The sequence below is a fragment of the Gottfriedia sp. NPDC057991 genome (assembly GCF_042886615.1).
Taxonomy (GTDB): domain Bacteria; phylum Bacillota; class Bacilli; order Bacillales; family Bacillaceae_G; genus Gottfriedia.
This window is the reverse complement of sequence record NZ_JBHVQN010000001.1, coordinates 183,576-298,918: the sequence shown is the minus strand read 5'-3', so window position 1 is coordinate 298,918 and position 115,343 is coordinate 183,576. Positions and strand designations below refer to the sequence as shown.

Sequence of the window (115,343 nt, the reverse complement as noted above, 5' to 3'; positions counted from 1 at the left end):
AAATGCACAATAAACATTGCGATTAAAGCCACATAAGATGCTATTACAAACTTACCTAATTTTACGATTGCATCATAATCACTTGTTGCTGCTACTTTTGTAATGATTGCTAAGATTCCATAAGGTGTTAAACGAAGAATTAACGATACGACTCTCATCGTTACTGTATAAAGCGTATCAATTATTTTTGCAAAAAACTCTGCAGTTTCAGGCTCTTTACGTTTTATACCAAGGTAGGCAATCCCCACAATTGCTGCAAAAATTACAACTGCAATTGTTGATGTTGCACGTGCACCAGTTAAATCTAAAAATGGATTACTTGGAATTAATTCAAGGATTTGTTTTGGAATTGTCATAGCTTCAACAGTTGGAACACGTCCTTGTAATTCTGTAATTCTAGCAGTCTCTGCAGCACCTGCTGAAATTTTGATTCCATCAAGTCCAAATCCTAAAGCAGACCCAATTCCAATAGCTGCTGAAATTGCTGTTGTACCAAGTAGAATCCCAATAACAAGGACACTAATTTTACCGATATTTTTAGTTAACTTTAATTTTGTAAACGCTCCGACAATCGAAACGAATACTAGTGGCATAACAATCATTTGTAATAGTTTTACATAACCACTACCAACAATGCTAAACCAGTCAATTGATCCGACTGTAACTTCATGTTCAGTTCCATAGATTAGATGAATAATATAACCAAAAATAAGACCTAAACCTAAACCTGCGAATACACGTTTTGAAAAAGATACATGCTTTTTTTGCATAAAATACAAGCCATACATAAGTACTAATAAGATAACAACATTTACGCAGATAAGAAATGTATTCATTTTTCTCCCCCTTTTCTTTTAATAATATAATTTACGAAAATATTAATACAAGTATTCCTATAAATCAAGTAGGAATTATTATTTTTTTGTAAAATTCCTACTTTTTTATCATTAAGACACAATTTATCTAGAAATCTATTACTACTTAATTAATAACGCTTCATCATATTGATCAAATGCATGCTTAAAATCAAAAGCAGTAGGAGTTGGTCCATTTTGAATGTAATAGTCATATCTTTTAAAGGCCTCTTCCCACGAAACATCGCTTTGCTTCTCGGTCTACCACACAATATATGAAGTGTGCTTCTCTTTATAAGGTTCCATCCATTTACTTCGATCTTTCAACGCTTGTTTATGTTGTCCCGAGTACGTAAAACGATATAAGGTTTCAAGATTCCTCCATACCGTTAGTGTAAGTATAGGATAACCTTCCCTCTTACTAACATTTTCAGGGAGAGAGATTCCATCAGATGAAAACGCATCAAGCATGTTTCCTGATTTTGTAGCCTGACGAAATACATCATTTCCTACAGAAAAAAATTGACGAGAAGCAGAGTGGTCATATGGGTGTTTTAGCCTACCAACTGTATAGATTGCAACAAAAGCCATAAATAGTCCTCCGTAGACAGGTTTTATTAAATTTATATTCAAGTAAGCTTTTATTTCATAACTAATTCTTTTTTTCAATTTTTTTATATTTTGTAGAGAATTGGATTAAGTCGAACACTTTGTGGATTTTATTGAATAATAAATTCTGTGTTCTGTAGAAAAAAAAGACAATCAACTAGGATTTCTCCCATTTGATTGTCTTTTAAAAATACGCTTCTAGTTAATTCCTAATTGAGTTTTAACAAGATCAATTGTTATTCCCTGATACTTTTTAACAGGTTTTGGAGCATCGGTTACGGTTGGATTTTTCATCAGATAATTTTGCTCAATTAAGGCAAAATCTTTTGCATCCGTCTTACCGTCGAAGTTAATATCAGTTGCTCGATTAGTTGTTCCCCAGTTTGCTTTCATCGCAATTGCATCTTTTACATCAATAACATCATCATTATTGACATCCCCAGCGATTAGACTTATTCCTCCAATTAATTTTGCTTCTCCAAGTACTCCATTCTCGGTTGACTTTCCAATTGTAAATATACCTTTTGTTGTGAAATGACCTGGTACAGCGACTTCAACTGTAAAAGGTTTATCAGATAAAGGAAGATTGAACACTTCAAAGAAACCGTCAGGATGATATGTTACGTTAGTATAAACATTATTTTGACCATCACTTACCTTTACATTAGCACCAATTTTCGTGTAATCGATTTTAGCAATTTGTGCTCCTTGAGTTGTAAAGTATGCTTCTGGAATAACTTTAGCAGCCATTTGTGAAAAAGTCGGTATTACATTGAATGACTTCATAAATCCAGGTGCACTTTCTGTAGTACCAGCTTTGTTTGTAACGTTAGCTTTTAAATCCTGAAGTTCATACCAGCCTTTATTAAAGTTATCACTCTTAGCTTTTACTTGAATATCAAGAAGTGGTACTTCGCTAGTTACAGGCTTTGTTAACTCTACTGTTATCTTCATATGTTTTCCACTTGTCGAAGCTGATTCCTCAGTTGTCACTGAACTTATTTGACTTTTCGTTTGTGAATTTTTCAATACTCCAACGATATCAAAGTTGTATGACGCATAGTCAAATTCAAAAGATACTTTATTTGTTTTATTTAAGTTCTGAGCAGATAAAGTAGCTGTAACGGTTTCTCCCGTTTTTATCGTTTCTTTATTTAAGGTACCTGTCACATATGGGCTTCCTTTTTTAACAAAAAGTGTTTCATTCATTCTACCGAAATCACCATTTGATGCGGAGTCCATTGCAAATGAGTAATATCTTGTAAAATTAGCGTTTGGATTTAATTTAACCTCACCTTTGTAGTTACCATTTTCGTCAACAGTTAATTCTTCTGAAGGCGAATCAACCCATCCGTAAGGACCCATGAATGTATCATAATACCCTACAACCGAGTTATATGACTGGTCGATATCAAATCCCATTGTTTTCATATCTTCAATATCTTTATCAAAAACTTTTCCTGAAAACGGAATTGATTGTTGTCCATCTTCGTACTCGTAAACTCCGAATGGTAAACTATGTTGAACAGTTGGATTATTGTCTTCGATATAAACCTTTGTTTCAGAACTAAAAGTTTTTCCTTGATCATTTCGTCCAATAAATTTAATTTTATATAACCCTGGTTTTGCCTGCACATACTTGTAAACTAGCGGACTATTTGGCTCAGCAGAAAATGGTATATAAATTCCACCAAATCCATTTGCCACTCTATACAATACATTTTCATCAGCCTGAATTCCATCTAATGTTCCAATAATTCCAAGGTCTTCATTCGTTTTTGCATCTGTCAGTATTACGTCAATATAACGCATATGAGACTTCAGCTGGAAGAATAAATCCGTACGTGGTCTCGTAAATGGATGATTGTCATACGTATTACTTGTCAGTGCATATGGAAATGCTCCTACTTCTTCAATACCTTCTTCAACGAAACGTCCTGCAAACGGAATTTGATACGTTTCATCTGGATTTTGTTTATTTGTGTAAACAATATATCCTTCATATGTCCCTTTTTCAGCATTTGCTGGAATATCAATAAATACTGCATGTTTCTTTTGTTGTCCTGGTTTTACCTTTAACTCTGAATCGACTGTAATCTTTACGTTATTTGCAACAGCGTCTTTTGAGATTCTAGAAGTTTGGTAAACTACTTTTATATCAAATGTTTTCGTTTCCTTGCTATCGTTTCTTAATACTACATTACGATGGTCTTCTCTATTTACCCCAGTTGAAGTAAATGTACCGAAGCTAATAGCTCCTGTAGTTTCTTTAATCGTTTTCATTTTATTGCCGATCATTGTGTCAGTAGTATCTAGTACCTCTATATTTACTCCTGCATGTACTGCTTCATATGCATCCACACGCCCTGCACCAACTTCATAAACACTATATTTATCGTTTAGTGGGTCTGCAGTATTCATTAAGTTTGCTTTTACATCTAATGGCGTATAATCTGGATGCGCCTGTAAAATTAATGCAGCAATACCAGCTACATGCGGACTTGCCATTGATGTTCCAGACAAGCGTGCGTATGCGTGTTTATAGTCACCAAGTGATGCACTACCAGCGAAGTGCGTAGGCACAGTAGATAGAATATCTACTCCAGGAGCTGTAACTTCAGGTTTAATATCATAGGTTACACGAGCAGGACCACGTGAACTAAATGGTGCAAGCTTGTCACCTTCCGTTTTCACTTCACCTAATTTTTCAAATGAATAGGAAGTATCGCCAGCATTAACTTTTTGTAATAAATCCAATCCTTGAGCATTTGTTAAAGAGAAGGTTGGAATATTTGCGACTCCTTCCCCTAAATAATTGGGAACATACCCTTCTTTCGGATCAGAATTATAGATGAATAAAGCCGCTGCTCCCTTTTGTTTAGCAAACTTAATTTTATCGTTTAAAGTAATGCTACCACGTTGAACTAAAGCGATTTTGCCTTTAACGTCTTTACCACTGTAGTCTGCAAAAGCTCCATAACCTACATTTACAACTGGTAAATTTTGACCTACAAAGTTTTGAATCTGATCTGTAAAGCTCTTAGCCATTAAGCGAATGTCCGTAGCCGTTTTGCCGCTGCCAGATTGAACTGACCCCTTTAATTCCGCGATTGTAGTCGGTACACTGCTTGCCCCAACTGCTAGTCCTAATGGTGCATTTCCTGGAGTTCCAACCGTATACATCCCATTTCCAGCATTTCCTGCAGCTAACACGGCTGTTACGCCTGAGAGCACTGCATTGTTAATAGCAAATGCAAGTGGATTCATCGGATCATTGTAATCCGATCCAAGTGATAGATTAATTACGTCCATTCCGTCACTTACAGCCTTGTCAATTCCAGCGATGATTGCATCTGATGAACCCCTACCGTATGGACCAAGTACGCGATACACATATAAATCAGCATCTGGAGCTATACCTGTAACTGAGTATTCAGAGTCAGCTGTGCCTTGTCCAACGATTGTCCCAGATACATGAGTTCCGTGTACAGTGTAATATGTTGCGCCTGCACTAACTTCTAGTTGTTTAGATTTTTTCCAGTCGTCGTAAGTTGCTTCCATTGGATCACTATCATTATCGACGAAATCATAGCCACCTTTATATGCTGCTTTAATATCAGGATGATTATAGTCAACTCCGGTATCAATAACCCCTACTTTGATTCCTTTACCTGTATAACCTTCTTCATGAAGCTTGTCCACTCCTAAAAATGGATTCACATCTCCTTCAGGTAAATCAGTTCCAGTTTCAGTACTTTCTTGTTCAACCGGAGGGTCAACTGTTATTTCTTTACTTTCCCACACCGCTTTAACAGCTTTTGATTGCATTAAAGCTTCAACTTTATTAGCCGGAATTTGCATTGATACGCCATTAAAAGCATGCTTGTACTTTCGCTTAATTGTGTAAGGCGTCTTATCTTTATCATTTTTAAAAATTGATGTTAAATCTTTTTGAAAATTTGTATGAGAATCTTCAACTTGTTGATCAGCCTGTGACACGCTTAAAGTCTTTCCTTCAGCCTTTGCAGACAGGACTGCAGTTTTAGAAGGTAAAGTTTTAAATTGAACGATTACCGTGATGTTTTCATCACTGTTTAAATTCACATCAGGACTAATCTGCAGACCAGATTGATCGCTCATTTTTAGTTGCGTTAAAGCTTTTCTTTGCTCTGGTGTAAGCTTTGCTAAAATCGATTCTGTATTCATAGCAGCTTGTACATTTACTGGCTTAATTCCAGATGATGATACAAAGCCTCCAGCAAGTAAACTTGTTCCTATAGCAAGTGCAGTAACTGATTTCGTAATGTTTTTTCTCATTCTCTTTCTCCCTTTTCCATTTAAGTAAGTAAATTTTCTACGAATTCTCTTCTATAGATTGCTAATTTATTACTGAATGTTAAGCGATTCTAGTACACTCTCTAATGTTTGACCTTTATAAGTCTTTTTAGGTTTAGGAGCATTTGGAGCTGTCGGATTTTGCATTAAATAATTTTTCTTTACAAATCCCATATCTGTCGCATCCACTTTTCCATCAAAGTTAATGTCTGCTTCACGCTTACTTGTACCCCAAAAAGTTTGGATGTAAATTGCGTCAAGAACATCGATCGCATCATCTTTATTTACATCCCCAGCAATAGCAGGATTATAGTTGAGCTTCATGCGTTGCCCTATTAAACTTCCATTATCGTTATCACTAATCAAAAATGGTTTTCTTACTGTAAAATGTCCAGGAATATCCATAACGAATGTTAATGGCTTATTCGTAATTGGTAGTTTCGTTAACGTAAAAGATGGCTGTTTTGAAATGACGCCATTATAAGCAATTCCATTCACATCAACTGCTTTAAGTGTTCCGCCAACTGCAGTATGGTCAATTCCAAAGTACGTTGCTCCATTTCTCATTAACCCTTCTGCTAATACATCACCAAACGTTTCAGAATATGTTGGAATCATCGATACATAAAAATCTGCAGACTTTACTTGTACTACATTATTTGCTGTATCAGTATAATTTGTATTTGTACTAACAAGTGTAGTAGGTTCTTTAATAAATTTATCATCTCTAACTTTTAACGTAATATCCACTAATGGAATATTCCCCGACACGTTAGCCTGCTCAGGTAAAGTTGCAGTGATTTTCATGTTTCTTTGTGAACCAGTTAATGTAAATTCTTGATTAATATTAACCTCCCCATACTTAGCGTCAATGGAGTGATACGATTTTTAATCTTTCTCATCCTTCTCTTCCCTTCAATTAAATAGTCCTACGCGTTTTATTATAAAAAGACTTTATGGAATTTTACTATTTCGAAAATTCTGTCAAATTATTTTTTTTATAAAAAAAGAACGATAACAAAAATTGTCATCGTTCTCATTTCTATGATTGAAATTAGTTACCTACCTAATATTTGTAAATATTTTCGTTCATGCTCTAGATTAATTTTATGTCTATATTTCCAAAACATCACTAAAGCCTTACTAAACGATTTAGCAACCCCTAGTTCGATTGCTGTTATTAAAACATCTAAAATTTCATGCACACCTTCTGTAATTTTATTTTTTGCACACTGATATAAAGCATGTGAAAAGCGGAGCTGCAGATGCATTTGCTGCCTGAAAGATTCATTACTTAGAGCGGTTTCCTCAAAAATATAAAAATATTGCTTTAACAAGACTTCAACATCATCGATCCGCTCAAGTTTTAAATAGACTTCTAAAATTCTAGGTAATCCAGCAAACATGTCATCTCTTCCCTCCAACCAATCAAGGTAGCGATCAACATATTCATATTGGCCAAATTCTAAGTAAACGACAAATCGATTGCCTATAGCTAAGTCCGCATAATATCCATTTACTTTTGAATATCGATCTATTACTTTCAACACTTCTTCCAATGAGCTACCTAAACGAAGCGATGCGAATCCTTGATAAAGGAGTGCTCTTCCATAATATTCTTCCTCCTTAGCAATTTTCTCCAAGGCCTTAGCGTAACACATTACCTTTTCCCAATTCTGGCGGATATAACAAGTTGCCATAATCCACAAATAAGTAGATAATTGCAATTCCTGTGGCAAATTATGAAAATGCCTTAAAACAAGTACTTCAGCATCAGGTCCCTGTTCTGTCAACCGAACTATGTAATATTTCTTATAGTAACTTTTAGCTAATTGAGCTGAATGATGATCGGGTGTACTCTCAATAACACACTCATATAGTGGTAATGACAGCAGTACTTTTTTCTCTTCAAAAAGCTTTTCTGCAACTAAAAAAATATAATTTAAATTCTTCTTAAGTATTTGTTTCGACCTTTCATCTAAAACTCTATTAAACATATTTTGAAGCAAATCTTCGTACCCAAGTGATGCGCATTTATATAAAAATTCCATACTTCTTCTTTTATCCATAATCTTATTTTCATTAAAACATTCTTCAATATAATCTGAGTAAAAAGTACCTCCCTCCAGACCCAGGCCTGCAGTAATTGCGTCCAAATTACGTAATGAAAGAGATTGTTTATGATTTAGAATTCGGCTTATTTCAGTCAAATGAATATTAGAATTTTTAGCGAGTTGGGTTATATTCCAGTCTTTTTCATGCATATGATCCATAATCCTGTGAAACAATTTTAAATTCAACTTATTTACCTTCCTTCCATCATTTATTTTGAAAATCTATTTAAAGTTGCCGTAACTTTCATATTATTAAATTTCTTCTCTATTAATTAGAAAGCTCTAATGAAAAACTGTCAAGGTGGCATATGGACTAATGTGATTTCTACGAGTGACATTAATCACAGAAGCCCAAAGTCAATTAATATTTTCGAAACATACCTTAAAAAAATATAAAACGACTGTTCTATCACAGTCGTTTTATCATTTTATTATTCTTAATTTGTAACTAATTACTTTAAGTTATCACTATTAAAACAAATGCTTTACGACTAAATCTTGAGCAAAAATATAAAGAACCCATCCTACAATTCCAAGCCCGATTGAACTAATTAAATGCATTGAATGTTGAAGAGCTACTCCAATAATTAACAGCATAACGACTGTACCTGGAATCCCTAATACAACACCATAAGCGAATTTACTTAATGTTTGCACTTGTTCACCTTGAACATTAAGCCAAATAAGGCTTAAAAGACTAACGATCGGTAAAGCCGCAATCAATCCACCTTGTGTAGGAAATCGGCGTGCTATTTCAGTAATAACTCCGATTATAATTGCTGAAGTAAATATTTTAATAATCGCGTACACTTTGAGCCCTCTCTTTCATTAAATTAAAGGCTTTTAAAATTGTTTCTCTTTCTTGTTCGGTCATCTGTTCAAAAAGAAGTTGTTGTAGTTTTTCCTCATTTAAACTTGAATTTTGTAACAAAACTTCTTTCCCTAAATCAGTAAGCATTAGGATTACTTTTCGTTGATCCACCTCACCACGGGTTTTATAAACATATTCTTTTTCTAGTAAACGTTTTACATGCTCTGATGCTGTATTGTGTGAGACTTTAATTCCTTCAGCAATGTCCTTTATCCCAACTTCAGCTTCTTTATCGATCATTTGTAAAATCCGAACACTCTGGTGCGTAATATTTTCTTTATGCTTATATCGTAAAAGATAGTAAATATCGGTCCATAATTGATTCAGTTGTTTTATTTCCTTATCCATGTTGATTCTCCTTATATCGTATAGTACGATTATATCTTATTAAAAGATTATATCTTATAATACGATATATGTAAAATGGGAAGTCAGGAGACAAAAATGAGTGGCTGCCAAAATTTTTATTGAATATAGTAGAGTTGCAAATAAGTTTTATAGAATCGCATATAGGAAGTTTATCTGTGCAAATAAATGATGAACATTTGCAAAATACAGTGAACTGCAAATAAAATCTATGAATCACAATTAAAATTGGCAAAACTGCAATTAAATTTAGAGAATCGCAATTAAAATTAGCTAAACTGCAATTAAATTCCAAAGAATCGCAATTAAAACAAAGTATTACCCATACCAGTTAAGGTATTATGATGAAATAATTTTACATTGAACTATATTTTTAATTGGAAAACTAACAAACATGCTTCAATCCTTTTCATTTTAGAAAAAAATTGATAAAACCCTTAAAAAAGAGCAATCAAATCAACTCACTATTATAGATACCCCCACTTTGTATTAACCTAATCAGAAGTTTACAAGTAATGTTACATAAGCGTAATTTCTAATTAAAATAAACTATTTTTACAATTAAAAAAGGGACTTCCATCTGTCAGTTAACCTGACTAATGAGGCAGTCCCTTTTTTAATTCATAAAAACTATCTGTTCTAAATCGAAATAGGTGGCAATGTACTTCCTGTTTCAAGCAAGCTTTTTAAGTTACTTAAAATTGCTGGCCAGCCATTGTTTAAGCCTTCAAACGTATCGTCACGATCTACTAAATCAGTCGGTTCTAGATTTTCATGCTTTAGCGTTAATCTAACTGTTGACTCTAATTCTTTTAAAGTAAATGTGACGATTGATGGTTCTGTACGGTTCGTCGGATCATTTGTGTGATTCCAAGTAAAAGAAAGTAAACGATTTGGTTCACATTTTAATATCGTTCCGTAATCTGTCACCTCTCCATTTCGTAAGTAGGAAACAGTTGACCCTACTTTCCAATCAGATTCAATTGCAGTTCCGAAAAAGTATTTTTCAGTAAATTGAGTACTTGTTAAAGCTTCCCATAGTTTTTCAGGTGTAGTTGCAATGTATGTAACATAAACAAATTGTGGTTTATTCATTTCTTATTGCCCTCCTCAAGTTCAATTTTTAATTCACTAAGCGCTTCCAATTGACTTTTTTCGTACTTGTTAATCCATCGTTTAGAAATTTCATTAATTGGTACCGGATTAAGATAATGAAGTTTATTTCGTCCGTGCCACTGTACTACAACAAGATTCGCATCTTCTAGTATCACTAGGTGCTTGGTTACTGCTTGTCTACTCATTTCAAGATGTTGACATAATTCACTCAATGTTTGTCCGTTATTAATAAAAAGTTCATCAAGAAGTTTTCTCCGACTTGAATCGGCAAGTGCTTTAAAAACCTGATCGATTTCATTCAACCTCCTCAATAATTATATAATAAGCAACCACTTAGTTGCATGTCAAATTAATTTAATCTCTTTTGGAAGTTAGCAATTTCTACTCTTTATTGAACAATATTCATTTTTCTAAACAAAAAATAGCCGCATTAGCGGCTAAATTTTTATCTATTAACTTTCTATTTTTTCATTTTTCCCCTTTTTAACTTCATCAAATTGCTCGTCTTCCATATCTTCTTGGTTATCACGTGTAACTTTTGCAACCATAAATGACGATACAATAATTCCAATTGCCCCCATTAAATAATAGCTTTTTACATACAATGGTTCTTCTAAATGATAAAGTCCGATAAAAGTTAAAACACTAAAAATTGAGAAAGATGCCCAAGCTAAAAACGTAAAATATGGAGTATTACGTCTTCTTTTTTTCAACTATAATCCCCCCTATTTTTAAGGTATTACTATTTTAATAAGCTATAAAAATTGTTAGAACTTAAAGCACTTTATGTTGCATACCAATTTTTGGAAGCAGTATCAAAAGCAAAAAAAAGAGAAATTGCCGAAACAATTTCTCTTTTTCATTCTATTAACCTGCAAGATCATTCGAAGGTCTAGCAGTTTGTTCTCTTTTCCCTGGTTTAACAAAGACCATTGCAACCATTCCTAATGTTACTGCGATTGATGCTGCGATAAACATTGCGCTATATCCATGTTTTGCTACTAGGCTACCTGTTAAGGTTGGTGCAATAATTGTAGCTAGGTTTGCGATGAAATGTGTTACACCACCAAATGTTCCAGCTTTTTTTGGTTCTGTATCTAATACGACTGTCCAATAAATCGAGTTTGGTAAATAGTTAAATGCATTACCAATACACATTAAGATTAAGACTGCTGTAGCACTTTGAACTGTTGGAATCAGCATGAAACAAATTGCTGTAAAGAATAAAGAAATAACTGTGAACCAAGATCTAGCAATACGTAAATTCCCTGTTTTTCTAAGAAGTGAATCTGATATTTTTCCGCCTAGCAATCCTGTGAAAATAGCTCCAATCCATGGTATCATTCCAACAAATCCTAGTGATGCTAATGAAAAACCGAATTCATCTTGTAAATATTTTGGCGTCCAAGTAAGTAATAATATATTTACATATAAAAAGGCAAAATATCCAATTGCATTCATTACTAGGTTAGGATTTTTGAAAAAATAGTACCATGGTGTAGATTCTTGTTCACTTTTTCCACTAACTGGATTATTCAAACGGATGGTCTCAAGTTCTTGTTTTGTGACATTTGGATTTTCTTCTGGTAGGTTTGTAAATACTTTAGACCAAATAAATGCCCAAATTAAACCAACTACCCCAAGTATAATAAATGTCACTTTCCAATTTGCAACTGATAATAGAGCAACTACGATTGGTGCAGTAATAAGTGCCCCTACAGGTGTACCTACTAAACCAAGTGCAACTGCAAAGCCTCTTTCTTTCGGAGAAACCCAGTTAGCCATTGTTTTATTCATTGTTGAAAGGGTAGGTCCTTCTGCAAATCCGAATAAAACTCGGAAAACTGCAAAACCAGCTAAAGCTGATCCACCGAATAATGTTGCACCTAAATGACCAGCAAATACAGTACCTAATTCAAAAATTGACCAGGCAGTTGCAGCAAGTAGCCACATAAATCTAGGTCCTTTTTTGTCAGCGAAAGCTCCTCCAAATAATGCCCCGAAAATATAGCCATATCCAAAGTAACCTAAGATTTCACCCCAACTAACTGGACTTAATCCAAACTCTTTAATGATTTCTGCCTGTGCATATGAAATTGCACCTCGGTCAATATAATTAACAATCGTGATCATAATGATCATAAAAATGATAAAGAATCTATAATTATTTTTCATTAAAAGATAGTTCCTCCTATTAATTTTTTTTATTAGAAGAACCCGCCATTTATCTATCATTTTCTACTACTTAAACTATCTTTTCACCTTTTTTCCAAACAGATTTCACATGGTTAACGCCGAATAAATATTGTAATTCTTGATAGTTTTTAACATTCCATAATACAATGTCAGCTTGTTTTCCAACTTCAAGTGAGCCGATTTGATCTTGGCGATTAATTGCACACGCAGCGTTGTATGTTGCTGCCGTTAAGCTTTCAGCTGGAGTAAGTCTCATTGAAATACAAGCTAAGTTCATTACAAGCGGCATTGAAGTTGTTGGTGAAGAACCTGGATTGCAGTCAGTTGAAATAGCTACTGCGACTCCTTCATCAACCATTTTTCTTCCTTTTGCAGCATCTTCACGTAAATAAAGTGCTGTTGCAGGAAGAAGACAAGCAATTGTTCCTGATTTAGCCATTGCAGCAATACCTTCATCAGAAGCTTTTAATAAATGCTCGGCTGAAATAGCACCAACTTTTGCTGCTAATTCCGCTCCGCCATAAGGTTCAATTTCATCAGCATGAATTTTTGGAATTAGATCATATTTTTTACCTGCTTCTAAAATTCGCTCTGATTGTTCTGGCGTAAATACACCTTTTTCGCAGAAAACGTCATTAAATTCAGCTAATTTTTCCTCTGCAATGATTGGTAGCATGTCGTTAATTAAGTGATCAACAAAATCGTCTTCTCGTCCTTTAAACTCTTTCGGCACTGCATGAGCACCCATAAAAGTAGGAACTAATTCAACTGCATGCATATATTTTAATTTTTTCATAACTCTTAACTGCTTTAGCTCGGTTTCTAAATCCATACCATAACCGCTCTTACTTTCTACAGTTGTCACGCCATGTGCAATGAATGAATCAAGACGACGCATCGTTTGTGCCATCAATTCTTCTTCAGTCGCTTCACGAGTCATGCGGGCAGTCGCATGAATTCCGCCACCCGCATTCATAATATCCATATATGTTGCACCTTCAAGACGCATTTCAAATTCACGCTCACGGCTTCCACCATACACAACATGTGTATGTGGATCCACTAGACCAGGAGTAACAAGTTGATTTGATGCATCAACTACTTCTGCTTCATGAATTTTATCTGCATAGCGATCTTGAATTTCTTTTGTTGTACCAACAGCTTGAATTACTCCATCTTCAATCCATAAGCTACCGTCTTCAATTAAACCAAGCTCTGACATTGCTTCCTTTGAGCGAGGTCCTTTCACTTCAGAAGCAAGCGTTGCTAATTGAGCTACATTTTTAATCCAAATTGGTTTTGTCATTACTTATCAGTCCCTTTATCAAGCATTGGAATATTTACTCCTCTTTCACGAGCAGTTTGTTTAGCTAGCTCATAACCCGCATCAGCGTGACGAACTACACCCATTCCAGGGTCTGTTGTTAATACGCGCTCAATACGAGCTTCTGCTTCTTTTGTACCATCTGCAACAATTACGACACCAGCGTGTAATGAATAACCCATTCCTACTCCACCACCGTGGTGAACTGATACCCAAGTAGCTCCACCAACTGCATTAATCATTGCATTTAAGATTGGCCAGTCTGCTACTGCATCTGATCCATCCATCATGCTTTCAGTTTCACGATTTGGAGATGCTACAGAACCTGAATCTAAGTGGTCACGTCCAATTACGATTGGAGCTTTTAATTCGCCACTTGCAACCATGTCATTTAAGATTTTACCGAAACGAGCGCGCTCGCCATAACCTAACCAGCAAATACGAGAAGGTAAACCTTGGAATTCAACTTTTTCCTGAGCCATGCGAATCCAGTTACATAAATGCTCATTATCAGCAAATTCACGTAAAATAGCTTGGTCAGTTTTGTAAATATCTTCAGGATCACCTGATAATGCTACCCAACGGAAAGGACCTTTACCTTCACAGAATTGTGGACGAATATAAGCTGGAACGAATCCTGGGAAATCAAATGCGTTTTCTACCCCTTCATCCTTCGCAACTTGACGGATGTTATTACCGTAATCAAATGTTACAGATCCTTTTTCCATCATTTCAAGCATTGCTTTTACGTGAGTTGCCATTGAAGCTTTTGAACGAGCAACATATAATTCTGGGTTTGAAGCTCTTAATTCTGCCGCTTCTTCTAAAGACATTCCTGATGGAGTATAACCGTTTAATGGATCGTGCGCTGATGTTTGGTCAGTTAATACTTCTGGAATAAAGTTTCTAGCGATCATTTCTGGTAAAATATCAGATGCATTCCCAATTAGACCGATTGATAATGCTTTACCTTCTTTTTTCGCTTCTTCAGCAAGACGAATTGCCTCATCTAATGAATCTGTTTTTACATCCGTATATCTAGTTTCAATACGACGATCGATTCTTGTTTCATCTACATCAATTCCGATACAAACTCCACCATTCATCGTAACAGCAAGTGGTTGAGCCCCACCCATTCCACCAAGACCAGCAGTAACAGTAATTGTACCTTCTAGTGTGCCATTGAAATGTTGTTTTGCTAATTCAGCAAATGTTTCGTAAGTTCCTTGAACAATACCTTGAGAACCGATATAAATCCAGCTACCTGCTGTCATTTGACCGTACATCATTAAACCTTTTTTATCTAATTCGTGGAAAGTATCCCAATTAGCAAAAGCAGGTACTAAATTTGAGTTAGCAATTAAAACACGTGGTGCATCCGTATGAGATTTAAAAATCGCTACTGGTTTACCAGATTGAACTAATAATGTTTCATCATTTTCTAAATTCTTTAATGAATCAACAATCGCATCGAAACACTCCCAGTTACGAGCTGCTTTACCGATTCCACCATATACAACAAGATCCTCTGGACGCTCTGCTACATCTGGATCTAAATTATTCATTAACATACGAAGGACTGCTTCTTGTTGCCAACCTTTTGTATTTAATTCCGTACCTCTATATCTAACTACTTTAACTTTATCGACTGTAACCGTATTCATAATTTAATACCCCCTTGATGTGATATTTTCAGTCTAACATGAATTTTCCGATATTTTATTATAAAATAATGATTTTTTTATGTTTTATTTCACATTCCTTAACTTTAATTTGTATTTTTATAAATTATCTCATTTTTTATTAATTTATTAGTCTATTTTAAAAGAAATCTATGAATATAAAAGAGGTTTAAAATAAGTGATGTTGAATTCATTAATGGATTAAATCGAGAGGTGGAATCGTCATGAAATCAACTGTTTCTCCAATTGCTAATAAAATTAATTACGTTTTTATCCATGTTAAGGATTTAAAAAAATCAGTTAATTGGTATTGTAAACTCCTTGGTATAACGTTTGATCGTAGCCAGATCGAATCCCCTGTTTTCAACGTCCCAGTAACAGGTACTACTGGACTTACATTAGATGACCATACTTTTGATCCTAATTTTAAGTTCGAACCTTCAAAAAATGTGTTATTTAATTTCTACACTGAAGATATAGACGCTGCCTATAATTTTATGAAAAAAAATAATATTACGATTGTAAAAGATATCGAACGCATTGGAGAATTTGCATATTTTAACTTTGAAGATTTGGATGGGAATGTACTAATGATCTGTACTAGTTAATATGAGGGAATAGTCGAGGAAAATTTAAAATTTAAGCCTGTATCCTCAATTTATATCATTCGACGATACAGGCTATTTTTAAGCATTTTTAAATAATTTACGGATCATTCTTATTTGGCCACGGTGATTAATTTCGTCCTCAAATACATGAAACCATTTAAAGTAATTTGTAGCTTTTGCTCTACCAAACTCTGTCTGCTCATACAACCACTCATCTGAAAGTGTATTAAATTTTGCATAAGTTTCTTCACGAACCGAGTTTAAAAGATTAATATAATAGTCTGCATCATTACCTTTAATTGTCTTTCGAGCATGATCATTTAAATCTAACCCAGGTAACCATTTCTCTTCTTCTTCCGAATTTAAATCTCGATTTTCAAATGTATTAAGTTGATACCAATATTCAACTCCTGCCATATGAGTTAACAACATCCCAATTGTATTACCTGTTGGAGTGTGCAAATAATCTAACTCCTCCACTGTAATATCGTTAATAGCTTCCAAAGTTGTATATCTTACATAATTCATCATTGAAATTAGAGTATTAAAATCTCCTTTTACGCCATCTTGTTCTCCAACTAATAGTAATTTGTTCCATTCGTACATAGTTGCAACCCCTTTCATTTTTTTCTACATAAAATTTAATTTTCTATTAATTAATTAATTAATTAATTAATTAATAGAAAAAAGATAATTATGATGCATCAGCATGAAGACGATGCTTTTTGCAACAATTACACTGAAATAAATAACCTTGTAAATTACCATCATTTTTTAAAGCATCTTTAAATTCTTGAATTGATAAGCCATATTCTTCACTTAACCTGTTTAGATCCGTCTCTAATTCTATTTCTAAATGTTTAACTTCTTCCCATCCAACATAATCAATAATCGAACAAAAATCTCCACAATGACTAAGCCAGTATTCTTGTTGCCACCCTATATAACCAGGATTTCGATAAATTAATTCATCTACATATTCTTCACAATCGACTTCATCACACGATTCTATATCCTGAAATTCTCCATCATATTTTTTGGCTGCTGAACCATCTGCGATACACCATGGACAAATTCCTTCAACATCTTCCTCTGAATAAAATGGACCTTCATAAACAAAATTCCGTTTCTGTTCGCAAACAGGACAAACTGTCTCTTCTTCAACTATGACACCTAATTTTATTGGATTAGGATTGTATTTAAAAATTGGTAAGTTCACTTTTTTTACCGCCTATTCTCTGTTATTTACGTTCTTAATTTTAATACGGTTACATTATACTAATATGACAAAAAAAGACTACTATAGCAATAGCAGTCAATTTTTGGAAAACTATAGTGCTTTAAACCACTTCCTACAATCCAGAACGATAAACTAAAGGAGTACATCCCTCAAGTTGTTTGAACTTTGCATTAAAATATGATTGGTGAGAATAGCCAATTAATCTTGAAATTTCATCTAGAGGCAAGTCTGTTTCATCTAATAATCGTTTTGCTTCTCTAATTCGCACTTCATGGAGCGTCTCTCTAAACGATTGATTTGATTCGGCCGCAAAGCGACGGCTAAGTGTACTTTTATTAATTCGGAGTGCATCAGCACAATCCGTTAAACTCCATCCGGCATCCCAATAATTCGATTCAATTAACTCCCTTGTTTTCTCAACTAATGTACGATGTCCTTCTTGGGAAGAATCATGGCCTTGTAGCAATAGACTTGTTGTAAAATCAAGCAATTCTTGAACAATTTGATAGATGATCGGTCCATGAACTATTTTTTGGAAAATATCATAATATATACCTTCCCATGATGCATTTTGAAGATTATTTGATTTCATATATCTTCTTATTTGTGCAAGTACACTAGTTAATCGGATTCGAACAATTTCTGGATCTGGGTATGGCTGCTGAAAGGTTAAAAATTCTCGTTCCATCCAGTCTCTAATTGCTTTTGCATCTCTTCTTTCTAGCATTTCAATCCAGTGGCGTTGCTCTAATGGTGTAAGGAATGGATCCTTTTCTTGAAATGTCATTGGTTCGTTTTCAGCCAAAATAATATCATAGCCTTCAAAGAAGATTCTCCTTGTTAGCTGAAGTGTTTGCTCAAAAATATCTTTTAATGTTTCTTCTGGCGCACCGACTTTCATTACGATTGCTAGAGGTTCATCCATCATTTCTTTCCAACGAGCAAGAAATGCATTATATTCGTCCTGCAATAACACTTCATCAACTTCATGTACACATAAAATAAAGTCAGATCCTACAAATAAACGATTTTTCCCAGTAAAAGGATTTCGTTCTAACGCTTTATAGACAAGAGGAAGTGTCCCTGAATTTGGTGTCAAAAATGCAACCATTGTAATCGGACCATCATACATTCTTTCATTCAGAAAAAGGTCAGGATAATCTATATTAAATGAGCTTATTTCTTCATTTTTGTTTCTAGTAAAGTATCGTTCTTTGTTACGAATTTGATAGCGTAATTGTTGAATATGCTTAATTAAATCAGTAGGAGAAAATGGGCGAAACAATACATCCTCTGCCCGATACTGTAATGCAAGATAGGCAGTTTGAAAAATTCGCTCAGATGAAATACCTAACCAACGAATTGAAAATTTTTGGATTAAATCACCAAATCTTTCACTCTCATTTTTCCAATGGTCCATATCAAATATGACAAGGTCGGGCTGCTGCTTTTGAATAGCCTTTTCAAATTCCCCCATCGTTTTCCAAGAAACAAGGTTAATACCAGTAAAGTGCGACTCCACGACCCACCTAATCCCTGAAGCTTCTAACTCATCTTTTGCAACTAAATGAATTTCCATCGTGTTGTTTCACCTTCACTTCTAGCTTTTTTATATCATAATAGCAAATTTATTTTGTTTTTGTAGATTAAAAACACTTAATTAATCGTTTTTAATGAAATAGTATTTGAGGTGATTGTTAAATTTCAAATTTTCCTTCTAAAAAAAGTGCCTCAAAAGTGTGTAAACTTTTGAGGCACTCACAAATGAATTATTATTTCTGATTAAACGGTGTAACAGGAGGCATAATATGTACTTTTTTATTTGGATAGATTCTTGCAATCACTGTTGATTGTGATAATCGTTTAATATCCTTGCCAGGTAGCTCCATTGATACACCATTCAGTGCAGTCTTATAAACATGCCTAATCGTATAAGGGACATTTTGGTCTTCTAAGAGAGTTTTTATTTCTTCTTGAAATTTTGCATGACTTTCTTCTACTTGTTTAGTCGCTTCTTCTAAAGTAAGTTGTTTTCCAGCTGCCTCTGCTTCCTTTACAGCTACCACAGCAGGCTTCGTCTTGAATTCAATAATAATCGAAGTCATTTGGTTAGTTGAAAAATCAATTGATGGATCTACATAAAAAGAAGGGTTCATTGTAACATTCGCCACCTTTGTCTCATCTGAATTTTTAGTTGTATTAAGTGTATTCCCATTACATCCGCTCATGATAAAAAGCATTAAAATAAATAAAATACTTCCTATATAAAAATTCTTCATATTTACTCTCATCCCCTTCAAGAACTGTTTAATAAAAAAAGACAACCTATCAGGATTTTATCCTTTAGAGTGTCCTTTCAAACATTATTTTACTTAGATAGACAAAGTGTAGAGGAAAGAGCATTTGTTACATCCTATAATTATCATTCAAAAATTCAATATGATAATTAATAGTCCTTAAATATTGTTTCGTTGTATCTTTAGAAAGACTTTTAATCCTCTTTAGCATATGAACACTTAATACTTTTTCATTGTTATAAATTCTATATTTTTTTAAAGTTGAAAGTCTATAATTATATTGACTCGCTTTTACTTCATTTAGTTTTTTTACATTTATTAGATAATCTGTAAAGTTCATAATTGCCCCTCCTACTTGTATAGAACAACGATTTTTCGTAAAAAGAACTAGTCCTATTATTAAAACCTATTAGGACTAGTTCTTTGTATCATTCTATTTAGCATGTCTACTAATTATACCTCTAAAGTTTTATTTGTTTGATGCTTCAAGATTCATTAGTACTATGAGAAAATAATAGAAAAAAAGGAGAGCAAAATTCACTCCCCCGATTTATCATCACACTACCTACAATTCCCAAGCAAACAGACTACTATAGCCTCTACTAGAAGGGGTTGTCTCAATTATTCATTTAATTAATCCCTAACTCCACTTTAATATCATCAATCGTTTTTCCCTTATACTTTTTAAGCGGTTTTGGTGCATCCCCAACTGTTGGATTTTGCATTAAGTAATTTTTCTCAAAGAAAGCAAAATCTTTTGCATCAACAATATTATCAAAATTAATGTCTGCGCTTCGTTTATTCGTACCCCAATATGTTTGGATGAATAATGCATCCTTTATGTCAATTACATTATCTTTATTTACATCTCCTGCAATTGGTGCTTTAAAGTTTATTTCGGGATTCCAATGTGCAGTTGGCATTCCTTCGTCATTTAAAAAACCCACGTGAAAAGGTACATACATTGTAAAATGACCTGGTAGATTAAGTGACGCTTCCAATTCTTCAATAGTAACTGGTAGTTTTTCTACAGTTGGTGAACCCAATGAAGAGATTACCCCTGGATATACATTTCCGCTTTTGTCTTTTACAGATAGCACTGCACCAATTTTAGAAGGATCTACCCTCCAACCATCTCTCCCTTCTCTTTTCAATGATTCTGGAATTCCAATACCTCCAGTAATTTTGGAATAGGTTGGTTGGCTCCAAATTGGAGTAATCGCTGAAAACATCGAGATAGATTGGTTCGCATCATTTTCATAAGATGCTGTTGGTGATTTGAAAGTTGATATCATATTAAATGAGTCATTTTTTACTTTTAATGTGATTTCTGCAAAAGGTACATCACCAGTCACTTTACCTTCTGTCATTTCTACATTTATTTTTAGAGAGCCCGATGGAACTGAGGTTGTTGTAAGTTTAGCAGTTCCGAATTTTTCAATAGCTGGATTCAGTTTTACATCTACTAACTCTAGTTGGCTTGTAGAATAACCGAAACTTGTTATTAGTTTCTTCGCATCTGTTAGATTACTAGCTTTTAAAGTAACTTTAACATTTTCACCTTGATTCACAATTTTTTTATTTACACTACCATATACATTTGGAGTACCTTCTGGAATAAAAGTATAGTATCTATAACGGTCACCGATTGCCGCTGAATTATATCCTGCAAGTTCTACATTAAAGCTTTTCGCACTTATTGGAATATTGTATGTGAAGTTTCCGTTCGCATCCACATAAAATCCATTAGTAAATATTGAACTATTATTCTTCTCCATTACGAAGTTACCAGATTGATCGATAGAAATCCCTTGTTTTCTATAGTCATCTTGAGTTTTATCAAACACTCTACCTGTAATCGGAAATGATGTCGTTCCTAGTAGGTACTCAATAACACCTTCTTCTAAATCTGTTGAAAATTTTGGTCCTGTAATATCAATCATTGTATGATCAATCATCGTAAAGGTTTTACCTTCTCGATTTGTACCAATTATTTTTACTTTATAATGTCCCGGACCATACGGTACCTTAACCTTTGTAGTTGAAATTGGTTGCTTCGGATTTCCAGTGAACGGTAAATAGTATCCTGTAAAAGCACCATCAATATAATAATCTGTATTTTCATTGTACTGAGATGTATTTAGTGTTCCTAAATAGCCAATCTCTTTATCAGTTTGGCTGTCTAATAAAACAAAATCAATTGTTTCCATGCTCGATCTTGCATTAAAAACTACACCGGTCGCGTAATTTAATAAAGGATAGTAATTATTGTAGTCTGAAGTCTGCATCTTATTGTATGTTGCCATCGAATTAAATCCTTCTTCTACATAATGTACTCCGAATGGAATTTGGTATTGTTCAGTTGGGTCAGCATTATTTGTAAAAATAATATAGCCCTCATAAATTCCTTTTTCCGCTGATTTTGGAATGTTTAAATTCAATTTAATTGATTTGGAACTAATTCCATTTAACTTAACGGATGTTGGACCTGAAATCGTCACATTATTTTTTGCAGCATCTTTTGAACCGCTAAGTCCAGTTTGAAATTTGGCTGCAATACTAAAGATTTTCGCTTTTTCACTTCTATTCTTCATAGTAATATTTCGTGTTGAAGTTTGATCTAAATCATTAAAACTAATTGAACCAAAGCTCATTGCACCCGTTAACTCACTAATAGATTTTTCTTTTCCTTCAATAATCATTGGCGTTTTATCAACAACACTAATTTCAACATTTGAATGAATAGCTTCATATGCATCTACTCTTCCACTACCAATCTCATAAACACTATAATCTTTCGATAACGAATCAGCCGTATTCATTAAGATTGATTTTACGTCTGCTGGTTGTAGATCTTTATTAGATTGGAGTAATAATGCTGAAACACCTGCAACATAAGGGGTTGCCATCGATGTTCCTGATAAGCGTTCATAGGCTATTTTATAGTCTTCCGGTCTAGTTCCATCTACTGTTTTATTATTAACATAAAACGGAACAGTTGAAAGTACAGCAACACCAGGTCCGGTAATCTCTGGTTTGATATCATAATTTACCCTTGAAGGACCTCTTGAGCTAAATACCGCTAATTCATCATCTGCCGTTTTTACTTTTGTAAAATCACCAAAAGTAAAATCAGTATCCCCGGCTTTCATCGCTGTTGAAATTGCCAGTCCGTCTTCATATGAAACTGAAAAACTAGGAATTGAATTGACCGATTCACCTAAATATGCTTGGATTAGTCCTTCTGCTTTATTCACTTCATTGTTATAAATAATTACGCCAGCTGCGCCTTTACTTTTAGCTAGTTTAATTTTATCTACGAATACAGTGTCTCCACGAGAGATAAAAGCTATTTTTCCATTTACGTCTTTACCGTTATAATCTGTTGCCTTACCAAGCCCAACGTCTACTAATTTAAATGTTTTTCCTTTTAAGGATGTTAAATCATCTGTATAATTTCTTGCCATTTCTCTTACAGCATAATTTTTGCCATTTTGTAATCCAGTAAACTGAAACATATTAATTGCAGTTGAGGAAGCTCCAACAGTTAATGCTAAAGCCGATGAACCTGGAGAACCAAGAGTATACATTTGGTCTCCACTATTACCTGCAGCAACTACAGTCGTTACACCACTTAAAACCGCATTGTTAACGGCAACTGATGTAGCATAAAGAGGATCATTAATTGATGCCCCTAACGACATGTTGATAATATCCATTCCATCTGCAACAGCTTTATCTAATGCAGCAATAATATTAGCAGTTGTCCCACTTCCATATGGTCCTAATACTCTATATGCATAAAGATCTGCTTCGGGAGCAGCGCCAAGTGTTTTATACTCACTATTAGCAACACCACGACCGCCTATTATTCCAGCAACGTGCGTACCGTGTTCTGTATAATATGTATTTGAGCCAGAAAGCTCAGGCTGACCAGATTTTTTCCAATCCGCATACGTTGTTTCCATCGGATCATTATCATTGTTAACAAAATCATATCCACCTTTATATGCATCCTTTAAATCAGGGTGATTATAATCAATTCCTGTATCAAGTATCCCGATTTTAATTCCTTTTCCTGTATAACCTTCTTCATGTAAACGATCCAATCCATCATACGGTGTATAATTAACGATATTAAACTCATCAGCTTTTAACTGCTCATTATTTTCTGCTTGTTTTGGTGGATCAATTGAAAACTTTTCATTGTTCCAAACGGCTTTAACAGCTTTTGATTTTAAAAGATTTTTAATTTGATTTGCTGGTAAGCTCATCGCTACACCATTGAACGCATGTTTATAAGAGCGATTAATTTTAAAATTTACTTTTGACTTATTTCCATCAACTAAAACCTTATTTACATCTGCCTGGAAATCCTCATGATCTTGATCTACTAGTTTAGAAGCTTCCGTTTTAGAAAGCTGCTTTCCTTCTGCATTTAATTCAATTTGTGCAACCTTTGCGGGTTTATTGGAAAACTCAACGATTACATTTGTTTGTTCATTGGAATTTAAATCCATATGAGATATTTGAAGACCTTTCGACTCATTAGATGATAGCTCGTTTAAAGCTGACCTTTGTGTTGGTGTTAATTTTGCAAGAATATCTTCAGCTTTTGAATAACTATCAGCTTTTGAAACATGACTTACATTTCCTAAATTGGCCAAAATTAAGCTTGATGATAATGCTAAGACAGTCATACTTTTTAGAAACTTTCCTTTGTGAAAATTACTCCCCATTTTCTTCCTCCTATGTTTCGACTACATTCTTAATTATTCTGAAAATTCAATCAGTTGTCAAACGGGTTATTTTAATGTGATAAAACCAACACTTTTTTAAAAATAGACTGTTTTCGACATTTTTTGATATGAAAATTAGTAAAAATTCACACAAGTTAAGAAAATAACGTATTTAAAATAAAAAAGTCCTATTGAAGATTTCAATAGGACTTTAAACAAAAGACCGTATCCAAATTTGGCTGTGTCTTCTCTTTATAATACTTTAATTTAATTGATTCATCGTCACAGAAAAGATGTAGCTTTGATACTTATCGCAGCCTTCATACCTAAATCTCTTTCCGTCTTTTTTATATTCCCTGCCGTCTTCTTGAAAACCTAAATCGTGTAAAGCGTCTTTAATAGAACCATTTTCGTAATCTTTTCCGACTTGGAATTCGATACTCAAATTAATCACCCTTTTACTAGTTTTTATTATTTATTTTGGTAATTTTAGGGTGATTTTATACTTGTACTATATACTTCCAAATTAGAATAGTATCCACTTATAAAGTGCACATTAAGACTAGTAAAAAATGTAAATTTGAAAGAGGTGAGAAACATTGAATAAAACATCAACACCATCACTCGTTATTCATCAAGAAGGTGACTTACATTCGAATATTCAATTATTACTTACATTGTTTCCAACCTCAGATTTAGTAATAAAAAATGTGTTATTTGGTGAGAAAAAAGGTGTCATCGTTTATTTTAATAGCCTAGTAAATGAAGAAAAAATAGAACAGTTTACAACTAATATTCTCGAATTTAAAGATGGATTATTTCAATTTCTTTATAGTCATACAATAGCAACAAAAAAAATTGAGGACATTGAACGATCAATCCTCGATGGGACATGTTTGTGTTTAATTGACGGAGAACCTAATGCATTTCTTTACTCAGTTGCAGATTATCCGAAGCGGGCTTATTCTCCACCTAGTATCGATAATTCAATCAAAGGTTCAAGAATTTCATTTGTTGAAACGGTACAAGCCAATTTATCTTTACTTCGTCGCTATATTCAAAGTAAAAATTTACTTTTCAAAGAAATTAAAATAGGAAAAGAAAAAGAAACCAATGTGACGCTAGCTTATTTAGAAGGTGTTGTTAAACCTGGAATTGTTGAAGAAATCGAATCAAAGCTCAACGAAATCACGCTTGACTCTTTACTTAATGCTAATCAACTAGCTCATATTTTGGAAAAATATCCATTTTCTATATTCCCTCAACTTGTCACGACTGAACGACCTGATGTTGCATCAGAGTCTATCGAAAAGGGGAAAGTAGTCATCTTGTTAGATCGTTCTTCAGATGTCATTGTCTTACCTGGCTCTTTTGTTTCTTTTTTTAAAAGTATCGATGACTCATCAACAAGACCTGCCATCGCATTTTTTTATATATTTTTACGTGCAATCGCTTTATTCATAACACTTTATTTACCAGGGATATACATTTCTATTGTCTCGTTTAATTATGACGTTGTTCCATTAAAATTAATTTTATCCATTGGTGAATCACGTGCTAAAGTTCCCTTCGATCCACTTGTCGAAGCAATTATTATGGAGCTAACGCTAGAAATGTTGAGGGAAGCGGCTATACGCCTTCCAACTCCAATTAGTACAACAGTAGGAGTTGTAGGTGGAATTGTTATCGGTCAAGCTGCTGTTTCAGCTGGTATTGTAAGCAATATTATGGTAATTGTCGTTGCTCTAACTGCCATTTCATCTTTTATTATTCCAAATTACGACATGGCTTCAAGTTTACGTATATTACGATTTCCTATTATGATTATGGCTTCTATTTTCGGGATTATAGGGATTATTGCCAGCACCATGATTATCACCGCACATGCTTTGAAATTGTCTAGCTATAATGAGTCTTACACTCAGCCTTTGTCTCCTTTTGACTTTAAAAGATTAAAACAAAAATATCAAAATAGTGCTCTATCCATTCTTTGGAATCATCACATATCGAGTCAAAAGAAGAGGAAATGATATGAGACAAATTATACCTAAAATTACATATGTTCAATTTGTATTATTAATATTCGGTGTACAAGTAGGAATCGGTATCTTTTCTTTGCCAAGATTATTAGAAGTTAAAGCTGGAACGAGTGGTTGGATTACTCTTTTACTTGGAGGATTACTCTCTTTTCTTATTAGTGTTGCAATGGTAAAACTTAGGGAAAAAGACCCTTCTTGTTCATTTAACACGTATTTTTCTCATTGCTTTGGCAAAGTGCTCGGGACAATACTTTCAATTTGCTTTACCATTTACTGTCTCGGAATTGGATTTGTAGTGATTATACATTCTATTTTATTTATTCAATCTTACATTCTACCTGATGCATCACTAATAGTTTTGTTAGTATTGTTTTTAATTCCAACTTATCAATTCGTGACAGGTGGTATTCAAATACTTGGAAAGTATATTGAAATTATATTTCCAATCATTATCTTTTGTTTAATTATGTTACTCTTCACATTAAAACATAGTAATATTCATTTCATTTTACCTTTATTAAAGGATGGATGGTTACCGATTTTTAAAGCCATTCCATCTACGATTAGTTCCTTTTTAGGCATTGAAATAATCTTTATTATCTATCCATATTTAGATCGAAAGGAAAAAGCTCTTAAAGGTGTTTTAATTGCAAATAGTCTTACAACATTTGTATATGTATACGTTTGTATTATTTGTTTTGTTATTTATAGTCCTGATGAAATCGGCGTAATCTTTGATCCAGTTTTAGATATTTTAAGTGTAATTGAATTCCAATTTGTAGAAAGATTAGACTTCATTCTTTTTTCATTGTTTCTACTCCTAATATCTAAAACATGGATTATGTATCTATGGATTGGTTTAACAAATTTAGCAGAAATGTTTCGGTTTAAACGCCTTGATTATTTATTTATTGGATTGTCCAGCATTGTTCTAATTCTAACAAATTTTTTCATTCCAACATTTAAACAAAATGATCAACAAATACAATTTTTATCTATTTATGGTGTAATTGTCATTTCATTAATAATAGTATTCTGTTGGATACGCTCATTTGGGAATAAGGTGATGAAATGAAAAGCTTAAAAATCGCAACGATTAGTTTTTTTCTTTTAATACTATTAACAGGCTGTAAAAAAATAGTAAATATTGAAGATGTTACGATGGGATTAATATTTGGAATTGACACGAATAATCCCCAACAAAAAAAGATCCAAGTTTTTTTGTCTAGTCCCGTTTTTAGTGAAGAGGCAAAAGAAAAAAATGAACAAATGATCGTTGATGTCTCAACGCTTCGAGAGGCTCGTAATTTATTTGATACGAAGGTAAATGGTGTTACAACTGCAGGAAAGTTACAAGCTTTACTAGTCGGCACTAAATTAGTCGAACAAAAGAACTGGACGTCTATCTTAGATTTTATGTATCGAGAACCGAAACTAAGACAAAATGCAGATCTGGTTTTTTTTGATGGCAATATTTCAGAGCTACTCGAATTAAAAGAAGAAGATAAACCAAGATTATCAATTTTTATTCCCCAACTAATTGAAACAGCTGATTTTCGTAATGTAACACTTCGTACATCGATTAGAATGTTTCATCAGATGTCATATGAAAAAGGAATAACACCCTATTTACCTAAGATGTCGATTAAAGATGGAAAACTTGAAGTTAGCGGAGTAGTCTTATTAGATCAAAATTTTCATGTAAAACAGACCTTGAATATTCAAGAAACACAGTTTTTCCAATTGCTTCAAGGAAAATTAAAAGGTCAACTAGGCTTGTTATCCCCAATAAAGGACAAACAAGACCGTAATCAATTATTTAACATCCAAACAGCTAGTTATAATATAAGAAAAATCAAAAGAAAAGTAGACTGCAATTTCCATCAAAACCGATTTGATTTTCAAGTTTCTATAAAAATACCCGTCATGATTGAACAATCGCCGATAAAACTAAACAACCAAACAGTCGATCGATTAAGTAAAGACATCGAGACATCTTTAGAAAAGCAACTAAATGACTTAGTCCATAAATTTCAAACGAATGAAGTGGATCCATTAGGTTTAGGAATTTTAGCAAGTTCTTACCAACATGAACAATGGAAAAAGGTAAAATCCAGCTGGCCCAAGGATTTCAAAAACTCAAAAATACATGTAAATGCAAAAGTAATAATTGTCGATAAAGGATTAGCAATGTAATCAGCTTAAGGGAAATAGTGTTGAATAAAAGATTTATGGGCAGGATTTAGGAAATATAGGCTTCAGTATGCCTTCCATTCCTGCCCATTATAAGTTACTTTTAAAAAACCTTTTTTCGCAATGTAGACCATTTTTTTCACCAAAGAAGTTGTCGATTTTAAATTCTACAGAATCTTTGCATATGCCCCCTTATTAAAACGCACATAAATATTTTACTTAAATAATATTTTGTTGCATTTTTTTCTTAATAATCTATTAAAAACTGGGTTAATTTTAACCAAAAACAAACATATTCTTAATAAAATTCGATTTTTTATTTACCATTTTTTAACTAAATTTAAGACTTTTTAACTATTTTAAATATTCAGAATTAGTTTTACTTCGATATTTCCGCTTATTTTTTTCTCACAAATTGCAAAAAAAGTCGATTTTTGTAATTTGATAAACTAGATTTTCGGATGATACGATGAATTCCTCAGTACCACATTTGTTAACCAAGGGGAGGAATTTTTAATGAACAAAAAAGTTTTAGCGGTTGGATTATCTGTAGGTTTGGCGGCAAGTAGTTTATCAGTAACTAATACATATGCTGCACCAAAAAATGTATTGTCTAAATACAAGTACAACAAATCGGTGGGATCACCTGAGTTCGTTTCTGGTCAGCTGACAAAACCATCAGCTAAAAGTGCTGTAGGCGTTGTAAATGCTTATGTAAATGCTAACAAGGATAAGTTCAAATTAGGTTCAAAATCTCCAGAAAATTCTTTCATTGTTCAATCTAGCAAAAAAGATGCTTATGGTACCGCACTTCACTTACAACAAGTTTATAACGGTGTTCCTGTATGGGGATCAACTCAAACTGCAGTAGTTGGAGATAATGGTGTTCTATCAGTTTTCTCTGGTACTGTAATTCCAAACTTAGATACTAAAAAAGGGTTAAAATCTACTAAAAAAGTTAACGCTAATAAATCTATCAAAATCGCAGAAGCAAACCTTGGCTATACTCCTAACTATGAAAAAGACCCTACAGCTCAATTAGTAGTTTATACAAATGGTGATGATGCAACGTATGCTTATCTAGTAAACTTAAACTTCCTTTCTCCAAAACCTGGAAACTATAATTATTTCATTGAAGCATCAACTGGTAAAATTTTAAATAAATACAATAGTATTGATACAATGGACAGCATTCATGCAGCTAGTAAAACTGTTGGATCATCAGTTGCTAAACCAACAGTTGCTGGTACAAATGTAACTGCAACAGGAAAAGGTGTACTTGGTGATACAAAAACAATAAATATGACTCAATCTGGTTCAACTTATTATTTACAAGACAATACTAGAGGAAATGGTATTTTCACATATAATGGATCTAATCGTACTACTCTTCCTGGTACTCTATTGACAAGTACTGACACACTACTAAATAGCACAAGTGAAGCTGCAGCAGTTGATGCACATTATTATGCTGGAAAAACATACGACTATTACAAAACTGTTTTTGGACGTAATTCATTTGATGGTAATGGTGCTGCCTTAAAATCAACTGTCCATTATAGCCGTAGTTATAACAATGCATTTTGGAACGGTTCTCAAATGGTTTATGGTGATGGTGATGGAACAACATTCACTTACTTATCAGGTGGACTTGACGTAGTAGCGCATGAGTTAACTCACGCTGTTACAGAAAGAAGTTCGAACTTAATCTATCAAAATGAATCTGGTGCATTAAACGAAGCTATTTCGGATATTTTTGGAACTGTAATTGAGTTCTATAATAATAACAATCCAGATTACGAGATTGGTGAAGATATCTATACACCAGGTATTGCTGGTGACGCTCTTCGTTCAATGAGTGATCCAACTAAATATGGTGATCCAGATCATTACTCAAAACGTTACACTGGAACTTCTGATAATGGAGGCGTTCATACAAATAGCAGTATCATCAATAAAGCTGCTTACTTAATTGCAGTAGGTGGAACTCATTACGGTGTGTCTGTAACTGGCATCGGTAATGATAAACTAGCTAAAATTTTCTATCGCGCAAATACTGTTTACTTAACTTCTTCTGCAACATTTAGTCAAGCTCGTGCAGCATTAGTACAATCTGCTGCTGACCTATATGGTGCAAGTTCTGCTGAAGTAACAACTGTTAATAATGCATTTGATGCAGTTGGTGTAAAATAATTTTTAATTTATAAAGTAAAAGAAGTCTCATAAGTAAAAGTACTTATGAGGCTTTTTTTGATGAATGGGAACAGCGAATTCCATTGCTTTTTATTGAGAGACTTTCGTACCGTTCAAGAAATTGAGTAATTCATTAAATGTATTTTGGGCAGCTTTCGTATTCATTTGGAACTGGTATTCATGACCTAGTTTTCCATCTGATTTACTATAAAAGACTTGTTTAACACCTGTTCTTTTTTCTAGTAAAGTTGCGAATTTTTTACCTTGTGATTCAAAGGAACCTGTATTTCCGTCAGTAATAAATGTTGAAACAAATTTTTCAGGTACATTTCTTAAAAGGGATGATTCCTTTGTCATCTTTTCATCTTCCCAATTGTATTTTCCAAAATAGGCCCATCCGATTCGCTTAAATACAAATTTCATAAATCTTGATGAAGCGTGTGTCTGAACTTCTTTCATATCATAAGGACCACAAAGAAGAATCGCACCACGAATTGTATTTGGATCGATGCTTTGACCTATTTTAGCTGTATTGGAGTAGTTTTTATTCATTTGAATGCTTACAAATTGTGCTGTAAGCTGAGCCCCCGCTGAATCGCCAGCTATATAAATATTGTTTAAATCCAGTCCAAATTTACCAGCATTTTTTTTGACAAATTTGTATGCTTGATCAATTTGTTGTATTGGTATTGGATAAGCTACACTCGGAGCTAAAGGATAATTTATATTCACCACATTATAACCATGACTCGCTATATATGTAGCATATTTCCGAACATCAATTTTATCTCCAGCTACAAAAGCGCCACCATGAATCCAAAAAATGGTGGGGACGTATTTCAAATCACCTTTATACTTAATCAAATCAAAAGTACTGCTTTTATATTTTGATGAGTATTCAATATCAGTATCCATTGTTGTTTTTCGTTTTGCTATACCATAATCAGCTGCCTCTACTTCAATCCCACCGGCGAAAGACTTTTTCAAAAACCACGTTACTGGTCTTGGGGATAGAAATATCGACCCAACACCAACTATGATCATTAAAAGTAAACATATTCCAATTATTTTAAATGTGCGCTTCATATTTGTCCTCCAGATAAAGAGCTAACTGAAGCTTATTATTCGATTTTCCAAAAAATATCATACATTAAGACAGATCTTAATCTAGTTCTACCAATTATTAAACCATAATGATCAAATAAAGCCGAGCTCACAAAGTGTTCGCACTTTTCAAGGTTAATCTAATTTCGTTCACGTATTAGATTAATAACATTTTCTTAAGCGCATTGTAAATACCATGTTCATTGCAACTATCTGTGATTAAATTAGCTTTCTCTTTAACTGCTGTTTCAGCATTTCCCATTGCAACACCAATTCCTGAAATTTCCATTAGTTCTATGTCGTTCATTCCATCTCCGAAAAAGACGATATCTTCTCGCTTAAATCCATTTTCTTTAGCAATTTTCAAAATTGTTTTTGCTTTCGAACCTTCTTTAGGGATGACATCTGAACCAAATTTATGCCAACTCACATATCGAAATTCGTTGATATCATATTTTTGAAGATCTTCAGTTTTGCAAAAAAGCATCGCTTGTATAATGGAATTTTCTTTCCAATACATTTCATCAAAGTCAGGGATTATTAATCCTAGACTTTCATAGGCATTTGTTAATGACTCTCCAGGTTCTTCAAAATGTCTTTTTACTCCGTCCAATGTTTGGAACACAATCTGGTCATTGTTTTCCATTGCAATTTTAATTAGTTTCATAATAGATTCTGTTGAAAATACTTCCTCATGTGTTATTTCATGACGGACATACCCTACTGACCCATTGCATAAAACATAAGTATCAATTTCGAGTTCGTCGACAATAGATATTGCAGAAGTGTAGTCTCTTCCTGTCGCGATTACGATTTCATGTCCATTTTCTTTAAGTGAAACCAAAGCTTGTTTCGTACTATCTAGAAACTTCATTTCAGTCGTTAATAATGTTCCATCAATGTCAAAAACTATAAATTTTTTACTCATTTTCTTTCCCCACATTTTTCTCTATTTTTTTATCTTTAATTATGCTTTAAACAGAATCTCTTTCCACAATTCGATAAGGTATTTTTACTTTTTCTCTAGATTTCTTTATGACAAGGCTACAAGCTTGTTCACCGACTTTCGTTAACTGGTGATCCACTGTAGAAATTCCCATCCCGATACCAATTGGTTGATTTTCTTGACCAATGATTGCTAAATCTGTAGGGATTTTTAATTGTTGCGACTTTGCGTATAAATACATTCCACCTGCCACTTCATCCCCATTTGCATAGATAGCAGTTGGCTTTTTTTGTAAATGCAGGAATTTCTTTGCTGCTTCATATCCGTCTTCTAAGCAATGACAATCTGATAGATGGTATTCAGGTTGAAGTTCACCAAAAATCTCAGTATAAGCAGTCATCATTTGCTTCGTGCTATTACTTTCTAGCCTAGCTGTTGTGAATGCTACCACATGATGCCCTTTGTTTTTTAATAGTTGGAAGGTATCTAGATAAGAAGAATAGCGGTCCATATAGGAGCAGCCAATTTCTTTGTGTTGTGTATATTCACAAGCAACGATTGAACCATATTCGCTAAACGGAATGATTGATTCCCAATCATTTGCTCGTGAAGTGATAATGATGCCATCATACAGCTTGCTTTTTAACTTTTGCAAATACTCCACTTCTTTTTCTTTACGATAATTTGAAGGAAGTACCGTTATCAAAAAATCTTTCTCCAATGCCTTGTTCAGTATACCGTTTAATATTTGATCAAATGCTGGATTGTTGTTATACGGAAGAATAACACCTATTGTTCTTGTTTCTCCCCGTATTAAATCAATTGCATTTTTATTTGGTGTATAGTTCATTTCTTCAATAACTTTTAGAACTGCCTCTCGTTTATCACTAGCAACATACTTATATTTGTTTAGGACTCTAGAAACAGTAGAGACAGATACACCTGCTAATCTTGCAATATCGTTAATATTTGCCATCACACACCTCCAACATATATGAATTATCAAGTAATTTTATGCAATACCATTCATTTTAGAAAAAGCGTTTATAAAGTAAAGGAGGTTTCCACTGTATGCCCATCTTACCGTAATCCTGTGTTCTCCCACAATGAATGTAGAATGTTCAAACTCTTTTCTTTCTCCTTCAAACCAGAAGGATTTTTCCATATTTAATAGTTTATTGCTTACAAAATATAATCTTTTATTGGTTAAATACAAATCTCCAAAGTAAATATTCTGTGTTCCATCAAAGATATCCAATAACCCTGTAACGGTAGACAATAGATGTTCATCGTGTTTAAAGTTAACTTTACTGTTCATCTTTTTTCTCCCTTCGTTGAAAATCGGCTTACTTTCAATCTAATTTATGAAATGGATTTCAAGTCAAGTGAAAAAATCAAACTAATTTTCAAGTCAGTTATAAAGAAGCAGATTAAAGTATTCAACACTCGATTTGTTAAACAAATAGCTATAAGAAATATAGTGCAATGACAATCAAAAAAAGTTGGAATCATCTTTTTTATTGATTCCAACTTTTTTACTGACTATTTTTGGCTGTGTAGCGTCGCCTGCTTCTCCAAATACTTGTAAATCTTTTTTATATTTTCTGGAGCGTCCAATGGATCTTTTACAATCATTTCAATAATACAGAGTCTTTCGGAACATTCAATTTCAGCTTGGTTTATTGCCTGTTCAAGCTCTCCATAGGTACTGACAATCGCAGTAAACGCATTGCCCCCAAAGGCTTCAGCTAGCTTAGTGTAAGACCACCTAGGAATTTTGTTGTATTTTTGATTTTTAGTTTTGACATTTAAATATTTTTCGATCGTATAACCGTCATTATTTAAGACGAAAATGATAGGTTTACAGCCATAATAGAGCATGGAGCTGATTTCTTGAGCAGTTAGTTGTAGTGAGCCATCACCTGTGAACAGTAACACCCGATGTTTTGGGGCCGCGATACTTGCACCGAACGTCGAGGGGGTTGCATATCCGATAGACCCCCAGCCTCCTTGACCAATATATGTAATATTACTCGGCAGCCTCACCTCGGCCATACCATTGAAGAGTGTACCAATCTCGACGATCAAAATGTCGTCCTTTTTCAGCATACGTTGAAAAAGTAGATAATAGCCTGCCGCCTTAAGTGGTTCATCGTTACTTACATTGTATTGGTTGTATGGAAATGACACTTGTTTGAGCAATCCTTGACCTTTATAACCCACATTTTGTACTGCTTGAAACATGTCGTTAGCAAAAACGTTCGGATATACTGCACCTGCAATCTTAACTAGGTCTGATTGGATATCAATCGTCACCATTGAATTCAGTTTTGCCGTAAAATTCGCTGTGTTGGTGTCCGCGGGTACCAAGCCAATCGCAATGATACAGTCTGCATTTTCTACCGTATCTTGAACTTCAGAACATCCAAACGAACCTAAGTACATTCCGATATAATTAGGATGGGTTTCATCGAATGCCCCTTTACCGAACATCATAGACGCAACGGGTATATTCATTGCGTCTGCCAGCTGCTGAACTACATCCTGAAGGCCAAAACGTATGGTTTTTGCATCCACTAAGATTACTGGCCGTTTTGCACTTTCTAGTAATTGACGGGCATGATCTGCCGCAGCCTGAAGAGATTTTAAGTTTGACGTTTTTAGTTGTGGTGTCGGCTCTATCCGCTCCATAATCGGCTGTTCCACTAAATCATCAGCCACAACGAGGTAAACAGGTTGTTTCTTTTCTTTTGCAATGCGAATAGCAGCTGGAATTTCAATCATAGCATTTTCAGGTGTGAGTACCGCACTATAGGCAGTTATCTGTTTATACATATTACGAAATACATTAAAATCCCCATCCATTAGAGTGTGGTGCATCAGCTTATGTTCTTTTTGATCCTTTTCTTTTGGCGAACCAACAATGTGAATTATCGGAACATGTTCACTGTAGGCACCAGCTATTGGATTGCATGCATTCAACTCCCCAACTCCAAACGTAGTAATAAGAGCAGAAATCCCCTTGATTCTTGCGTAACCATCTGAAGCATAACCAGCGTTTAGTTCGTTCCGTCCTTCTATAAACTGGATTCCAATATATCGCTCCAACGTATCAAGTAGTGAAAAATTATAGTCTCCTGCGACGCCGAAAATTTCTGTAATGCCCTCTAGCTTCAGGCAATCAAACAAAAACTGCCCAACTGTTTTTTGGGCCATTCCAGCATGTGTATCGGAACCGGCTGTATTCTTCATTTTATCCATTACACACTCACTCCTTTTCCAAAGTCTATAGCTTGTTCAATTTTCCAGTACCCTTTTTATTCGTACCCTTTCATTGAACAGGCTATACGATTGATTGGAGTAAGGAATAATGTAAAACCAATACAAGCAGCAAAAGGACAAATTCGAATTAACGAATTTGCCCTTTTGTTATTTTTATTCCCCTTCAAATGTTATGATCAACAAACAAAGTGATTTTTAATATTTTTTGGAATTTATACTGCTGAAATAGATGGTTATTGTATTGTATTTTTCAACATATTATACATATTTGTAACATGCTCATCGACTTGATCTCGTGACATACGAAGTCGTTCAACTGAAGTTCCATATCCAATTTCTTGTTTCTCTTCTCTTAATCCTTTGAAAATCCCATCTGCGAATTCATCTAACGGTTCTCCGTGGGTATGCAATCCTGCTCCGCCTAAGTCTGTATTCACTGCCGGAGGAGCAATTTCAATTACTTCCACTGACGAATCGGAAAGTTGGTGACGTAAACTCATTGTAAAAGAATGGAGTGCAGCTTTTGTTGCTGAATAGATTGGAGCAATGACCAAAGGAGTAAAAGCTAATCCCGATGAAACATTAACAATCGTTGCCGTTTCTTTTGTAGCAAAATATGGAGCAAACAGCATAGACAGATGGAATGGTGCTTCAATGTTGGTTGTGATTTCTTTATTGAAATACTGCCAATCGTTCTGAGCATCTGATTTTAAAACATTAAATCGTTGTTGAATCCCAGCATTGTTCACTAGCACATTCACTTCTGGATAATTCTTTGTTACCCAATTAAACAATGATACACGTTCAGTCTCAGAGCTCAAATCACTTACATGTGTAATAAAATCTGGAAATTTTTCTTTAGCATCTTTAAGTACATTTTCACGTCTTCCGGTTACTATGACTTTATTTCCCGATTTAATAAACCGTTCTGCGAAAGCTAATCCGATCCCAGTACTTCCACCTGTAATAAGGATTGTATTTCCTGTAAGATTCATTTTAATTCCTCTTTTCCATGTATTATTCGCTTTGTTCAAAAATCCGATCGATTGCTATAACGATTAATTTTCAAATCAATCCCCTCTAACGATTTGGTCATTAATGAAATTTCTTCGAGAACTGCCTGCTTATGATTCCTCATCATTTCAAGTCGGAGTTCAACGGTTGTATCTCCTTCTACGACACAATCAATATATTGCTTAATACTACTAATGGGCATATGCGTATTTTTTAAACAAATAACGGTTTCAAGGAGTGACATTTGATTTTCTGAGAATAGCCTTCTACCTGCTTGATCACGCTCAATCAGTGGTAATAACCCCTTTTTTTCATAATAACGTAAGGTTGATTCAGTAATATAGAACTTTGCTGCACCTTCACTAATTGAACAATATTTCATTGGGATCCCCAAAAATATAGCTTTCATTGTCGACTAGAATATCATACGACTTAAACTATGGTTTAAGTCAATAAAAGAAAAAATAAGATCGACTTGTTTGTCGATCAAAGTTTTTTAATATACGCTTGTGTTCGATGAATATAATTTTATTCCAAATCTCTACCAATCGCTCTTCCTGCTTGTCTACCTGAAAATAAACAACCGCCTAAAAATGTTCCTTCCATCGCGCGATAACCGTGTACACCACCGCCACCAAATCCAGCAACTTCACCTGCTGCATACAGTCCCGGAATTGCATCTCCTGAAGAATTTAATACATTTCCATCTAAATTTGTTTGAAGCCCACCTAGTGTTTTTCGGCTCACAATATTTAAACGAACAGCAATTAATGGACCGTTTTTAGGGTCTAAAATTTTATGAGGAGATGCAACACGAATTAATTTATCACCAATATAATTTCGCGCTCCTCTTATGGCAGTGATTTGTAAGTCTTTCGTAAATTTATTATCCATTTCACGATCGCGTGCGATTAGTTGACGTTCGATATCATCATAGTTTAGTAAATTTTCGCAGGTTATCTTATTCATGCCTTCAACAAGCTCTTCTAACGTGTCAGCAACGACAAAGTCCTCTCCTTTTTCCATAAAAGCTTTTACAGGTGCTGGTATTCCTGAAGTTGCCCTTTTCATCACTTGTTTTATGCTCTTTCCTGTTAAATCAGGATTTTGTTCCGAACCAGAAAGTGCAAACTCTTTTTGAATGATTTTTTTCGTTAAAATAAACCAGGAGTAATCATAACCGGTTTGTTGAATGGCTTGTAGTGTACCTAAAGTATCAAAACCAGGAAAATTTGGTGCAGGAAAGCGTTGTCCACGTGCATCTAACCAAATTGATGATGGTCCAGGAAGAATACGGATTCCATGATTGCTCCATACTGGATTCCAGTTTTTTATGCCTTCTGTATAGTGCCACATTCGATCACGATTAACAATTCGACCACCAGCATTCTCAGTAATAGCAAGCATTCGACCATCAACATGTGCTGGTACACCAGATATCATTTTTTTCGGCGGGTTACCTAGTCGACTTGGCCAATTTTGGCGTACTAGTTCAAAGTTCGCTCCAATCCCCCCACTTGATACTAAAACGGCTTTTGCCCCATATTGAAAATCACCAATTATTTCACGAGAACTATCTTCTCCTCGCTCTGATTTACTTGGTTCTAATATAGAACCACTTACTCCGACTACTGCTCCATCTTGTGTTAATAGTTGATCTACACGATGACGGGACCTGAATTCTACTAATCCTTTTTTCATATGCTCGCGAACTCTTCGTTCGAAAGGAGCAACAATTCCTGGCCCTGTGCCCCATACTACGTGAAATCTTGGCACTGAATTTCCATGTCCTTCTGCAAGATATCCTCCACGTTCAGCCCAACCGACGATTGGAAAAAATCTCACCCCCATGTCATAAAGCCATTGCCTTTTCTCACCTGATGCAAACTCGACATATGCCTCTGCCCATTTCTTCCCCCAATAATCCTCATCCTCTTCACGATCAAATCCCGCTGTTCCAAGCCAATCCTGCCAAGCTAATTCCTTCGAATCCTTAATTCCTAACCTACGTTGCTCAGGAGAATCTACTAAAAATAACCCTCCAAATGACCACCAAGCCTGACCACCTATTGATGCTTTCGGTTCCTGGTCTAATAACAATACACTTTTCCCGGCATCAGCCATCTCTGCAGTTGCAACTAAACCAGCCAATCCTGCTCCAACAACAATCACATCGAACTTCTCCATCCAACTTCCCCCTCCTTTTTTAAGCCTTTTAATCTATTAAATTATGAATTTATCTACAAAATAAATAGTTTTCTAAATTTTCAGTTATAATTCAAATAATACAGTAAATAGCAAGAGAATAAAAGGAAAGAAGGTCCAACACTCCTGAACCTTCCTCCTTATTTCAATGCTTTTGTCGATCATAAACCTAATGTACATTTTTCTTTTTAAATCTTCCACCACGTACTTCTGCAATATCTGAAATTGCTAAAAAGGCGGAATGATCAATGTCATCAACAATTGTTTTTAATTCTGCTTCTTCTAATCGAGTGATAACACAATAGATAACCTTTGTAGTTTCACCTGAGTATGCTCCAGTACCATTTATATATGTAACACCACGACCCATCCTAAAAAGAATAGCTTCCCCAATATCATCACTTTTATCACTAATGATCCATGCTGATTTCGATTGTTCTAATCCTTCAACTACGATATCAATTGTTTTAAATGCGACTAAATATGCAATAATTGAGTACATTGCACGATCCCAAGAAAAGATAAATCCAGCAGCTCCTAAAATAAATAAATTGAAAATCATAATGATTTCACCAACGGAAAAAGGAATCTTACTATTAATAATAATCGCTAGAATCTCAATTCCATCTAGTGCGCCACCAAATCGAATGGCTAATCCTACTCCGACACCTACGACCATTCCTCCAAAAATTGTTGCAAGTAGAATATCTTCCGTAAAAGCAGAGATATGGTGAAACCTGCTTGTTAAATAGGAAAGAACAGTGATACCAAGAATGGTTGAAATTGCAAATGTTTTCCCAATTTGCTTATAACCTAAATAAAAAAAAGGTAGGTTTAATACAAAAAGAAATACGCCAAGAGGAAGCCCAGTAAGATGGGAAACCATAATCGAAATACCTGTTATTCCGCCATCGATAACATCATTTGGAACTAAAAATATTTCAAGACCTGTCGCTACAAGTAAAGAACCTACTAGCATAGCGATTGTTCTTTGCAAAATCTTCATTTTATGAGATTTTCCATTTGTTGAATGTACTACTTCTGCCATCTCACATACCGTCCTAACTGTTTTGTAAAATTTTACTACATTTAATATTTGCTCTTATGCTCAATTTATACTAAATAAGTTTATTCACTGGACATTTACAATTTGTTCAAATATAATTAGCTAGACAACTAATTTAATTAGCTAGCTAACTAATTTTTCGAGGAGACTTTTTTATGCGCAAAAAGCAGCCTTTCTTTTTTTTATTAAATCAAACTACACGTCAGTTTTCGAAATCATTTAATGAGCATCTTGTTCCTACTGGATTGTATTTGGCACAATGGTCCGTCATTCATTATATCCATTTACATGGACCATGTACTCAGCGAACAATTTGTTCGAATTTGAATATTGAGCCACCTACACTGACACGTACACTACGTAGAATGGAAACTTTAGACTTAATTGTTCGCAAAGAAGGAACGGATAAAAGAGAAAAAATGATTCATCTAACTGATAAAGCTACAAATCAATTTGATAGTTGGAAAGAACAAATCATCTCATTTGAGAATGATGTTATTAAAGATATACCCGATGAAGAGCTTGATATTGCACTTCAAGTTTTTCAAAAAATGATGAACAATATGAAAGCGTCGGAGGTTACTAAACAGGGGGAATAAGTTTGAAAAACGAGCGTTTATGGACAAAGGATTTTCTAAGTGTTAGCTTAAGTGGATTTTTTGTGTTTTTAGTATTTTATACGTTAATGGCGACATTGCCGATTTTTGTGATTGATAATTTAGGCCAAGAAGATAGTAAAGTTGGTCTTGTAGTAACATGCTTTCTTATCGCCTCAGTTGCAATTCGTCCATTTGCAGGTATCTGGCTTGATACAATTGGTCGCAGAAAAATATTAATCATTTCATTAGTTTTCTTTACATTAACAACATTTTTATATCCTTTTATAAATAATTTTGCATTATTACTATTATTGCGTTTTGCACAAGGGATTGCTTTTGGTCTAGGAACAACTGCAACAGGCACAATAGTTGCTGAAATAGTTCCTATATCACGTAGAGGCGAAGGTATGAGTTATTATAGCTCCTCCATGATCCTTGCAATGGTATTTGGTCCTTATCTTGGTATTAATTTAATGAATCATTTCACCTTCCATATTTTGTTTTTTGTTTGTGGATTCTTCGCAATTATTTCACTTGTTTTCGGATTATTCATCGCGATTCCTAAACAAACATTAAAAGCAAAAACTCGAATTAAACCATCACAATTAATTGAGCGTTCAGCATTACCAATCTCAATTACTTCAGCAATTATCTCTTTTGGTTACAGTGGTATCATTTCATTTATCACATTATACGCAAAGAATTTAGGTTTTGTAGATATTGCTAGTTTCTTTTTTATTGTTTATGCAGTTTTCATTTTAGGTTCAAGACCTTTCACTGGTAAACTATTTGATCGTAAAGGAGCAAACATTATTGTTTATCCTGGGATCATCTTATTTTCGATTGGTCTAGTTGTCTTGAGCTTTTCAACTGTACCAACAATCTTTTTATTTTCTGCTGCTTTAATCGGTCTAGGCTATGGCTCAATCCTACCTAGTTTTCAAACATTAGCGATTAACACTGCTGCCCCTGCCAAAAAGGGAATGGCAACAGCGACATTTTTTATGTTTTTTGACACCGGTATGGGGATTGGCTCTTACGTTCTTGGAATTATATCTGCGAAAACTTCTTTCCATATTATGTACGTAATAACGGCAATTGCTGTATTGTCAACGACTGTCATTTACTATTTATTGCATGACCGTAAACAAAGAAAAGCAACAGCTATTGAAAATGCAGCCGCATAAGCTGAAAACCCACCAATTTTTTGGTGGGTTTTCTACATTTACATCGTTATTCCTTTATCGATAACAATAACTTTTACTTTTACTTTTATATTCGATTTTTGGTATGTATCAAGCCAATGATTCTCATTTTTTTCCCAATCAGAATATTGAAATGAATGAGCAAGTATGCCAAATCCAACTGGATCAACTTTATCTTTTTGAAAAGATTGGACTAAGCCATTTAAATCTTTTTGCAACTTTTTTTCTATTGCATTTTTTAATACTTTTTCTGTGGCGTTCGTCAATCCCATTGGGGATTCTGTAATCATAATCGGCATTGTCAAGTTTACATTAAAACTATATCGTCCATTTGAATATTTTTTATCAATTTTCCGCTTTACATCTTTAATATAAAAACTAGTTTCTTCTTCGGTAAAAACATCATATTGATCTCTTTTAAATTTTTTAAGATCCAATGCAATAACTAATTGCCCTACTAAATGATCTTTTAAAATTTTTAGCATTTGTGTTTCATTCATTGATAGGGTTCGATTATACAAATTATTTTGGGTTAATATTGTCGTTCCATTAACTACTAAATGGTCACCTTGTACTATTAGTTCAGGTGCAAAAGGTGTTATTCCTTTCTCATAATACATTTGATGAAACATTCGTAAAGACGTTTTGAAAGCAACATTTCGAAAATCAGCAGTTTGTATTAATTGAGGAATATAGATTGGCAACTCTGGTTTATCCTTTGGTTTTAAATTAAAAACATCGGAAAGTGGACCATCTACAAAAATAAGATCGGCATTTAATCGAAACTTTGGATCTCGGTAAAACATATCCATTATTGAAAACCAATTTTTATGTTCAAGAACCTTTGATCCTATTAAGATTGCTTGAATTTTACCACCACCAGTAACACCATTAGCTCGGGTATCAAAATAATTTCTTGATTCTTTAATAGAAAGAGTTTGTACACTAAAATGTTCAGTTTTCTCTTTTGTTTCTTCACTAAAGACCGGGCTTGCCATATATACTTCTACTTTATTTTCATCATTTACATCGATTCCTAAAATCATCGATAATGTGACATCTTCTATATTAATTTTCCCTCTGCAACCTGAAACGCCGATTACTAAAAAAATACTAAGCAAACATACTTGAAAATATTTCAATTGATTTTCACCTTACTTAATCTATTTTTTATTAAACCGCCCACCAATAAGAGGATTGGAATACCGATTAATATGCATGATCCAGACACCATTATATAATGCAAATGAATAGTCGTATTTGTAAACGTCGGTACTTGAATAAACGTAAGAATGAGAATTACGATAAAAAGAATTATAATGATAAAAGGTTTTAGTTTAAATTTAAATAACTCTGAAAATCCATTCATCCCGGCCCAAATATACGTAACCCATGTTTTCGATATAATCATTAAAAATAATGAGAATAAAATGAAATCTAAACGCTCAACATATTGGAATTCCATTATACTTAAAATATCGATTACGGGCTCAAACGTCATTTTGATTTCATAAGGACTATAAATAACAAAGCAAATAATTGTTACAAAAATATATGTAAAAGTTGTTAATGCATTTCCAATAATAACACCTTTTATTGCCTTTTCCTTCGACTTTAAATAAGGATATAAAACTAGAATTAACTCAATGCCTAGAAATGAAGTTGTCGTTAATGGAATTGTCTTAAAAATCGGCATCCAGCCATTCTTTATAATTGGTAAAATAAAATTTAGATCGGCATCTTTAAGCGTGAAAAGTAGCATGAATAAAGTAAAAAAAGCAATTGGAAAAATTGCTTCTATATATTTTCCAATTAAATGAATTCCACCTATTATCAGCTGGTAAGTTGGAAAAAGAAATAACACTAATAAAACATACCCTTTTGTTTCTTGAAGAATGTAGGATTGAATATATAAGATGGCTCTACATAATACGAGATACCCCGCATAAAGGAAATAGATTGCTTGTAAAAGGACTACAATTGATCCAATTATTTTTCCTAGATAAAAAGTAAAAAAACTTACGTAATTTAAATTAGGAGCCTTCTCTCTTAATTTAACAAATAAAATGCTAATAAAAGTAGAAATGATCCCCCCAAAAAGAATTGCAATCCAACTACTTGTACCTCCTTTTAGAGCTAGTTCTCTAGGAAGTGACAACATTCCAATCCCTACTTGAATACCAAAAATCATTAAAATAAATTGAAATTGTGTAATTTTTGACTTCGTAATTATCACGAAAGAATCCCTTCTAACATTCATTCTTCATTTCGTTTATTTTGTTTTTTCCAAAGATAATTTAAAGGTACTCTTATGAGTGTATCTTTAAATGCATCACGATTGATTGGGGAAAATGGTAAAGTATAGGGTTTGTTATAGCTAGATAAGCTCAAACCATGAATCATGAGAATCATTGTACTTACAATCAAACCGATTAAACCAAATAATGAAGCCATAATCATAATTGGGAATCGAATGACTCGTAAACTAGATGCCATTTCATAGTTTGGAATAATAAATGATGAAATAGCAGTTAGAGCTACAACGATTACCATAATATTACTAACGATACCTGCTTGAACGGCTGCTTGCCCGATTACAATCCCGCCTACAATGCCAACTGTTGTACTAATAGGTGCAGGTAGCCTAATAGCTGCTTCTCTTAACATTTCTAAAGTTATCTCCATTACAATGGCTTCAAATAAAGGATCAAATGGAACCTTTGCCCTAGATTCCCCGATTGATAGAAGTAATTTTAAAGGAACGATCTCATAATTAAATGAAATAATGGCGATATAGATTCCCGGCAAAAAGATTGTTAAAAAAAATGCAACGACTCTAAGTATGCGATTAAATGACGCTACCATCGATCTTGCTGAATAATCATCAATCGTTTTAAAAAATATTGCAAAATTAATCGGTAAAATAATAACTTCAGAGGATCGGTCTACGATTAAAACTACTTTTCCTTCAAGTAATGTCGTAGCTGCAACATCCGGTCTTTCAGTTGTAAAATATTGAGGAAAAGGCGAAAATGGGTTCCTTTCCATTAATTGCCCTAAATGGTTTGCATTTAAAACAGAATCAACTTTTATCTTTGAAATATCTTGTTCTACACCAGAAAGTAAATCATCATCTACTAACCCTTCGATATACGCAATTGATACGATACTTTTATTTTCATTCCCGATTTCAACTTGCTTAATTTGAAAATCTCGACTTTTAATAAATCTACGAAGTAACGCAATATTAGCTTGATCAGTTTCAACAAAGGATATTTTTGACCCTCTTAAAGAATTATCAATACTTGGAGGTGTATATGCTCTTTGTGGTAATTTTTCAGTCGAATAAACAAATAAGGCTGGATCACCTTCTACTAGTAGAATACTTTTACCATCCAATATTGCTGTTTCAATATCTAAGATTTGATTCGTTCGAACAGTATTATTCGTTATGAATAATTCTATTTCTTCAGTATTTGAACTTACTGTATTAATAAATAGAGATATTTTTTGTTCATCGACTATGCTAGACAAATAGCAAAGCACCGCTTGCTTATCTCGAATTATCAAGTCTTTTGTTACTAAATCAGAGGTAGGAAAAATTCTCTGAATAATGTTAAGGTTCTCTATTAAATTTCCTTCAGTATGAAGAACGGAAGAGCGTAAATTAAATTTTCTTAAACGTTTCTTTTGCTCATTAGAATAATCCACTTAATCTTCCAGCCTTTCATAAATTTCCAGCTTGCTATCAGCTATCCAGTTTTATCATAAATGAATTATTTTATACTTAAAAAGCAAGTTACTAGATAGTTGGATTAAATGGCTGACATTCGTTACAATGAACAATAAATAGTTGTGATGGAGGAAAAAAAATGGCGATTTTAGCCAATTCAAAATTTACCAAATATAAAAAATTAATATCCTCTTTATCTCCTTCACTTGAAACTAGTACATTAAAAAGTGAAAAATTTCTTGTAGATAAAGATGAAAAGAAAAATTTAGAAATTTATTATGCTCCTTTTGAGTACATTAATGAGCGAGCTAAAGTCATCATAGTAGGGATTACACCCGGCTTACATCAAATGAAACAATCTTATTCTACAGTGATCAGGTTTAAAGATACGGAGATGGATGACGAAGAAATTTTACATGAAGTTAAAAAGAATTCTAGCTTTGAAGGACCGATGCGAAAAAATTTAATTGCTATGTTAGATGAATTAGAATTACATCATTATCTTGGATTAAATTCAACTAGCGAACTTTTTAGTACAGCAAGTCATTTAGTCCAAACTACTTCCGTTATTAAATACCCTGTTTTTTATAAAGGAAAAAACTATAATGGTTCAACTCCGAATATTTTAAGAACCGACCTACTTAAAAAGTATATTGTTAATACCTTTGCGGAAGAAATCATAAGACTAGAAAACCCCCTCATTATCCCATTAGGAGTTAATGTTTCAAAAGTTTTAAGCTATCTAACAACGAATGATTATTTAAATTTTGACTCAATTTTATACGGATTCCCACATACTTCTGGTGGAAACGGGCATCGACATAAACAATTTGCTGAAAACAAAGAAGAAATGAAACAAAAAATTAAATACTACTTTGAGAAATGATTAAAGGAGAACCAAAATGATTTTACATATTATCGAAAATAAAGATTGGCAAAACGTGATTAAAATAGGTGAATATTTACCTACTAGTTTAAATACCGATGGGTTTATCCACTGCTCTACTCTAGAACAAACTCTAGAAATCGCAAACTTATTCTTCAAAGGAGTAACCGATGTAAAAATCCTATGCATCGATGAAGAAAAAACAAAATCAAAAATCGTTTATGAAGATACCGAAAACTTTGGGCAATTATTTCCTCATCTTTATGGGCCATTAAACTTAGATGCTGTTTTTAAAGTTGTTGAACTTAACTGTAATGAAAATGGGCAATTTATATTACCTGATGAATTAATAGAACAAGAATAACAAAAAACTCAGATTCACATAGGTGAACTGAGTTTTTTAGCTTCACTCTTCATCACGAAACAAATCACTTAAAAACTTTTCCCTGTTTTGTAAAAAATATTTAGTAATTTGATAGTGATCTGTATTTTCATAATCAATTCTAGAAATTTCTCCATGATCAAAGCTCAAAATATCTGCATTTGGATAACCAAGTAGAATTGGAGAATGCGTAGCAATAATGAACTGCGAATTTTCGTTTTCTACTAAATCATGTATTATTTTTAAAAATGATAATTGCCTAGCAGGAGACAACGCTGCCTCAGGCTCATCTAACAAATAGATTGCCGTTTCATTAAATCGATTTAAAAACAAGGACAAAAACGATTCCCCATGTGATTGATTATGGAGAGACTGTCCGCCGTAGCTATCATATTTTTCATTTTTTGGATCCTCTAATTCATCTAAATAAGTAGCAAAATTGTAAAATGATTCCGCTCTTAAGAAAAATCCATTCGAAATTTTCGGCAACCAAGAAAGTCTTATGTTATTTCCAAGCTGTGACTCCGATGCAAAAACTTCATAATTATTATTACGTCCTCCACCTGCTGTATTGAAATCACATTTATCAGCAATTGCTTCCAATAAAGTAGACTTTCCAGAACCATTTTCACCTACAAAAAAGGTTACATTACTTCTTATGTCCAATTCATCAAAGGATTTAATCGAAGGAATAGAAAACGGATATTGGCTAAAGGAATTAATATCATCGCGCAAAAGTGTAATCTTTTTTAAAAACATTTTCATCACCTATGAAGATTATACAGTATTGATGATCCTTATCTAAAAATTTATTGTGAGGATGTACGTTTATTGATGAATTCCTTTTCCTAAAAAGTAGATAGGGTTTCTCAGCTGCGTTTTTTTATTGTACTTGGCATAATGACCATAAACAGCGGATTTTATGAAATTTTTATTCGATTTAGTAAGAATAAGAGCATCTTTACATTAAAAGTGACTACACCCTACCATCTCTCAACTCATAATACCCTAACCAGTATAGGTAATTATTAAGTTTATTTGCGATTCTCAGATTTTATTTGCAGTACACCGTTTATTTGCAGTTCAATCTTTTTAGCCATGAAAATAAAAAAAGAGGGTTCTCCTAAGTAGTTAGACTACTAAGATTCCCTCGTTTTTTATGAAGGTCAATGAGATTGAATCAAAATACACTACTAAGAGCATCTCTATAGATTACAATCGCTCTTACTACGTGAAAAATAGCTACTAGAATAATCGTTACTTCATAAGCAGATACATTAACTAATTCGAAATTTTTGCGGAGTACAAATTTCCGAAAAAGTGCTGGGAATCCTTCATTTAATTTTAAACAAATAAGATAGAAAACTAGAATGACAAAGTATAGGAAGAATCCCATGTCAGCATACTTCCAGTTGACTAAATCAGCAAATAAACTACATAACCAAATTATTAATACATTAACAACACAAGCTAGAATCCAATTGGAGAAAGAGGATGTCGTATAGATCGTTTTCATCAAAATCACTTCTCCTTTAAATCATCTGTAGTCAATTTTTACGCGTTTAGTCGTTCTTTTATGCGTGTATTATAGACTTTAAATTTTGTTTTTTTATTAAGTTTTGTTGAAGATATTTCACGTAATTGTTCTGACTTTTAATTCCTTTCTCATGTTAAAATGAGATTATACTTACTACATGAAAAGGGATGAACTACTATTAATCTACTAGAAAAAGTAAAAAATCTGCCGTTATCCCCTGGCGTTTATTTGATGAAGGATTCAAAAGGTCAAATCCTTTATGTCGGAAAAGCAAAAAGCTTAAAAAAACGAGTTCAATCTTATTTTCAAAATTCTAAAGGACATTCACCAAAAGTGAAAAAACTAGTAACTCATTTAAAGGATTTTGACTATTTATTGACTGATACTGAATTTGATGCTTTTATGCTTGAGTGTCATTTAATTAAAGAAATTAAACCAATGTATAATCGTATGATGAAAAGCCCGCAATCATTTATTTACTTAGTCATCAACTTAAATAAAAAAGTTCCTTCATTTGAAATTAGTTACGAGCCGATTGAAAGCGAAAACGTATTAATATTTGGTCCTTTTACAAGTAGAAGTACCGTTGAAAGAGCAGTTACTGGCATTAATGAATGCTTTAAAATTAATTGTGGCCATCTGGCAGTTAAAAATAGCGCATGTTTAAATTATTCGTTAGGGACATGTAATGGAGTTTGTCTAGGCGGATCAGCGCTTGAAGAGTACAATCTAATAATTGATAACGTTATTCGATTTCTTAATCGTACTGATATGAGTCTGCTTGAAGAAATGGAAAAGCTTATGTTAACAGCATCTGAACAATTTGATTTTGAGACTGCAGCAAAATACAGAGATTGGATTGAAATGGTTAAGTCTTTAACTAATAAAGAAAAACTAATCGAATTTACTGAACAAAATCATAATATTATTACACTTGAACAATTAGAAAACAACAAATTTAAGTACTTTCTGATCCATCGGACACAAATATTGCATTGTGAATTGGTAGAAATTGAAGACAATACATTTGATCAGTTAATTGAACAAATGTATTCAAATTCACTTGTTTACTTCAAAAATAATCATGTTCAATCTTCTAAAGATGTAAGTCGCGATGAAATCGACGAAGCTCAAATTATTTACAGTTACTTAAATAGTAAGAATTGCAAGCATCTAATTGTTCCAAAAAGATGGCTTAGTCATACAAGTACTAAATTAACAAAAGAGCTTCAAAAATTAATTATATTCTCTAAATAAAAATAGGCCCGAGGATATTTTCCTCGAGCCGTTTTCTATCCTTTTACCTTCTCAAACTGATTCCAGTTAATCGATTTCTCTAATAAAATTGAAAGAATGACACCCATAATTAGTCCATTTGTTAAAAATGGTTGAACAATCGTTGGAAGATTTCCAAATGTTCCAGGAGCAATATTCATTAAGCTTACCCCTACTAAAACTGGGGCTGCCAGTCTAAAAATTGTATCTGATGTAAATACTTTTCCATTTGTACTACTAAATGCTGTGCCAAACAATTGAAGATAGGCAACAAATAATACAGCATTTCCAACTGTTACAGGCATAGTTGCTAAAAATGAAATTAATGGCGGAAGTACGCCAATTATTGCTAGCAGTGCTCCCCCATATATAAATGGTTTTCTTTCATATATTTGTGTACTTTGCAAAAATCCAAGTGATGATGTAAAAGGAGTATAAGGTACGATTCCAAATAGTGCAGCAATAATTGTGAAGCCGCCAGTGAATAGTAGTGAAAAACGATATTGTTTTGTACTCGCCTCTTCTTTTAATAAATCAGACGCAGCTTTAATTGATGCAAATGTATTACTTAAATTCATAATTCCTGCAAAAAATGAGATTGCGATTATGCCTATTTCTAAATTTGGTGCTCCTAAAGGGAATAAAGAAAAATGAGCACTTGCCGCCCCTACTTCTTTTGCATCTGATCCAAATAAAATCGAGTAGAATAACCACCCTACAATAATGCCAATTAATATTGAAAAATTGCTAATAATACGAGAACCTTTTAATTTTAAAATACTAACAAATAATACGATGCATAAAGAAAGTATACTGATTGATATACTGATTTCACCTTTATTCGTAATTCCAAGCATTCCTTTAAAGAATACAAATATAAGCTGAAATGAAAGTAAAAATAAATAAACTGTCATAACCATTGGGGTAAAGATTTTTTGAAGAAATGAAATCAAATTAAATGCAGATAAAAGTAATGTAACAATACCTGCTGCAATAAATCCGGTTGCCATTCCCCCTCCAATTTCTGTATAACTTAACCCAAAAGAAGAGGCTGATAGTCCTAGATTCAGCATAACTCCCCACAATAAACCAGAATGCCCCTCCATAACTGGATATTTATGGCCAATCCATCCTTGTAAAACGGATGCAATACCAGTGAAGATCAGTGAACTTCTGATCGTACTTTCAATAACATCTGAAGGCAAATGAAATGCAGCGCCTATTGATATAGGGACTACAATCGTATTCGCAAAAATAAAAAATAGCCATTGAACCGATGAAAAAAGAGTAGTAGAAACTCTCGCGTTTTTCATAGTTTCCTCCTCCTCTTGCTTAAAAATTCTTTGTGTCTTTTATATAGACTAGGTCTTTAATCACCTTTTTCCATTTTAATGAAGTTGAAAGAAAAACACCAATAATAATGAGTGCTCCTCCTAAAAGTTGAGATACAGTAATATGATTTTTTAAGACAATTAATCCAACTAGCATTGCCACAAAAGGTTCTAAGTTTAGAAACATAGCCGCTTTTGATGCTCCGACTATTTGAATTTGATGATTCCAAATTAAAGTACAAATCCCATGCATCACAATAGCTGTTACAATTAATAGTATCCAAGGCATCGCTTCGCTACTCAAAGCTTGAGAAGTATCTGATAAAAGCGCAATCGGTAGTAAACCTCCAAAACCAATAAAATTAGAATAAAGTGTGATTGTAGTGGATTCATAGCTTGCCGTTAGCTTTTTAATCATAATAATTGAGATTGAAAAAGTGAGCATAGTAAGAAAAATCCAAATCAAGCCAATTGTAATTTGAAGCTTTTGTCCGTTTGTAATCACAAAAAAAACACCTATAAAAGCTATAATTGAACCTAATACAAAACCTTTTGTTAGTCTTTCCTTTAAAAATATTGAAGCTAAAAAAGATGTAGTAAGAGGAGCAAGCGCAAGTATTAATGCAGAAGTTGTAGGATGGGTTGTTTCTAAAGCGGAATAAAATGACCATTGATTAATACAAGTACCAATTAACCCTAGTAAAACAATCATAAACCAATCTTTTGTCTTAATCTTTTTCCACTTTTTCTTCATTAACGCATAGAAAACCATAAATAGTAATATAAAGCACAATCTTAACGCTGACAATAATATTGGTGGAAATTCTTTTACTAATATTGAACCAAAAACAAAATTACTTCCCCAACAGATTACACAAAAAAGTAATAATAGGTAAGAACGAACCATTTTACAGCCTGCTTTCTCGAATTATTTTAAAGTAAACTCGTCGACTGACGAGCCTTCAGGCGAAGACAGAGGCGTAGTTGCACTTATACTTAATTCCTAAAATTGGCTACGACGTCGAATAATCTTCCTAGTCCCGATTTATCATTTCTTAATGTGAAAAAATGAAAAAGGAAATCTAGAAAATTCTAGAGATCCTTTTTCTTCTAATATTTAGGCTTTTTTCTAAGCTTTGTTCCTATTTTTTTCGGACAGGTTAAATAGTTTATAGTCTATTGTTTGGATGTTTATTTTCCTTGGGGAGGCTTTTTGGCATCCTTTTTTAACATTAGCTAAGTGGGATTAGCAAAAAGCCCACTTAGCTCTTTCCGATCCTATTCATTCTAATTGTTCTATTTATTTACGAATCAATTTTTCTTCAGTTAATGAACCACTAACAATTTTCCCATTATATATGACTGCTTTACGATCTGCGCGTCTTGCAACAGCCTCGGCTGAACAACTTGCATCTACTAAAACTAGATTTGCTGAATCTCCTATTTTTGGCCACACTTGGTTTCCATCAATATCTAGTGGAGTTTTTCCACCTGTAATATATTTTAATGTTTGTGCTAAAGATACTTCATCAATCCATCTAAAGCGTTCAGCTAGTCTTCCCGCTCTTTCAAGAATATCGCCTGTTCCTAGTGGAGACCAAACATCAAAAATATTATCATTACCTACTGCTACTTCGACACCTCGCTCGTTTAGTAAATCAACTGGAGGCATTTGTCTATTAATTGGAACACTTGTAACAATCGAAATTCCAGCGTCTCTAAAACTATTTGCCAGTTCGTACGCTTCTTCCCTTGGGATATCTCCTATCCCAAATGCATGACTGATTGCTACTCTTCCTTCCCAGCCTGCTTGTTTAGTAAATTCTACTATGCGCTTCATCGTAAATGAGCCTAGATGACCTGGATCGTGTAAATGTATATCAATATCTGCATCAGCTTCAACTGCTAAATTATATAGTTGGTACAATGACTCTTCAATATTTTGGTCTACAATAGCAGGATCAACTGAGCCAACAATTCCTGCGCCATTTCTTAAGGCTTCTCTGACATAATTGAAAGCATTTGACCTTAATAATCCATGTTGAGCAAATGCAACAACTTCGGAGCTAAGTCGGTTCGAATAATTAGTTAATGCTTGTTCGACTTGTTCTAAATTTCTTATTCCAACCTCTGGGTATATATCAACATGCGTTCTCACATGTGTAGAGCCTGAAGCTAAAAGGATTTCAAGTAAAGCTTCTGCACGCTCCTCCGTACTTGAAGCAATTGTTGGTAAAACCATTTTTTCATATTCAAATCGTTCAATCACACTAGAAGTTGGCGTGCAAGCTCTCCATACATCTCCCATTAACGTTTTATCAAGATGTACATGCTTTTCAATAAAAGAAGGTAACACAAGTAATCCGTCTGCATCTTGAACTGTAAATTCACTTGTAATAGCCGTTTCATCTTTTGTTATTCGTGTGATTTTTCCATTTTCTATTAATAGATGAAATAATTCTGTAGCAGTACCTACCACTTTTCCGTTTTCTTTTTCAAATCCAATTTCTAATCGAGCATTTTTTAACCAATAGCTAGATTTCATGAATTTCACCCCTTCTAGTAATCAATTGTTCCTTTACTTCAAAGCTGATTCGTAATTCAGTCCACCATAAACAATATTTCCATTAGCTAGGACAGCAGCACGGTTTGCGCGTCTTGCAACAGCCTCTGCTGAACATGATGCATCAACTAAAACCATACTTGCTTCATCTCCAACCTTTGGCCATAACTGGTTACCCTTTTCATCAAGAGTCCTTATACCACCAGTAATAAATTGCAATGTTTGAGATAACCCGTATTCATCTTTCCAATTGTATCTCTCAGCTAATCTTCCAGCTTTTTCTAACAGATCTCCTGTTCCATGTGGAGACCAAGAATCATAAAAACCATCACAACCTAAAGCAACTTGTACACCTTTTGAATGGAGTAAATCAACAGGAGGCATTACTCTATTAATCGGAACTGTCGACATAATCGATACGCCTAAGTTTGCTAGTTTGCTAGCCATTTCAACTGATTCATTTTTCGGTACATCACCTAGCGCAAATGCATGACTTACTGCTACGCGATTATACCAACCAGCTTGTTCAATAAATGAAACTAGTTTTTGTATTGTATAAAAACCAAGATGGCCTGGGTCATGAATATGAATATCTATATCAGCATCAAACTGTACTGCTAGATCAACCATTTCAAATAATGAAAGTTCAATATTTTGATCAATACCACCAGGATCTAATCCTCCGACAATCGTTGCTCCCTCTCTCATCGCTGTTTTCATAAATGATTTACTATTTGTGCGAAGTAATCCATGCTGAGGAAATGCAACAATTTCGTGAGTCATCTTATCTTTATACGTATAAAGTGCTTTTTGAATTTCTTCTAAATTTTTCAAGCCAATAAACGGATCAATATTAACATGCGTTCGAACATGGGTCGCGCCACCTTTTAATAACAGATGAAGCATTTGTTCAGCACGATGTTGACCTGTTTCAGCTAGTTCAACAAGTTCTGCCGCTTCTAAATTTAATCTTTCTACTAAATTTGCAGCAGGAATACAAGCCTTCCATGGAAGTCCAAGATAAGTCTTATCTAAATGATTATGCATTTCTTTAAAAGCAGGTAAAGCCAGTAAATTTTTTGCGTCCTGGACTGGTAGATCTGTTTGTAATGGTAAATTAGTCAATTGTAATTGCTCAATTTTCCCATCACTAATTAGTAAATTGTAAAGAGTTGTCTCAGTACTATCAATATTTCCATTTTCAAATACAAATCCGCTATCAAGTTTTACATTCTTAAGCCAATATGATTGATTCATCTCATCACTCTCTTTAATAAAACTTAAACTGTTGTTGATTCAAGATTTGAAATTGAACCACTTACAACATTACCTTTAAAAATAACTGCAGCTCGTTTAGCTCGTCTCGCAACTGCTTCAGCTGAGCAAGTAGCTTCTACAAGTACGATATTTGCTTCATCTCCTACATTTGGCCATGCTCTTTCGCCTTCATTATTTAAAGGAGTTACTCCGCCTGTAATAAATCCAAGACTATTAGCAAGTGTTTTTTCTTCAATAAATCTAAATCTTTCAGCAAGTCGTCCAACTTTTTCAAGATTATCTCCAATTCCAAATGGAGTCCAATGATCTGTAATGCTGTCATTCCCTAATTCGACTTTTACGCCTTTTTCACTTAGTAAAGGAATTGGAATTGTTCTAAAAATTGGTACCGTAGAAGTAATAGAAATTCCTAAATCAGCAAATCTCTCACCAATCGCAGTAGCATCTGGAACAGAAAGATCTGCTAAACCACTTGCATGACTTACTGTAACTCTTCCTTGCCATCCTGCTTTTTCAGTTAATGTTGCTAATCTTTGCATTGTAAATAATCCAAGATGATCTGGATCATGTAAATGAACATCGATATCAGAATTTGATTCAACTGCTATCTCCATAATCGTCTCAAGTGAACGTTCAATGTTTTCATCGATTGAAGCTGGGTCAACTCCACCTACTAGATTTGCTCCATATTTCATCGCTTCTCTTACTAGTTCGACAGAGTGACTTCTTAAAAGTCCGTGTTGTGGAAATGCAACAATTTCATGTGTTAATTTATCTTTATATCCTTCTAAAGCTTGCAGCGTTGCTTCTAAGTTTTTTAATCCGATAACTGGATCAATATTACAATGTGTACGAATGTGAGTCGTACCGTAACTTAATAATAGATCTAGCATCTTTTCTGCTCTTTCTTTAGCAGTTGGTAATAATTTTGGTAATAAAATTTGTTCTTCTTCAATACGTGTTTTCACACCATTTGTTGCTGGCATACACGCTTTCCATGGTCCACCATAATAAGTTTTGTCAATATGAATATGCATCTCTTTAAATGAAGGAACCATTAGAAGGCCTTGCACATCATATTGTGGCAATTGATCAGTAATTAAATCACTAACTAATTGAATAGAAGCAATTTTTCCATTTTCAATTTTAACGTTGTACTTTCCAGTTGCAGTTCCGTTGATTACTTCATTGTCATTATAAGTAAAACCATTTTCCAGACTTACATTTGTTAACCAATACGATTTTGACAATATGCTCACCCTTCCATCCCACATTAAATTTTGATTCTATTTTAATTATAAGTCTGTTTGAAATATTTTGATTTTAGTATATTTACATATTTTTAAGTTATTTTTACTAATTACTATTTCATCATTAATTTTGTTGTTAAATAAGTATGCATTGGTTGATTTACACCCTTTATGAGGAAGTTATTTTCTTCTTTTTGTTATTTTGCTTCCTCATGAACCTGTTATGAGTATGTTATTTTCAGCTTCTCGATTTTTTGTTTCATAAGCTTTCATTTTTCAATAGTGAGTATGTTTTACTTCTACACGCAAGAAAATTCACCCCTCAATCAGGATGAACCTCCACTTGCAGAAAAATCAGATTATTTAATTGTTACGTCATTAATCTCTAAATAGCCTGAAGGGCTGATTGAGAAGCCTTTTACATTTTTCGAGATGGCAGCGACATTTTCAATTACTCTTACAGGAATATAAGGTGAATCTTCCATTTCAATTTCTTGTGCTTGAGCGTAAATTTCTTTACGTTTTGCTTCGTCTTTTTCTTTTCTTCCAGCATTAATTAAGTCATCAACTTTTGGATTGCTATAGAAGAATGTGTTTCCGGCAGCGCCGCGTGAGTCTGAGTGGAATAGATTGTACTGATTGTAATCAGCATCTCCTGTTGCGTTTCTCCAGCTAATAATAAACATTTCTGATTGACCTTTATTAACTTTTTCAACGAACGAACCATATTCCATCACTTGTACTTTTAAATTAATGCCAATTCCTTTTAATTGTGATTGAAGAACTTCTGCTAAATTTACTCTTTCTTTACTATCCATCGTAAGGATCGTTGCATCAAATCCATCAGGATAACCAGCTTCTGTTAATAGTTTCTTCGCTTCTTTTAAATTGTAATTGTATGCTTTTAATTGCTCATCATATCCAAATACTTTTGAGCCCATTGCTGAATTTGCTTTTTTACCGACATTGTTAAATACACCTTTAATAATCGAATCCATTTCAACTGCATGAGCGATTGCTTTACGTACACGTACATCATTAAACGGTTTTTTTGTTACATTGAATCCGATATACTCTGTTCCGTATCCTTCACTTCGGTACACTTCCATAGCCGAGGATGATTCAACTTGATTCATAACTGCTATTGGGAGTGGTTCTGCAATTTGAGCTTCTCCTGTTTCAATCATTGAAATTCTTGTTGAGTCTTCTGGAACAACCTTGAAGTCAACCTTGTCAATCTTTGGTTTTTTCCCCCAATAATCTTCATTTTTAACTAGTATAATATCCTGACCTGGAGACCATGATTTAAATTTAAATGGACCTGTTCCGTTTGGTTCTTGAATAATGTTCTTACCATATTTATCAATTGTTTTAGGACTTATAATTCCACCTTCATGATTTGCTAAAATTGATAGAAGTGGTGAGAATGGCTCGCTTAAAATAAATTGAACTGTATATTCGTCGACTACTTTAACTTCTTTTACCATTTTGAATACTACAGCTCTTGGTGAAGCAACTTTTGGATCTAATAAACGATCAAAAGTTTTCTTTACAGCCTCTGCATTAAATGGTGTTCCATCGTGAAACTTCACATCATGTCGTAGTTTAAATTCCCAAGTTTTATCATTGATTTGATTCCATGACTCTGCTAGCATTGGTTGAATTTCATTATTTTCATCTCGTTGGACTAGACCTTCATAAATTTTATGATGGGTTACGCTTGCTGCATTTATTGTAGACATAAATTGCTGATCTAAATTTTCGGCATCTGATAACCGAGCAATTACTAGCGTGCTTCCTCCTTTAGAATCATTTGCTTGTCCATTTGCTTTCGTACCTACGTCTTGATTAGATGAACATCCTGTAATTGTGGCAGCAGAAAATAATACTAGAAAAAATTTACCTATTCCCGATTTTAGTTTCAATGGCATTGCCTCCCTGTTTAAAGTTTGTCTTACAAATATTTATCTAATTATATAAAATATTCTGATAATTATTTTTGAATATCTTTACCTGTTTTTTCAGTTTCTTTACTTCTTTTTCAATTATTTGACTTTGTTTCTAGTTCCTTAATTAATTCAAGCCTTTTAAAAGATGGTGGGAATAACTCATTTTCAGGAAGTTGTTCATAATCTCTTTCCATATATCCTCTTCTCATCTTATTAAAATACACTTGGCCTTTTTGTTTTAATACCTCCATATCAATATTAGGAATTACTTGATCTTGCATCACAATTCTTCCATTTATAATTGATAGTTTTACATCTCTACCTGAACCACTTACAAACATTGTGCGAATTGGGTCATCAATAACGCCCATATGGAATCCATTTAAATCAATCGCAATGATATCCGCCTTTGCTCCGACGGCAATGCGACCTAAATCTTCGCGATTTAGAAATGCCGCTGCTCCTAGAGTGATAGAATTGAAGAAATCAGCGTATGTAGATCCTTCAACTTCTTTTTCTACAAATCTTGAAAGCATACTACCAGTACGTACATTTTGAAAAATATCTGGAGGGAAAGTATCAGTACCTAATGCAATATTGATTCCTTCTTTTTTATATTTCGCATATGATTCAAGCCCTTCTCCATGTCTTCCTATAATAAGTGGACAATGGATAACGGTAGTATTTGTTTCTTTCAGAAGTGAAATATCATTATCAATATTGTAATTCGCTCCACTATAGCCCGATACAAAATGAGCGTGTGGTATTCCTGTATTTGGACCTAAGAATCCAAGATTATATAAATATTTAATTGGTGTAACGCCGTGTTCTTTTAAAATTGTATTAAATTCAAAACTTCCTTGTGCAGCATGGAGCTTGATTGGAACGTTTAATTTTTCACTGTAATATTTTGTTTTTATCAAAATTTCTTCAGTCTGTGATTCGATTCTTTCTGGAGCTAACATCCCTCTGACCAATCCATCAAAAGCACCATCGAAAGTTTCAACAAACTTTATTGCTCTTTCTAATCCTTCCTCGCCCGCTTCTTCATCCCAATGAATTTTAACCTTTCCATCTGGTTCGACTACTCTAATTCCTGCTTGATAGCTTGGTCCAAGATAAATTCTCAACCCTAGTTTTCCCGCATGATTCGCTGCAGCTACTAACTCTTCAAAAGTTTCAGCCCAATTTTTATAAAAAACGGATGTTATCGGCATAGCAGTAGTAATTCCATTTAAAATAAGCTGAGAATAAGCATATAAAGATTTAAATGCTTCTTCCTCCTCACTCATTAGCTCATGATGCCCATTCTTTACAAACTCCTCAGACCAAAGGAGATTTTTTTGTCGATTTGATTTTGCTTCTAAATGCAAAATATCATGATCAATATCACCTAGAGCATTTAAATCAATAAAACCAGGACTTAGGATCGCGTTTCCAACGTCAATTACTTGATCTACTTCTTCTGTATAGTTTTTTCCAACAAACAAAATTGTATCTTTTTCAAATACAATTTCTGCATTTTCCAATATGATATGTTCTCTTCCGTCAAATCCAATTACATATCTTCCCTTTAGCTTCGTTTTCATTTTTTCTCCCTTCGAATTTGAAATTTTTTTTTATTTTTCAACATACCTCATCTCGTCAACATAGGCACGGGCATGACCCCAGAAATACTTTGTAGGTTGCATATATTTTTCTAATCCAGCGCGTTTAATCGTTGCAAAAGCTTCTTCATTTGCTTCATTTAATACAGTGCTTTCATGAACGGTATGTACATTTCTACCTTCCATAATAAGTTCTCCATCGACAATCACGTGGTGTACATCATTTGCCACTGCTTGAAATACTAAGCGATGAACATGCATATACTCTGGAGTCAAATGTGGTTGATGAAGATTAACTGTGATGACATCTGCTTTTTTCCCAATTTCAAGTGAACCAATTTCATCATCCCAACCAATACATTTTGCTGCATCAATCGTGATCATTTCTAAAAGCTTGCCAGGTGGTAAATAGTAATAGTCTCTAAGCGCTGCTTGATGTACAAACTGTGTTTTCCTCATTGCTTGGAATAAATCAAAGCTCGTAGATGGTGAGGTACCATCTGTAGAAATCGCAACAGTTGCTCCCATTTCAATTAATTCTGTAATTGGTGTACGTGCATTAATTTGTCCAAAGCCTGGAGAAGCACTAATATTTGTACCAGTTTCAGCTAGTATTTTGGCTTCATCGAATGATATTCCACGACAATGTTGAAGATGAACATCAGGACCTAATAGAGCATTTTCTTTATCTTGAATTGCTAAATGAATCATTCCACCAAATGCATCTGAGTGAATTCTTGTATTATATTTCCTAGCAATCTCTCTTATTTTTTTAGCTTGATAAAGATCATGTTTTGTTAACCCGTAAAGTCGATCTGGAGAAGTCGGATAGGAAGGATCAACAGATGTTACAATAACAAATGGTGTAATAAAAGCCCTTGTTCGATCATCATTTGCATGATTTAACGCCTCAATAACAGCTTCTGCTCCTTTTAGTACTTCTTCATAAGTAACTTCTTTCTCAATTCTTTTCCCATCAACCCATCTACTAAATGAATGTGGCCAAGGTGGGTTACACGGACCAGTACAAACTACTTCACGCACACCTACTTCGTTGTAAGCTTTTGCATGGTTTATTGCAAATATTGGATCATCCGATCTCGGTTCTGAGCCTAAAACACTAACTCCCGTTGTTATGCCTGCTTTTAGTCGTTCGAGTGCTGATAGTTTTCCTTCGTAATACCAAAAATCATCAGTCACATAATGCTTATATGTATTCGTCATAATCGGCATCCAAAAATCAATATTTTCCATCGCTATTGTTTTAAACATCGAATGACCACCATGACCATGAACATCTATTAATCCAGGTAAAATACATTGATGACTACAATCAATTACTTTCTTAGCCTCATACTTAGTATTCAAGTTTTCAGTTAAATCAACGTCTATAATTCTCCCATTATGAATTGCAACTGCACCGTTTTGGATAATTCTTCTTTTTGCATCCATTGTGATAACAGTTCCATTAACTAATAGCAAATCAATCATTTTTTCTCCTCCTATTCTTTAGGCTGATCTTGTCAAAAAACTGAAACAGCATAATATCATTATGCTGTTTCATCATTGAATTCCTTATTTCACTGTTACATCATCAAGCATTAAATAACTTGCTGGGTTTAACCAAAGTCCTTTAACTGATGACGCAGTAACTGCTAAATGCTCATAGTTACGAATAGGTACATATGGTACATCTTTGTTTTCAATTTCCTGTGCTTGAGCATAAAGTTCTTTACGTTTTTCGCTATCCGATTCTTGACGAGCTGATTCAATTAATTTATCAACTTCTGGGTTACTATAGAATGAACTATTTCCAGCTGCGCCTTGGGATTTACTATCAAATAAGTTAAATTGGTTATAGTCGCCATCTCCAGTAGCATTTCCCCATCCACCAATCGAAACTTGATGTTGACCTTTTGCAATTGCATCAATATAAGCTCCGTACTCAAGAACTTGGATTTTTACATTAATACCAATACCTTTTAATTGAGATTGAATAACTTCAGCCATATTTATTCTTTCTTTACGGTCACTTGTTGTTAATGTAAATGATAGGCCGTCCTTAACTCCTGCTTCTTTTAATAGCTTTTTAGATTCATTAATATCGTAGTTATAGCCTTTAAGATTTGGGTCATATCCAAATACTTTTGGACTCATTGTTGAATTTGCTTTTGTTCCAACATCGTTATATACACCTTTAATAATTGAATCTACTTCAATTGCATGTGCAATCGCTTTACGGACACGAACATCATTAAATGGTTTTTTCTTTGTATTGAAGCTTAAATATTCTACAGCTAGTCCATCCGTACGGTATAAATCCATTGTGTCAGAAGCTTCAATTCGATCGATTTCTGTTACAGGCACTTGATCAGTTACATGTGCTTCACCAGTTTCGATCATTGCTAGTCTTGTAGCATCTTCAGGAACTACTTTAAAGACTACACCATCAATTTTAGGTTTATTACCCCAGTAATCTTTATTTTTTTCAATTTTAATTTCTTCCCCTGATTTCCAAGATTTAAACACATAAGGACCAGTTCCAACTGGATTTCGTCCAATTTTATCACTGTTTTCTTTAATCGATTTTGGACTAATAATATCTCCTTCATTACTCATTAAAATTGATAAAAGTGGAGCATATGGGTATTTCAAAATAAATTGAACAGTTGAATCGTCTACCACTTTAACTTCTTTTATCATTTCAAATTTACCAGCTTGTGGTGATGCAGTTTTTGGGTCAAGTACTCGATCAAAATTTGTTTTAACTGCATCTGCATTAAATGGTGCTCCATCCTGGAACTTAACGCCTTTGCGTAATTTGAACTCCCAAGTCACGTTATCTATTTGCTTCCATTCTGTTGCTAAAAGGGGTTTTGGCTCCATATTTTTATCTGGTTCAACTAATGTTTCATATACCTTTTCATAAACAACGTTTGCTGATGGTATATCAGTAATAAAATGTGGATCTAATGTAGTCGCATCAGATAGTCTAGCTACGACCAATGTTCCCCCTGCTTTTGCCTTTGTTCCTGTTGCACTACTGCTTGTTTGGTCTGATGTACAACCTGCAAGCGCAGTAGATACTGTTAATAATGATGCAAATAATACTCCAGCTGTCTTTTTCTTCATTGTTTTCTTCCTCCTCTTATACTTGCCCCCATGATTCTCTTGTTCACCATTTTTCCTGAGTACGTAGGCTTATTCAAATTATAAAAAAAAATAAAATTTTATATTTTCAGAATCTTTACTCGTTTTTTAATTATCTTTACTGCTTTTCCGCATTATATTTACTTCAATTCCAATTTTGAATAAATTTAAACAAAGAAAAGGGGGAAAAAACAATGAAAACAGAGATTGTATTGAATAACAATGAAATCAAATTAGAAAAAAAAGAATCTCAAAAACTAAAAAGATGGAAAGTATTTTATAAGAAGTTTAAAAAAAATAAATTGGCACTAGTTGGTGGATATATCGTACTTTTTTATATTTTAGTAGCTTTTTTGGCACCACTCATTTCACCGAAGGATCCTTTTGCGATTGATTTAATGCACAAATTGCAAACTCCATCGCTAGATCATTGGATGGGAACAGATGATAAAGGAAGAGATATTTTAAGTAGAATCATTTATGGAAGTCGTCTTTCAATTTCTGTTGGTTTCGTATCTGTCTTATTTGGAGCAATTTTCGGAATCACGCTTGGGTTGATAGCAGGTTATTACGGAAAATGGGTTGACACGATCATTATGAGGGTTGTTGATGTTTTACTAGCATTTCCAGGCATTTTACTAGCACTTGCGATTATTAGTGCACTAGGTCCTAGTCTAATTAATGTAATGGTTGCTGTCGGTATCTTTTCAATCCCAACGTTTGCACGAATCGTTAGAGGATCTACGTTATCCGTCAGAAAACTTGAGTATATAGACGCAATTCGTGCATTAGGTGCAACTGATTCAACAATTATTTTCAAACATATTTTCCCGAATATTCTTTCACCAATAATTGTCCAAGCTACGTTAAAACTTGCTACAGCTATTCTTTCAGCAGCAGGCTTATCATATCTCGGATTAGGTGCTCAGCCTCCATCACCAGAATGGGGAGCGATGTTAAGCAGTGGACGTGATTACTTATTTACGGCACCCCACATTGCCTTATTTCCGGGTATTGCGATTTCAACACTTGTTTTAGGATTTAATATTTTCGGGGATGGACTAAGAGATGCTCTTGATCCAAGAATGAAAAAATAAGGAGGAAAGTAAATGTTTCTATTTATCGTCAGAAGAATTATACAAACTATTCCGGTTTTACTTGGTGTAAGTTTAGTCGTTTTTTTAATCATGCAGATGGTTCCTGGTGATCCTGCAACTCTACTTGCTGGTGAAGGTGCTACGAAACAAACAATTGAAATGATTCGTCATCAACTTGGACTTGATCGCCCTGTCATTATTCAGTATTTCGACTATGTTGTTCATGTACTACAAGGAGATTTTGGTGAATCGCTTCGAAATAATCGACCAGTATTAGATGAGATTATGATTCGTTTGCCTATTACTATTGAACTTGCACTGGCTAGTATTTTCATTACAGTTGTACTTGGTATGTTAGCAGGAATTATATCAGCGACTAAACAGTACTCTGCAGCTGATATTACAATTATGATTGTCGCTTTACTAGGAATCTCTTTACCAAGTTTCTGGTTTGGTTTAATGCTGATCTACTTCTTTTCAGTTAATCTTCATATTTTTCCAGTTGCTGGCTGGGGAACGTTTAAACATATGGTACTACCAGCATTAACATTAGGTGCAGGTGGTGCGGCAATTGTAGCTAGAATGACGAGGTCAAGTATGCTTGAGGTTGTTCGTCAAGACTATATGCGTACAGCAAGAGCAAAAGGATTAAAAGAGCATGTCATTATTTATAAACATGGTTTAAAGAATGCACTTATTCCTGTTATTACTGTAGTTGGACTTCAGTTTGGTGCATTACTAGGTGGTACAGTTTTAACAGAGTCAGTTTTTGCAATTAATGGACTCGGTAGATTAATTGTTGATGCAATTAGGACGAGAGATTTACCGATGGTTCAAGGTGGAGTTTTAATCGCTTCAGTTATCTTTGTATTTATGAATCTAGCTGTTGATATTCTCTACCGTTACTTTAATAAACGAGTTGACTTGAATTAAGGAGGTCCTACTATGAAAAAACAATTTGATGAAACAATTCTTGAGGTTAAAAATCTACAAACCTACTTTTATACAGATGAAGGAACAAGTAAAGCAGTTAATGGAATTAGCTTTACATTAAAAAAAGGTGAAACACTCGGAATAGTAGGAGAATCTGGAAGTGGTAAAAGTATTACATCATTATCCCTTTTACGATTAATCCCCTCTCCTCCAGGAAAAATAACTGGTGGTAGTATTCTTTTTAAAGGTGAAGACTTACTAGCAAAAACGGAAAAGCAAATGCGTTCCATTCGAGGAAATGAAATTTCAATGATCTTTCAAGAGCCGATGACATCTCTAAATCCTGTTTATTCAGCTGGAGAACAAATTGCAGAGGCGATTCGCCTTCACCAAAAATTAGGCAAGAAGGAAGCTTGGGAGAAAGCAGTTGAAATGCTACGACTTGTAGGTATCCCATCTCCTGAAAAACGTGCAAAGCAAGAGCCACATGAGCTAAGTGGTGGAATGAGACAAAGGGTTATGATTGCAATGGCACTTGCTTGTCACCCAGAAGTACTAATCGCAGATGAACCGACTACCGCTCTTGATGTGACAATTCAAGCTCAAATTCTGGAATTAATTAAATCACTTCAAAAAGATTTAGGTACAGCCGTAATATTAATCACGCATGATTTAGGCGTTGTTTATGAGACTTGCGATCGAGTGGCTGTCATGTACGCTGGAAGAATTGTTGAATATACTTCAGCAAAAGAACTTTTTAGTAGCCCTAAACACCCATACACAATCGGGTTATTAAACTCTCTTCCACGTCTCGATATGGATCAAGATGAATTAACTACAATTCCTGGTACTGTACCTAGTCCATATAATATGCCTAAAGGCTGTAGTTTTGCGCCACGCTGTGCACATGCAAAGGAAATGTGCCATCAGTCAGTGCCAGATTTACTAACAATCGACAAAAATACTGAAGTCAGCTGTTGGATGTACACATCACAATGGGAAACAGACTATACCATCAAAGAGAAAGTAGGGATTGAATAATGGCATTACAAATAGTGGATAAAAAAATACTACTTAATGTAGATCATTTAAAACAATACTTTCCAATTAAAGGTGGCATTTTAGGAAGAACGGTTAATCACGTAAAAGCTGTAGACGATATTAGCTTCAACATTTATGAGGGAGAAACTTTAAGCATAGTTGGAGAATCCGGTTGTGGTAAGTCTACTACTGGTAGAGCCATTCTAAGATTGGACGAGCCTACTAGTGGTAGCATTCATTTTAAGGAAAAAGATTTATTAAGCTTAGGAAAAAAAGAAATGCGTAAAATAAGAAAGGATCTACAAGTAATCTTCCAGGATCCCTTTGCATCACTTAACCCTAGACAAACAATTGGACAAATTTTAGCTGAAGCATTAGCAATTCAAGATGTCGTTCCAAAAGAAGAACGTAAAGCTAGAATTGAGGAATTATTAGGGCATGTTGGTTTAAGACCAGAAGCAATGGAGCGATATCCTCATGAATTTAGTGGTGGTCAACGTCAGCGTGTCGGAATTGCACGTGCACTTGCAGTTGATCCAAAACTAATCATTTGTGATGAAGCAGTATCTGCTCTAGATGTTTCAATCCAAGCTCAAGTATTAAACTTATTAAAATCGTTACAGAAAAAATTCTCACTTACCTTTCTTTTCATCTCACATGATTTAGGTGTAGTAAGACATATTTCTGATCGTGTAATGGTAATGTATTTAGGAAAAATTGTTGAGATTGCCGATAAAAAATCTATTTTCGAAAATCCACAGCATCCTTATACACGTGCACTATTATCTGCTATTCCAGTACCAAACCCAGTAAATCAAAGAGAACGAATCATCTTAACAGGAGATGTACCTTCTCCAATCGATCCTCCAAGCGGCTGTCGTTTTCACACAAGATGCCCTTTCGCGATCGATATTTGCAAAACAAAAGTACCTGAATTAAAAATATCTGAGCAAAACCATCAAGTTGCTTGTCACATAATTAATTAAATAGTATTCTTATAGGCATGAAGTGAAGGAAAAGAAGAGAATTGATCCTGCCATGTAGAAATTCTACTTCTATTAAATACATTTAATGCTTATAAAATTGGATTATATATCGAATTTTGATTTGATCAAGATGTTCTAAGGATCCTATGGAAAAAGGCGCGAAGGCTAGAGACTCCTCTAAGAAGCTCCAATGGGATGCTCAGCTTCGTTCCATTCCATTGGAGCAACTTTAGTTGTAATCAACCATTTATAAACAAAGTTTTCGAAAAAATTAAAAATATTATCAAAAAAACTAATTGAGGTTCTTCATGCTTAGTTACGAGGGATTTACTTTACTAATTATGCTATTTATTTTAGCTCCTATTATGGGAGCTATTGCTTTATTATTTTTGTTTATTTTTGAAAAAAGAATTGACTTACTTGAAAATAAAAATAGAGAAATTCGGTTAGAGCATGCATTACAAGAAGCTCAATACAATAAATTAAACCAGCAAATTCAACCGCACTTTTTATTTAATACACTTAATGTCATATTAAGCTTAGCGCGTTTAAACCGAACCTCGGAATTAATCCGAGCTCTAGAAACATTCTCTCAATTTTTAAAATTTAAATATAAATCATCAGAGCCATTAATTCCTTTAGATCAAGAAATACAATATACTCAATATTATTTAGACATTCAAAATCTACGGTTTGGAGAGCGTCTTAAAACTCAGTTAGATTGTCCAAAAGAGTTATATAAAGCGCTAGTCCCCCCTTTTATTTTGCAAACGTTAGTAGAAAATTCATTTAAACACGGTTTAGAAAAAAAGGTTGGAGAAGCTTTACTGGATATTCGATTTTATCAAGATTCCGAGCTAGTTTGTTTAGAAGTAATTGATAATGGTTTAATGGGAATGACTAATTCTTTTTCTAATCAAGAAGGCCATGGACTAGACAATATAAAAAAGAGATTACAACTATATTTCGGTAACAGTGGACATGTACTGATTACATCAAATGAATCAGGAACAAATGTTAAGGTCGTTTGGCCACTTATATATGACTCTATAGAGTAAAGGAGGGAAAATAAAGTGAATGTATTATTAGTAGATGATGAACCATTAGAGCTTGAACAGATGGAATATTTGATAAAAAATATGTTTCCATTATGGAAGTTTTATAAAGCTGCTGATGCATGCCAAGCAATAGCAATTAATCAAAATCATAAAATTAACATTGCGTTTCTAGATATCAATCTACCTGGACGGTCTGGACTAGAGTTTGGCGAAGAGCTTAGAGCACAAAATAAAGATGTAGATATTATTATGGTTACAGCATATCAAAGTTTTGATTATGCTCAACAGTCAATCCGAATCGGCGTTCTAGATTATTTAACAAAGCCAATCATTGAGAGTGAATTATATAAAGTTTTATCTAAATATAGTGATACCGATACGTCAAACCAATTTTCTAGTTTAATACATCAAACTCTTTTATATATTCATGAGCATTTCGCTGAAAAACTTTCTCTTTCTGACGTAGCTCGAGAAGTTCATACGAATCATACTTATTTAAGTAGGAAATTTCATGAAGAAGTCGGTGTATCGTTTTCAGAATATTTAATAGACTATAGAATACAAGCAGCTAAGCGATATTTAACAAATAATTCAAATTGGAACATATCCGATGTAGCTGAAAACTCAGGCTTCAATAGTCAGCATTACTTTAGTACTTTATTCCGCAAAATTGAGGGCATTACTCCAAAAGAGTATCGTGAGAAAGGAAAATAACAGTGAATTCACGTTCATTTAGAGAATACGTACAAGGTCCTATTCAAATTGGAATGGGAATGGGAATTATTTCTCTCTTGGCACGTTGGGTAACAGGGACTACGATATTATCTTCGCCAGAATCAATGATTAAATATGGCGTATTTGGTGGAATCGGATATGCATTTTTAGGCGCTATTGCTTTATTTGTATTTAGTTTTATTGGGAAAAAGGTTCGACAGGAGTACCCTGATGGTTTAACAATTGGAGATTATTTACAGAAAAAACTACATCCACTTGGTTATTGGATTATGATTTGTATTTTAATATTAACTAGTTTACACATATTATATATACAGTCGATAACTGCTTCTACTTTATTTCATTATCTTTTTAATTTACCGTTGTACATAGAAATCATCATTTTTATATGCTTTTGTGTACTTTTTGCAGGTTTGGGTGGATTAAAGATGATACATGGATTAGCAGGATTCCAAGTCATTACAATGTTTGCAGCGGCAATTTTAATTCCGTTGTATTTTTTCGTAAAAGAGGGTGTTCAACCCGTATATGATGGGATTAAATTATACCATCCATACATGCTCGTTATTGATCATTACGATTTATGGGGTTTTTTATTTTCTGGCTTATTAGTTGGATTTGGTCAGTTTTTCTTTGACATTACTTCATGGCACCGATTATTTATGATTGAACCGAAAAAACTACGTTTAACATTCTCGATATCAGGTTTAATATGGTGTATTTTCCCACTTTCATTTTCATGTCTTTTTATTATTGTTATATTTACAGGTGGATTTACAGATATTCAATCAATATTAGTTGGTTTAGCGAATAAAATAACAACTCCATTTTTTTTCATACTTTTTGTTTTATGTGCATTTAATGCAATTACTTCTACATTTGGTGCGGTTCTACATTCGCTTGCTAGCTTAATCATTATCAATATAATAGAGCCATTTCATACGATAAAAAATGATCAAAAAAAAATAAAACTTGCTTATCTACTATCTGTGATTATTGGAGCGATCATCTTTTTCGCTACAATTATTCATTCAAAAAAAATTATTGAACTATTATTTTACTCGGGAAATGTCTATTCTGCATTGTTATTTCCAATTTTAGTTATTGTATTTAGTAAGAATAAAGTCGGTAATTACATTCCAATTAGTATTGTAATCAGCATCATACTTTCATATATTGTTCAGCCGTATGTAGGTGAATTTCAAAGTATTTGGTTGAGTTTATTATTTTCTATTGTGATAATTATTTTGGGTTTTTCAATCCAATTTTTTAGTAAGAAAGAGTCTGTAAATATGTCATAAAGAAGAGCTAATCAGTTGACTTGATTAGCTCTTTTTTATTTTTTACCAACCGAAAAGTGTAAAATTTTCATATTAACTTTACGGTCTAAACAAATAAGGATTTCTTAATTTCCGCCTTTACTTGGTGGAGGATTTTCATTACCACCTTTTTCTGGTTCAGGCTGTTCTGTTCCACCTTTTCCAGGTTGTGGTTGCTCTGTTCCACCTTTTCCAGGTTGTGGTTGTTCTGTTCCACCTTTTCCAGGTTGCGGTTGCTCTGTTCCACCTTTTCCAGGTTGTGGTTGCTCTGTTCCACCTTTTCCAGGTTGTTCAACTTGGCCGCCACCTTCACCTGCACCACCACCTGCTCCTCCGCCAGTGCCGCCACCTTCACCTGCACCACCACCTGCTCCTCCGCCAGTGCCGCCACCTTCACCTGCACCACCACCTGCTCCTCCGCCAGCACCGCCGCCTTCACCTGTGCCACCACCTGCTCCTCCGCCAGCACCTGTGCCACCACCTGCTCCTCCGCCAGCACCGCCGCCTTCACCTGTGCCACCACCTGCTCCTCCGCCAGCACCTGTGCCACCACCAGCTCCTCCGCCAGCTTTTACAGCTTCATATGAATGCATGATAGATGCAAAAGTTGTTGGATCTACTGCACCTGTAACAGGTAATCCGTGCGTCTTTTGATAATACTTTACACCTTTAATCGTAAGATAATTATAATGTCCAGTAATCTCGCCTGAGTAGCTACCTATTGATTTTAACATTCCTTGTACAACGTATACATCTGGACCCTCTGACCCTTTACCAAATGCATAGCTAGTTGATGACATACCTAATGCAAGCATTGACGAAAGTACAATTGTTCCTAAACTCTTTTTACCATATTTTAAAATTTTTAATTCCTTATTCTCAGCAGAATAAGACTTGTCCAATGCGAATTTCTTCACTAATGACACCATCCTTCTAAATGATAAACTTTTAAAACTACAAATTTTACTATTCCCCTAATACAACCGATAATTCATCTCATTTATGTAGTAAAGACCTCTTTTATTAAGATTTTTTTATATTTCTACATATTTTGCATGATTATTTTTCAATTTTTAAATTGCTTAAAAATGATTTATCATTTATTATTTGCCCATAGACTAGACTTGCGATGAAATTAAATTATGGAGGTTACACTATGAAGGTTTTACTTTTTGGAGCAACTGGAATGGTTGGTCAAAGTGTATTAAGAGAATGCTTACAAGATCCATCTGTTAGCTCGATTTACTCAATTGGTCGTAGTATTACAGGAATTCAACATGAAAAATTCTATGAAATTAAGCATTCTAATCTGCTTGATTTATCTCCAATTGAAAGTCAATTATCTGGATTTGATGCATGTTTTTTTTGTTTAGGTGTTTCATCATTTAGAATGACAGAGGAAGATTATCGTAAGATTACATATGACCTTACCCTATCTATCGCACGTACATTATCAATATTGAATCCTCAAATGACTTTCTTTTATGTCACAGGATCAGGTACCGATAGTACGGAGAAAGGTCGTACAATGTGGGCTAGAGTGAAAGGTAAAACAGAAAATGACTTATTAAAATTACCGTTTAAAGCTGCATATATGTTTCGACCAGGTGCAATTATTCCACATAAAGATATAAAATCAAAAACTAAACTATATCAATACGGCTATAACGTAACGAAACCTATCTATCCGATGTTAAAAAAAGTCTTTCCAAACTCAATAACAACTTCAGAACAAATTGGTCGATCCATGATAAATATTGCAAGAGCTGGCTATCATAAGCCTTTAATTGAGGTTGAAGATATAAATAGGACAGGAGAAAAGAGTAAGTAAAAAAGGTATAGGGAAAGTATTTTTCCTTCTTTCCCCTATCCCTCTCCATTAAGTATTTAAGTATGGAGCTCCTCGTCTTGTGTTTGCTGCAGATGTTGCGTCCTCACTTGTATCTAGGTATGGGCTACCACCTTCGTCATAATTAATTTTATTCGAATCGTTCTCGCTCGTGTCTAAGTATGAGTTGGTAGCAACGTGGATATGATTGTCATCAGTATTTTTTGGTGTTTTATGTTCTGACATTATAAGTTCACCTCCGTATTTATATTGTGTATGGATATTAACATTAAATTACAGGTAGTTTGAGGGAATTATTACATCCACTTCAACGTTTATATTATGTTGTTCTTTTCATTTCTCTCCCCTTTGTATAGTTAGAATATCCTTATCGATTTGTTCTGTTTTATCATCTTCATTACTTATTGGTACACACTCCAAACAAGCAAAAGCTGCACCTGAGGAGCTTCATTATGTATTAGCTTATAAAGGTAATTTACCAAGCAATTTCACAGATACAATTTCAAAAGCTGGCGGTTCTGTGGAACGAATTATTTCAGAAGTAGGAATTGTTGAAGTTTCATCATCTAATAGTGAATTTTTAACGAATATTAAAAAAGATACAAGCATTCAATCAGCTAGTAAAGAACTTCAAGCATACTTGGAAGCTGACCCGGATGATAAAATTGAGTTTACTCCTGGAACACCGAATGGTGAAAAAGTAACACTTGATGCAAATGCTAATTCCTATTGGGAAAAACAATGGGACATGCAGAATTTAACTCATAATGGAGATTTCTATAATATTAACAAAGGAAATCATAAAACGGTCGTAGCTGTAATCGATACAGGAATCGACTTTAGTCATCCAGATTTAAAGGCTAATGCAGATCTTGCTGGGTCAAAAACATTTGTCCCTGGAACGACAGATGCATGGGATAAAAATGGCCATGGAACTCATGTTGCTGGCTCAATTGCAGCAAATGGAAAAGTTAAGGGCGTTGGACCTGAGTTAACAGTTCGAGCTTATCGAGTTTTCGGTGCAACTGGGAGCTGAACAGTCATGGATTACAGATGCAATTGTTTCAGCTGCAAACGATGGAGTTGATGTAATTAATATGTCGATCGGTGGATGGCGCTGGATGGCTCATAACTTAGACGAAAAAGGTGAGTCAGCTTCAATGGTGGCATATCACAGAGCGATTCAATATGCTATTAAAAAAGGTGTAACGGTCGTTGTATCTGCGGGGAATGACTCAAGAGATTTTAACAATATACACGATATGCAAGATTATTGGAAAACTACTTACGGTTTAGATATTAAGGGACCTTCACGTGTTGTACCTGCACAAATTCCAGATGTCATTACATTTTCTTCATCTAATCAATGGTCAAAAGACAATATTGCATTCTACTCAAATTATGGAAGTGTAATCGATGTAGCTGCACCTGGTGGAGATAACGGTCCTGTATACGATGGTTTATATCGTCAAAATCCAACAGGTAACTTTTTAAATAAACGTGATTATACATATCGTACTTTGTCTACTTATCCTACATATCCTACATATCCAGTAGGTGTAAATGCAGCTAATCCAAATGGTACAAATGCAACAACACAATTTAGTGACGGAAAATGGCATGGTTATTCATATCTCCATGGAACTTCAATGGCAGCTCCAAAGGTTGCAGGGATTGCAGGCGTAATTAAGGCAGCTCATCCTGAATATAACCCTTCTCAAGTAGCAGCAGCAATAAGACAAAGTGCACTTGATTATGGTAAAAAAGGACAAGATCCACTATACGGTTCTGGTGAAGCAAACATTTATTCCTTCTTATCAAAAGATAAATCAAGCAAATAAATTAACTTTTTAAGCAAGTAAAATAGAAAAGGATAGATAATCCAGAAGAATTCTAGATTATCTATCCTTTTATTTATCTTATGCCTTAGTTAACAGCTACATCTTCTAATACTCGGACAAATTCGCCTTTATTTACTGGATAACCAGCTTCAGCGATTTTAACTTTTACAATTTTACCGATCATGTCTTCTGTTCCTTCGAACACGACTTTTAGATAATTGTCTGTGTAACCAATTAATAGTCCTTCTGCACCATCTTCAGTGTACTTTTCTTCCGGTATAACTTCTAATACATCTCCATCAAACATTGATGCGTATTCTTTTGCAAGTTGATTTGATAATTCAATTAAACGGTGTACACGTTCATTTTTAACTTCTTCGTCAACTTGATCTTCCATACGTGCAGCTGGTGTACCTGTACGTTTAGAGTATGGGAATACGTGTAATTCTGAGAATTTATTATCTCGAATGAAATTGTACGTTTCCATAAACTCTTCTTCAGATTCACCTGGGAAACCTACGATTACATCAGATGTAATTGAACAGTTTGGTAATACTTCACGTAGTTTCTCAATTCTTTCAGCAAATTCAGCCATTGTATATTTACGACGCATACGTTTAAGAACAGTATCTGAACCAGATTGTAATGGTACGTGTAGGTGTCGAACTACATTATTTGAATGACGAAGAACTTCAATTACTTCATCCGTAATTTGACTAGCTTCAATTGAAGAAATACGAACACGTTTTAATCCTTCAACTGTTTCTAAATCTTTTAATAACATTGCTAAGTTGTAATCTTTCATGTCTTGACCGTATCCACCTGTGTGAATACCAGTTAAAACGATTTCCTTATAGCCTGATTCAACTAATTGCGTAGCCTGTTTTACAACTTCTTTTGGATCACGAGAACGCATTAAACCACGTGCCCATGGAATAATACAAAACGTACAGAAGTTATTACAACCTTCTTGAATTTTTAATGAAGCACGTGTACGGTCAGTAAAAGCAGGTACATCTAGCTCTTCATAAACTCGTGCTTTCATAATATTTCCTACGCCATTAATTGGTTGACGTTCTACTCGGAATTGCTCGATATAATCCAGCATTTTCGTACGGTCCTGTGTACCAACAACGATATCCACCCCGGGAATTGCCATGATTTCGGCTGGAGATGTTTGTGCATAACATCCAGTTACACAAATTACTGCATCTGGATTTTTGCGCACGGCACGACGGATTACTTGTCTACTTTTTTTGTCACCTGTATTTGTAACTGTACAAGTATTAATTACGTAAACATCAGCTTTCGTTTCGTATTCTGTACGTTCATAGCCAGCTGCTTTAAACAGTTGCCATATTGCTTCTGTTTCGTAATGGTTAACTTTACAGCCTAATGTATGAAAAGCTACTTGTGGCATTTCTTCACCCCATTAATTCAAAATGAAAGGAGGCAGCAGCTAAAACATAAAATGGTGCTGTTTCTGTTCGCAGAATTCTTGGTCCAAGTCCACATAGCTTAGCACCTTTTTCTTCTAGCTGATCAACTTCTTTATCTGACAAACCACCTTCTGGTCCGAAAACTACTAATAATCGTGAGCCTTCCTTTAATGACTGGAATGTCTGAACAAGTCCTGCTGATTCTCCTGTTTTTGCACTTTCTTCATATGCAACAATACACGCATCATAATGCTGTATTGAGTTAAGTAATTGTTGAAAAGATGCTGGTTGTTCCACGGTTGGTACAATAAATCGATATGATTGTTCAGCCGCTTCTTTTGCAATTTTTTGCCATCTATCAACCTTTTTACCAGCTTTTTTATCATCTAATTTAACAATTGATCTAGCTGCAGCAAATGGTAAAAAACCAGAAGCTCCAAGCTCCGTACCTTTTTGTATGATTAACTCTAGTTTATCATTTTTTGGTAGTCCACTAGCAATCGTAATTGATATAGGCAGTTCATTTGTATTCTCAACATATTCTACAACAGCTGCAGTTATTTGTTCACTAGAAATATTTGTAAGTGTACAACGAACAGTTGAAGATCCTGGAACTGTACAAATGATTTCTTGATCTAGCTTCATTCGCATAACATTCGCGATATGATGAGCATCATCACCAGTTATTGTAACAAGATCATTTTGAAGCTGCGTTTCTTCTATAAAATATCTTTGCATATTACATTCCTTGAACTGGCTTTTTTGCAATAATTGCAACCCAGTCCTCTAAATGTAATACTTCCTTCACTTCAAAGCCAACTCGTTTAAGCTCATTTTCGATGTCTGCTTGTTTAGCACCAATAATTCCTGAAGAAATAAATGTTCCACCTGGTTCTAAAACATTAAAAACATCGTCTACGAAACGAAGAATAATTTCAGCAAGTAAGTTCGCAACAACTACTTGGAACGGACCTTCAATACCTTGTAGTAAGTTACCTTGTCCAACTTTTATAACATCGTCAACTTTGTTTAATACAACGTTTTCTCTTGCACTTCGAACTGCTACATCGTCTAAGTCATAAGCTTCTATATTTGTAGAACCAAGTTTAGCAGCTGCAATACTTAATACTCCTGAACCAGTACCTACATCGATTACACGGTCAGTTGATTTTACAACTTTCTCAAGTGCACGAATACACATAACAGTTGTAGGATGAGTACCAGTACCAAACGCCATTCCCGGATCTAATTCGATAATTAATTCGTTTGATGATTTGACTTCATACTCTTCCCAAGAAGGTACAATTGTAAATCGCTCTGAGATTGAAATTGGATGATAATATTTTTTCCATGCAGTAGCCCAATCTTCTTCGTTTACTTCATGCACAGCAAATGTATTTTTACCTAAATCAATATCATATGAAATTAAATTACTTATTGCTTCTTTTATTCCGTCGATCGTATCGTTTAAAAAACTATTCACAGGAAGGTATGCTTTAACGATTACACCTTCCTCTGGATAATCTTTTGGGTTAAGTTGGTAGATTTCACCGTAAACCTGTGCTCGCTCCTTCGTCAAATCAAACACATCCTCTATGACAACACCACTTGCACCAGCTTCGTGTAAAATGTTAGAAATCGGTTCAACCGCATCCTGTGTAGTGTGAATACTTAATTCTGACCATTTCATAAACTACCAACTCCATTCATACTCTCTTCTTTACTTGGCAATACCCTCTAATCATAGTCGGATTTAGAGGGTGCCATTTAAATTACTTCTTCTATTTAGTGTTTCCACTTTTTACCTTAACTAACGTATTGAATTAATAACTTCCTTATTGTTCGCCAAAATTCTTAACCGCACGCTTTAACTTTGTAAAGAAAGAATCGTGTTTATCGTCTTTTTGACCTTTGCCAATATTGTAAAACTCTTCAAGCAACTCTTTTTGACGGCTTGTAAGTTTTGTAGGTGTGATAACTTTTACAATTACGTGCTGATCACCTTGACCATAACCACGTACATCTTTAATACCTTTACCTTTTAAACGCATTCTAGTGCCAGTTTGCGTTCCAGCAGGTATTTTCGTTTTTACTTTACCATGTAATGTAGGAACTTCAACTTCATCACCTAATGCAGCTTGTGCAAATGTTAATGGAAGTTCGCAGTAAACGTCATTTCCGTCACGTTCAAAGAATTCATGTTCACGAACATGGAATGCAATATATAAATCTCCAGCAGGACCACCATTTTTACCTGGTTCTCCTTGACCTGAAAGTCGAATTTGTTGTCCATCATCGATACCAGCTGGTACTTTAACCATGATTTTCTTACGAGTTTTCACTCGGCCAGCACCATGACAAGTATTACATTTATCTTTAATAATCTGACCAGTACCTTGACAGTGTGAACATGTCGTACGGTTCACAATACGTCCAAATGGAGTATTTTGTTCAACACTCATTTGTCCTGAGCCTTGACAATGATTACATGTTTCTTTTGATGTACCAGGTTTCGCACCTGATCCACTACATGTATGACATGTTTCTTCAGTTGGAATTTCAATTTCTTTTTCCATTCCAAATGCTGCTTCTTCAAACTGAATTGTCATTGTATATTGTAAATCAGCCCCTGCTCTTGGTGCGTTCGGGTCACGACGACGTCCACCGCTACCACCAAAAAACTGACTGAAAATATCTTCAAATCCACCGAATCCGCCGCCGCCAAATCCGCCACCACCGAATCCTTGGTTTGGATCTGTATGACCAAACTGATCATAATGAGCACGTTTTTGATCGTCTGATAAATTTTCGTATGCTTCTTGCACCTCTTTAAACTTTTCAGGTGCATCAGGATCCTTATTAACGTCTGGATGATATGTCTTTGCTAATTTACGAAACGATTTTTTTATTTCATCTTGTGATGCACTTTTACTAACACCAAGCACATCATAGTAATCACGTTTACTCATAGTATTACAATCCGCTCCTTTCACATAAAGAATATTTTAACACATCCTGTGCTTTTCTTAAAGAAAAAGAAGAAGTCAAAGCCAAGGCTTCCCTGACTTTGACTTCCCTTTTTTAGATATATATATTGTCTAGTTCCAGGCGTTAGCCCCTCGAGGTCATAAGCCCAATAACGGTAAAAGTTAAAAACCCAACTTTTTCCGTTATTGTTCTTATGCTTGTCGGGGCTGAGCAAACGCCTTCCACTTTTCGTTATTTCTCGTCCTTAACTTCAGTAAACTCAGCGTCTACTACATCGTCTTGTTTCGCTCCGCCTTCAGCTCCACCTGCAGCTTGTTGTGCAGCAGCAGCTTGCTCATAAAGCTTCATTGATAAAGCTTGAACGATTTCAGAAAGAGCATCTTTCTTCGTACGGATGTCATCTAAGTTACCAGCTTCTAAAGCAGCTTTTAATGCGTCTTTAGCTTCGTTAGCTTTAGTAACCTCTGCTTCTTCAACTTTTCCTTCAAGATCTTTTAAAGTTTTCTCTACTTGGAATACTAATTGATCAGCTTCGTTTTTAAGATCTACTTCTTCTTTACGTTTTGCATCTGCATCAGCATTTAATTCTGCTTCTTTTACCATGCGTTCTACTTCTTCATCACTTAAACCTGAAGAAGATTGAATTACGATGTTTTGTTCTTTTTGAGTACCTAGATCTTTCGCACGTACTGTTACGATACCATTTTTGTCGATATCAAACGATACTTCAATTTGAGGAATTCCACGTGGTGCTGGTGGGATATCCGATAATTGGAAGCGACCTAATGTTTTATTGTCATTAGCCATTGGACGCTCACCTTGTAGTACATGAATGTCTACAGCAGGTTGATTGTCAGCAGCCGTTGAGAAAACTTGTGATTTACTTGTTGGGATTGTTGTATTACGTTCGATTAACTTTGTAAATACTCCACCCATTGTTTCAATACCTAATGATAATGGTGTTACGTCTAGTAATACTACGTCTTTTACATCACCAGTTAATACTCCACCTTGAATTGCAGCCCCTAGTGCTACTACTTCATCAGGGTTTACACCTTTATGTGGTTCTTTTCCTGTTTCTTTTTTGATTGCTTCTTGAACTGCAGGAATACGAGTTGAACCACCTACTAAAATTACTTTATCAATTTGGCTAGAAGTTAAGCCAGAATCCTTCATCGCTTGACGAGTTGGGCCTAAAGTTCTTTCTACTAAGTTGTGAGAAAGCTCTTCGAATTTTGCACGAGTTAAGTTTAACTCTAAGTGTAATGGACCAGCTGCACCCATGCTAATGAATGGTAATGAAATTTGAGTTGAAGTAATACCTGATAAATCTTTTTTCGCTTTTTCAGCAGCATCTTTTAAACGTTGTAATGCCATTTTATCTTGGCTTAAATCAACACCGTTTTCTTTTTTGAATTCAGCTACTAAGTAATCAATGATAACTTGGTCGAAGTCATCTCCACCTAAACGGTTGTCACCAGCTGTAGCTTTAACTTCAAAAATTCCATCTCCTAATTCAAGGATTGAAACGTCGAATGTACCGCCACCTAAGTCATAAACTAAGATTGTTTGGTCTTCATCCATTTTATCTAAACCGTATGCTAATGCAGCCGCAGTTGGCTCATTGATGATACGTTCTACTTCTAAACCTGCGATTTTACCAGCATCTTTAGTTGCTTGACGCTCAGCATCATTGAAGTATGCAGGTACTGTAATAACTGCTTTCGTTACTGCTTCTCCTAAATAAGCTTCAGCAGATGCCTTTAAGTTTTGAAGGATGATTGCAGAAATCTCTTGTGGAGAAAAATCTTTGCCTTCAATGTTTTCTTTATGTGTAGTACCCATATGACGTTTAATTGACATGATTGTGTTAGGGTTTGTAATTGCTTGACGTTTTGCCACTTCCCCAACTTGACGCTCACCATTTTTGAACGCAACAACTGACGGAGTTGTACGTCCACCCTCTGGGTTCGGAATTACTTTTGGCTCTCCACCTTCTAATACTGCGACACAAGAGTTAGTTGTACCTAAGTCAATACCAATAATTTTACTCATTGCATGTTCCTCCTAAAATCTACATAAGTTCTATTTTAGTTTTTTTTAAAAAATTTTATATTTATGTTAGCGATTTAAATAGACGCTTAACGAATTACTCGTTTACTTTAACCATTGATGGACGAATTACTCTGTCCTTTAGCTTATAGCCTTTTTGGAATTCTTGTAGAACTTCATTAGATGGTTTAGAATCTTCACTTTCTTGCATTACAGCTTGATGGACATTCGGATCGAATTGTTCACCAAGTGCTGGGATTTCTTCTACTCCTTCTTTTTTCACAGCTTCAACAAGTAAACGGTAAACCATTTCCATACCTTGTTTTAAAGAAGCAGTTTGCTCATCTGTTGCTTCAACTTGTAGTGCGCGTTCGAAATTATCTAGTACTGGTAATAAATCAGTTACTAAGCTTTGAGCACGATAAGTCATTAAAGATTGTTGGTCTAAAAGTGCACGACGTTTATAATTTTCGAAATCAGCATGTAGACGTAAGTACTTATTTTCCTTCTCATCTACTTCAGCACGAAGTTTTTGAAGCTCTTCTTCAGAAGAATTCACATTGTCAGTTTTCTCTTCTGTATTTTCTTCTGTAAAGATTGAAGGTTCTTCAACAGTAGTTTCTTCATTCACTACTTCTTCATTTAAAAGTTCTTCCTGACGTTCTGTCATGTCACCTTCACCTCCTATTTTTTTATATGTAATCCATTGTTTCTTTTCACAATGGATTTATTCAACATCCTTAGATGAAAATAATAAATTCAATTGTCCTGTAATTAAATGCATTAATGAGATTACTCGGGAGTATTCCATTCGAGTTGGCCCTAATACTGCGATTGTACCAATTTGATCTTCACCTAAAGAATAGGTTGCGCTAATGATACTTACATTTTCTAATCCAGACTTTTCATTTTCCTTACCAATTTTGACACTTAAACCTATGTGTTCAAGAGGAATAATACTTTTTAGTTCATCTTGCCTTTCAATCATGTTTAACAATATTTTCATTGTCTCAACATTATTAAATTCTGGTTGAGCTAAAATATTCGTTTTTCCACTTAAAAACAGCTTTTGTTCAATCGGTACGTCAATAGTGCCACCAATCATCTTTATAACACTTTCATAATTCGAAATATGCGTACGTAAAATCATTGCAATCTCTTTATAAAGCTTGTCATTTATTTGATGAATCGGTACATTTACTAGTCGTTCATTTAATATATTTACCATTTTCTCAATATCACTCATAGACACACCAGGTGGTATAGTTACTGTTCGATTTTTAACAATACCTGTGTCTGTCACAATAATTGATACTGCTGTATTAGGTCCAATTGGAATAAGCTGAATATTTTTAAGCTTATTTTCGGTAACTTTTGGTCCTAGTGCAATTGTTGTGTAATTTGTTAAATCAGATAGTATATCAGCTGAATTTTTCACAAGCTTTTCTATTTCAAAAATACGCTCGGCAAAAATACCTTTTATCGAACGAACATCATCGTCATTAACAATTTGTGGTGATAACAAATGGTCTACATAAAAACGATACCCTTTTTCAGAAGGGATCCGACCTGCAGAGCTATGAGGCTTTTCAATATAACCAAGTTCCTCTAAATCAGCCATCTCATTTCGTATCGTTGCTGAACTAAATGAGATACCTTCCTTTTTAGATAAACTCCTTGAACCAACAGGTTGTGCCATGCGAATAAAGTCATCGATAATAATTTGTAGTATCAATAACTGTCTTTCAGTCAACATGTTTATCACCTCTATTAGCACTCTTATCTAGTGAGTGCTAAATATATTATTAACTTAACAAATCCTTTATACGATGTCAAGAAGTTAAGGGCAGGAATAAAGAAGTGCACGATTAATGGAATAGGAAATTTTAAATACATACTATCTTTTCTAATGTCCCTTATCTCATCCACTTTTCCTGCTCTTCACACTTACTGCTTTTAAAGTAAAAATGCTTGAAATACTTCGTTTCCTAGTAACTTCCCTTTGTGGGTTAATCGAAGAAATGCTCCATTCATCTCGACTAATCCATCTTGCATTAGTTTTTCAATTACGTTCGGAAATACTTCATTAAAGTTTGAACCAAATTTTTCTTGGAATTTCCTTTCCGAAACTCCCTGCATTTTACGTAATCCTAAAAACATTTCTTCTTCCATTTTTTCTTGCTTTGTTACAGTATGCTCATGAACAATTGGGACACCAGTCTCATCGATTAATTGAAAATATTTCTTTAACGGTCCCGCATTTGAATATCGAATTCCATTAATATAGCCATGTGCTCCTGCACCAAATCCAAAATACTCTTCATTATTCCAATAAACAAGATTATGCTTACTTTCTAAGCCATTCTTTTCGAAATTGCTGATTTCATATTGATGAAAACCTTTTTCTTCTAAATACTTCATTAAAAAGTCATACATAGCTGCTTCATCTTCTTCGGGAGCCGGCTTAAGTTTACCCCTATTCATTTCTATATAAAACACGGTTTTTGGTTCAATAATTAATGAATACGCTGAAATATGCTGAATCGGTAACTTCATAGCTTTATCCAATGAATCAACGAATTGCTCCATTGTTTGACCTGGCAAAGCATACATTAAATCAAGATTGATATTATCAATTCCAACTTCTTTGGCGGTTTGAATTGCTTCTTCTATTTCATTAGGTGAATGTGTTCGTCCAATTTTTTTAAGTAAACCTTCATCGAATGTTTGTGCTCCAAAACTAATTCGATTCACTCCACCATCTTTTAAAATTTGAAGCTTCTCTTTTGAAATTTCATTCGGATTACTTTCAAAAGTCATTTCGATTTCTTTATTCCCCTTAATGATATGTTTAATAATCATATCTACTAACGTTTGAGTTTGAGGTAAAGTTAATGCAGTAGGAGTTCCTCCACCTACAAAAACTGTTTTCAAATCTGAAATCGGATTTCTTTTTAAACTTTCAACAATTTCTTTTTCTAGATATTCTAAATACTGATCAACCGGCTGACGGTCCATCATAAATTTATTAAAATCGCAGTAGTAACAAATCTGCTGACAAAATGGTATATGAATATAAACGGAAGATGCCATACCTTCTCCTCTTTTCTATGTGAAAAGCCCCTGATCCAATACCTTCTAAGGTGCAGATTCAGGGACTCTTGTTGATTTCAACTTTATGATTGTATATTTTCTTATGATATTTGTCTAATTAATCGCTTTACTATTATTAATCATTATTTACATCTTACTTTTTATTCATAACAATTTGAGTAAAAAATTATCAATCTAAAATTTAAAAATGCCACCGCAAATAAATTACGGTGGCATCTTTAGATAATCATCAATTCTATAATCGATGAATCCCTATTAATTATTAATCATCCATACGTAAAACAGCCATGAATGCCTCTTGTGGAACCTCTACAGATCCAACAGCTTTCATTCGCTTTTTACCTTCTTTTTGCTTATCTAAAAGCTTACGTTTACGAGAGATATCCCCACCGTAACATTTTGCTAATACGTTTTTACCCATTGACTTAATTGTTGAACGAGCAACGATTTTTTGTCCGATTGCCGCTTGAACTGGTACTTCGAACTGTTGTCTTGGAATAAGTTCTTTTAATTTTTCAACGATAATTTTTCCACGGTCATAAGCAGCGTCTCTATGAACGATAAATGAAAGAGCATCTACTTGTTCACCGTTTAATAAAATATCCATTTTCACAAGTTTAGAAACTTTGTAACCAATTAGTTCATAGTCAAATGATGCATAACCTTTTGTACTTGATTTTAATTGGTCAAAGAAATCATAAACAATTTCAGATAATGGAATTTCGTAAGTTAATGTTACACGGTTAGCATCTAAATATTGCATATCGATAAAGTTCCCGCGTTTCTTTTGGCAAAGCTCCATGATTGCTCCAACAAATTCATTTGGAACCATGATTTTTGCTTTTACGTAAGGCTCTTCCACTCGATCAATTGATTGAGGGTCTGGCATATGAGCAGGGTTATCAACGATAATCATATCGTCTTTTGTTGTGTAAACATTATAAATAACACTTGGTGCTGTTGTAATTAAATCAATTTTGAATTCACGTTCAATACGCTCTTGAATGATTTCCATGTGTAATAATCCTAAAAATCCACATCGGAAACCAAAACCTAAAGCTTGTGAAGTTTCTGCTTCAAATTGTAAAGCTGCGTCATTTAATTGAAGCTTTTCAAGTGCGTCACGTAAATCATTATATTTAGAAGTATCAATTGGATATAATCCACAGAATACCATTGGATTTAATTTACGATAACCTGGTAGTGGCTCAGTTGCTGGATTCTCAGCAAGGGTAATTGTATCCCCAACGCGAGTATCTCCAACATTTTTAATAGAAGCTGTTAAGAAACCTACGTCACCTACAGTTAATTCGTCACGTTGTGTAGTGCGAGGAGTGAATACTCCAGCTTCAACTACTTCGAATTCTTTACCTGTAGCCATCATTCTAATTTTTTGCCCTACTTTTACAGTACCATCTACGATACGAATATAAGCTACAACACCACGATATGGATCGAATAATGAATCAAAAATAAGTGCTTTTAAAGGCGCATCTGGATCACCTGTTGGAGCTGGTACTTTTTCTACGATTTGCTCTAGAATTTCTTCTATTCCGATTCCTGCTTTAGCAGATGCTAATACCGCTTCAGAAGCATCTAATCCAATTACCTCTTCAACTTCTTGTCTTACACGCTCAGGCTCTGCACTCGGTAAGTCAATCTTATTAATAACTGGTAAGATTTCTAAATCATTGTCTAAAGCTAAATATACGTTCGCCAATGTTTGTGCTTCGATACCTTGTGCAGCATCAACTACAAGAATTGCGCCTTCACACGCTGCTAAACTACGTGAAACTTCATAAGTGAAGTCGACATGTCCAGGTGTATCGATTAAATGAAGAATATATTCTTCTCCATTTTTAGCTTTATATTGTAACTGCACAGCATTTAATTTAATGGTAATTCCACGTTCACGCTCTAAATCCATTGAGTCTAATAGCTGAGACTTCATCTCACGCTGAGTTAGTGCATTTGTTTTCTCAAGAATTCTATCTGCTAATGTAGATTTTCCATGGTCAATGTGTGCGATGATTGAAAAGTTTCTAATTCTCTTTTGTCTTTCTGATCTTGACTCTTTGTTCATTTCATCACTCCTAAATTTCTCGACAGCATAGATAGTTTTGATTATATCAAAAAAATAGGGAAATATTCAATCTCTATTAGCAGTATATGTCGAATGAAGTTTAGAAGGTCTAATTAAAGCTATCAATAATAGAAGGAATTTTTTCAACAATCTTAACCCCTTTTTCAGTTACATACGTAACAAAATGGGATAGTCCTTTACCAATAACTGTAAAATAATTAAATGCCCCTAATCTTTCTAAATGATTTTCTCTAATTGCTAGTCCTTCTTTCGTGTAATCTTTTCCAAAAAGTACTGGACCAGCTTTCCCATCTTCTTTTGAGATTTTTACTACATCGTCTACATGATAGTAATCAGTCGAAGTAACTTTACTTATTCCGTCTTTCGCAAATTGCATACAAGTAATGATTGTTACAGAAAAAATGATGATTAGCGTAAAATACCGAACCATATATTTCATTTGTTTCTCCTCACTTACGAAATATTAATGAGTATATGAGCCAATATTGTCTTGATTAATTTTAGAATGCAAAGCAGCGTTCATACCACCAGCAATAATATTTGCCATATCTTCAATAAATGTATCCACTTCTTTTGGTGTAACCATTAAGTTATGACCTAGTGGTGACAATACTTCATGAATCAGTTTTCGTTTTTCATTCTCTTCAAGTGTTCCTACAATCCCCATAAATGCCATTCGTTCCTTTTCATTAGGCATATCTTCGTCGGTATACTTTTTCTTTTCTCCAAATGCCATTCCTGAAGGGATTAGCGCTTTAGCAGGCTTGTCTCCCTCTTTTATTTCTCGTCCAAAATGTTTTAAAATGAAGTCAATTGTATCACTTGTAATAGCAACAGCATCAACAACGGTTGGAACGCCTATAGCAATTACCGGAATCCCTAGTGTTTCCTTACTTAATTCCTTACGTTTATTCCCTATTCCAGAACCTGGATGAATGCCATTATCTGTAATTTGGATAGTTGTATTAACTCGCTCAATGGATCTAGCTGCAAGTGCATCGATCGCAATGACAAAATCTGGTTTTACTTTATCAATGACACCCGAAATAATATCGCTCGTCTCAATACCAGTAATTCCCATTACACCCGGGGATAAAGCACAAACTGGACGATAACCATCTTGTACACTTTCAGGCTGTAATTCAAAAAGATGCTTCGTAACAACTAAATTTTCAACGACCATTGGACCAAGTGCATCAGGAGTCACATTCCAATTTCCTAAGCCGACAACTAAACAAGTTTGATCTTCCGTAATTCCTAAATTTTTTAAGAAAGCAGAAAACTCGTTTGCAAAAACCTTTTCAACTTTTTCTTGAAGTTCAGTATCTTGTTCACGAATACCTTGAACTTGAAGCGTTAAATAATTCCCTGGCTTTTTACCGATTCTTTCAGATGCCGATTCTTTAATATGAACATGAGAAATACTTACACCTTCTGCTTCACGCTCTTTAACGATTACGCCGGTAATTTCTTCCTTTGTCTGTTCACGTTCCTCGAGCATCTCTTTTGCCTCTACTGCTAAATCTGTTCGAACACTATATTGACTTAAATCCAACTCACTCATTTATCTAGCCTCCACAATACTCATCGAAATTTAACAATTCTCTTCTTAACTAGTTTAGCTAGATGTTACCAATTCTAAACGAGATGTTTATTTTTCTTTTGAAAAGGCGAAAATAGCTTTATGAATTCTATTGCCAAATGGGACTTGTTTTGATAAAATAAGTTTTGTTCTATTTGTATTCGAGGCAAATTTCTCGACTGCATTCGGGAGGTGAAAGGTATGCCAAATATTAAATCAGCTATTAAACGTGTAAAAACAGCTGAAGCTCATCGTGCTCACAACGCATCTCTAAAATCAGAAATGCGTACTGCAGTGAAAACTGTTGAAGCTTTAGTTACTAATAACGAAACTGAAAAAGCGCAAGAAGCTTTATTAACTGCTTCTAAAAAATTAGACAAAGCTGTTAACAGCAATCTAATCCACAAAAACGCTGCTTCACGTCAAAAGTCTCGTTTAGCTAAAAAAGTTAACGCTATGAACGCGTAATGAATTAAATGGTGTCTCATCTGAGACACCATTTTTTCGTGCAATAAAGTTTTTCACTGGACGTTTTTTAATAATCTAATCAGATGTTTTATAAATTCATATTTATAAATATGGGATCGCTTATCGAATCAGTTTATTACATTCTTGAATCAAAAACTCCATATAGTCAATTGCATCTTTTCTTCTTTTATAAATTGATTTGTAATATGATTTTTTATGATCAGTTCGTAATCTCATTGACTCCTTAATAATCTTATGCCATCTTTGGGGAACCGTCTCTAAAACATATTCACCTGCTCCTACTTTCGATGTAATATCTTTTTCTTTAAATGTGTAATAAAGTCGAGAAACTCCCAAAATCCCCCATTCAATACTTCTTAAACTGACAAATAAACTCAAGTATTTAACTGTAGGGAACTTCTTACAATCGTTTACCCAGCTAAGCCAATAAGAATTAAGATTATCTCTCATATTAGATAGTAGTGTATCCCAGTTAACCGAAATATCCACATTTTCAATATTTAGCCCTTTTACTGTAATACCGTATTTTTTTAATTGAAAAGCATCTATTGAATTCTTTTCAAATTTATTTAAACCTTGAAACTCCCCATCATTGAAACGAATACATAATTTCACTTCTTCATTTAAGGACTGTATATCTTCATTAAGAATATACCACCCATCCAAAATTAAATTAGGAAACTTTCTTTGCACATCTTTATGAATTTCTCTCAGTATTTTCACATCGGCTTCAGATACTTTGCGCTTAACAACAGCTATAAAATCGATATCGCTAAATCCATTCTTAAAAGCACCTAATGTTATCGATCCATACAGATAAAAAGAATCAATTAAATGAGGTAATTTCAAATCAAAATATTGAAAGTATGTATCTAATACAACTTTTATTTCTTTAGGAATTTCCTCCATTCACCCATCTCCCCAATACCACTTATTGGTAAACTTTCACAATTACTACATTATAACAAATTGTAAAAGTTGAAGATTGAAAATTACAGCCTTTTTATATCATAAAAAAATGGCATTCCAATTTAATGCTATTGGAATGCCATTTGATTTTTTAAACTAATAATCATTTAAGACAGATTTTCTAACCATTATTTATTTAATTGAAGAATTAACATTTCAAGGATCATAACTTTATCTCCTTGACCAGTCTTCATTTTATAATCAACTTCAGCAATTAAACGTATTGCTTCTTTTAATTCACTTACTTGAAAGTTATTCGCTTGCTTTTGTCCATAAAACACTCTTCCTGGTGATACGCCAACTGAAGAAGCAATTTGATTATTGGAATATCCACTGCTTGATAATTGTTTTATCCCATACAATAACCTAAACTGACTAGCTAACAATGCAACAATCTTTATCGGTTCTTCACCTATAAACAATAGCTCATGAAGAATTTTAAGTGCCTCAGTTGTCTGTCTAACTGCTGTTTTTTCGATAAGAGCAAAAACGTTTTGTTCAATGGTTTTTGCTACCATCAATTCTACTAGATCTGCATCAACTTCGCCTTCATTCCCAATAAACAATTGTAGCTTCTCACATTCAAGTTTTAATATCGATAAATTATTTCCAACGAGTAGTTTTAATTTTTCAATTGCCTCTTTAGTAATCGTTACATTCCCAGTGAATCGCTCTTTAATCCAGCCGTCTAAATTACTCGTTTCAACAGGATGACACTCAACTAGCTCTACTTGTTTTTTTAACGCTTTTGTTACTTTTTTTCGCTCGTCCAATTTTTCAAAAGGAGCAACAAAAACAACAGTAGTAAAAGGTGCAGGATTTTCAATATAATCAAATAATGGTTCTATATCTTGTACATTTTTTTCTTTTTGAGCTGTTAAAAACAAACATGATTTTATGATGATGACTTTGTTGCCGCCAAAAAAGGACGGTGTTTGAGCATCCTCAAGAGCTTCACTTAAATAGGCCTCTTTTAAATCATATGTTTGATAGTTAAAATCATCAATTTCTCCTTGTAAAGCTGCTTTCACGATTAAGTTTTCCGCTTCTTGAAGTAAAAAATCTTCAGTACCTACCAATAAATACATTGGTGACACATTCTTTTTCAATTTTTTATGTAAATCATTAATCATGTTTTGCTCCTCTACACTAATTTTCTTAGTATAGTATATCATGTCCTACATGAGAAGGAAGAGATTAGTAAATACTAATCTCTAATTTATATTAACGTTTTAAATAAAGACCCGGTTTCTTCATTTAAAACGGTATAACTAAAACAAACATACTATGGATTTTTTAGTTATATTGATTTATACTAAAATTGAATTAGGAGGGGTTATTTGTGAATACTTTTGAAAAAAATGTTCAAAGCAAACGTAATGATTCAACAGATTCTGGCGTTGGCTTTGCTGTTTCATTTGGTTTCTTCGCAACTCTATTTATCATCGCAACAATTGTGGAGTTTGTAACGCGATAATACATAGAATCAAATGATTGGACTGCCTCGGCAGTCTTTTTAATTTTCTTCTTGGTTTCTGTTATTTGTTTTACGATATGCTTTAAATGTATAAATGGTACCTTGTCCTCTTTTAAATTCAAAAGTTATTGCACCAAGTTCATCAGTACGTAAGATTTCAACATTGTACTTTTTTAATCGATTAAGTACTTCTTTTGTTGGATGACCATATCTATTTTTTTCCCCAACTGAAATAATGCCAATTTTCGGCATAACTGCTTTAATAAATTTTTCGGAAGTAGATGTTTTGCTCCCATGATGCCCTATTTTCAAAACATCTGCCTTTAAATCATGATATTTAGAGATCAGCCGATTTTCTCCATTTTCATCTAAATCACCAGAAAATATCCAATTCTTCCCACCTATGTATGCCCTTAGAACAATTGACCCTTCATTTTCCTCACCTACATAATCTTTAATTGGCGAAATAACTTGAAAATAATTCGTACCGATTTTCCAACTCATACCTTCACTTATTTTTTTAATCTCGACTCCCTTTTTTATGGCTATATTAATTCTTTCTTTTTCTGCTGAAGTGAAATTCGTCTTGTCACCTACGATTAATTGTTTTACGTGAAATGATTGTAGTACCTCCTTTCCGCCTCCAATATGATCAATGTCACCATGTGTAAATATTAATTTATCTATTTTACTAATTCCTTCTCCTTTTAAAATTGGAATCAATAAATCATTGCCTGTTGAAAATGGTTTTTTACGCTTCATCCACGTTTCTTCTTTTATAGTTAACTTACCTCCAGTATCAATTACATAATTCCCTTTATTAAAAGGCAATTTTATAAGAATACAGTCCCCTTGACCAACATCAATAAACATAATCTTTCCAACCGGGTTAATAGAGGGATAAAATAAATGCCCGCTTATAAGAATAAAAAATCCAATCACACAATTAATAAATAATTTCTTCCCTTTCTCACTTTCCATATAGTATAAAATTAAAAAGATTAGCACTATATATAAAAGCAGAATTCCTTTTGAAGGATGTATAAAAATCAACTTAATAAACGGTAATTGCATGCATATACTCAGTAATTGATCTGACAAATTAATAAAGAATGTTAGCAGAAATGTTAACTGTTCACTGATTTCTAAATTAATAAAACTTAAACTAAAACAAAAAATACATAGTGGCATAATGATAAAACTGATATAAGGAATGAAAAGTAAGTTAATTATTATACTGTATGGTGATAATTCGTGAAAATTAAAAAGTAATATTGGGATTGATACTAGTTGCGTAATACTCGATGTAAAAAAAGCCCTTGCATACCAAGATTTGTAATTTAAAATTTGTTCAGAAGTTAAAACAAGTACAAAACTTGTTACAAAGGAAAATTGAAATCCAATATCATCAATATAATTTGGTTTTGCAATTAACATGATTATACAAGAAGTGAATAATAGCGAAGTAATGTCAACTTTCATTTTTGCTAACTTGTAGAAGCAAACTAGAACACCAATAATAACTGCCCTGACAACTGATGCTGAAGCACCTGCTAGAAATCCATACGATATAATACACAAAATTGTTATAAATAAGCTGGTTTCCTTCGTTACTCCAATTCTAATTAATAAAAAATAGATGACAAGACTCAACAAACTAATATGAGAACCACTAATCGCAAGTAAATGCACAATTCCCACTATTTGATATTGAGATTCTGTAATTGCATTCATTTTTGACCGTTCCCCAAATAGGAGCGCATTAATATAACCTTCTGTATTGGAATTAAAATTCATCTCTACATATTTAGTTAAGGTATGTCGACGATCATTTATTGATTGAAGGATGGTTCGATTTCCATTTTTACAATCCCCTAAACTATTTGGATTTGCAGTAAAAATCCAGTGAATTCCTTGATTTAATAAATACTTCTTATAATTAAATAAGTATGGGTTCGAATTTTCTAAAGGCAATGTAACCTCACCTTTTACTTCACATATTTCACCTATTTTTCTTTTTTGAAAAACTTTTAATTGTTTTTTTGTATTAGCAAAACTATTTAGTAAGATTTCTTGATTATGGAGTTTAAATGTAAACGAAACTTTATTACCATCTATTATTGGAGTAGAAATAATCTCACCACGAAAATTTTGCGAGGGCTTTTGTTTAGGGGAATTCATCTTATTGTTTTGTAGGTAACAAATACTAGACGTAATACATAGCGAAATAATACAAAGTAATAAAAGTAGCCATTTTTTCTTTCCGACTAAAAAAATCATTAAAATGAGTAATATTAATATAAAGAATAAATTATAACTTTTAAAAAAGACGATTGTTATTATTTGTACAAAAACATTATAAGCTAAATAAATACTCATATAATTTAATTTAGCGAATGACAATAAACGGAGTCATTTTTTCAAGGGATTTTTTCCCGATTCCATTTACAGATTCTAATTGTTCTACTGAAGTAAATGGTCCGTTTTTATCAATATAATCTAAAATATTTTTTGCTTTTGCTGGACCAACACCCGGTATTTTTTCCAAATCTGCTTGTGATGCATGGTTTATATCAATCGTCTCATTTTGTTTGGTTTCATCCCCTCTATTAGTAATGATGGTTTGATCGGTTTCTTCTCCAATGAACGGTACATAAATGACCATCTCGTCAAATATTTTTTCAGCTAAATTAACCTTATTAACATCAGCTTTTTCTTTAAATCCACCCGCCAATCTAATCACATCAAAAACACGTTCTCCCTCGTTACATCGGATTACACCTGGCTTTTGTATTGCACCTTTTACATCAACCATTAATACTTTTGATATAACAGGCATATTAACTTCTTTTTTCTGATCATCGTTTTTCTTTACTATTTCTTCTTCGAGTGATTGTTTCGCAAAAACTACTTCATTTTTACGCTCAGTTTGATAAAAATTTACGACTAATATACCAACAATTACGAGACCGATCCAAACTAGTTTATTATGAATTAACTTTTTCATTATTAGTCCTCCATTTTAACTTATATCATTATTTTCGACCTTGCTTCATATAGTGTAGGAGAGAATGTATGCAAAGGAAGGGATGTACTCATGAACGTAGGAATCATAGGTACAGGAAATATGGGCACTATATTGCTAAATGGATTTATAAAATCAAATGCCGTGAAGCCCTCCGAATTAACTGTTACAAACCGCTCAATGTATAAAGCTTATGAGCTAAAAAATATATATCCTGATTTAAATGTTGTTGAGACAGCCAAAGAAGTAATTACCGCTTCAGAAATTGTATTAGTGTGTGTAAAACCTTTAGAAATTCAGCCACTTTTATCATCTTTACAAAAGCATTTCACTAAAAAACATTGCGTTATATCGATCACTAGTCCGATTAATGTTGAACAATTAGAAGCGATATTACCTTGTCAAGTTGCACGTGTTATTCCAAGCATTACGAATCAAGCATTGAGTGGGGTAACTTTAGTTAATTTCGGGAATAGGTGTACGGCCAAAAGTAAGGAGAAAATAATCGAGCTTTTTTCGAACATTTCTAAACCTGTCATGATTACAGAAGATATCACAAGAGTTTCATCGGATATCGCAAGCTGTGGTCCTGCATTTTTTAGTTACTTACTTCAAAAATTTATCGATGCGGCTGTTTGTCAAACCTCAATTTCAAAAGAGCAAGCAACGATTTTAGCAGAAGAAATGATTATTGGTTTTGGAAAGTTAATTGAACAAAAACATTTTACGCTTGAAACACTTCAAGAAAAGGTATGTGTAAAAGGCGGAATTACTGGAGAAGGGATTAAAGTATTAGAAGCGCGAGTAGGAGATTTATTCGAAGAAATTTTTGAAAAAACACATGATAAGTTTGATAAGGAGATTGAGCGTGTAAAGGAACAATTTTGATTCTTAAAAATGATTATACCGCTTTACTCCATTCGTAACAAAAATACAAAATTCAATTATGTAAGACTAATAAAGTAAAAAACCCTTTAAGAAAAGGAATTTTCTTTAAAGGGTTTTTTATTTTTTCATTGCTATAAAAAAGATTCGTTCAGACGTACCATCTACAGCTTCATCGAAATCTGCTATGATTTCTTTCACTTCAAATCCAGTTTGATTTAACAATGTTTTATACGTATTTATTGGAAATGTTCTTTGATTGTGATACTCTTCGAAACGTTCGTATAAATCACGATTTTCCTCTTTCATAAAGAAAACTAAATCATGTTCAACACTTAATGGATGTTCTCCTTGCGTACAAGACCAGACTAAGCTTAACTCTGCATCATCAATAAAAAATGTCTCTTCACCGAAGATTTCTTCAATTTTATAAGGAGAATGTACATCAAATAAAAATAAACCATTATCTTTTAAGCTTTCATTTACTTTTTTAAAGGTTTGTTTTACTTGATCTTCTGTTTCTAAATAATTAAGTGAATCACAGAAAATTGTTACACAATCTAATTGATCAAACCCTTCTAATTCCACCATATTTTGTTGAAAAAAAGGGATATTAACTTTTTCCCGTTCTGCTTTTGCCATTGCGACACTTAACATTTCCTCAGATAAATCAACCCCGCTAATTGAATAGTTCAATTTTGCCAATGAGATGGGTAATGTACCTGTTCCACATCCTATATCTAAAATTGAAGGCTGAAGCATTTCGTATTTTTGAAAAACATTTTTTAAGAATTGAACCCATCTTTCATAAGGGACATCATTCATTAATTGATCATACAAATACGCGAAGCGATTGTATGTCATGAAAGAAGCTCTCCGTAAACATCAAGAGAAGGTGCATCTCCCCAAAGTTTTTCTAAGTTGTAATAGTTTCTTTCGTCACGATGGAAAACATGAACGACAACGTCACCGATGTCTACTAATACCCAACGAGCTTCATCAAATCCTTCTAAACGTTTAACATCTTTACCATTTTGTTGGGCTTGATCTTTTACTTCTCTTGCAATAGCCTGAACTTGCTTATCTGAATTACCGTGACAAATAATGAAATAATCTGCAATTGCAGAAATTCCTTTCATATCTAATACGACTAAATCCTCAGCTTTTTTATCATCAGCAGCATTTACAGCTAGCATCATTAATTCTTTTTCATTCATTCTTTTTATTCCCCCTGGCTTTTAACTTGTCTTAATATTGAGTTATATGTTTTAACCGTTAATGGGTAGACTGTTTGTTCTTTATTAATCAAAAATGTAATTGTATTTTTTAATGCAAATAATAAAGCTCGATCTAAATCTTGATCAGCTAATTCACGAGCTTCCTCTACACCTGGAAAACTACGATTAGGTTCAATATAATCTGCTACATAAATTACTTTATCTAATAAATTCATCTCTTTATGACCACTTGTATGATATGTGATTGCTTGTAAAATCTCTTTATCATCAATCCCATATTCATGTTCAGTAAGAAATGCACCAACAGGAGCATGCCATAATTCTTTATTATACTTTAAAAGCTTTAATGAAAGTTTATTTTCTTCCATGATAGATTTTAACTCTTTTATCGGCATACATTTTGCGACATCGTGGAAAATTGCAGCTAATTCTGCTTTTTTTACATCCGCACCGTACTTCTCGGCAAGTCTAACTGCAGTATCCATCACACCAATAGTATGTGTAAAACGCCCGTTTGTTAGTTTTTCTTTTACAAGTGAAAGTGCTTTTTGTTTATCCATTAATCCGCTTCTCCTCTAATTAACGGTATTTAACATATTAAGGTAGTACGATTGTTTTATTTTCTTTAGACTCTTTATATAAAACAATTGTATGTCCAATTACTTGTACTAGTTCAGCATTTGAAGTTTCAGCTAACTGCTCTGCTACATCATAACGATTATCATCGCAATTTTGAAGTATGCTTACTTTTAATAGTTCTCGAACTTCAAGTGCTTCTGAAATTTGCTTAACCATATTTTCATTAACTCCACCTTTACCTACTTGAAAAATAGGGTTTAAGTGATGAGCTTTCGAACGTAAAAATCTTTTTTGTTTACCTGTTAACATTTTGTTCCTCCAAGTTTTCTTTCTAATAATGAGTATGCATCAATCGTATTTGGAAAAATTCCCGTCCACTCTTGAAATGCTAATGCTCCTTGATAAATAAACATCGGTAATCCGTTTTGTATAGTCGCATTTCTTTCTTCAGCTTCTTTTAAGAATACTGTTTTAAATGGGCTATATATTAGGTCCGATACAATTGCATCTGGTGATAAATTAGTTAGTACTAATGGCGTACTATTTTCATTTGGCTTCATTCCAACAGAAGTTGTTTGAATGATAAGAGAAAAGTGACCTAAATGTTCTTCAGCATCTGAAATAGACATAATATTAACCTCATTCATCAGCTTACCATCTAGTAGTTCCTCTGCTTTTTCGATTGTTCGGTTGGTGACTGTAATATGCTTAACACCCAAGTGCAGTAAACTATAAAGGATTGCCCTAGCAGCACCGCCTGCACCAATAATCAAAATCTTTTCTTCTTCAATCGGATTTTTCAAAATATAGGATAAGCCTCTACAATAACCCATACCGTCAGTATTTTTACCGAAAAGTTTTCCATTTTTATTAATAACTGTATTAACAGCTCCAATTGCTTTTGCCAATGGATCAATTTCATCTAAGTACTGCATAATTTCTACTTTTAGTGGTGCTGTAACATTAAATCCTTTAACAGTTGAACGAAATTCTGTCATAACTGATTCTAATTCTGTTATCCCAACTTCTTTTGCTGAATAGTGGCCCGAAATCTGATTAGAGAGAAACCATTCATTATGCATAGTTGGTGACATTGAATGACCAATCGGTTGACCGATTACATAATATTGGTCTTTCATTTCTCTTAGCCCCCAAATTATTCTTATATAATAGAATTACGAAGAGTTATAGCTACACCTTTTGGTACATAAGCAACGATTTTAGCACCTGGGTCATTCACTGTAATCCATCCTAATCCTGAATAAACTATATCAGTTTTAGCATCTTTTATCATAAATTCATGCTTCACTAATTTAGGAAGCTCATTTATTTGTTCACCATATGGTGGAACTAATATTTCCCCAGCTTGTCTTTCATATAAATCATCAGCATTTTCTTGTTTAGTACGGTGAATTGATAATTCGTTTGAGAAGTGACAAGTAAAAGAACGTCTTCCACCTTCTAAATAATCAAAACGAGCTAACCCACCAAAGAATAGTGTTTGCCCCTCATTTAATTGATAAACCATAGGCTTAATTTCTTTTTTCGGTGTAATAATTTTTAAACCTTTTTTATCAACAAAATGAGCCATTTGATGATGATTAATAATACCCGGTGTATCAATTAGATCACTCTGATCATCAAGTGGGATCTGAATCATATCAAGAGTTGTACCCGGAAAATGCGATGTAGTAATGATATTACTATTTTCTTCACTATAACGTTTAATCATCGTATTGATAAACGTTGATTTTCCAACATTTGTACAACCCACTACGTATACATCCTTACCTTCACGATGCTTCTCAATACTTTCAGCTAATTCGTCTATACCAGTGCCTTTTTCTGCACTAATTAAATGAACACCTGCAGGTTTAAGTCCCCAACGTTTTGCAGTTCCGCTCATCCATTGCGTAAGCTTATTTTTCTTTACTGACTTCGGAATTAAATCTGCCTTATTTCCAACTAATAATATTTTGTTGTTTCCAACGAATCGATTAATTCCATTTAACCAGCTGCCAGAAAAATCAAAAACATCAACTACTTTGATAACAAGACAATCTTTAGAACCTATCCCATTTAAGATACGAATAAAGTCAGAATCAGTCAACTCAACATCTTGAATCTCATTATAATTTTTTAAACGGAAACAGCGTTGGCAAATAATCTCGTCTTTTTCTAATGAAGATGGAGGTGCATATCCAAGCTTGTCTTTATCCTCTGTTTGAATTTCAACTCCACAACCAATACATCTTATTTCTGTATTACTCACTTTTTATCCTCCCATTGTAGTAATCCTTGCTTCCTTAAAGATGAAAGAATTCTACGTTCTACCATTCGATTAAATCTTGTCCAAATTCCATCTGTGCTTGCAACCGGAACAACTAAAATAGTATGAATTCCTTGACGATTGCCTCCAAATACGTCTGTAAGCAATTGATCTCCAATCATCACGACTTCATTTGACTTTAAATTCATTTGTTTATATGCCTTTTTATATGATGTAGCGAGTGGCTTACGTGCACGATGAATGAATGGAATTCCTAAAGGATCACAAAACTTTCCAACACGCTCAGCATTGTTATTCGATACAACTGTAATTTTAATCCCTGCATCATCCATGCTTTTGAACCATTTCGTTAGCTCTGGAGTAGCTAATGGACGGTCCCATTCTACTAACGTATTATCTAAATCCGTAATGATTCCCTTTATTCCTAAGCCTTTTAAATGCTCCGGCGTAATTGCATAAACATTATTAACAGTTTCACTCGGTAAAAATTTATTAAACATTATTACACCTCAATATATTCTTAAAATCGTTCGACAAATAACTACAATCATTCTAACTGTGGATAAATCTATACACATTATCCTTAGTCAAAGAACCTACCTTTTCAGAATATATAAACAAATTACCCACAACTTATCCACCTATTTCTGTGGATAAACGAACGATTGTTCTATTTTCAAAAATTTGATACAGTAAGTTTACGAAGAAATTCAAAAAACTTTACTCACTCGGAGGTGAATGCCCAACCGGGCAAAAAATATGTACAAATTAAATGATGAGTTGTTACTTGAGTCGTACAAAAAAGCTCTTGGCCTACAGCTTGATCCGGCTTTCATTTATTTAATTGAAAAAGAAATTAAACGAAGAGGTTTAGATTTCTATATTAAAAAAACTTCTTAATCATTTTTATTATTTTCAATATATGCAAATAATACAAGTGAAATTAAAATACAAGTACTCTTTACAATAACAGAAAAAGAACCATCTTTCTATACGATGGCTCCCATTTCGTGAAAAAAAGTGCATACTTAGTGTAATTTACCAAGATTTTGACCAACTCTTATCGCTTGGCCAGATTGAAGTTTCAAATTTGGTGAAAAACTATTAGCTTCAAAAAGTAAAACAACTGTAGAACCGAAAGAAAAATACCCTACTTCTTCACCTTTTTTCACACGCTCTTCTTTTTTTGTTACTACGATTGTGTTAACAAACATAGCACCAACTTTAATCATCGCAACATGTTTATTGTTTTCAGAGCATAATACTTCTGAAATAATTCGATAATTTTTTGAAAGTGGATCTTTACCATACGTTAATCCTGCTTTATTCACGGGATAAGATTTAGCACCTAACTCGAATTGTGATACAATTTCGCCTTCGATTGGGCTATGTATACGATGATAATGGCTAGGACTTAAGTACAATACCATATAATAACCCTCATCATATTTATCTGCCATTTCCTTTGAACCTAACATCTCAATAATGCTATATGTCTTTCCTTTAACGACAAATTTAATATCCATTTCAATTTTCCCATAAGACTCTAACACACCATCTACAGGACAAGCTAATTCACTTTCACCAGCATGAATCGGTCTGACATTTTGCTTTAATTCTCTAGTAAACAAGGCATGTAAAGTAGGAAAATCAGTCTCTTTACTCTCATCCATATTTAAATTAAACGCTTTAATATAAGGATTAATAAAAAATTTACTAAATCTAGAAGTAGCAAACCTACGCAAAAGACCAGAAGTAAAACGATTATTCGTCAACTCTATAAACAAACGATAAAAACTCTGTTTCATCAATGTACTCCTAACTAAAATTATATATATAAATTTATAACATATTATTCCAAAACTAACAAAACCCTAAATGAACTTACTACTGTTACTATCAATTGCTTATTTTTTTAATATAACTTGGACTCTCTACATCTTTGATCCTTGTCTAAGGCTCCTGCCATTGCTACCATCACTATTCCCTTATCCTAATACCCTAAAAATCCCTATACTATACTTTACTTGTCACTAACTGTTCACCAAGATTTCACACTGAGTTCACATTAAGCTGGTAGAATACTGATGTAATATACATTAGGAGGTTGCCTATGTTGAAAGATCAAAGCTTAGGTGAGTGGACTAACACACTTTTAATATATAAATTTGCGTTAGATGAAATCAATACTAAAATTAGAATTTTAAATGAAGAATTTACTTTAACTCATAATCATAATCCAATTGAACACGTAAAATCACGCTTAAAAAAACCAGACAGTATAATGGAAAAGCTTGAGCGAAAAGGTTTAGAACTAACACAATATAATCTAGAAAATTATATGAGTGATATAGCTGGAGTTCGTATTAGTTGTTCATTTATTAGTGATATTTATATGATCTATGAACTGTTAAAACAACAAGACGATATTTATATAATAGAAATAAAAGATTATATAAAGAATCCAAAACCAAATGGTTATAAAAGTTTTCATATGATTATTGAAATACCAATTTTCCTTGCTTCTGAAACGAAAAGAGTAAAAGTGGAAATTCAAATTAGAACAGTTGCGATGGATTTTTGGGCAAGCCTTGAACACAAGATCTTTTATAAATACAATAAAAAGGTTCCAAAAGCCATTATCGAAAGTTTGAATGAAGCTTCCGCAACTGTAAATTCATTAGATTACAAAATGGAACTGATTAGAGATCAAGTAGAACAGTTGAATTGATTTAGGCAGGATTTTGGAAAGGTCTTAGGAAGATGATAGCTTCGAACCCTCTCTTTTCTTTCCTGTTAATCCGAAAATTAAATTAGAATTGAAGAAAACAAGGTATATTAGCATACCTTGTTTTCTTAGTGTTGATATTTAAAATAGGAACATTAAATGAACATTTACTAATGATGAAATTATCATTTTTTGGATGATCTATTTATTAATGGTTTTAAAATTTAATATGATTGAGCAATTTCATGGTTCCAATAACTCTAGTAATCGTTTTTTTCAGAAGTTAAAAATTTTATGAGCTAATTTTTAGAAAAAAAATTCAATTGATTAGTCTATTAATAAATGTTCGATATTAATTGACTTACAGGCTGATTAATAAACAACTGTTAGGATACTCTTAGTAAAGGATATTTGATTAGGATTTATTGCAGACTTATTTTGTTGAATAAGTTGATTGGAACAAAAGGGGTGCTCGACTCCTATTGGAAATGCGGGAAGCCTGAGACCCCGCAGGAACGAACGTGACGAGGAGGCTCAGGTCTCGCCCCATGGAAAGCGAGCATCCTGTAGTGGAAATCAACCTCACTATACTCCTTTTACGAAAATTTGATAATTAATTGACAAGATTGTTTTTCAACAGCGCGAAAACAAGGTATATCAACATACCTTGTTTTTAATTTAATTATTTTTAAGTACCCTTTCAACTATCATATAATTCATTGAAACTTTCATATATTAAATAACAATGGTTTTAAAATAATTAGACTCATTTATTCTATTTCTAGTTCTTTCAGCTTTAAATTTAAGATAAAATAGGATATGTTAGTATAAATGTAAATTAGCTTAATTAGAAAGTTTGTGAACATAGATCAAAAAATTGGAGGAGCCGATTTGGATAATGAATTAAACTATAAAACACTCATTCCAGAAAATATTCCGAATGAACGTAAGGCCGCCTTAAAAACCCTTGGCTACTATTTTTTAATATTTATTGTTGGTTTGAACCTACTAATCTTGATTGCTTCAATATGGGGTATGATTTTTGTTAATGTTGCAGATATAAATCTTACTGAAAAACAATTTAATAATCTTGTAAATACCGTATCAATTTATTCGGATTCAATTTTTGGTGTCCTCAGCCTATTATGGCTATATTATTATACCAAGAAAAAAGGACTTCTAACTTTAAGACGAATAAATATAAATGTGATTGACGTTGTGATCGTCTTAGGAGCATACGTGGTTCTTATGGCTTCTTCACAACTTCTTGATGTTATTTTTCAACATTTCAATTATTCAATTGCTACTCCAGATAACCAAAAAGCAGTGGAAGGCTTATTGCGGACTAATCCACTCCTTATGATTATATCTGCGGTAATTCTTGCACCAATTAAAGAAGAATGGATTACACGTAAGTTAATTATTGGTTCGATTTTTAAAAACTCTCCGATCATTGGATTAATTGTCAGTTCATTTGGGTTTGGTTTATTGCATATGCTTGCTGGCTTTTCAATCTATGCATTACTATCTTATTCTTTAGCAGGTTTAATTTTTGGGATTATCTATATCAAAACAAAAAAAATCGAAGTTACGATTTTTGCCCATTTTTTAAATAACTTAGTTTCAATTATTGCTTTTTTTATTGTAAACTAACAAAAAAAACGCTCCTAGGGGCGTTTTTATAATGTATTTATGAGGTGTGAAATGAATTATTTATTAATACTAATCGGAGGATTTTTTGGAGCAATTCTTCGTTACCTAATAGGTCTTTCAATCCATCCACTTTCAAATGGATTTCCAATTCAAACATTTTTAATTAATATCATTGGATGCTTCTTTTTAGGTTTCTTTTTACCTATGGCTAAAGTTAAATTAAAACCTGAATATACTTTACTAATCGGAACAGGATTTACTGGGGCATTCACTACATTCTCTACTTTTTCACTTGAAAATGTAATTCTGATGGATGAAAAAAAATTGCTAGTAAGTTTAGCCTATATCATCTCAAGTTTAGTTGTAGGAATAAGTTTGGCCTATCTTGGTTTTAAAGTGGCTGAGAAATTCAATAAAGTAAAAGGAGAAACCTCATCATGATTGTTATTGTTGGAATAGGTGGGGGAATCGGAGCAATTTTTCGCTATGCCCTTGGAAACTATGTTAATAAAAAAGCTAAAACAAATTTTCCTGCTGGAACATTCGTTATAAACATACTCGGATCATTTATTTTAGGGTTAATAAATCATTTATATCTCGATAAATCGATTTCTACAACAATGTGGTTGTTTATTGGGATCGGAATATTAGGTGGATTTACAACCTTTTCTACATTTGGTTACGAAGCGATACAATTATTACTTACAAAAAAGTATAAAACTGCGCTATCTTATATCATTTTATCTACTATTATTAGTATTTGTAGTGCATCTATCGGTTTTCATCTATTTAGATGAACCGGATTCTAAAACAAAAACCTCTGATCTCAGAGGTTTTTTTATTTTCAAATTTCACCAGCCGAAATCTAATGTTTTACCAGTTTCTGCGTATGTTTTTACATTACTTAAAATCATTGGCCAGGTAGACTTCGTATTTTCATATGAAGGGTGACTTTCAGGCCATTGGTCGTTAACTAGTGTTAATTTTGTGCATTCACCCATCTCTTCAAGTGTAAGTGTAATTCTAGTTTCTAATTCAGCATGATTTTCACGGTATACTGGGCCAGGATGTTCAGTATAGCTCATCATTTTGTGGGGCTCAAATGCTAGTATTTCCCCATAAACATGCACTGTATGATCTCCATCTTCTCCTGGTCCAATATATTCATATTTTGCTCCGGCTTCAAATGTTGATTTTAGAATGCAACCAAAAAAGATAGCCTTAGTTCCTTCTGGCGAAACAAATATGTTCCACACTTTTTCCGGTTTTGCTCCGATATAAAACTCATACTTAAGATCTTCCATTTTCTCATCCTCCATTTGTTTTATGTGTAGAATGATGAATTGACTCTAGATGACACTTCCATTATATACCAAAAAAGGTTCAACTTATTATTTTCATTTGTTTTCAAGAACTTATATATTAAAATTAAATTGTACGAAATTTATTTAAAGCTCAAAATCAATTTTAATGAGGGGTGAAAAGATGAATTTAACTTATGAAGTGATTGACGAGGATCACATTGAGTTATGTAGAGATTTATGTAATGAATTAATGACATTTCAGAAGGCAAAAGCTAAGATAAAACCAGAGTTATTTGATCTTATGAATTTCGATACACGTATGGTTCCTTCAGTAAAAAAAGCTATACATAATTATATTGTGATCGTAAAAGATGAAAATCAAATCGTTGGTTACGTTTATTCAAATATTTCTCCAAAAGAAGTATACTCAAGCGAATTTGCAACCTTTTTTGACCTTTCATCAGTCCATAAAAAGAATGTTGGATGTTTATCTCAATTTTACATAAAAGAAGAATATAGAAAATATGGAGTAGGCTCTGTACTATTTAAAATGTCAATGAACTGGCTAAAACAATTTGATGATGTAGAGGATTATTTTATCTATGTTTCAAATGGAAATGAGAACGCTCTAGAATTTTATAAACGCAAGGGATTCTCTGTTAGTCATACAATATTAGATGATTTTATAACGGTTCTAAGAAGTAACGATCAATTTCAAACAATTTAAGGAAAGTATAAAAAAAGGGTGTCTCAAAATATCTTTCGAGACACCCCTTCTATTTTTATTTACTATTAAAATGCCCAGTTACCATTTCTCATGATTGGTTCAACTGAACCATCTTCTTTAATTCCATCGATGTTTAATTCCGCTGATCCGATCATAAAATCAACGTGAGTTAAACTTTGGTTGATTCCTAATTTCTCTTGCTCTTCTGAAGGTAATTTTTCTCCATCCTTCATATTGTTTGGATATGCTTTACCTAATGCTAAGTGGCAAGAAGCATTTTCATCATATAATGTGTTGAAGAAAATTAAACCTGTATTTGAAATTGGTGAATCATGTGGTACTAATGCTACTTCACCTAGACGGCGAGCACCTTCATCAGTATCTAATAAGTGTTGTAAAGTATCATAGCCTTTTTCAGCTGTGAAATTGACAACTTTACCATCTTTAAATGTTAAAGAGAAGTTCTCAATTAAATTTCCACCGTAATTTAATGGTAAAGTCGCTTGAACAGTACCATTTACACCATGGCTATGTGGCATAGAGAAAACTTCTTCAGTTGGAATATTTGGATTAAACCATTTTCCATCTTCACTATTTGCTCCGCCACCTTTCCATACATGATTATCTACTAAATCTAGTTTCAAATCAGTACCAGGTGCTGTGTAATGTAAAGTTTTGTAACGTTTGTCATTTAATTCAACAACTTTTTCTTGTAAGAAATCGTTATGTTTAACCCAAGCTTCAACTGGATTTTCATTGTCTACTCGGCAAATTTTGAATACTGAGTCCCAAAGTAATTCCATCGCTTTATCAATTGATTCATTTGGATAAACTTTTTCAGCCCATTCAACACATGGAATAGCAACGATTGACCAACGAATTCGGTCAGCCATCATGTATTCGCGATAATTATGTAGGGCTTTGCTAGCTGTTTTATTAAAATTTGCAATACGTTTTGGATCGATCCCTTTTAATAATTCTGGGTTTGGTGAAATTACTGATAAAACAGCACCGCCATTTTCAGCTAATTCTTCCATTGCTGTTACTTTCCAGCCTGGGAATTCTTCAAAAACTTCATCAGGAGCTAGTTCATATTTAGTACGAGTAATTACATCATCATTCCAATCGATGTTTACATTTTTAGCTCCAGCTTCGTAAGCGAATTTTACAACTTTACGAACGAATTCTGCAGCTCCGATTGGTGCATTTATTTGTAATGTTTGTCCTGGTACGACATTAACACCACTTTTTACCGCAAGTTCAGCATATTTTTCTAATGATTTTTCAAACTGAGACATTGATATCCCTCCATGTTTAACGATTTAAAAACCTAACCTAGTAAATTATAATATAAAGTTCAGAAAATTGGTACACAAAAGAGACTGACTATTCATTTTTATTTGAAATGTCAGAGAGACCTTAGCAGATTAGCAAATGACTTGAATAGTTGTCGCTATTTAACCAAAAAAAGCACTTTCGAAAAGTGCTTTTTTAGTGTATAGACAAATTCCAAAAACTTGATTTTTTATGAAACAATATACGTCTCATAACCATTAACATCTAAGAACTTTTCAGCTTTCTCTCTGTCATTTTCTGTTTGAAGGCTTATTCTTAGTACACCTGGTAATCCTTCACGTGATTCAATTATCCTTAGATTCGTAATGCTTACTTGGTGAATCGATAAGATTGTCGTGATGTTAGCAAGCTCACCGACTCGATCTAAAACGTCTACATACAAATCAAAATAACTTGGGATGGCGCCATTTGCTTTTGCTGGCATATTGTCTCTAAAATCTTTTGATTCCTTGAAATAGTGAAAGATATCTTCTTTATCCTGGCTTTCAACTAGCTGATACATTTGTTTCATATCATCAATCCAATTTGAAATTAATGAAAGCAATGTATCCTTATTTTGAATCACAATATCAGTCCACATTTTCGGGCTACTTGATGCAATCCTAGTAATATCTCTAAACCCTCCAGCAGCTAAGGCTGTTACTAAAGGCTCATCCTTCGAGTAAGTTTTAACTTGCTTTACAAGGTTAGCAGCAATTAGATGTGGAAAATGACTAACCACTCCAGTGATTTGATCATGTGTTTCTTCATCAATTACAACGAAATGTGAACCTGTTCCTTTAAGCCATTCTTTTAATTCATCAATTTGATCATTTTGAGTATTTTCACTTGGTGTCAAAATAAAATATGCATTTTCAAATAAATGAACTTTTGCACTCTCGATGCCAGTTTTATGCGAGCCTGCCATTGGATGACCTCCAATAAAGCAATACCCTTTATCTGTAAGAGTCTTCGAATGCCTCATAATTTCACTTTTCGTACTACCTACATCAGTTAATATGACATCATTCTTTAGTTCATATTCACTTAACATATGTATATATTTTATAGACTCCTCAACAGGACAAGAAAAAATGATTAGATGAGCCTTCTCGGCACAGTCTTTAAGCTGTACCGAGATTTCATCTAAAACTTGAATTCTTTTACCAATTTCAAGTTGTTTTTCGTTTATATCATATCCAATTATATTTACATCATGAACTTTTTTTATTGCCAAGGCAATTGAGCCTCCGATTAATCCAGTGCCAATTAAAAGGACGTTCTTTTTCAAGGCATTCACCGCCTATCCTTCATTAAGTAATATTATTTATGATTGAAGTTTTGCAAGGAAGTCTTTTAACTCAAACATAAATTCTTCAAATTGCGGGATATTCATTTGTTGGGCTGAATCTGATAAAGCAACTGCTGGATCAGGGTGTACTTCAGCCATTACTGCATCTGCTCCAATTGCTAATGCTGCTTTTGCTGTAGGTAATAGTAAGTCCTTACGACCTGTAGAATGTGTAACATCTACAACTACTGGTAAATGTGTTTCTTTCTTTAGAATAGGTACTGCTGAGATATCTAATGTATTTCTTGTAGCTTTCTCGTAAGTACGAATTCCTCTTTCACAAAGAATAATTTGGTCATTTCCTTGCGAAATAATGTATTCTGCTGCATTAATAAATTCTTCAATTGTTGCTGACAGTCCACGTTTTAATAACACTGGTTTATTTACTTGACCAACTGTTTTCAGTAAATCAAAGTTTTGCATATTACGTGCACCAATTTGAATTACATCAACGTATTCTAAAGATCTTTCAACATCATTTGGATTTAGTATTTCACTTATTACTGCTAAATCAAATTCATTTGCCACTTCTCTTAAAATTTGTAGTCCTTCGTATCCAAGTCCTTGGAAATCGTATGGAGAAGTTCTAGGTTTAAATGCACCGCCTCGCATCATTGTTAAACCTTGTTGTTTCATAGCTTGTGCTACTGCACGTACTTGTTCGTAGCTCTCAACTGCACATGGTCCCATAATAAATGATTGAGAACCATCACCAAGGATAATATCATTTTTCACTTTAACAATTGTATTGTCAGGCTTTTTCTTTCTTGAAACTAAAAGAGCTTTTCTGTGATCATCCTCTTGTAGTTCTAAGCTTGCTTGGAAGATTGTCTTGAAAATATGTTGTAAAGTTGAAGTTTCAAAAGGGCCCTCATTCACATTTGCAATCATATCTAACACTTCACGCTCACGAACTGGATCGAAACGTTTAATACCATGTTTAATCTTTTGCTGACCTATTTCTTGAACAACTTTTCCACGCTCATTTAATAATTCAACAATTTTTAAATTAATCTCATCAACCTTATCACGTAATTGCACTAACTCATTATTTGTACTCATTTCTTTTTCCTCCTCAAAATTTAAAATTATTATTCCAATACTACTTCTTTCATCAAAAAGTAAGTATGTAAAAATGAAAACAAAAAGTCCCTACTGAATAAACAGTAGGGACGAATTAATTAATCGCGGTACCACCCTAGTTGTGAACAAAAAATCGGTTCACCACCTTCATTTTGTTAACGATCAAAATGACCGTTTCTATTTTCATAAAATGAAATAGAAATTGCTCCAAGAATGTAATTCAGCATACCATATGTACTGACTCGCAGCTTACGTCAGCTTTCTTAAACAGGGAAGTTATGCCTACTGTGCCCTTATCATCGCAATATATTTAATTGTCAAAAGATTCATTAAAAAAGTTATTAATGAGGATTATAAAGCACTTTTAAATAGGCTGTCAATGCATTTTTTTTCTAGAATATGTAACAATTTTAAAAAAGATACATTACTATTGAATTGGTAGCGCTTACTATTTTCAACATTTTTTTTACACTGCTTACATTTTTTTTATGGTACAGACACACAGAATTTGTACATTACATAAATATATAAATAACAACTAACCTTACCTTCCTTAGGAGTGATTATATGACTGGTTTATTTACCGCCTTAAGTCTTTTCTTAAAAGAAGTGTTTGTGTTTGTTTCATATGTTAAAAATAATGCCTTCCCTCAACCTCTTTCACAAGCCGAGGAAACGCTCTATTTAAATCGTATGGCAAATGGAGATGGAGAAGCACGAAATTTATTAATTGAACATAATTTAAGACTCGTTGCTCACATTGTCAAAAAATTTGAAAATACCGGAGAAGATGCTGAAGATTTAATTTCGATTGGTACAATAGGTTTAATAAAGGCAATTGAGAGCTTTGTTCAAGGTAAAGGAACAAAATTAGCCACATATGCTGCTAGATGTATTGAAAACGAAATACTTATGCATTTACGTGCTCTAAAGAAAACAAAAAAAGATGTCTCCCTTCATGATCCGATTGGCCAGGATAAAGAAGGCAATGAAATCTCACTATTAGACATATTAAAAACTGAGACGGAAGACGTAGTTGATCAAATTCAACTTAATATGGAATTAGAAAAAATCAAACAATATATTAAGATTCTAGACGACCGTGAAAAGGATGTCATTATTCAACGATTTGGTATTGATATGGATAAAGAACTAACTCAACGTGAAATCGCAAAGAAATTAGGAATCTCAAGAAGTTATGTTTCGCGAATTGAAAAACGTGCTTTAATGAAAATGTACCACGAGTTTTTAAGAGCTGAAAAAGAAAAGAAAAAAGATAAAAAATAAACCACTAAAGATGAATATGACCTCCAATTGTTAGTCAAATCTAACAATTGGAGTGAATTCATTTTTAGTGGTTTTATGCTTGTTCTTCTTTTTGCATTTTTCGATTAAAGTAATTAGATGTCAGAAAGAAACCTAATGCAAAAATCAGCATTGTAAAAACGATACTCTCGACGATCAATATTTTATGTTGGGTTAATCCGTCCTTTGGAAGGAGAGTCCCGATATAGAAAAAAGTAGCCAATGCTGTTGTTATTGCTCCAAATGTTTTAAAATCATTAACCTTCGCCTGTAGCTTTTTTAAATTCATGAATACTACACCTTCCCTTCTTGTTGACTTAATAACTTTAACATATTTTATACAAGAAAAGTGAAGGTAATTAAAGGCAGTATATGTAGAGATTAGTAAGTATAAGTTGTCAATATAATAAGTATTGTCTTGTTGATTTCCACTTTTTGCTTTATTACTAAAACTATATTGATAAAATATTACTAGTATAGTTTCAACACAAAGAAGAAAGGAATTATTTAAAATCCCTTTCTTCTTAGAATGCTTTCATTAGCGCGTTCTCTTTGTCTATTTTAGACCATTCTTAATAAACTCAATCGTACGTTCAGTTTCCTGTTCTTCGTTCCAAAAAGGTGTATTTTCTAAGACGATTGAAGAGATAACTAGACCAATTACAGTTGAGATGATTAATCTTAGTACTGTCGGTATCGGTAGTTCTTTTATTTGTCCTTTATCGATAAACGATTGTAATACAGTAGCTACTTTAGGGTACATTTTATCTTTAAAGAGTCTTTTTAGCTCTTCTTGCATATCGTCTTGGAATGGCATTTCTTGTATGATTATTTTTACAGCTGCCTTATTTTTCTTTGCAAATTCCATGCGATTTTTAATAAGCGCATTTAGAAAATCTTCAAATGTTTCGTACTCTAAATGAAATACTGCTTTAGAAAAACGATCCATTTCAAAAGGAGCAATTGTTTTTACTAATGTCGGTTTGATGATACTTTTTAGTAAGTCCTTTTTTGTTTTAAAGTAACGAAAAATAGTACCTTCAGCAACATTTGCTTTTTTTGCAATTTCATTGGTAGATGTACTAACAAAACCTTTTTCGGCAAATATTTCAATTGCAGCTTCAAGAATTTTTATTTCTTTTTCATTCATTTCTTGTAATTTTTCTTCTGGAAAAAACTCTTCTAATTTAATTGGTAACACTCCTTAAATTGAACGCTGTTTCTTTAAAGCAACTATATTTAAAGAAATAAATACTATTGAAAATCCAAGTAGGATCAATAATTGATATACAACATCAGAAAGAGACTGCCCTTTTATCATAATACCTCTAAGAGCTTCTGCTCCATATGTCAGAGGTAAAATACCCCCGATAAATTTGAACCAATTTGGTAAAAACGCGGTTGAGAAAATACCAGAAAAAAGTATTTGAGGGACTGCAATAACCGGAATAAATTGTACTACTTGGAATTCATTATTTGCATATGCAGATAAGAGCATTCCAAGTGTAAGAGCAGTTAGAGATAATAAAATATTAACTACGCAGACTTCCCATGCACTTCCTACATTATACATATCTAATACACTGATTGAAAAGACTGTTATAATGACCGATTGGATTAAAGCAAAAAATCCAAAGCCTAAAATATAACCAACTACTATTTCCCATCTTTTGACTGGCGTGACAAGTAATCTTTCAAGTGTTGTTGTTAATCTTTCCCTTACAAATGAAATACCTGATAAGATAAATACAAATAAGAACGAGAAAAATCCAATAAAAATTGGTCCAATTGAATCAAATGATTCCATATTTTTACTACCATAAATTGGATCCATTACAATTTTAAGATTAGATGGTGTATTTTCCTTAATTGCAGATTGAATAGCATCCATTACTGCAGTTGTTCTTGCTTTATCTGTCCCTTCAAACTGTACAACAATTTCTCCTGATTTAAATAAGACAGCACCATCAAGATCCATATTTTTCAATTTATCTTTAATGTCTGAAGGATTCACATTTTTTACTTTCGCATAATCTTTCACAATTTGCTCAAATGCTGGAGGTGCATCTACTAGAGCTAAAGTTGGTTTCGTATCATCCTGTTTTAGGATATAAGAAAATAAAAACAATAATACGATAGGAGCTACAAAAATCATTGCAAGAGATCTTCTATCTTTTAAAAATTGTTTTATTATTCGTTTAGAAATAGCAAAGACTCTCATGAGCTCACCTCAGTATTAAAATATAGGTCTTCGATTTTACCTGTTTTTGATTGCGAGATTAAATTTTCAGTAGTATCTAAAGCAATTAATTCTCCTTCTCTAATTAATCCGATCCGTTCACATTTTTCAGCTTCTTCCATGATATGGGTTGTAATTATGATCGTAGTACCTTGTTTTTTCATTTCAAAAAATTGATTCCAAATTTGCTTTCTTAGTACTGGATCAATTCCAACTGTTGGTTCATCAAGGATAAGTAATGTAGGTTTATGGAGGATTGAAATGGCAAGAGAAAGTCGTTTTTTCATTCCCCCAGAGTATTGATTAACTTGTTTGTTTAATGAATCCTCTAAACCAACGATTTGAGCTACTTCTTGAATTCTCGACTTAAGTTCTTTACCTTTTAAATTATATAGAGCACCGAAGAAATTTAAATTATCAGCTCCCGTTAAATCGCTATATAAAGCATCAGATTGTCCCATATAGCCTATTGACGGAAGGACTGTGAAATTAGGCATTTCATTATTGTAAACTAATACTTCTCCTTTTGAACTTTTATCTATGCCAGCAATCAATTTTATTAAAGTTGTTTTACCAGAACCTGATGGGCCTAAAATCCCAAAAATCTCTCTTTCTTGAATGTTCATTGAAATATTTTTTAGTACAGCTCTTTTTCCAAATAAACGATCAACTTTTTGGATTTGAACAACATTGCTCATCTTATTCCTCCGTTCAAGTCTATTTTCATATATAGTATCCACAATGAGTGAGTACTCACTCCACATATTTATCTTAATTCACTTTTTATTGCCAGTCAACAAAAAGTGAGTACTCACTCAATTGTATTAGAATAAAAAAAGAAAGATGCCTATAAGACATCTTTCTTTAAACGATTTATAACGCTTTAATCATTTCCTCAACCATTAATGTTGAATTAACAGCTGCAGTATGAATGAATTGATCAAATGAAATATTTGATTCTTTACCTGCAATATCTGACAATGCTCGTGTGACAACAAATGGTACTTTAAAAGCATAACAAACTTGAGCGATTGCAGCTGCTTCCATCTCTACAGCATAAAGATCACCAAATTTCTCTTTTACAAAGTCAACTCGTACTGGATCGTTCATAAATGAATCACCAGTTACGATTAATCCTTCAACAACTTGGATACCATTAATTTTCTCAGCGCATTTTTTAGCGATAGACTTTAATTTGTCATCAGAAAGGAAAGCAGCTGGCATACCTGGAACTTGACCATATTCATAATTGAATGCAGTAACGTCTACGTCATGATGACGTACTTCAGTTGAGATAACAACGTCGCCAACATTTAAGTCTGTATGAAGTCCGCCTGCAGATCCTGTGTTAATAACAACATCAGGCTGATATTTTTCTAAAAGAATAGCTGTTGCCATTGCTGCATTAACTTTACCAATTCCAGACCTTAATAAAATTACTTCTTTTCCTTCGTATGTACCTATGTTATATTCTGAGCCTGCAACTTCTTCTTTTCTCAGGTTGTCTAATTTATCACGTAATACATGTACTTCTTCTTCCATTGCTCCAATTATAGCTATTTTCATTCTTTAAATTCCCTACTTTCACTTTCAAACTTTAATCATTTTACCATATAGAGTCATTTCATTCATCTTTAAGAATGCGTACAACAAAAAACACTTTAAATCTTAAATAGTTTCCCAAAAAGGAGCTCGCTTTCCGTGCGGCGTAAGCTTACCGTTTGCTCTAGTAGAGACTCAAACTTTTTAGCAATTCCCTATCGTTTTAATCCTTTAACTCTTTTACTTCTTGTACCAAAATAGGGAGCCAGCCTTCTTTTACAACCCAATGTAAGTACACGACATATTTATAGCTTAAGTCGTTTGTGGCAACGTATACATTTATACTTTGCTGATCGTATCCTTGACTAATATGCCAAATTGAATAATCTTCTTTTGTTAAAGAAATCGCATTTGATACTGCTTCTTCCATTTCATAAAAGTCCTGAGACTTATGACTATAATGAACTTTATGAGGCTCAACTTGTCTTGTTTTATTAGGTGTCCATTCTTTTACAGTCGATTCTATAATATTTTCATCATTTATTGAATCTTTAATAATCTCATTTACTTTGTCTCGATATTTCGCTTGATAAGGATTTGGTAAATCTGTCATTTGCTTTGGTTCTTGAGCAATCGTAGTAATCTGAGCTTTTGCAGTATTAGGCTCTATCTTTTGTTGGTTGACGATCGGTAATGTTATTTTTATCCCTAAATAGATGATTCCAAAAAGAAGTGGAATAAGTAGTATTCGGAAAAAATAATTTCCTCTTCGTACTCGTCTTAATTTTTGGACCCTTTTGTTTGGTTCAATTGAAGACATTTACAAAATCCTCCAAAAACAACTAATTTTTCCCTATTTTAACATAGAGTTAATTAATTAAAAATAGCTATTTTGTGTGGTTTTTATCAAAGTTATATATAGATTTTATTAAACTTGTAACAGTGTCAGAAGTAGATGTAACTTCGTTTGAAACATTTAAACTAACTACTGCGAATGCATACCTTGGCTTATCATATGGAAAATAACCTGCAAACCATTTGTTTTGTTCGACTATTTTACCATCTACTACTTTTGTTTCCGCTGTACCACTTTTCCCTGCTAAAGGGTAAGGCAAACTAGTATATCGATTTCCCGTTCCTTTCGCATCCGTAACTACACCTCGAAGTAACTCTCTTAATTGTTGCATTGAATCTGGAGCTAGATAATCATCAGCCAAAGTCTGTTCTGGGAATTTAAACATTTCTGTACCATTTTTATATAATACAGAATCTACTACTTTTACTTGTTTTGGGCTTCCACCTCGCGCAATGGTAGACATCATATTAGCTACGGCTAAAGGGGATACTTTCACGTCCTGTTGCCCAATGGATGTATTTAAGAGCTTATCACTTAAAGAGTTTCCTACAAAATAAGTTGGTTTCCCTTCATTTTGAAATTGACTAAAACTAGATTCATGATAGACAGATCCTGTCCATCCTACTGGACCATCTAAACCTAGCTTTTTGGCATATGTTTGAAACATATCTTTATTTTTTAAAGTTAATTGCTTACCTAATTGGCCAAATGTGTAATTACAACTTTCATAGAAACTTTGTTGAAAAGTTAAATTACCTTTTCGCTTTTTCTCCTCATCTTCGTATTTACCGACTAGATTATTATTGCAATTATACATTTGATTTTCTTTAACAATACCTTGATCTATTGAAGCAGCCGCTACAACTGTCTTAAAGACGGAACCAGGTGTACTAGCTAATAGTGCATAATTAGTCGCCGTATTATCATTCGAAGAAAATAAATTTTGGAAATTCATATTTGGTCGGCTAACCATTGCTAATAAATTGTTCGTC

Annotated in this window: 109 protein-coding genes and 1 other annotated feature (2 of these 110 cut by a window edge); of the genes, 30 read left to right on the top strand and 79 right to left on the bottom strand. The window is 33.7% G+C overall.

Annotated elements, in window-relative coordinates; genetic code table 11:
* The 13 genes from ACFVR2_RS01420 to hutU all read right to left on the bottom strand — a co-directional run.
* On the bottom strand, positions 1-836 hold the 5' portion of the coding sequence (locus ACFVR2_RS01420; RefSeq protein WP_335475537.1) for an L-cystine transporter. 547 nt of this gene lie to the left of the window's left edge; the window shows 836 of its 1,383 coding nt (coding positions 1-836); it begins with the start codon at positions 834-836; its stop codon lies beyond the left edge, outside the window.
* Between the two features lie 279 nt (positions 837-1,115).
* Positions 1,116-1,445 (bottom strand): DUF3291 domain-containing protein, encoded by a 330-nt coding sequence (locus ACFVR2_RS01415; protein ID WP_387358221.1) that lies wholly within the window; start codon positions 1,443-1,445, stop codon positions 1,116-1,118.
* 216 nt (positions 1,446-1,661) lie between these two features.
* Complete coding sequence (locus ACFVR2_RS01410) at positions 1,662-5,780, bottom strand: S8 family serine peptidase (RefSeq protein WP_387358219.1); 4,119 nt, start codon at positions 5,778-5,780, stop codon at positions 1,662-1,664.
* A 69-nt stretch (positions 5,781-5,849) separates the two neighbouring features.
* Positions 5,850-6,605 carry a dockerin type I repeat-containing protein gene (locus tag ACFVR2_RS01405; protein ID WP_387358217.1) on the bottom strand — a complete coding sequence of 252 codons (756 nt, stop codon included), beginning with the start codon at positions 6,603-6,605 and terminating at the stop codon, positions 5,850-5,852.
* 251 nt (positions 6,606-6,856) lie between these two features.
* Complete coding sequence (locus ACFVR2_RS01400) at positions 6,857-8,062, bottom strand: hypothetical protein (protein ID WP_387358215.1); 1,206 nt, start codon at positions 8,060-8,062, stop codon at positions 6,857-6,859.
* Positions 8,063-8,383: 321 nt separating this feature from the next.
* Positions 8,384-8,722: a DUF3147 family protein gene (locus ACFVR2_RS01395; RefSeq protein ID WP_387358213.1), complete on the bottom strand. Its 339-nt coding sequence runs from the start codon at positions 8,720-8,722 to the stop codon at positions 8,384-8,386.
* On the bottom strand, positions 8,706-9,131 hold the full coding sequence (locus tag ACFVR2_RS01390; RefSeq protein WP_387358211.1) for a MarR family winged helix-turn-helix transcriptional regulator: 426 nt from the start codon (positions 9,129-9,131) through the stop codon (positions 8,706-8,708). Before ACFVR2_RS01390 ends, ACFVR2_RS01395 begins: the two co-directional genes overlap by 17 nt.
* Positions 9,132-9,788: 657 nt before the next feature.
* Positions 9,789-10,244, bottom strand: a complete 456-nt coding sequence (locus ACFVR2_RS01385) for an SRPBCC family protein (protein WP_387358209.1) — start codon at positions 10,242-10,244, stop codon at positions 9,789-9,791.
* Complete coding sequence (locus tag ACFVR2_RS01380; RefSeq protein ID WP_387358207.1) at positions 10,241-10,567, bottom strand: ArsR/SmtB family transcription factor; 327 nt, start codon at positions 10,565-10,567, stop codon at positions 10,241-10,243. The genes ACFVR2_RS01385 and ACFVR2_RS01380 overlap by 4 nt, the downstream gene beginning before the upstream one ends.
* 150 nt (positions 10,568-10,717) lie before the next feature.
* On the bottom strand, positions 10,718-10,978 hold the full coding sequence (locus tag ACFVR2_RS01375; protein ID WP_387358205.1) for a YiaA/YiaB family inner membrane protein: 261 nt from the start codon (positions 10,976-10,978) through the stop codon (positions 10,718-10,720).
* A 154-nt stretch (positions 10,979-11,132) separates the two neighbouring features.
* Positions 11,133-12,440, bottom strand: a complete 1,308-nt coding sequence (locus ACFVR2_RS01370; RefSeq protein ID WP_056472983.1) for an MFS transporter — start codon at positions 12,438-12,440, stop codon at positions 11,133-11,135.
* A gap of 70 nt (positions 12,441-12,510) precedes the next feature.
* Positions 12,511-13,767, bottom strand: a complete 1,257-nt coding sequence (hutI, locus tag ACFVR2_RS01365) for an imidazolonepropionase (RefSeq protein ID WP_387358202.1) — start codon at positions 13,765-13,767, stop codon at positions 12,511-12,513.
* Positions 13,767-15,449 (bottom strand): urocanate hydratase, encoded by a 1,683-nt coding sequence (hutU, locus tag ACFVR2_RS01360; RefSeq protein ID WP_387358200.1) that lies wholly within the window; start codon positions 15,447-15,449, stop codon positions 13,767-13,769. The genes hutI and hutU overlap by 1 nt, the downstream gene beginning before the upstream one ends.
* 242 nt (positions 15,450-15,691) lie before the next feature.
* Between hutU and ACFVR2_RS01355 the strand changes: the two genes are divergently transcribed.
* Complete coding sequence (locus ACFVR2_RS01355; protein WP_387358198.1) at positions 15,692-16,075, top strand: VOC family protein; 384 nt, start codon at positions 15,692-15,694, stop codon at positions 16,073-16,075.
* Positions 16,076-16,153: 78 nt separating this feature from the next.
* On the opposite strand, the gene ACFVR2_RS01350 is transcribed toward ACFVR2_RS01355, so the two are convergent.
* From ACFVR2_RS01350 to ACFVR2_RS01320, 7 genes are all read right to left on the bottom strand, one after another.
* On the bottom strand, positions 16,154-16,681 hold the full coding sequence (locus ACFVR2_RS01350) for a DinB family protein (RefSeq protein ID WP_387358196.1): 528 nt from the start codon (positions 16,679-16,681) through the stop codon (positions 16,154-16,156).
* A gap of 88 nt (positions 16,682-16,769) precedes the next feature.
* Positions 16,770-17,294 carry a CbrC family protein gene (locus tag ACFVR2_RS01345; RefSeq protein ID WP_387358194.1) on the bottom strand — a complete coding sequence of 175 codons (525 nt, stop codon included), beginning with the start codon at positions 17,292-17,294 and terminating at the stop codon, positions 16,770-16,772.
* A 133-nt stretch (positions 17,295-17,427) separates the two neighbouring features.
* Positions 17,428-18,894 (bottom strand): response regulator transcription factor, encoded by a 1,467-nt coding sequence (locus ACFVR2_RS01340; RefSeq protein WP_387358192.1) that lies wholly within the window; start codon positions 18,892-18,894, stop codon positions 17,428-17,430.
* A 193-nt stretch (positions 18,895-19,087) separates the two neighbouring features.
* Complete coding sequence (locus ACFVR2_RS01335; RefSeq protein ID WP_335413988.1) at positions 19,088-19,594, bottom strand: protease inhibitor I9 family protein; 507 nt, start codon at positions 19,592-19,594, stop codon at positions 19,088-19,090.
* Between the two features lie 127 nt (positions 19,595-19,721).
* Positions 19,722-19,952 carry a hypothetical protein gene (locus tag ACFVR2_RS01330; protein ID WP_056472965.1) on the bottom strand — a complete coding sequence of 77 codons (231 nt, stop codon included), beginning with the start codon at positions 19,950-19,952 and terminating at the stop codon, positions 19,722-19,724.
* Between the two features lie 289 nt (positions 19,953-20,241).
* On the bottom strand, positions 20,242-24,351 hold the full coding sequence (locus ACFVR2_RS01325; RefSeq protein ID WP_387358189.1) for a S8 family serine peptidase: 4,110 nt from the start codon (positions 24,349-24,351) through the stop codon (positions 20,242-20,244).
* 262 nt (positions 24,352-24,613) lie between these two features.
* Positions 24,614-24,796 (bottom strand): hypothetical protein, encoded by a 183-nt coding sequence (locus ACFVR2_RS01320; RefSeq protein WP_387358187.1) that lies wholly within the window; start codon positions 24,794-24,796, stop codon positions 24,614-24,616.
* A 154-nt stretch (positions 24,797-24,950) separates the two neighbouring features.
* Here ACFVR2_RS01320 and ACFVR2_RS01315 point away from each other — a divergent pair, with 154 nt between their 5' ends.
* The 4 genes from ACFVR2_RS01315 (at position 24,951) to ACFVR2_RS01300 (ending at position 30,776) form a co-directional block, all read left to right on the top strand.
* Positions 24,951-26,381 carry a spore germination protein gene (locus tag ACFVR2_RS01315; protein ID WP_387358185.1) on the top strand — a complete coding sequence of 477 codons (1,431 nt, stop codon included), beginning with the start codon at positions 24,951-24,953 and terminating at the stop codon, positions 26,379-26,381.
* Between the two features lies 1 nt (position 26,382).
* Positions 26,383-27,465, top strand: a complete 1,083-nt coding sequence (locus tag ACFVR2_RS01310) for a GerAB/ArcD/ProY family transporter (protein ID WP_387358183.1) — start codon at positions 26,383-26,385, stop codon at positions 27,463-27,465.
* Entirely contained in the window at positions 27,462-28,586 is a 1,125-nt protein-coding gene (locus tag ACFVR2_RS01305; protein ID WP_387358181.1) for a Ger(x)C family spore germination protein, read from the top strand. The genes ACFVR2_RS01310 and ACFVR2_RS01305 overlap by 4 nt, the downstream gene beginning before the upstream one ends.
* A 513-nt stretch (positions 28,587-29,099) precedes the next feature.
* Positions 29,100-30,776 carry a M4 family metallopeptidase gene (locus ACFVR2_RS01300; RefSeq protein WP_387358179.1) on the top strand — a complete coding sequence of 559 codons (1,677 nt, stop codon included), beginning with the start codon at positions 29,100-29,102 and terminating at the stop codon, positions 30,774-30,776.
* 90 nt (positions 30,777-30,866) lie between these two features.
* Here the strand turns inward: ACFVR2_RS01300 and ACFVR2_RS01295 are convergent, their stop codons facing one another.
* The 9 genes from ACFVR2_RS01295 to ACFVR2_RS01255 all read right to left on the bottom strand — a co-directional run bounded on the left by ACFVR2_RS01295 (position 30,867) and on the right by ACFVR2_RS01255 (position 40,375).
* Entirely contained in the window at positions 30,867-31,862 is a 996-nt protein-coding gene (locus ACFVR2_RS01295) for an alpha/beta hydrolase (RefSeq protein ID WP_387358177.1), read from the bottom strand.
* Positions 31,863-32,037: 175 nt separating this feature from the next.
* The gene (locus ACFVR2_RS01290; protein ID WP_387358175.1) at positions 32,038-32,808 is read right to left on the bottom strand and encodes a Cof-type HAD-IIB family hydrolase; all 771 of its coding nucleotides are present in this window, start codon (positions 32,806-32,808) and stop codon (positions 32,038-32,040) included.
* Between the two features lie 46 nt (positions 32,809-32,854).
* Positions 32,855-33,802, bottom strand: a complete 948-nt coding sequence (locus tag ACFVR2_RS01285) for a LacI family DNA-binding transcriptional regulator (protein WP_387358173.1) — start codon at positions 33,800-33,802, stop codon at positions 32,855-32,857.
* A gap of 36 nt (positions 33,803-33,838) precedes the next feature.
* Positions 33,839-34,144: a hypothetical protein gene (locus tag ACFVR2_RS01280; RefSeq protein ID WP_387358171.1), complete on the bottom strand. Its 306-nt coding sequence runs from the start codon at positions 34,142-34,144 to the stop codon at positions 33,839-33,841.
* A 224-nt stretch (positions 34,145-34,368) separates the two neighbouring features.
* On the bottom strand, positions 34,369-36,087 hold the full coding sequence (locus ACFVR2_RS01275) for an alpha-keto acid decarboxylase family protein (RefSeq protein WP_387358169.1): 1,719 nt from the start codon (positions 36,085-36,087) through the stop codon (positions 34,369-34,371).
* 254 nt (positions 36,088-36,341) lie between these two features.
* Entirely contained in the window at positions 36,342-37,103 is a 762-nt protein-coding gene (locus ACFVR2_RS01270; protein WP_387358167.1) for an SDR family oxidoreductase, read from the bottom strand.
* A 35-nt stretch (positions 37,104-37,138) separates the two neighbouring features.
* Entirely contained in the window at positions 37,139-37,504 is a 366-nt protein-coding gene (locus tag ACFVR2_RS01265; protein WP_387358165.1) for a MerR family transcriptional regulator, read from the bottom strand.
* Positions 37,505-37,650: 146 nt separating this feature from the next.
* Complete coding sequence (locus ACFVR2_RS01260; protein WP_387358163.1) at positions 37,651-39,309, bottom strand: FAD-binding dehydrogenase; 1,659 nt, start codon at positions 39,307-39,309, stop codon at positions 37,651-37,653.
* Positions 39,310-39,496: 187 nt separating this feature from the next.
* Positions 39,497-40,375: a YitT family protein gene (locus ACFVR2_RS01255; protein WP_387358161.1), complete on the bottom strand. Its 879-nt coding sequence runs from the start codon at positions 40,373-40,375 to the stop codon at positions 39,497-39,499.
* A gap of 173 nt (positions 40,376-40,548) precedes the next feature.
* Here ACFVR2_RS01255 and ACFVR2_RS01250 point away from each other — a divergent pair, with 173 nt between their 5' ends.
* Positions 40,549-40,992, top strand: a complete 444-nt coding sequence (locus tag ACFVR2_RS01250; protein ID WP_387358159.1) for a MarR family winged helix-turn-helix transcriptional regulator — start codon at positions 40,549-40,551, stop codon at positions 40,990-40,992.
* Positions 40,993-40,994: 2 nt separating this feature from the next.
* A complete protein-coding gene (locus tag ACFVR2_RS01245) occupies positions 40,995-42,179 on the top strand; it encodes an MFS transporter (protein ID WP_387358157.1) in 1,185 nt (394 codons plus the stop codon).
* A 38-nt stretch (positions 42,180-42,217) separates the two neighbouring features.
* Here ACFVR2_RS01245 and ACFVR2_RS01240 read toward each other — a convergent pair whose 3' ends face one another.
* Genes ACFVR2_RS01240 through ACFVR2_RS01230 form a run of 3 tightly spaced genes read right to left on the bottom strand, consistent with a single transcriptional unit; the run spans position 42,218 to position 45,908 of the window.
* Complete coding sequence (locus ACFVR2_RS01240) at positions 42,218-43,339, bottom strand: Ger(x)C family spore germination protein (protein WP_387358155.1); 1,122 nt, start codon at positions 43,337-43,339, stop codon at positions 42,218-42,220.
* Positions 43,336-44,433 carry a GerAB/ArcD/ProY family transporter gene (locus ACFVR2_RS01235; protein WP_387358153.1) on the bottom strand — a complete coding sequence of 366 codons (1,098 nt, stop codon included), beginning with the start codon at positions 44,431-44,433 and terminating at the stop codon, positions 43,336-43,338. The genes ACFVR2_RS01240 and ACFVR2_RS01235 overlap by 4 nt, the downstream gene beginning before the upstream one ends.
* Before the next feature lie 20 nt (positions 44,434-44,453).
* Entirely contained in the window at positions 44,454-45,908 is a 1,455-nt protein-coding gene (locus tag ACFVR2_RS01230; RefSeq protein ID WP_387358151.1) for a spore germination protein, read from the bottom strand.
* Between the two features lie 161 nt (positions 45,909-46,069).
* Between ACFVR2_RS01230 and ACFVR2_RS01225 the strand changes: the two genes are divergently transcribed.
* On the top strand, positions 46,070-46,816 hold the full coding sequence (locus tag ACFVR2_RS01225) for a hypothetical protein (RefSeq protein ID WP_387358149.1): 747 nt from the start codon (positions 46,070-46,072) through the stop codon (positions 46,814-46,816).
* 16 nt (positions 46,817-46,832) lie between these two features.
* Positions 46,833-47,180, top strand: coding sequence for a DUF952 domain-containing protein (locus tag ACFVR2_RS01220; RefSeq protein ID WP_387358147.1), 348 nt, complete (start codon positions 46,833-46,835; stop codon positions 47,178-47,180).
* 42 nt (positions 47,181-47,222) lie between these two features.
* Here ACFVR2_RS01220 and ACFVR2_RS01215 read toward each other — a convergent pair whose 3' ends face one another.
* Positions 47,223-47,957, bottom strand: coding sequence for an AAA family ATPase (locus ACFVR2_RS01215; RefSeq protein WP_387358145.1), 735 nt, complete (start codon positions 47,955-47,957; stop codon positions 47,223-47,225).
* Positions 47,958-48,378: 421 nt separating this feature from the next.
* Entirely contained in the window at positions 48,379-48,717 is a 339-nt protein-coding gene (locus ACFVR2_RS01210; RefSeq protein ID WP_387358143.1) for a hypothetical protein, read from the bottom strand.
* Between the two features lie 246 nt (positions 48,718-48,963).
* Here ACFVR2_RS01210 and ACFVR2_RS01205 point away from each other — a divergent pair, with 246 nt between their 5' ends.
* The gene (locus ACFVR2_RS01205; protein ID WP_387358141.1) at positions 48,964-49,992 is read left to right on the top strand and encodes a UvrB/UvrC motif-containing protein; all 1,029 of its coding nucleotides are present in this window, start codon (positions 48,964-48,966) and stop codon (positions 49,990-49,992) included.
* Between the two features lie 35 nt (positions 49,993-50,027).
* Here ACFVR2_RS01205 and ACFVR2_RS01200 read toward each other — a convergent pair whose 3' ends face one another.
* The 9 genes from ACFVR2_RS01200 to ACFVR2_RS01160 all read right to left on the bottom strand — a co-directional run bounded on the left by ACFVR2_RS01200 (position 50,028) and on the right by ACFVR2_RS01160 (position 63,120).
* Positions 50,028-51,323: a uracil/xanthine transporter gene (locus ACFVR2_RS01200; RefSeq protein ID WP_387358139.1), complete on the bottom strand. Its 1,296-nt coding sequence runs from the start codon at positions 51,321-51,323 to the stop codon at positions 50,028-50,030.
* 19 nt (positions 51,324-51,342) lie between these two features.
* Complete coding sequence (locus tag ACFVR2_RS01195; protein ID WP_387358137.1) at positions 51,343-52,248, bottom strand: DMT family transporter; 906 nt, start codon at positions 52,246-52,248, stop codon at positions 51,343-51,345.
* A 393-nt stretch (positions 52,249-52,641) separates the two neighbouring features.
* Positions 52,642-53,886, bottom strand: coding sequence for an amidohydrolase (locus ACFVR2_RS01190; protein ID WP_387358135.1), 1,245 nt, complete (start codon positions 53,884-53,886; stop codon positions 52,642-52,644).
* Positions 53,887-53,919: 33 nt separating this feature from the next.
* Positions 53,920-55,161, bottom strand: a complete 1,242-nt coding sequence (locus ACFVR2_RS01185) for an amidohydrolase (RefSeq protein ID WP_387358133.1) — start codon at positions 55,159-55,161, stop codon at positions 53,920-53,922.
* Positions 55,162-55,184: 23 nt separating this feature from the next.
* A complete protein-coding gene (locus tag ACFVR2_RS01180; protein WP_387358131.1) occupies positions 55,185-56,456 on the bottom strand; it encodes an amidohydrolase family protein in 1,272 nt (423 codons plus the stop codon).
* A 335-nt stretch (positions 56,457-56,791) separates the two neighbouring features.
* Positions 56,792-58,357: a glutathione ABC transporter substrate-binding protein gene (locus ACFVR2_RS01175; protein WP_387358129.1), complete on the bottom strand. Its 1,566-nt coding sequence runs from the start codon at positions 58,355-58,357 to the stop codon at positions 56,792-56,794.
* Positions 58,358-58,473: 116 nt separating this feature from the next.
* Complete coding sequence (locus ACFVR2_RS01170; RefSeq protein WP_387358127.1) at positions 58,474-59,970, bottom strand: amidohydrolase family protein; 1,497 nt, start codon at positions 59,968-59,970, stop codon at positions 58,474-58,476.
* Between the two features lie 30 nt (positions 59,971-60,000).
* On the bottom strand, positions 60,001-61,479 hold the full coding sequence (locus ACFVR2_RS01165) for an amidohydrolase family protein (protein ID WP_387358125.1): 1,479 nt from the start codon (positions 61,477-61,479) through the stop codon (positions 60,001-60,003).
* Positions 61,480-61,563: 84 nt separating this feature from the next.
* Positions 61,564-63,120 (bottom strand): glutathione ABC transporter substrate-binding protein, encoded by a 1,557-nt coding sequence (locus ACFVR2_RS01160; protein WP_387358123.1) that lies wholly within the window; start codon positions 63,118-63,120, stop codon positions 61,564-61,566.
* 212 nt (positions 63,121-63,332) lie between these two features.
* Between ACFVR2_RS01160 and nikC the strand changes: the two genes are divergently transcribed.
* From nikC to ACFVR2_RS01125, 7 genes are all read left to right on the top strand, one after another.
* A complete protein-coding gene (gene nikC / locus ACFVR2_RS01155) occupies positions 63,333-64,235 on the top strand; it encodes a nickel transporter permease (protein ID WP_387358121.1) in 903 nt (300 codons plus the stop codon).
* Positions 64,236-64,247: 12 nt separating this feature from the next.
* The gene (locus ACFVR2_RS01150) at positions 64,248-65,168 is read left to right on the top strand and encodes an ABC transporter permease (RefSeq protein ID WP_025569271.1); all 921 of its coding nucleotides are present in this window, start codon (positions 64,248-64,250) and stop codon (positions 65,166-65,168) included.
* Positions 65,169-65,180: 12 nt separating this feature from the next.
* A complete protein-coding gene (locus ACFVR2_RS01145; protein ID WP_387358118.1) occupies positions 65,181-66,209 on the top strand; it encodes an ABC transporter ATP-binding protein in 1,029 nt (342 codons plus the stop codon).
* Positions 66,209-67,195, top strand: coding sequence for an ABC transporter ATP-binding protein (locus ACFVR2_RS01140; protein WP_387358116.1), 987 nt, complete (start codon positions 66,209-66,211; stop codon positions 67,193-67,195). Before ACFVR2_RS01145 ends, ACFVR2_RS01140 begins: the two co-directional genes overlap by 1 nt.
* Before the next feature lie 308 nt (positions 67,196-67,503).
* A complete protein-coding gene (locus ACFVR2_RS01135; RefSeq protein ID WP_387358114.1) occupies positions 67,504-68,253 on the top strand; it encodes a sensor histidine kinase in 750 nt (249 codons plus the stop codon).
* A gap of 15 nt (positions 68,254-68,268) precedes the next feature.
* Positions 68,269-68,967 carry a response regulator transcription factor gene (locus ACFVR2_RS01130; protein WP_387358112.1) on the top strand — a complete coding sequence of 233 codons (699 nt, stop codon included), beginning with the start codon at positions 68,269-68,271 and terminating at the stop codon, positions 68,965-68,967.
* 2 nt (positions 68,968-68,969) lie between these two features.
* Entirely contained in the window at positions 68,970-70,289 is a 1,320-nt protein-coding gene (locus tag ACFVR2_RS01125) for a transporter (protein ID WP_387358110.1), read from the top strand.
* A gap of 104 nt (positions 70,290-70,393) precedes the next feature.
* On the opposite strand, the gene ACFVR2_RS01120 is transcribed toward ACFVR2_RS01125, so the two are convergent.
* On the bottom strand, positions 70,394-71,224 hold the full coding sequence (locus tag ACFVR2_RS01120) for a peptidoglycan-binding protein (protein WP_387358108.1): 831 nt from the start codon (positions 71,222-71,224) through the stop codon (positions 70,394-70,396).
* Between the two features lie 239 nt (positions 71,225-71,463).
* Between ACFVR2_RS01120 and ACFVR2_RS01115 the strand changes: the two genes are divergently transcribed.
* Positions 71,464-72,138, top strand: coding sequence for a Rossmann-fold NAD(P)-binding domain-containing protein (locus ACFVR2_RS01115; protein ID WP_387358106.1), 675 nt, complete (start codon positions 71,464-71,466; stop codon positions 72,136-72,138).
* Positions 72,139-72,186: 48 nt separating this feature from the next.
* On the opposite strand, the gene ACFVR2_RS01110 is transcribed toward ACFVR2_RS01115, so the two are convergent.
* Positions 72,187-72,381: a hypothetical protein gene (locus ACFVR2_RS01110; RefSeq protein WP_387358104.1), complete on the bottom strand. Its 195-nt coding sequence runs from the start codon at positions 72,379-72,381 to the stop codon at positions 72,187-72,189.
* Positions 72,382-72,676: 295 nt separating this feature from the next.
* Between ACFVR2_RS01110 and ACFVR2_RS01105 the strand changes: the two genes are divergently transcribed.
* Together ACFVR2_RS01105 and ACFVR2_RS01100 are read left to right on the top strand one after the other, a co-directional pair.
* Positions 72,677-73,192: a S8 family peptidase gene (locus tag ACFVR2_RS01105; protein WP_387358102.1), complete on the top strand. Its 516-nt coding sequence runs from the start codon at positions 72,677-72,679 to the stop codon at positions 73,190-73,192.
* On the top strand, positions 73,176-73,997 hold the full coding sequence (locus ACFVR2_RS01100) for a S8 family serine peptidase (protein WP_387358100.1): 822 nt from the start codon (positions 73,176-73,178) through the stop codon (positions 73,995-73,997). The genes ACFVR2_RS01105 and ACFVR2_RS01100 overlap by 17 nt, the downstream gene beginning before the upstream one ends.
* Positions 73,998-74,082: 85 nt before the next feature.
* On the opposite strand, the gene mtaB is transcribed toward ACFVR2_RS01100, so the two are convergent.
* The 11 genes from mtaB to gpr form a co-directional block, all read right to left on the bottom strand.
* A complete protein-coding gene (gene mtaB, locus ACFVR2_RS01095; RefSeq protein ID WP_387358098.1) occupies positions 74,083-75,417 on the bottom strand; it encodes a tRNA (N(6)-L-threonylcarbamoyladenosine(37)-C(2))-methylthiotransferase MtaB in 1,335 nt (444 codons plus the stop codon).
* 4 nt (positions 75,418-75,421) lie between these two features.
* Positions 75,422-76,174, bottom strand: coding sequence for a 16S rRNA (uracil(1498)-N(3))-methyltransferase (locus ACFVR2_RS01090; protein WP_387358096.1), 753 nt, complete (start codon positions 76,172-76,174; stop codon positions 75,422-75,424).
* A gap of 1 nt (position 76,175) precedes the next feature.
* Positions 76,176-77,126: a 50S ribosomal protein L11 methyltransferase gene (gene prmA / locus ACFVR2_RS01085; protein ID WP_387358094.1), complete on the bottom strand. Its 951-nt coding sequence runs from the start codon at positions 77,124-77,126 to the stop codon at positions 76,176-76,178.
* Positions 77,127-77,271: 145 nt separating this feature from the next.
* The gene (gene dnaJ / locus ACFVR2_RS01080) at positions 77,272-78,405 is read right to left on the bottom strand and encodes a molecular chaperone DnaJ (RefSeq protein WP_387358092.1); all 1,134 of its coding nucleotides are present in this window, start codon (positions 78,403-78,405) and stop codon (positions 77,272-77,274) included.
* Between the two features lie 250 nt (positions 78,406-78,655).
* Complete coding sequence (gene dnaK, locus ACFVR2_RS01075) at positions 78,656-80,479, bottom strand: molecular chaperone DnaK (protein ID WP_387358090.1); 1,824 nt, start codon at positions 80,477-80,479, stop codon at positions 78,656-78,658.
* A gap of 94 nt (positions 80,480-80,573) precedes the next feature.
* A complete protein-coding gene (grpE, locus tag ACFVR2_RS01070; RefSeq protein ID WP_387358088.1) occupies positions 80,574-81,146 on the bottom strand; it encodes a nucleotide exchange factor GrpE in 573 nt (190 codons plus the stop codon).
* A gap of 57 nt (positions 81,147-81,203) precedes the next feature.
* The gene (hrcA, locus tag ACFVR2_RS01065; RefSeq protein ID WP_387358086.1) at positions 81,204-82,232 is read right to left on the bottom strand and encodes a heat-inducible transcriptional repressor HrcA; all 1,029 of its coding nucleotides are present in this window, start codon (positions 82,230-82,232) and stop codon (positions 81,204-81,206) included.
* 200 nt (positions 82,233-82,432) lie between these two features.
* Entirely contained in the window at positions 82,433-83,569 is a 1,137-nt protein-coding gene (gene hemW / locus ACFVR2_RS01060) for a radical SAM family heme chaperone HemW (RefSeq protein ID WP_387358084.1), read from the bottom strand.
* A 283-nt stretch (positions 83,570-83,852) separates the two neighbouring features.
* Positions 83,853-85,673, bottom strand: a complete 1,821-nt coding sequence (gene lepA, locus ACFVR2_RS01055) for a translation elongation factor 4 (protein WP_387358082.1) — start codon at positions 85,671-85,673, stop codon at positions 83,853-83,855.
* A gap of 109 nt (positions 85,674-85,782) precedes the next feature.
* On the bottom strand, positions 85,783-86,133 hold the full coding sequence (locus ACFVR2_RS01050) for a DUF3679 domain-containing protein (protein WP_387358080.1): 351 nt from the start codon (positions 86,131-86,133) through the stop codon (positions 85,783-85,785).
* Positions 86,134-86,157: 24 nt separating this feature from the next.
* On the bottom strand, positions 86,158-87,258 hold the full coding sequence (gene gpr / locus ACFVR2_RS01045) for a GPR endopeptidase (protein WP_387358078.1): 1,101 nt from the start codon (positions 87,256-87,258) through the stop codon (positions 86,158-86,160).
* A gap of 219 nt (positions 87,259-87,477) precedes the next feature.
* On the opposite strand from gpr, the gene rpsT reads away from it, so the two are divergent.
* Positions 87,478-87,744 carry a 30S ribosomal protein S20 gene (gene rpsT, locus ACFVR2_RS01040; protein ID WP_056472820.1) on the top strand — a complete coding sequence of 89 codons (267 nt, stop codon included), beginning with the start codon at positions 87,478-87,480 and terminating at the stop codon, positions 87,742-87,744.
* Positions 87,745-87,864: 120 nt separating this feature from the next.
* Here the strand turns inward: rpsT and ACFVR2_RS01035 are convergent, their stop codons facing one another.
* Together ACFVR2_RS01035 and holA are read right to left on the bottom strand one after the other, a co-directional pair.
* Positions 87,865-88,674, bottom strand: coding sequence for an aminoglycoside adenylyltransferase domain-containing protein (locus tag ACFVR2_RS01035; RefSeq protein WP_387358076.1), 810 nt, complete (start codon positions 88,672-88,674; stop codon positions 87,865-87,867).
* Positions 88,675-88,862: 188 nt separating this feature from the next.
* Positions 88,863-89,867, bottom strand: a complete 1,005-nt coding sequence (gene holA / locus ACFVR2_RS01030) for a DNA polymerase III subunit delta (RefSeq protein WP_387358073.1) — start codon at positions 89,865-89,867, stop codon at positions 88,863-88,865.
* A 209-nt stretch (positions 89,868-90,076) separates the two neighbouring features.
* Here holA and ACFVR2_RS01025 point away from each other — a divergent pair, with 209 nt between their 5' ends.
* Positions 90,077-90,211, top strand: coding sequence for a YqzM family protein (locus tag ACFVR2_RS01025; RefSeq protein ID WP_097978154.1), 135 nt, complete (start codon positions 90,077-90,079; stop codon positions 90,209-90,211).
* A gap of 39 nt (positions 90,212-90,250) precedes the next feature.
* Here ACFVR2_RS01025 and ACFVR2_RS01020 read toward each other — a convergent pair whose 3' ends face one another.
* A complete protein-coding gene (locus ACFVR2_RS01020; protein WP_387360412.1) occupies positions 90,251-92,590 on the bottom strand; it encodes a DNA internalization-related competence protein ComEC/Rec2 in 2,340 nt (779 codons plus the stop codon).
* A 10-nt stretch (positions 92,591-92,600) separates the two neighbouring features.
* Complete coding sequence (locus ACFVR2_RS01015) at positions 92,601-93,218, bottom strand: helix-hairpin-helix domain-containing protein (RefSeq protein WP_387358071.1); 618 nt, start codon at positions 93,216-93,218, stop codon at positions 92,601-92,603.
* Between the two features lie 90 nt (positions 93,219-93,308).
* Between ACFVR2_RS01015 and comER the strand changes: the two genes are divergently transcribed.
* Positions 93,309-94,124, top strand: a complete 816-nt coding sequence (gene comER / locus ACFVR2_RS01010) for a late competence protein ComER (RefSeq protein ID WP_387358069.1) — start codon at positions 93,309-93,311, stop codon at positions 94,122-94,124.
* Positions 94,125-94,241: 117 nt separating this feature from the next.
* On the opposite strand, the gene ACFVR2_RS01005 is transcribed toward comER, so the two are convergent.
* From ACFVR2_RS01005 to ACFVR2_RS00975, 7 genes are read right to left on the bottom strand one after another with little or no spacing between them, the layout of a single operon-like run.
* A complete protein-coding gene (locus ACFVR2_RS01005; protein ID WP_387358067.1) occupies positions 94,242-94,985 on the bottom strand; it encodes a class I SAM-dependent DNA methyltransferase in 744 nt (247 codons plus the stop codon).
* The gene (gene rsfS, locus ACFVR2_RS01000) at positions 94,982-95,338 is read right to left on the bottom strand and encodes a ribosome silencing factor (RefSeq protein ID WP_056472801.1); all 357 of its coding nucleotides are present in this window, start codon (positions 95,336-95,338) and stop codon (positions 94,982-94,984) included. Before rsfS ends, ACFVR2_RS01005 begins: the two co-directional genes overlap by 4 nt.
* A gap of 5 nt (positions 95,339-95,343) precedes the next feature.
* Positions 95,344-95,919, bottom strand: a complete 576-nt coding sequence (yqeK, locus tag ACFVR2_RS00995; protein WP_387358065.1) for a bis(5'-nucleosyl)-tetraphosphatase (symmetrical) YqeK — start codon at positions 95,917-95,919, stop codon at positions 95,344-95,346.
* Between the two features lie 37 nt (positions 95,920-95,956).
* Positions 95,957-96,247 (bottom strand): ribosome assembly RNA-binding protein YhbY, encoded by a 291-nt coding sequence (yhbY, locus tag ACFVR2_RS00990; protein ID WP_387358063.1) that lies wholly within the window; start codon positions 96,245-96,247, stop codon positions 95,957-95,959.
* A complete protein-coding gene (gene aroE, locus ACFVR2_RS00985; protein ID WP_387358061.1) occupies positions 96,241-97,077 on the bottom strand; it encodes a shikimate dehydrogenase in 837 nt (278 codons plus the stop codon). Before aroE ends, yhbY begins: the two co-directional genes overlap by 7 nt.
* 23 nt (positions 97,078-97,100) lie before the next feature.
* Positions 97,101-98,210 carry a ribosome biogenesis GTPase YqeH gene (gene yqeH / locus ACFVR2_RS00980; protein ID WP_387358059.1) on the bottom strand — a complete coding sequence of 370 codons (1,110 nt, stop codon included), beginning with the start codon at positions 98,208-98,210 and terminating at the stop codon, positions 97,101-97,103.
* Complete coding sequence (locus tag ACFVR2_RS00975) at positions 98,207-98,728, bottom strand: YqeG family HAD IIIA-type phosphatase (RefSeq protein ID WP_056472787.1); 522 nt, start codon at positions 98,726-98,728, stop codon at positions 98,207-98,209. Before ACFVR2_RS00975 ends, yqeH begins: the two co-directional genes overlap by 4 nt.
* 259 nt (positions 98,729-98,987) lie before the next feature.
* On the opposite strand from ACFVR2_RS00975, the gene sda reads away from it, so the two are divergent.
* A complete protein-coding gene (sda, locus tag ACFVR2_RS00970; protein ID WP_056473113.1) occupies positions 98,988-99,128 on the top strand; it encodes a sporulation histidine kinase inhibitor Sda in 141 nt (46 codons plus the stop codon).
* Between the two features lie 128 nt (positions 99,129-99,256).
* Here the strand turns inward: sda and ACFVR2_RS00965 are convergent, their stop codons facing one another.
* Positions 99,257-100,036, bottom strand: a complete 780-nt coding sequence (locus tag ACFVR2_RS00965) for a phosphatidylserine decarboxylase (protein ID WP_387358057.1) — start codon at positions 100,034-100,036, stop codon at positions 99,257-99,259.
* A gap of 305 nt (positions 100,037-100,341) precedes the next feature.
* On the opposite strand from ACFVR2_RS00965, the gene ACFVR2_RS00960 reads away from it, so the two are divergent.
* The 4 genes from ACFVR2_RS00960 to crcB (ACFVR2_RS00945) all read left to right on the top strand — a co-directional run bounded on the left by ACFVR2_RS00960 (position 100,342) and on the right by crcB (ACFVR2_RS00945) (position 103,406).
* Complete coding sequence (locus tag ACFVR2_RS00960; RefSeq protein ID WP_335473931.1) at positions 100,342-100,959, top strand: GTP pyrophosphokinase; 618 nt, start codon at positions 100,342-100,344, stop codon at positions 100,957-100,959.
* 888 nt (positions 100,960-101,847) lie between these two features.
* A complete protein-coding gene (locus ACFVR2_RS00955; protein WP_387358054.1) occupies positions 101,848-102,609 on the top strand; it encodes a CPBP family intramembrane glutamic endopeptidase in 762 nt (253 codons plus the stop codon).
* 51 nt (positions 102,610-102,660) lie between these two features.
* Positions 102,661-103,050: a fluoride efflux transporter CrcB gene (gene crcB, locus ACFVR2_RS00950; RefSeq protein ID WP_387358052.1), complete on the top strand. Its 390-nt coding sequence runs from the start codon at positions 102,661-102,663 to the stop codon at positions 103,048-103,050.
* Positions 103,047-103,406: a fluoride efflux transporter CrcB gene (gene crcB, locus ACFVR2_RS00945; RefSeq protein WP_387358050.1), complete on the top strand. Its 360-nt coding sequence runs from the start codon at positions 103,047-103,049 to the stop codon at positions 103,404-103,406. Before crcB (ACFVR2_RS00950) ends, crcB (ACFVR2_RS00945) begins: the two co-directional genes overlap by 4 nt.
* Positions 103,407-103,460: 54 nt before the next feature.
* Here the strand turns inward: crcB (ACFVR2_RS00945) and ACFVR2_RS00940 are convergent, their stop codons facing one another.
* Positions 103,461-103,913 (bottom strand): SRPBCC family protein, encoded by a 453-nt coding sequence (locus ACFVR2_RS00940; RefSeq protein WP_387358048.1) that lies wholly within the window; start codon positions 103,911-103,913, stop codon positions 103,461-103,463.
* A 181-nt stretch (positions 103,914-104,094) separates the two neighbouring features.
* Here ACFVR2_RS00940 and ACFVR2_RS00935 point away from each other — a divergent pair, with 181 nt between their 5' ends.
* Positions 104,095-104,640, top strand: a complete 546-nt coding sequence (locus ACFVR2_RS00935; RefSeq protein WP_387358046.1) for a GNAT family N-acetyltransferase — start codon at positions 104,095-104,097, stop codon at positions 104,638-104,640.
* A 65-nt stretch (positions 104,641-104,705) separates the two neighbouring features.
* Here the strand turns inward: ACFVR2_RS00935 and ACFVR2_RS00930 are convergent, their stop codons facing one another.
* The 3 genes from ACFVR2_RS00930 to ACFVR2_RS00920 all read right to left on the bottom strand — a co-directional run bounded on the left by ACFVR2_RS00930 (position 104,706) and on the right by ACFVR2_RS00920 (position 108,388).
* Positions 104,706-105,938 carry an aminopeptidase gene (locus ACFVR2_RS00930; protein ID WP_387358044.1) on the bottom strand — a complete coding sequence of 411 codons (1,233 nt, stop codon included), beginning with the start codon at positions 105,936-105,938 and terminating at the stop codon, positions 104,706-104,708.
* A 227-nt stretch (positions 105,939-106,165) separates the two neighbouring features.
* Positions 106,166-107,266, bottom strand: a complete 1,101-nt coding sequence (locus tag ACFVR2_RS00925; protein WP_387358042.1) for a prephenate dehydrogenase — start codon at positions 107,264-107,266, stop codon at positions 106,166-106,168.
* A gap of 36 nt (positions 107,267-107,302) precedes the next feature.
* Positions 107,303-108,388, bottom strand: a complete 1,086-nt coding sequence (locus ACFVR2_RS00920) for a bifunctional 3-deoxy-7-phosphoheptulonate synthase/chorismate mutase (protein ID WP_387358040.1) — start codon at positions 108,386-108,388, stop codon at positions 107,303-107,305.
* A 103-nt stretch (positions 108,389-108,491) separates the two neighbouring features.
* Positions 108,492-108,718, bottom strand: a binding site (T-box leader).
* 258 nt (positions 108,719-108,976) lie between these two features.
* Between ACFVR2_RS00920 and sigK the strand changes: the two genes are divergently transcribed.
* A complete protein-coding gene (gene sigK, locus ACFVR2_RS00915) occupies positions 108,977-109,696 on the top strand; it encodes an RNA polymerase sporulation sigma factor SigK (protein WP_056472757.1) in 720 nt (239 codons plus the stop codon).
* A 73-nt stretch (positions 109,697-109,769) separates the two neighbouring features.
* Here sigK and ACFVR2_RS00910 read toward each other — a convergent pair whose 3' ends face one another.
* The 7 genes from ACFVR2_RS00910 to ACFVR2_RS00880 all read right to left on the bottom strand — a co-directional run.
* Positions 109,770-110,003, bottom strand: a complete 234-nt coding sequence (locus tag ACFVR2_RS00910; protein ID WP_387358037.1) for a YrhC family protein — start codon at positions 110,001-110,003, stop codon at positions 109,770-109,772.
* Positions 110,004-110,270: 267 nt separating this feature from the next.
* Entirely contained in the window at positions 110,271-110,915 is a 645-nt protein-coding gene (locus tag ACFVR2_RS00905; protein ID WP_335475512.1) for a TetR/AcrR family transcriptional regulator, read from the bottom strand.
* Positions 110,916-110,918: 3 nt separating this feature from the next.
* Entirely contained in the window at positions 110,919-111,935 is a 1,017-nt protein-coding gene (locus ACFVR2_RS00900; RefSeq protein ID WP_387358035.1) for an ABC transporter permease, read from the bottom strand.
* Positions 111,932-112,651 carry an ABC transporter ATP-binding protein gene (locus ACFVR2_RS00895; protein WP_387358033.1) on the bottom strand — a complete coding sequence of 240 codons (720 nt, stop codon included), beginning with the start codon at positions 112,649-112,651 and terminating at the stop codon, positions 111,932-111,934. The genes ACFVR2_RS00900 and ACFVR2_RS00895 overlap by 4 nt, the downstream gene beginning before the upstream one ends.
* A 175-nt stretch (positions 112,652-112,826) precedes the next feature.
* On the bottom strand, positions 112,827-113,519 hold the full coding sequence (gene mtnN / locus ACFVR2_RS00890) for a 5'-methylthioadenosine/S-adenosylhomocysteine nucleosidase (RefSeq protein ID WP_387358031.1): 693 nt from the start codon (positions 113,517-113,519) through the stop codon (positions 112,827-112,829).
* 199 nt (positions 113,520-113,718) lie between these two features.
* Complete coding sequence (locus tag ACFVR2_RS00885; protein WP_387358029.1) at positions 113,719-114,315, bottom strand: YrrS family protein; 597 nt, start codon at positions 114,313-114,315, stop codon at positions 113,719-113,721.
* A 67-nt stretch (positions 114,316-114,382) separates the two neighbouring features.
* Positions 114,383-115,343 carry the 3' portion of a peptidoglycan D,D-transpeptidase FtsI family protein gene (locus ACFVR2_RS00880; RefSeq protein ID WP_387358027.1) on the bottom strand. The gene runs 800 nt beyond the window's last position, so 961 of the gene's 1,761 nt are visible here — the last part of the coding sequence; the start codon falls outside the window, past its right edge; it ends in the stop codon at positions 114,383-114,385.

Excerpts from the sequence above, each read along its gene's own strand:
- ACFVR2_RS01415 (WP_387358221.1), bottom strand. The coding sequence starts at position 1,445 with ATGGCTTTTGTTGCAATCTATACAGTTGGTAGGCTAAAACACCCATAT.
- ACFVR2_RS01410 (WP_387358219.1), bottom strand. The coding sequence starts at position 5,780 with ATGAGAAAAAACATTACGAAATCAGTTACTGCACTTGCTATAGGAACA.
- ACFVR2_RS01405 (WP_387358217.1), bottom strand. The coding sequence starts at position 6,605 with ATGAAAATCACTGCAACTTTACCTGAGCAGGCTAACGTGTCGGGGAAT.
- ACFVR2_RS01400 (WP_387358215.1), bottom strand. The coding sequence starts at position 8,062 with ATGCATGAAAAAGACTGGAATATAACCCAACTCGCTAAAAATTCTAAT.
- ACFVR2_RS01390 (WP_387358211.1), bottom strand. The coding sequence starts at position 9,131 with ATGGATAAGGAAATAAAACAACTGAATCAATTATGGACCGATATTTAC.
- ACFVR2_RS01385 (WP_387358209.1), bottom strand. The coding sequence starts at position 10,244 with ATGAATAAACCACAATTTGTTTATGTTACATACATTGCAACTACACCT.
- ACFVR2_RS01370 (WP_056472983.1), bottom strand. The coding sequence starts at position 12,440 with ATGAAAAATAATTATAGATTCTTTATCATTTTTATGATCATTATGATC.
- hutI (WP_387358202.1), bottom strand. The coding sequence starts at position 13,767 with ATGACAAAACCAATTTGGATTAAAAATGTAGCTCAATTAGCAACGCTT.
- hutU (WP_387358200.1), bottom strand. The coding sequence starts at position 15,449 with ATGAATACGGTTACAGTCGATAAAGTTAAAGTAGTTAGATATAGAGGT.
- ACFVR2_RS01355 (WP_387358198.1), top strand. The coding sequence starts at position 15,692 with ATGAAATCAACTGTTTCTCCAATTGCTAATAAAATTAATTACGTTTTT.
- ACFVR2_RS01350 (WP_387358196.1), bottom strand. The coding sequence starts at position 16,681 with ATGTACGAATGGAACAAATTACTATTAGTTGGAGAACAAGATGGCGTA.
- ACFVR2_RS01340 (WP_387358192.1), bottom strand. The coding sequence starts at position 18,894 with ATGGAAATTCATTTAGTTGCAAAAGATGAGTTAGAAGCTTCAGGGATT.
- ACFVR2_RS01335 (WP_335413988.1), bottom strand. The coding sequence starts at position 19,594 with ATGAAGAATTTTTATATAGGAAGTATTTTATTTATTTTAATGCTTTTT.
- ACFVR2_RS01330 (WP_056472965.1), bottom strand. The coding sequence starts at position 19,952 with ATGAACTTTACAGATTATCTAATAAATGTAAAAAAACTAAATGAAGTA.
- ACFVR2_RS01325 (WP_387358189.1), bottom strand. The coding sequence starts at position 24,351 with ATGGGGAGTAATTTTCACAAAGGAAAGTTTCTAAAAAGTATGACTGTC.
- ACFVR2_RS01310 (WP_387358183.1), top strand. The coding sequence starts at position 26,383 with ATGAGACAAATTATACCTAAAATTACATATGTTCAATTTGTATTATTA.
- ACFVR2_RS01305 (WP_387358181.1), top strand. The coding sequence starts at position 27,462 with ATGAAAAGCTTAAAAATCGCAACGATTAGTTTTTTTCTTTTAATACTA.
- ACFVR2_RS01300 (WP_387358179.1), top strand. The coding sequence starts at position 29,100 with ATGAACAAAAAAGTTTTAGCGGTTGGATTATCTGTAGGTTTGGCGGCA.
- ACFVR2_RS01295 (WP_387358177.1), bottom strand. The coding sequence starts at position 31,862 with ATGAAGCGCACATTTAAAATAATTGGAATATGTTTACTTTTAATGATC.
- ACFVR2_RS01290 (WP_387358175.1), bottom strand. The coding sequence starts at position 32,808 with ATGAGTAAAAAATTTATAGTTTTTGACATTGATGGAACATTATTAACG.
- ACFVR2_RS01285 (WP_387358173.1), bottom strand. The coding sequence starts at position 33,802 with ATGGCAAATATTAACGATATTGCAAGATTAGCAGGTGTATCTGTCTCT.
- ACFVR2_RS01280 (WP_387358171.1), bottom strand. The coding sequence starts at position 34,144 with ATGAACAGTAAAGTTAACTTTAAACACGATGAACATCTATTGTCTACC.
- ACFVR2_RS01275 (WP_387358169.1), bottom strand. The coding sequence starts at position 36,087 with ATGGATAAAATGAAGAATACAGCCGGTTCCGATACACATGCTGGAATG.
- ACFVR2_RS01270 (WP_387358167.1), bottom strand. The coding sequence starts at position 37,103 with ATGAATCTTACAGGAAATACAATCCTTATTACAGGTGGAAGTACTGGG.
- ACFVR2_RS01265 (WP_387358165.1), bottom strand. The coding sequence starts at position 37,504 with ATGAAATATTGTTCAATTAGTGAAGGTGCAGCAAAGTTCTATATTACT.
- ACFVR2_RS01260 (WP_387358163.1), bottom strand. The coding sequence starts at position 39,309 with ATGGAGAAGTTCGATGTGATTGTTGTTGGAGCAGGATTGGCTGGTTTA.
- ACFVR2_RS01255 (WP_387358161.1), bottom strand. The coding sequence starts at position 40,375 with ATGGCAGAAGTAGTACATTCAACAAATGGAAAATCTCATAAAATGAAG.
- ACFVR2_RS01250 (WP_387358159.1), top strand. The coding sequence starts at position 40,549 with ATGCGCAAAAAGCAGCCTTTCTTTTTTTTATTAAATCAAACTACACGT.
- ACFVR2_RS01225 (WP_387358149.1), top strand. The coding sequence starts at position 46,070 with ATGGCGATTTTAGCCAATTCAAAATTTACCAAATATAAAAAATTAATA.
- ACFVR2_RS01220 (WP_387358147.1), top strand. The coding sequence starts at position 46,833 with ATGATTTTACATATTATCGAAAATAAAGATTGGCAAAACGTGATTAAA.
- ACFVR2_RS01215 (WP_387358145.1), bottom strand. The coding sequence starts at position 47,957 with ATGTTTTTAAAAAAGATTACACTTTTGCGCGATGATATTAATTCCTTT.
- ACFVR2_RS01200 (WP_387358139.1), bottom strand. The coding sequence starts at position 51,323 with ATGAAAAACGCGAGAGTTTCTACTACTCTTTTTTCATCGGTTCAATGG.
- ACFVR2_RS01195 (WP_387358137.1), bottom strand. The coding sequence starts at position 52,248 with ATGGTTCGTTCTTACCTATTATTACTTTTTTGTGTAATCTGTTGGGGA.
- ACFVR2_RS01190 (WP_387358135.1), bottom strand. The coding sequence starts at position 53,886 with ATGAAATCTAGCTATTGGTTAAAAAATGCTCGATTAGAAATTGGATTT.
- ACFVR2_RS01185 (WP_387358133.1), bottom strand. The coding sequence starts at position 55,161 with ATGAATCAATCATATTGGCTTAAGAATGTAAAACTTGATAGCGGATTT.
- ACFVR2_RS01180 (WP_387358131.1), bottom strand. The coding sequence starts at position 56,456 with ATGTGGGATGGAAGGGTGAGCATATTGTCAAAATCGTATTGGTTAACA.
- ACFVR2_RS01170 (WP_387358127.1), bottom strand. The coding sequence starts at position 59,970 with ATGAAAACGAAGCTAAAGGGAAGATATGTAATTGGATTTGACGGAAGA.
- ACFVR2_RS01165 (WP_387358125.1), bottom strand. The coding sequence starts at position 61,479 with ATGATTGATTTGCTATTAGTTAATGGAACTGTTATCACAATGGATGCA.
- ACFVR2_RS01160 (WP_387358123.1), bottom strand. The coding sequence starts at position 63,120 with ATGAAGAAAAAGACAGCTGGAGTATTATTTGCATCATTATTAACAGTA.
- nikC (WP_387358121.1), top strand. The coding sequence starts at position 63,333 with ATGAAAACAGAGATTGTATTGAATAACAATGAAATCAAATTAGAAAAA.
- ACFVR2_RS01150 (WP_025569271.1), top strand. The coding sequence starts at position 64,248 with ATGTTTCTATTTATCGTCAGAAGAATTATACAAACTATTCCGGTTTTA.
- ACFVR2_RS01145 (WP_387358118.1), top strand. The coding sequence starts at position 65,181 with ATGAAAAAACAATTTGATGAAACAATTCTTGAGGTTAAAAATCTACAA.
- ACFVR2_RS01140 (WP_387358116.1), top strand. The coding sequence starts at position 66,209 with ATGGCATTACAAATAGTGGATAAAAAAATACTACTTAATGTAGATCAT.
- ACFVR2_RS01135 (WP_387358114.1), top strand. The coding sequence starts at position 67,504 with ATGCTTAGTTACGAGGGATTTACTTTACTAATTATGCTATTTATTTTA.
- ACFVR2_RS01115 (WP_387358106.1), top strand. The coding sequence starts at position 71,464 with ATGAAGGTTTTACTTTTTGGAGCAACTGGAATGGTTGGTCAAAGTGTA.
- ACFVR2_RS01110 (WP_387358104.1), bottom strand. The coding sequence starts at position 72,381 with ATGTCAGAACATAAAACACCAAAAAATACTGATGACAATCATATCCAC.
- mtaB (WP_387358098.1), bottom strand. The coding sequence starts at position 75,417 with ATGCCACAAGTAGCTTTTCATACATTAGGCTGTAAAGTTAACCATTAC.
- ACFVR2_RS01090 (WP_387358096.1), bottom strand. The coding sequence starts at position 76,174 with ATGCAAAGATATTTTATAGAAGAAACGCAGCTTCAAAATGATCTTGTT.
- prmA (WP_387358094.1), bottom strand. The coding sequence starts at position 77,126 with ATGAAATGGTCAGAATTAAGTATTCACACTACACAGGATGCGGTTGAA.
- dnaJ (WP_387358092.1), bottom strand. The coding sequence starts at position 78,405 with ATGAGTAAACGTGATTACTATGATGTGCTTGGTGTTAGTAAAAGTGCA.
- dnaK (WP_387358090.1), bottom strand. The coding sequence starts at position 80,479 with ATGAGTAAAATTATTGGTATTGACTTAGGTACAACTAACTCTTGTGTC.
- grpE (WP_387358088.1), bottom strand. The coding sequence starts at position 81,146 with ATGACAGAACGTCAGGAAGAACTTTTAAATGAAGAAGTAGTGAATGAA.
- hrcA (WP_387358086.1), bottom strand. The coding sequence starts at position 82,232 with ATGTTGACTGAAAGACAGTTATTGATACTACAAATTATTATCGATGAC.
- hemW (WP_387358084.1), bottom strand. The coding sequence starts at position 83,569 with ATGGCATCTTCCGTTTATATTCATATACCATTTTGTCAGCAGATTTGT.
- lepA (WP_387358082.1), bottom strand. The coding sequence starts at position 85,673 with ATGAACAAAGAGTCAAGATCAGAAAGACAAAAGAGAATTAGAAACTTT.
- ACFVR2_RS01050 (WP_387358080.1), bottom strand. The coding sequence starts at position 86,133 with ATGAAATATATGGTTCGGTATTTTACGCTAATCATCATTTTTTCTGTA.
- gpr (WP_387358078.1), bottom strand. The coding sequence starts at position 87,258 with ATGAGTGAGTTGGATTTAAGTCAATATAGTGTTCGAACAGATTTAGCA.
- rpsT (WP_056472820.1), top strand. The coding sequence starts at position 87,478 with ATGCCAAATATTAAATCAGCTATTAAACGTGTAAAAACAGCTGAAGCT.
- ACFVR2_RS01035 (WP_387358076.1), bottom strand. The coding sequence starts at position 88,674 with ATGGAGGAAATTCCTAAAGAAATAAAAGTTGTATTAGATACATACTTT.
- holA (WP_387358073.1), bottom strand. The coding sequence starts at position 89,867 with ATGATTAATGATTTACATAAAAAATTGAAAAAGAATGTGTCACCAATG.
- ACFVR2_RS01020 (WP_387360412.1), bottom strand. The coding sequence starts at position 92,590 with ATGAGTATTTATTTAGCTTATAATGTTTTTGTACAAATAATAACAATC.
- ACFVR2_RS01015 (WP_387358071.1), bottom strand. The coding sequence starts at position 93,218 with ATGAAAAAGTTAATTCATAATAAACTAGTTTGGATCGGTCTCGTAATT.
- comER (WP_387358069.1), top strand. The coding sequence starts at position 93,309 with ATGAACGTAGGAATCATAGGTACAGGAAATATGGGCACTATATTGCTA.
- ACFVR2_RS01005 (WP_387358067.1), bottom strand. The coding sequence starts at position 94,985 with ATGACATACAATCGCTTCGCGTATTTGTATGATCAATTAATGAATGAT.
- rsfS (WP_056472801.1), bottom strand. The coding sequence starts at position 95,338 with ATGAATGAAAAAGAATTAATGATGCTAGCTGTAAATGCTGCTGATGAT.
- yqeK (WP_387358065.1), bottom strand. The coding sequence starts at position 95,919 with ATGGATAAACAAAAAGCACTTTCACTTGTAAAAGAAAAACTAACAAAC.
- yhbY (WP_387358063.1), bottom strand. The coding sequence starts at position 96,247 with ATGTTAACAGGTAAACAAAAAAGATTTTTACGTTCGAAAGCTCATCAC.
- aroE (WP_387358061.1), bottom strand. The coding sequence starts at position 97,077 with ATGAAAGACCAATATTATGTAATCGGTCAACCGATTGGTCATTCAATG.
- ACFVR2_RS00975 (WP_056472787.1), bottom strand. The coding sequence starts at position 98,728 with ATGTTTAATAAATTTTTACCGAGTGAAACTGTTAATAATGTTTATGCA.
- sda (WP_056473113.1), top strand. The coding sequence starts at position 98,988 with ATGTACAAATTAAATGATGAGTTGTTACTTGAGTCGTACAAAAAAGCT.
- ACFVR2_RS00965 (WP_387358057.1), bottom strand. The coding sequence starts at position 100,036 with ATGAAACAGAGTTTTTATCGTTTGTTTATAGAGTTGACGAATAATCGT.
- ACFVR2_RS00960 (WP_335473931.1), top strand. The coding sequence starts at position 100,342 with ATGTTGAAAGATCAAAGCTTAGGTGAGTGGACTAACACACTTTTAATA.
- crcB (WP_387358052.1), top strand. The coding sequence starts at position 102,661 with ATGAATTATTTATTAATACTAATCGGAGGATTTTTTGGAGCAATTCTT.
- crcB (WP_387358050.1), top strand. The coding sequence starts at position 103,047 with ATGATTGTTATTGTTGGAATAGGTGGGGGAATCGGAGCAATTTTTCGC.
- ACFVR2_RS00940 (WP_387358048.1), bottom strand. The coding sequence starts at position 103,913 with ATGGAAGATCTTAAGTATGAGTTTTATATCGGAGCAAAACCGGAAAAA.
- ACFVR2_RS00935 (WP_387358046.1), top strand. The coding sequence starts at position 104,095 with ATGAATTTAACTTATGAAGTGATTGACGAGGATCACATTGAGTTATGT.
- ACFVR2_RS00930 (WP_387358044.1), bottom strand. The coding sequence starts at position 105,938 with ATGTCTCAGTTTGAAAAATCATTAGAAAAATATGCTGAACTTGCGGTA.
- ACFVR2_RS00920 (WP_387358040.1), bottom strand. The coding sequence starts at position 108,388 with ATGAGTACAAATAATGAGTTAGTGCAATTACGTGATAAGGTTGATGAG.
- sigK (WP_056472757.1), top strand. The coding sequence starts at position 108,977 with ATGACTGGTTTATTTACCGCCTTAAGTCTTTTCTTAAAAGAAGTGTTT.
- ACFVR2_RS00910 (WP_387358037.1), bottom strand. The coding sequence starts at position 110,003 with ATGAATTTAAAAAAGCTACAGGCGAAGGTTAATGATTTTAAAACATTT.
- ACFVR2_RS00900 (WP_387358035.1), bottom strand. The coding sequence starts at position 111,935 with ATGAGAGTCTTTGCTATTTCTAAACGAATAATAAAACAATTTTTAAAA.
- ACFVR2_RS00895 (WP_387358033.1), bottom strand. The coding sequence starts at position 112,651 with ATGAGCAATGTTGTTCAAATCCAAAAAGTTGATCGTTTATTTGGAAAA.
- mtnN (WP_387358031.1), bottom strand. The coding sequence starts at position 113,519 with ATGAAAATAGCTATAATTGGAGCAATGGAAGAAGAAGTACATGTATTA.
- ACFVR2_RS00885 (WP_387358029.1), bottom strand. The coding sequence starts at position 114,315 with ATGTCTTCAATTGAACCAAACAAAAGGGTCCAAAAATTAAGACGAGTA.